106 protein-coding genes and 5 tRNA genes (1 of these 111 cut by a window edge) are annotated in these 115,343 nt (G+C 40.4%); 22 read left to right on the top strand and 89 right to left on the bottom strand.

The genetic code is table 11. The features are described from left to right. The first annotated feature begins 460 nt into the window (after nucleotides 1-460). Genes malQ through DXB77_RS09960 form a run of 4 tightly spaced genes read left to right on the top strand, consistent with a single transcriptional unit; the run spans nucleotide 461 to nucleotide 4,166 of the window. Entirely contained in the window at nucleotides 461-1,990 is a 1,530-nt protein-coding gene (malQ, locus tag DXB77_RS09975) for a 4-alpha-glucanotransferase (RefSeq protein ID WP_118663150.1), read from the top strand. A gap of 15 nt (nucleotides 1,991-2,005) precedes the next feature. After that, a complete protein-coding gene (locus DXB77_RS09970) occupies nucleotides 2,006-2,743 on the top strand; it encodes a lysophospholipid acyltransferase family protein (protein ID WP_118663149.1) in 738 nt (245 codons plus the stop codon). Nucleotides 2,744-2,769: 26 nt separating this feature from the next. Beyond that, on the top strand, nucleotides 2,770-3,327 hold the full coding sequence (locus DXB77_RS09965; protein ID WP_118663148.1) for a hypothetical protein: 558 nt from the start codon (nucleotides 2,770-2,772) through the stop codon (nucleotides 3,325-3,327). Between the two features lie 2 nt (nucleotides 3,328-3,329). Next, a complete protein-coding gene (locus DXB77_RS09960; protein ID WP_118663147.1) occupies nucleotides 3,330-4,166 on the top strand; it encodes a CPBP family intramembrane glutamic endopeptidase in 837 nt (278 codons plus the stop codon). Between the two features lie 190 nt (nucleotides 4,167-4,356). On the opposite strand, the gene DXB77_RS09955 is transcribed toward DXB77_RS09960, so the two are convergent. The 6 genes from DXB77_RS09955 to DXB77_RS09930 all read right to left on the bottom strand — a co-directional run bounded on the left by DXB77_RS09955 (nucleotide 4,357) and on the right by DXB77_RS09930 (nucleotide 10,701). Continuing rightward, a complete protein-coding gene (locus DXB77_RS09955) occupies nucleotides 4,357-4,995 on the bottom strand; it encodes an SAM-dependent methyltransferase (RefSeq protein WP_118663146.1) in 639 nt (212 codons plus the stop codon). Between the two features lie 6 nt (nucleotides 4,996-5,001). Beyond that, nucleotides 5,002-5,439 carry a DUF1934 domain-containing protein gene (locus DXB77_RS09950; protein WP_021944202.1) on the bottom strand — a complete coding sequence of 146 codons (438 nt, stop codon included), beginning with the start codon at nucleotides 5,437-5,439 and terminating at the stop codon, nucleotides 5,002-5,004. 3 nt (nucleotides 5,440-5,442) lie between these two features. Beyond that, nucleotides 5,443-6,501 (bottom strand): D-alanine--D-alanine ligase family protein, encoded by a 1,059-nt coding sequence (locus tag DXB77_RS09945; protein ID WP_118663145.1) that lies wholly within the window; start codon nucleotides 6,499-6,501, stop codon nucleotides 5,443-5,445. A gap of 108 nt (nucleotides 6,502-6,609) precedes the next feature. Then, nucleotides 6,610-7,404, bottom strand: a complete 795-nt coding sequence (locus DXB77_RS09940; RefSeq protein WP_118663144.1) for a hypothetical protein — start codon at nucleotides 7,402-7,404, stop codon at nucleotides 6,610-6,612. Nucleotides 7,405-7,455: 51 nt separating this feature from the next. Next, nucleotides 7,456-9,096, bottom strand: coding sequence for a hypothetical protein (locus tag DXB77_RS09935; RefSeq protein WP_147353812.1), 1,641 nt, complete (start codon nucleotides 9,094-9,096; stop codon nucleotides 7,456-7,458). Nucleotides 9,097-9,120: 24 nt separating this feature from the next. Further along, nucleotides 9,121-10,701 carry a spore germination protein gene (locus tag DXB77_RS09930; RefSeq protein WP_118663142.1) on the bottom strand — a complete coding sequence of 527 codons (1,581 nt, stop codon included), beginning with the start codon at nucleotides 10,699-10,701 and terminating at the stop codon, nucleotides 9,121-9,123. Nucleotides 10,702-11,201: 500 nt separating this feature from the next. Between DXB77_RS09930 and DXB77_RS09925 the strand changes: the two genes are divergently transcribed. Then, on the top strand, nucleotides 11,202-12,263 hold the full coding sequence (locus DXB77_RS09925) for a Gfo/Idh/MocA family oxidoreductase (RefSeq protein ID WP_118663141.1): 1,062 nt from the start codon (nucleotides 11,202-11,204) through the stop codon (nucleotides 12,261-12,263). 110 nt (nucleotides 12,264-12,373) lie between these two features. Here the strand turns inward: DXB77_RS09925 and DXB77_RS09920 are convergent, their stop codons facing one another. The 12 genes from DXB77_RS09920 to ileS form a co-directional block, all read right to left on the bottom strand. Further along, a complete protein-coding gene (locus DXB77_RS09920) occupies nucleotides 12,374-14,560 on the bottom strand; it encodes a hypothetical protein (protein WP_147340243.1) in 2,187 nt (728 codons plus the stop codon). 62 nt (nucleotides 14,561-14,622) lie between these two features. Beyond that, nucleotides 14,623-15,345 (bottom strand): ATP-binding cassette domain-containing protein, encoded by a 723-nt coding sequence (locus tag DXB77_RS09915; RefSeq protein WP_021944196.1) that lies wholly within the window; start codon nucleotides 15,343-15,345, stop codon nucleotides 14,623-14,625. Between the two features lie 16 nt (nucleotides 15,346-15,361). Then, a complete protein-coding gene (locus DXB77_RS09910; RefSeq protein ID WP_118663140.1) occupies nucleotides 15,362-16,609 on the bottom strand; it encodes a hypothetical protein in 1,248 nt (415 codons plus the stop codon). A 4-nt stretch (nucleotides 16,610-16,613) separates the two neighbouring features. Continuing rightward, on the bottom strand, nucleotides 16,614-17,078 hold the full coding sequence (locus DXB77_RS09905) for a hypothetical protein (RefSeq protein ID WP_118663139.1): 465 nt from the start codon (nucleotides 17,076-17,078) through the stop codon (nucleotides 16,614-16,616). A 21-nt stretch (nucleotides 17,079-17,099) separates the two neighbouring features. Next, complete coding sequence (locus DXB77_RS09900) at nucleotides 17,100-17,576, bottom strand: hypothetical protein (RefSeq protein ID WP_117822406.1); 477 nt, start codon at nucleotides 17,574-17,576, stop codon at nucleotides 17,100-17,102. Then, nucleotides 17,551-17,898, bottom strand: a complete 348-nt coding sequence (locus tag DXB77_RS09895) for a PadR family transcriptional regulator (protein ID WP_021944192.1) — start codon at nucleotides 17,896-17,898, stop codon at nucleotides 17,551-17,553. Before DXB77_RS09895 ends, DXB77_RS09900 begins: the two co-directional genes overlap by 26 nt. Nucleotides 17,899-18,109: 211 nt before the next feature. Next, a complete protein-coding gene (locus tag DXB77_RS09890; protein WP_118663138.1) occupies nucleotides 18,110-18,787 on the bottom strand; it encodes a GntR family transcriptional regulator in 678 nt (225 codons plus the stop codon). Nucleotides 18,788-18,846: 59 nt separating this feature from the next. Continuing rightward, nucleotides 18,847-19,710 (bottom strand): 4-(cytidine 5'-diphospho)-2-C-methyl-D-erythritol kinase, encoded by an 864-nt coding sequence (gene ispE, locus DXB77_RS09885; protein ID WP_118663137.1) that lies wholly within the window; start codon nucleotides 19,708-19,710, stop codon nucleotides 18,847-18,849. Between the two features lie 5 nt (nucleotides 19,711-19,715). Next, on the bottom strand, nucleotides 19,716-20,279 hold the full coding sequence (locus DXB77_RS09880; RefSeq protein WP_008402380.1) for a flavin reductase family protein: 564 nt from the start codon (nucleotides 20,277-20,279) through the stop codon (nucleotides 19,716-19,718). A gap of 57 nt (nucleotides 20,280-20,336) precedes the next feature. Next, nucleotides 20,337-20,627: a GIY-YIG nuclease family protein gene (locus tag DXB77_RS09875; RefSeq protein WP_117784524.1), complete on the bottom strand. Its 291-nt coding sequence runs from the start codon at nucleotides 20,625-20,627 to the stop codon at nucleotides 20,337-20,339. A gap of 577 nt (nucleotides 20,628-21,204) precedes the next feature. Continuing rightward, nucleotides 21,205-22,923, bottom strand: a complete 1,719-nt coding sequence (locus tag DXB77_RS09870) for a sodium:alanine symporter family protein (RefSeq protein ID WP_118663136.1) — start codon at nucleotides 22,921-22,923, stop codon at nucleotides 21,205-21,207. Nucleotides 22,924-23,303: 380 nt separating this feature from the next. Further along, nucleotides 23,304-26,474 carry an isoleucine--tRNA ligase gene (ileS, locus tag DXB77_RS09865; RefSeq protein ID WP_118663135.1) on the bottom strand — a complete coding sequence of 1,057 codons (3,171 nt, stop codon included), beginning with the start codon at nucleotides 26,472-26,474 and terminating at the stop codon, nucleotides 23,304-23,306. Between the two features lie 429 nt (nucleotides 26,475-26,903). On the opposite strand from ileS, the gene DXB77_RS09860 reads away from it, so the two are divergent. From DXB77_RS09860 to DXB77_RS09850, 3 genes are read left to right on the top strand one after another with little or no spacing between them, the layout of a single operon-like run. After that, the gene (locus tag DXB77_RS09860) at nucleotides 26,904-27,224 is read left to right on the top strand and encodes a PadR family transcriptional regulator (RefSeq protein ID WP_008402371.1); all 321 of its coding nucleotides are present in this window, start codon (nucleotides 26,904-26,906) and stop codon (nucleotides 27,222-27,224) included. Then, on the top strand, nucleotides 27,217-27,810 hold the full coding sequence (locus tag DXB77_RS09855) for a DUF1700 domain-containing protein (RefSeq protein ID WP_118483008.1): 594 nt from the start codon (nucleotides 27,217-27,219) through the stop codon (nucleotides 27,808-27,810). The genes DXB77_RS09860 and DXB77_RS09855 overlap by 8 nt, the downstream gene beginning before the upstream one ends. 2 nt (nucleotides 27,811-27,812) lie before the next feature. Further along, nucleotides 27,813-28,781 (top strand): DUF4097 family beta strand repeat-containing protein, encoded by a 969-nt coding sequence (locus DXB77_RS09850; protein ID WP_118663134.1) that lies wholly within the window; start codon nucleotides 27,813-27,815, stop codon nucleotides 28,779-28,781. A 325-nt stretch (nucleotides 28,782-29,106) separates the two neighbouring features. Here DXB77_RS09850 and DXB77_RS09845 read toward each other — a convergent pair whose 3' ends face one another. From DXB77_RS09845 to DXB77_RS09835, 3 genes are all read right to left on the bottom strand, one after another. Further along, the gene (locus DXB77_RS09845; protein WP_117784530.1) at nucleotides 29,107-30,183 is read right to left on the bottom strand and encodes a HigA family addiction module antitoxin; all 1,077 of its coding nucleotides are present in this window, start codon (nucleotides 30,181-30,183) and stop codon (nucleotides 29,107-29,109) included. Continuing rightward, on the bottom strand, nucleotides 30,176-30,547 hold the full coding sequence (locus DXB77_RS09840; protein WP_118483004.1) for a hypothetical protein: 372 nt from the start codon (nucleotides 30,545-30,547) through the stop codon (nucleotides 30,176-30,178). Before DXB77_RS09840 ends, DXB77_RS09845 begins: the two co-directional genes overlap by 8 nt. Before the next feature lie 182 nt (nucleotides 30,548-30,729). Next, nucleotides 30,730-31,464: a hypothetical protein gene (locus tag DXB77_RS09835; RefSeq protein WP_147353811.1), complete on the bottom strand. Its 735-nt coding sequence runs from the start codon at nucleotides 31,462-31,464 to the stop codon at nucleotides 30,730-30,732. Between the two features lie 324 nt (nucleotides 31,465-31,788). On the opposite strand from DXB77_RS09835, the gene DXB77_RS09830 reads away from it, so the two are divergent. Further along, nucleotides 31,789-32,721, top strand: a complete 933-nt coding sequence (locus DXB77_RS09830) for an ABC transporter ATP-binding protein (RefSeq protein ID WP_118663132.1) — start codon at nucleotides 31,789-31,791, stop codon at nucleotides 32,719-32,721. Further along, entirely contained in the window at nucleotides 32,714-33,487 is a 774-nt protein-coding gene (locus DXB77_RS09825) for an ABC transporter permease subunit (RefSeq protein ID WP_118663131.1), read from the top strand. The genes DXB77_RS09830 and DXB77_RS09825 overlap by 8 nt, the downstream gene beginning before the upstream one ends. Nucleotides 33,488-33,558: 71 nt before the next feature. On the opposite strand, the gene DXB77_RS09820 is transcribed toward DXB77_RS09825, so the two are convergent. From DXB77_RS09820 to DXB77_RS09810, 3 genes are all read right to left on the bottom strand, one after another. Next, entirely contained in the window at nucleotides 33,559-34,287 is a 729-nt protein-coding gene (locus DXB77_RS09820) for a M23 family metallopeptidase (RefSeq protein ID WP_118663130.1), read from the bottom strand. Nucleotides 34,288-34,501: 214 nt separating this feature from the next. After that, nucleotides 34,502-35,563 carry a SpoIID/LytB domain-containing protein gene (locus tag DXB77_RS09815; RefSeq protein ID WP_182439473.1) on the bottom strand — a complete coding sequence of 354 codons (1,062 nt, stop codon included), beginning with the start codon at nucleotides 35,561-35,563 and terminating at the stop codon, nucleotides 34,502-34,504. Between the two features lie 164 nt (nucleotides 35,564-35,727). Then, the gene (locus DXB77_RS09810) at nucleotides 35,728-36,789 is read right to left on the bottom strand and encodes a glycoside hydrolase family 5 protein (protein ID WP_117808004.1); all 1,062 of its coding nucleotides are present in this window, start codon (nucleotides 36,787-36,789) and stop codon (nucleotides 35,728-35,730) included. A gap of 281 nt (nucleotides 36,790-37,070) precedes the next feature. Here DXB77_RS09810 and DXB77_RS09805 point away from each other — a divergent pair, with 281 nt between their 5' ends. Then, nucleotides 37,071-37,286 (top strand): cold-shock protein, encoded by a 216-nt coding sequence (locus tag DXB77_RS09805; RefSeq protein WP_008402359.1) that lies wholly within the window; start codon nucleotides 37,071-37,073, stop codon nucleotides 37,284-37,286. Between the two features lie 471 nt (nucleotides 37,287-37,757). On the opposite strand, the gene DXB77_RS09800 is transcribed toward DXB77_RS09805, so the two are convergent. The 6 genes from DXB77_RS09800 to DXB77_RS09775 all read right to left on the bottom strand — a co-directional run bounded on the left by DXB77_RS09800 (nucleotide 37,758) and on the right by DXB77_RS09775 (nucleotide 43,117). Then, complete coding sequence (locus DXB77_RS09800) at nucleotides 37,758-39,509, bottom strand: phospho-sugar mutase (RefSeq protein WP_118663128.1); 1,752 nt, start codon at nucleotides 39,507-39,509, stop codon at nucleotides 37,758-37,760. A 103-nt stretch (nucleotides 39,510-39,612) separates the two neighbouring features. Beyond that, the gene (locus DXB77_RS09795) at nucleotides 39,613-40,599 is read right to left on the bottom strand and encodes a hypothetical protein (RefSeq protein WP_242996065.1); all 987 of its coding nucleotides are present in this window, start codon (nucleotides 40,597-40,599) and stop codon (nucleotides 39,613-39,615) included. A gap of 118 nt (nucleotides 40,600-40,717) precedes the next feature. Beyond that, nucleotides 40,718-41,035, bottom strand: a complete 318-nt coding sequence (locus tag DXB77_RS09790) for a type II toxin-antitoxin system RelE/ParE family toxin (protein ID WP_118482996.1) — start codon at nucleotides 41,033-41,035, stop codon at nucleotides 40,718-40,720. A gap of 2 nt (nucleotides 41,036-41,037) precedes the next feature. Then, the gene (locus tag DXB77_RS09785) at nucleotides 41,038-41,316 is read right to left on the bottom strand and encodes a type II toxin-antitoxin system Phd/YefM family antitoxin (protein ID WP_008399788.1); all 279 of its coding nucleotides are present in this window, start codon (nucleotides 41,314-41,316) and stop codon (nucleotides 41,038-41,040) included. Nucleotides 41,317-41,480: 164 nt separating this feature from the next. Next, on the bottom strand, nucleotides 41,481-42,410 hold the full coding sequence (locus tag DXB77_RS09780) for an acyl-CoA thioester hydrolase/BAAT C-terminal domain-containing protein (protein WP_118663127.1): 930 nt from the start codon (nucleotides 42,408-42,410) through the stop codon (nucleotides 41,481-41,483). 86 nt (nucleotides 42,411-42,496) lie between these two features. Beyond that, nucleotides 42,497-43,117, bottom strand: a complete 621-nt coding sequence (locus DXB77_RS09775; RefSeq protein WP_118482992.1) for a TetR/AcrR family transcriptional regulator — start codon at nucleotides 43,115-43,117, stop codon at nucleotides 42,497-42,499. 325 nt (nucleotides 43,118-43,442) lie between these two features. Between DXB77_RS09775 and DXB77_RS09770 the strand changes: the two genes are divergently transcribed. After that, nucleotides 43,443-44,030 (top strand): GNAT family N-acetyltransferase, encoded by a 588-nt coding sequence (locus tag DXB77_RS09770; protein ID WP_117807998.1) that lies wholly within the window; start codon nucleotides 43,443-43,445, stop codon nucleotides 44,028-44,030. Here DXB77_RS09770 and DXB77_RS09765 read toward each other — a convergent pair. From DXB77_RS09765 to proS, 19 genes are all read right to left on the bottom strand, one after another. Continuing rightward, the gene (locus DXB77_RS09765) at nucleotides 44,017-44,598 is read right to left on the bottom strand and encodes a thiamine phosphate synthase (RefSeq protein WP_118663126.1); all 582 of its coding nucleotides are present in this window, start codon (nucleotides 44,596-44,598) and stop codon (nucleotides 44,017-44,019) included. The two genes, DXB77_RS09770 and DXB77_RS09765, sit on opposite strands and share 14 nt — an antisense overlap. Next, nucleotides 44,591-45,850, bottom strand: coding sequence for a 2-iminoacetate synthase ThiH (thiH, locus tag DXB77_RS09760; protein ID WP_118663125.1), 1,260 nt, complete (start codon nucleotides 45,848-45,850; stop codon nucleotides 44,591-44,593). The genes DXB77_RS09765 and thiH overlap by 8 nt, the downstream gene beginning before the upstream one ends. Before the next feature lie 13 nt (nucleotides 45,851-45,863). Beyond that, a complete protein-coding gene (locus tag DXB77_RS09755; RefSeq protein ID WP_021944230.1) occupies nucleotides 45,864-46,628 on the bottom strand; it encodes a thiazole synthase in 765 nt (254 codons plus the stop codon). 221 nt (nucleotides 46,629-46,849) lie between these two features. Then, a complete protein-coding gene (gene thiF / locus DXB77_RS09750) occupies nucleotides 46,850-47,503 on the bottom strand; it encodes a sulfur carrier protein ThiS adenylyltransferase ThiF (protein WP_118663124.1) in 654 nt (217 codons plus the stop codon). A 3-nt stretch (nucleotides 47,504-47,506) separates the two neighbouring features. Then, nucleotides 47,507-47,701, bottom strand: coding sequence for a sulfur carrier protein ThiS (gene thiS / locus DXB77_RS09745; RefSeq protein WP_181986512.1), 195 nt, complete (start codon nucleotides 47,699-47,701; stop codon nucleotides 47,507-47,509). 378 nt (nucleotides 47,702-48,079) lie between these two features. After that, nucleotides 48,080-48,676: a YitT family protein gene (locus tag DXB77_RS09735; protein WP_118663122.1), complete on the bottom strand. Its 597-nt coding sequence runs from the start codon at nucleotides 48,674-48,676 to the stop codon at nucleotides 48,080-48,082. A gap of 293 nt (nucleotides 48,677-48,969) precedes the next feature. Beyond that, entirely contained in the window at nucleotides 48,970-49,584 is a 615-nt protein-coding gene (locus DXB77_RS09730; RefSeq protein WP_347559483.1) for an L-2-amino-thiazoline-4-carboxylic acid hydrolase, read from the bottom strand. A gap of 64 nt (nucleotides 49,585-49,648) precedes the next feature. Next, the gene (locus DXB77_RS09725) at nucleotides 49,649-50,140 is read right to left on the bottom strand and encodes a hypothetical protein (RefSeq protein ID WP_118663121.1); all 492 of its coding nucleotides are present in this window, start codon (nucleotides 50,138-50,140) and stop codon (nucleotides 49,649-49,651) included. A 139-nt stretch (nucleotides 50,141-50,279) separates the two neighbouring features. After that, entirely contained in the window at nucleotides 50,280-51,647 is a 1,368-nt protein-coding gene (locus DXB77_RS09720) for an MATE family efflux transporter (RefSeq protein ID WP_118663120.1), read from the bottom strand. A gap of 256 nt (nucleotides 51,648-51,903) precedes the next feature. Next, nucleotides 51,904-52,119, bottom strand: a complete 216-nt coding sequence (locus DXB77_RS09715; RefSeq protein WP_118663119.1) for a nucleotidyltransferase domain-containing protein — start codon at nucleotides 52,117-52,119, stop codon at nucleotides 51,904-51,906. 248 nt (nucleotides 52,120-52,367) lie between these two features. After that, a complete protein-coding gene (locus DXB77_RS09710; protein ID WP_243100173.1) occupies nucleotides 52,368-53,324 on the bottom strand; it encodes a hypothetical protein in 957 nt (318 codons plus the stop codon). A 112-nt stretch (nucleotides 53,325-53,436) separates the two neighbouring features. Next, complete coding sequence (locus tag DXB77_RS09705; protein ID WP_118663118.1) at nucleotides 53,437-54,057, bottom strand: DUF6796 family protein; 621 nt, start codon at nucleotides 54,055-54,057, stop codon at nucleotides 53,437-53,439. 112 nt (nucleotides 54,058-54,169) lie between these two features. Then, on the bottom strand, nucleotides 54,170-54,970 hold the full coding sequence (locus DXB77_RS09700; protein WP_118663117.1) for an MBL fold metallo-hydrolase: 801 nt from the start codon (nucleotides 54,968-54,970) through the stop codon (nucleotides 54,170-54,172). Nucleotides 54,971-54,976: 6 nt separating this feature from the next. After that, nucleotides 54,977-55,624 (bottom strand): esterase, encoded by a 648-nt coding sequence (locus DXB77_RS09695; protein WP_118663116.1) that lies wholly within the window; start codon nucleotides 55,622-55,624, stop codon nucleotides 54,977-54,979. Between the two features lie 113 nt (nucleotides 55,625-55,737). Then, nucleotides 55,738-56,838, bottom strand: coding sequence for a hypothetical protein (locus tag DXB77_RS09690; RefSeq protein WP_118482966.1), 1,101 nt, complete (start codon nucleotides 56,836-56,838; stop codon nucleotides 55,738-55,740). Between the two features lie 30 nt (nucleotides 56,839-56,868). Next, the gene (locus DXB77_RS09685) at nucleotides 56,869-57,153 is read right to left on the bottom strand and encodes an antibiotic biosynthesis monooxygenase family protein (RefSeq protein WP_181986511.1); all 285 of its coding nucleotides are present in this window, start codon (nucleotides 57,151-57,153) and stop codon (nucleotides 56,869-56,871) included. Between the two features lie 115 nt (nucleotides 57,154-57,268). Continuing rightward, nucleotides 57,269-57,631, bottom strand: coding sequence for a VOC family protein (locus DXB77_RS09680; RefSeq protein ID WP_117807987.1), 363 nt, complete (start codon nucleotides 57,629-57,631; stop codon nucleotides 57,269-57,271). Between the two features lie 182 nt (nucleotides 57,632-57,813). Then, on the bottom strand, nucleotides 57,814-59,154 hold the full coding sequence (locus tag DXB77_RS09675; protein WP_021944244.1) for a CCA tRNA nucleotidyltransferase: 1,341 nt from the start codon (nucleotides 59,152-59,154) through the stop codon (nucleotides 57,814-57,816). Between the two features lie 475 nt (nucleotides 59,155-59,629). Further along, nucleotides 59,630-61,066, bottom strand: coding sequence for a proline--tRNA ligase (gene proS / locus DXB77_RS09670; RefSeq protein WP_117784559.1), 1,437 nt, complete (start codon nucleotides 61,064-61,066; stop codon nucleotides 59,630-59,632). 298 nt (nucleotides 61,067-61,364) lie between these two features. Here proS and DXB77_RS09665 point away from each other — a divergent pair, with 298 nt between their 5' ends. Further along, nucleotides 61,365-62,060, top strand: coding sequence for a hypothetical protein (locus tag DXB77_RS09665; RefSeq protein WP_118663115.1), 696 nt, complete (start codon nucleotides 61,365-61,367; stop codon nucleotides 62,058-62,060). Nucleotides 62,061-62,062: 2 nt separating this feature from the next. On the opposite strand, the gene DXB77_RS09660 is transcribed toward DXB77_RS09665, so the two are convergent. From DXB77_RS09660 to dnaA, 24 genes are all read right to left on the bottom strand, one after another. Continuing rightward, nucleotides 62,063-62,764 (bottom strand): RluA family pseudouridine synthase, encoded by a 702-nt coding sequence (locus tag DXB77_RS09660; RefSeq protein ID WP_021944247.1) that lies wholly within the window; start codon nucleotides 62,762-62,764, stop codon nucleotides 62,063-62,065. Between the two features lie 88 nt (nucleotides 62,765-62,852). Beyond that, complete coding sequence (locus DXB77_RS09655) at nucleotides 62,853-63,542, bottom strand: response regulator transcription factor (RefSeq protein ID WP_008399752.1); 690 nt, start codon at nucleotides 63,540-63,542, stop codon at nucleotides 62,853-62,855. Continuing rightward, nucleotides 63,520-65,130, bottom strand: coding sequence for a HAMP domain-containing sensor histidine kinase (locus tag DXB77_RS09650; RefSeq protein WP_118663114.1), 1,611 nt, complete (start codon nucleotides 65,128-65,130; stop codon nucleotides 63,520-63,522). The genes DXB77_RS09655 and DXB77_RS09650 overlap by 23 nt, the downstream gene beginning before the upstream one ends. A gap of 417 nt (nucleotides 65,131-65,547) precedes the next feature. Continuing rightward, nucleotides 65,548-66,180, bottom strand: coding sequence for a helix-turn-helix domain-containing protein (locus DXB77_RS09645; RefSeq protein ID WP_021944249.1), 633 nt, complete (start codon nucleotides 66,178-66,180; stop codon nucleotides 65,548-65,550). 221 nt (nucleotides 66,181-66,401) lie between these two features. Then, nucleotides 66,402-67,256, bottom strand: a complete 855-nt coding sequence (locus tag DXB77_RS09640) for a hypothetical protein (RefSeq protein ID WP_118663113.1) — start codon at nucleotides 67,254-67,256, stop codon at nucleotides 66,402-66,404. 11 nt (nucleotides 67,257-67,267) lie between these two features. Further along, nucleotides 67,268-69,202 carry a L,D-transpeptidase family protein gene (locus DXB77_RS09635; RefSeq protein ID WP_182439472.1) on the bottom strand — a complete coding sequence of 645 codons (1,935 nt, stop codon included), beginning with the start codon at nucleotides 69,200-69,202 and terminating at the stop codon, nucleotides 67,268-67,270. A gap of 14 nt (nucleotides 69,203-69,216) precedes the next feature. After that, nucleotides 69,217-70,452, bottom strand: a complete 1,236-nt coding sequence (locus tag DXB77_RS09630) for an FtsW/RodA/SpoVE family cell cycle protein (RefSeq protein ID WP_117807976.1) — start codon at nucleotides 70,450-70,452, stop codon at nucleotides 69,217-69,219. 30 nt (nucleotides 70,453-70,482) lie between these two features. Beyond that, nucleotides 70,483-72,483: a hypothetical protein gene (locus DXB77_RS09625; RefSeq protein ID WP_118663111.1), complete on the bottom strand. Its 2,001-nt coding sequence runs from the start codon at nucleotides 72,481-72,483 to the stop codon at nucleotides 70,483-70,485. Nucleotides 72,484-72,495: 12 nt separating this feature from the next. Next, nucleotides 72,496-74,022, bottom strand: a complete 1,527-nt coding sequence (locus tag DXB77_RS09620) for an FHA domain-containing protein (RefSeq protein ID WP_021944254.1) — start codon at nucleotides 74,020-74,022, stop codon at nucleotides 72,496-72,498. Nucleotides 74,023-74,169: 147 nt separating this feature from the next. After that, a tRNA-Cys gene (locus DXB77_RS09615) sits at nucleotides 74,170-74,240 on the bottom strand. Nucleotides 74,241-74,271: 31 nt separating this feature from the next. Further along, a tRNA-Asn gene (locus DXB77_RS09610) sits at nucleotides 74,272-74,343 on the bottom strand. Between the two features lie 77 nt (nucleotides 74,344-74,420). Then, a tRNA-Ser gene (locus tag DXB77_RS09605) sits at nucleotides 74,421-74,508 on the bottom strand. Nucleotides 74,509-74,598: 90 nt separating this feature from the next. Beyond that, nucleotides 74,599-75,846, bottom strand: a complete 1,248-nt coding sequence (locus DXB77_RS09600) for a fibronectin type III domain-containing protein (RefSeq protein WP_021944255.1) — start codon at nucleotides 75,844-75,846, stop codon at nucleotides 74,599-74,601. Between the two features lie 238 nt (nucleotides 75,847-76,084). Continuing rightward, the gene (locus tag DXB77_RS09595; protein WP_021944256.1) at nucleotides 76,085-77,395 is read right to left on the bottom strand and encodes a fibronectin type III domain-containing protein; all 1,311 of its coding nucleotides are present in this window, start codon (nucleotides 77,393-77,395) and stop codon (nucleotides 76,085-76,087) included. Between the two features lie 243 nt (nucleotides 77,396-77,638). After that, on the bottom strand, nucleotides 77,639-79,300 hold the full coding sequence (locus tag DXB77_RS09590; RefSeq protein WP_117807968.1) for a hypothetical protein: 1,662 nt from the start codon (nucleotides 79,298-79,300) through the stop codon (nucleotides 77,639-77,641). 206 nt (nucleotides 79,301-79,506) lie between these two features. Further along, the gene (locus DXB77_RS09585; RefSeq protein ID WP_117822434.1) at nucleotides 79,507-80,076 is read right to left on the bottom strand and encodes a Fe-S-containing hydro-lyase; all 570 of its coding nucleotides are present in this window, start codon (nucleotides 80,074-80,076) and stop codon (nucleotides 79,507-79,509) included. Between the two features lie 93 nt (nucleotides 80,077-80,169). Beyond that, nucleotides 80,170-81,012 carry a fumarate hydratase gene (locus DXB77_RS09580; protein ID WP_117784567.1) on the bottom strand — a complete coding sequence of 281 codons (843 nt, stop codon included), beginning with the start codon at nucleotides 81,010-81,012 and terminating at the stop codon, nucleotides 80,170-80,172. A 17-nt stretch (nucleotides 81,013-81,029) separates the two neighbouring features. Continuing rightward, on the bottom strand, nucleotides 81,030-81,335 hold the full coding sequence (locus DXB77_RS09575; protein WP_021944260.1) for a hypothetical protein: 306 nt from the start codon (nucleotides 81,333-81,335) through the stop codon (nucleotides 81,030-81,032). A gap of 78 nt (nucleotides 81,336-81,413) precedes the next feature. Continuing rightward, nucleotides 81,414-83,945, bottom strand: coding sequence for a DNA gyrase subunit A (gene gyrA, locus DXB77_RS09570; RefSeq protein WP_118663110.1), 2,532 nt, complete (start codon nucleotides 83,943-83,945; stop codon nucleotides 81,414-81,416). A gap of 17 nt (nucleotides 83,946-83,962) precedes the next feature. Further along, nucleotides 83,963-85,879, bottom strand: coding sequence for a DNA topoisomerase (ATP-hydrolyzing) subunit B (gyrB, locus tag DXB77_RS09565; RefSeq protein WP_021944262.1), 1,917 nt, complete (start codon nucleotides 85,877-85,879; stop codon nucleotides 83,963-83,965). A gap of 35 nt (nucleotides 85,880-85,914) precedes the next feature. After that, entirely contained in the window at nucleotides 85,915-86,997 is a 1,083-nt protein-coding gene (recF, locus tag DXB77_RS09560) for a DNA replication/repair protein RecF (RefSeq protein ID WP_118663190.1), read from the bottom strand. Nucleotides 86,998-87,023: 26 nt separating this feature from the next. Next, the gene (locus DXB77_RS09555; protein ID WP_008401671.1) at nucleotides 87,024-87,233 is read right to left on the bottom strand and encodes an RNA-binding S4 domain-containing protein; all 210 of its coding nucleotides are present in this window, start codon (nucleotides 87,231-87,233) and stop codon (nucleotides 87,024-87,026) included. 23 nt (nucleotides 87,234-87,256) lie between these two features. Beyond that, nucleotides 87,257-88,363 (bottom strand): DNA polymerase III subunit beta, encoded by a 1,107-nt coding sequence (dnaN, locus tag DXB77_RS09550; protein WP_021944264.1) that lies wholly within the window; start codon nucleotides 88,361-88,363, stop codon nucleotides 87,257-87,259. 272 nt (nucleotides 88,364-88,635) lie between these two features. Next, complete coding sequence (gene dnaA / locus DXB77_RS09545) at nucleotides 88,636-90,000, bottom strand: chromosomal replication initiator protein DnaA (RefSeq protein WP_021944265.1); 1,365 nt, start codon at nucleotides 89,998-90,000, stop codon at nucleotides 88,636-88,638. A 690-nt stretch (nucleotides 90,001-90,690) separates the two neighbouring features. On the opposite strand from dnaA, the gene rpmH reads away from it, so the two are divergent. The 8 genes from rpmH (at nucleotide 90,691) to rsmG (ending at nucleotide 97,817) form a co-directional block, all read left to right on the top strand. Further along, nucleotides 90,691-90,825 carry a 50S ribosomal protein L34 gene (rpmH, locus tag DXB77_RS09540; RefSeq protein ID WP_004852723.1) on the top strand — a complete coding sequence of 45 codons (135 nt, stop codon included), beginning with the start codon at nucleotides 90,691-90,693 and terminating at the stop codon, nucleotides 90,823-90,825. Nucleotides 90,826-90,888: 63 nt separating this feature from the next. Beyond that, nucleotides 90,889-91,242, top strand: a complete 354-nt coding sequence (rnpA, locus tag DXB77_RS09535) for a ribonuclease P protein component (protein WP_021944266.1) — start codon at nucleotides 90,889-90,891, stop codon at nucleotides 91,240-91,242. 2 nt (nucleotides 91,243-91,244) lie between these two features. After that, nucleotides 91,245-91,457: a membrane protein insertion efficiency factor YidD gene (gene yidD / locus DXB77_RS09530; protein WP_084770674.1), complete on the top strand. Its 213-nt coding sequence runs from the start codon at nucleotides 91,245-91,247 to the stop codon at nucleotides 91,455-91,457. A gap of 11 nt (nucleotides 91,458-91,468) precedes the next feature. After that, complete coding sequence (locus DXB77_RS09525) at nucleotides 91,469-92,866, top strand: YidC/Oxa1 family membrane protein insertase (protein ID WP_117784571.1); 1,398 nt, start codon at nucleotides 91,469-91,471, stop codon at nucleotides 92,864-92,866. Beyond that, nucleotides 92,866-93,510, top strand: a complete 645-nt coding sequence (jag, locus tag DXB77_RS09520; RefSeq protein ID WP_021944268.1) for an RNA-binding cell elongation regulator Jag/EloR — start codon at nucleotides 92,866-92,868, stop codon at nucleotides 93,508-93,510. The genes DXB77_RS09525 and jag overlap by 1 nt, the downstream gene beginning before the upstream one ends. Before the next feature lie 275 nt (nucleotides 93,511-93,785). Beyond that, nucleotides 93,786-95,165 carry a tRNA uridine-5-carboxymethylaminomethyl(34) synthesis GTPase MnmE gene (gene mnmE, locus DXB77_RS09515; RefSeq protein ID WP_118663109.1) on the top strand — a complete coding sequence of 460 codons (1,380 nt, stop codon included), beginning with the start codon at nucleotides 93,786-93,788 and terminating at the stop codon, nucleotides 95,163-95,165. 12 nt (nucleotides 95,166-95,177) lie between these two features. Beyond that, nucleotides 95,178-97,076: a tRNA uridine-5-carboxymethylaminomethyl(34) synthesis enzyme MnmG gene (mnmG, locus tag DXB77_RS09510; RefSeq protein ID WP_118663108.1), complete on the top strand. Its 1,899-nt coding sequence runs from the start codon at nucleotides 95,178-95,180 to the stop codon at nucleotides 97,074-97,076. Between the two features lie 18 nt (nucleotides 97,077-97,094). Next, entirely contained in the window at nucleotides 97,095-97,817 is a 723-nt protein-coding gene (rsmG, locus tag DXB77_RS09505; RefSeq protein WP_117807957.1) for a 16S rRNA (guanine(527)-N(7))-methyltransferase RsmG, read from the top strand. 147 nt (nucleotides 97,818-97,964) lie between these two features. Here rsmG and DXB77_RS09500 read toward each other — a convergent pair whose 3' ends face one another. From DXB77_RS09500 to trmB, 14 genes are all read right to left on the bottom strand, one after another. Continuing rightward, nucleotides 97,965-98,855, bottom strand: a complete 891-nt coding sequence (locus DXB77_RS09500) for a 3'-5' exonuclease (protein WP_243100172.1) — start codon at nucleotides 98,853-98,855, stop codon at nucleotides 97,965-97,967. 142 nt (nucleotides 98,856-98,997) lie between these two features. After that, nucleotides 98,998-99,071 (bottom strand) — tRNA-Arg (locus tag DXB77_RS09495). 68 nt (nucleotides 99,072-99,139) lie between these two features. Continuing rightward, nucleotides 99,140-100,015: a DUF3881 family protein gene (locus DXB77_RS09490; protein ID WP_117822440.1), complete on the bottom strand. Its 876-nt coding sequence runs from the start codon at nucleotides 100,013-100,015 to the stop codon at nucleotides 99,140-99,142. 74 nt (nucleotides 100,016-100,089) lie between these two features. Next, entirely contained in the window at nucleotides 100,090-101,373 is a 1,284-nt protein-coding gene (serS, locus tag DXB77_RS09485; RefSeq protein WP_118663106.1) for a serine--tRNA ligase, read from the bottom strand. 211 nt (nucleotides 101,374-101,584) lie between these two features. Then, nucleotides 101,585-102,118 carry a DUF4446 family protein gene (locus tag DXB77_RS09480; RefSeq protein ID WP_021944275.1) on the bottom strand — a complete coding sequence of 178 codons (534 nt, stop codon included), beginning with the start codon at nucleotides 102,116-102,118 and terminating at the stop codon, nucleotides 101,585-101,587. Nucleotides 102,119-102,137: 19 nt separating this feature from the next. Next, complete coding sequence (locus DXB77_RS09475) at nucleotides 102,138-103,076, bottom strand: ParB/RepB/Spo0J family partition protein (protein ID WP_021944276.1); 939 nt, start codon at nucleotides 103,074-103,076, stop codon at nucleotides 102,138-102,140. A gap of 29 nt (nucleotides 103,077-103,105) precedes the next feature. After that, the gene (locus DXB77_RS09470; RefSeq protein WP_021944277.1) at nucleotides 103,106-103,885 is read right to left on the bottom strand and encodes an AAA family ATPase; all 780 of its coding nucleotides are present in this window, start codon (nucleotides 103,883-103,885) and stop codon (nucleotides 103,106-103,108) included. A gap of 640 nt (nucleotides 103,886-104,525) precedes the next feature. Then, nucleotides 104,526-105,482, bottom strand: a complete 957-nt coding sequence (locus DXB77_RS09465) for an alpha/beta hydrolase (protein WP_330584339.1) — start codon at nucleotides 105,480-105,482, stop codon at nucleotides 104,526-104,528. A gap of 170 nt (nucleotides 105,483-105,652) precedes the next feature. Then, on the bottom strand, nucleotides 105,653-106,378 hold the full coding sequence (locus tag DXB77_RS09460; protein WP_117807951.1) for a DUF6320 domain-containing protein: 726 nt from the start codon (nucleotides 106,376-106,378) through the stop codon (nucleotides 105,653-105,655). Then, complete coding sequence (locus DXB77_RS09455; RefSeq protein ID WP_117822442.1) at nucleotides 106,371-107,654, bottom strand: hypothetical protein; 1,284 nt, start codon at nucleotides 107,652-107,654, stop codon at nucleotides 106,371-106,373. Before DXB77_RS09455 ends, DXB77_RS09460 begins: the two co-directional genes overlap by 8 nt. 15 nt (nucleotides 107,655-107,669) lie before the next feature. After that, a complete protein-coding gene (gene argS, locus DXB77_RS09450) occupies nucleotides 107,670-109,361 on the bottom strand; it encodes an arginine--tRNA ligase (protein WP_117807947.1) in 1,692 nt (563 codons plus the stop codon). A gap of 92 nt (nucleotides 109,362-109,453) precedes the next feature. After that, nucleotides 109,454-110,581 carry an ATP-binding protein gene (locus DXB77_RS09445; RefSeq protein WP_243100171.1) on the bottom strand — a complete coding sequence of 376 codons (1,128 nt, stop codon included), beginning with the start codon at nucleotides 110,579-110,581 and terminating at the stop codon, nucleotides 109,454-109,456. 56 nt (nucleotides 110,582-110,637) lie between these two features. Further along, the gene (locus DXB77_RS09440) at nucleotides 110,638-112,239 is read right to left on the bottom strand and encodes a D-alanyl-D-alanine carboxypeptidase family protein (RefSeq protein WP_118663104.1); all 1,602 of its coding nucleotides are present in this window, start codon (nucleotides 112,237-112,239) and stop codon (nucleotides 110,638-110,640) included. Between the two features lie 19 nt (nucleotides 112,240-112,258). After that, entirely contained in the window at nucleotides 112,259-112,906 is a 648-nt protein-coding gene (gene trmB / locus DXB77_RS09435) for a tRNA (guanosine(46)-N7)-methyltransferase TrmB (RefSeq protein WP_117784580.1), read from the bottom strand. A 712-nt stretch (nucleotides 112,907-113,618) separates the two neighbouring features. On the opposite strand from trmB, the gene DXB77_RS09430 reads away from it, so the two are divergent. Next, nucleotides 113,619-113,691: transfer RNA gene (locus DXB77_RS09430), tRNA-Lys, on the top strand. An 80-nt stretch (nucleotides 113,692-113,771) separates the two neighbouring features. Here DXB77_RS09430 and DXB77_RS09425 read toward each other — a convergent pair. Then, complete coding sequence (locus DXB77_RS09425; RefSeq protein ID WP_226801047.1) at nucleotides 113,772-114,767, bottom strand: GHKL domain-containing protein; 996 nt, start codon at nucleotides 114,765-114,767, stop codon at nucleotides 113,772-113,774. A gap of 334 nt (nucleotides 114,768-115,101) precedes the next feature. Next, nucleotides 115,102-115,343, bottom strand: the 3' portion of a protein-coding gene (locus tag DXB77_RS09420) for a LytTR family DNA-binding domain-containing protein (protein ID WP_182439471.1). It continues 490 nt past the right edge of the window; the window shows 242 of its 732 coding nt (coding positions 491-732); its start codon lies beyond the right edge, outside the window — the gene reads right to left on this strand; its stop codon occupies nucleotides 115,102-115,104.

Below are 115,343 nucleotides of genomic sequence, written 5' to 3'. Positions count from 1 at the left end.
CCGCCCCTGTCGGTCTCCTTGGCTGGTATGGGTGGTTGGCATGGGCAGTTGGCCTCCCCACTATAAATGGCTTGCTGCGATTTCTGTTCGTTGCACATGCCTGATTCGTAAATACTCCTGTGCTAACTCGCCTTCGGCTCAAACAAGCACCCGTATTTACTGGCAATGTGCATCTCACGACGAAATTCTCGCTGATGCCATATTATAGTGGGGAGACCAACTGCCCATGCCAGCCACCCATACCAGCCAAGGAGACTGACAGAGGCGGGCAGACGGACTGCGACTTCTCCCAATTTCAGGCTTGTAAGAATAATTCGTTTTATGTATAATAAAACGTACGGTGTTTTTTCCACACCGCCTTGATTTTTCAAGGAAAAATGGGGTTTTATGATGTTCGGACAGACAGATATATCTGGCCAGACCAAAAACGTCTATATAATAATAGGAAAAGAGGATAAACATGTTAGAAAACAACCATGAAAAAAAGCCAAAGAAATACGCTGGTATTCTGGCACATCCGACTTCATTTCCAAGTCCTTACGGAATTGGTGATCTCGGCAAAGGTGCATACCGGTTTATAGACTTTCTGGCAAATTCGGGCTTGAATCTGTGGCAGGTGCTTCCACTTGGACATACCGGATTTGGTGATTCACCATATCAGCCATTCTCCGCATTTGCCGGTCAGCCGTTAATTATTGACCTTGATGCATTAAAAGAATACAAGCTTCTGTCAGAAGATGATTTTACCGATATGCCGGAATGGGATCCCGTTCACATCGATTACGGAACCTTGATCACATTTAAGACAAAGCTGTTAAAGCTCGCTTACGAACGTTTTACTGATCCTGACCATGAGGACGGATTATCAACAGACGAGGAACAGATGGCAGCATTTGCTTCTTTTAAAAAGGATTCCTCCTGGCTCGCTGACTACTCCCTGTTTATGGCAGGTAAGGATTTCCATGAAGGAATGCCTTGGTATATGTGGGAAGATTCCCTGAAAGCACCTACCAAAAGACAGCGTACCACATGGGAAAAGAAGCTTGCAAATGAGATCGGTTACTATGATTTCATCCAGTTCTTATTCCATACACAGTGGATGGCGATCAAGGAATACGCAAATGAAAAGAACATCAGCATCGTAGGTGATGCTCCGATCTTCCTTGCATGGGACAGTGCCGATGTATGGAGCCATCAGGAGCTTTTCATGCTGGATTCAAAGGGATACCCAACAGAGGTTGCCGGTGTACCACCTGATTATTTCTCAGAGACCGGACAGTTGTGGGGCAACCCACTGTATAACTGGTCAAAGCATACCGCTACCGGTTATGAATGGTGGATTGAGCGAATCAAATACCAGCTCACTCTGACAGATTTCTTAAGGATTGACCATTTCAGAGGATTTGACCGGTACTGGGCTGTACCTTATGGCGAAGAAACCGCCATCAACGGAGAATGGAAGCCCGCTCCCGGTATCAACTTCTTCACACAGTTACAGGCAAATCTTGGCTATGACCTTCCGATCATCGCTGAGGACCTGGGTGAGATCGACGATTCTGTTATCGAATTGCGTGACAAATTCAATCTGCCTGGCATGAAAATCTTACAGTTTGCATTTGAAAATCCGGAAGAAAATGATTTCCTTCCACATAATTATACAAGAAACTGCGTATGCTACACAGGAACACATGACAACGACACAACACTAGGCTGGTATCAGAAAGCATACGAAGCATCCAAGGACAAGCTTCGCCGCTATTTCAGCACAGATGCCAGTGATATCTGCTGGGTTATGATCCGTGCATGTTTCTCTTCTGTTGCAAATATGGCTGTTGTTCCTATGCAGGATGTTCTGAAATTAGATTCATGGGCTCGTCTGAATACTCCGGGTGTAGGAGAAGGCAACTGGGCTTGGCGCTTTGAGGATAAAGACATGGATACGAAATTAGAAGAACGTCTATTTGAGACAGCAAAACTGTACGGCAGATAGAACAGGAGGATATATTTGAGAACCATTATTACTGTACTGTTTGCGGTACTTGGAATCATATTTTGTTTTCCATATCATCTGTATCTGAAGCAGCTTGCAAAAAAAGATCAGGACAAAGCTTACATCAAGGCTCAGAAGCTGGTAAAAGGATTTTTCGGAGCAGTTATGTTCTTAACCGGATGTAAACGAACAGTTATCGGCAAGGAAAACATTCCTACCGACCAACCGGTCATGTTCGTTGGTAATCATCGAAGCTATTTTGATATTTTATCCTGTCACAATGCAATCGATATGCCTCTTGGCTTCATGTCCAAGGACAATATCAAGGATATACCTCTGCTTTACAAATACATGGATGATATCGGATGCACATATCTGGATCGTACCGATCTGAAAAAGGGTCTGGAAACGATTTTACAGACTGCTGATATCATCAAATCCGGTCACTCCATGATGATCTTCCCGGAGGGAACAAGAAATAAGGGCGACGAACTGCTGCCATTTAAAGACGGTGCATTCAAGATCGCTCAGAAAGCCGGATGTCTGATCATTCCGGTTGCTATCTGCGGAACAGACAAATGTATGGAAGCAAATAAACATAATTTTCTTCACAGCAGCAAGGTTGTGATCGAATTCTTAGAGCCGGTTGATATCCGTGGATTGAAGCCGAAGGAACGTAAAGAGGTTCTGGATGCAATCCCAGGTAAGATTCAGGCAGCCCGGTTAAAAAATCTGCCTATGACAGAAAAATAAAATAATAATATAAGGAGGAACTTATTATGCCTTGGTGGGGATGGATGTTAATCGTCATCGCAATATTAGTTGTAATCTTAGTAGTACTTTACATAGTAGGAAACCGCCTGCAGAAGAAGCAGAGCGCACAGAAAGAAGCTATGCTTCAGGCTGCACAGCCTGTCACGATGCTGGTCATCGATAAAAAGATGCTGCCTATGAAAGATGCAAATCTTCCGAAACAGGTATTGGAATCAACTCCAAAGCGTTACCAGAAAGCTAAGCTTCCTATCGTTAAAGCCAAGATCGGTCCACAGATCATCAATCTGATCTGCGACGATGGAATCTTTGATGTTATGCCTATCCGTGGCGAAGTTAAAGCTATGGTCAGCGGTATCTACATCACAAGCGTTAAGAATGTTCGTGGTAAGAAAGCACCGGAACCTGCAAAAAAATCATTCAGCCAAAAGCTTCGTGCAAAACAGAAGAAATACGAGCAGACTTATGAGCAGGAAACTGCCAGCATGAAACTCAGCAAAGAAGAAAAAGCCGCAAGAAAAGCAAAGGCAAAGGAAGATAAAGAAAGGGCAAAGAAGATCCAGTAATCATGATAAATACTCGTGTCGACCTCAGAAAATTAGTTATTACCTGTCTGGTTCCGGTTACCGCATTACTGATACATAATATTGTCTATCTTGCAGGCACCCGGATCTGTGATCTTACAGGCAGTCAGACTGATTCTGTCGGCAGTATCACATCATGTATTTCATATATTCTTTGTATCTGTATTTTCGGATATTTTTATCTGAAATACGAAACCATATTCGGACAGGCTCAGGCCGACAAGACGCATAGTGGTAGGCTGTCTGACAAGACAAAGCACGCAGGAAAGGAAAAATCTTTCCTGCGTGCTTTTGTTATCTTTCTTCTGATCCTGATTCTTGGTATCAGTCTTCAATTCCTGACAACCTGTATTCTTCGCCTGATCGACATCTGCAGACCGGATCTGCTGTCCTCCTATCACGAACAGGTACAGCGATCCTTTTCTATTAACAATGGAATCATACGCATCTGTACCGTTGCTATCCTTGCTCCGATCGCAGAAGAATTTGCCTTTCGTGGCACAGCATTAAAGCTGTCTGCTTCCGCATTTTCAAGCCGATACGCAGATCTTTACGCCATCTTATTCACAGCATTCTGCTTCGGCTTCTATCATGGCAACATCGTCCAGTTCTGCTACAGCGTTCCGGCCGGAATCATTCTGGGCTGTCTTGCCGTATGGTCAGGTTCCCTGATCCCCGGCATGATCCTTCATATGATCTTAAACGCTTCTTCCTATGTGATCGGAAGTATAGCGATCTCCCCCTCTATACTGTGGGGAATCATCGGAATCACCTGTATCCTGATTATGATTTGTATGAAATTAATAAGGCGGTCTATCTGACGGACTAGCTTTATATTGACATTAGCGAAGATTCCGTAATGAAATGCACATTGTCAGTAAATACGGGTGCCTGTTTGAGTCCGAAGGACGAGTTGGCACAGGAGTATTTACGAATCAGACATGTGCATTGAATAGGAATCGCAGCAAGTCAATATAAAGCTAGTCCGCCAGATAGACCGCCTTATTTATTCTATGCTACAAAATATCGTGACAAATGATATACCAGAACCTTCTCATCCGGATCTTCTTCATAACCGGACAATTTGATCATCTTCTTTAAAACGAACAGGTTGCAGTCACGGATTGCTTTCTGATATTCAAATGTCGGATAATAGATCAGAAGTTCAATATCTCTCGGCTGTCTCCGCACCGATGCGATGATATTATCCAGCACCTTTTTGAAGGTTGCGCCGGAAAATGGATTGAAGAAATAGAAATAATTGTCTTCGTCTCCGACCTCATATGCCTCTGCCTCCACATTCAGGAACTGCATCCGTTCCTCCTGATCAAGGAATTTGCTCTGATAGCTTGCGGCATTTGTCAGAAGTCTGTCATAGACCCTGGCATTGTTCTCGATTCCAACCGTCCGGCAGTAATGTCTGGAATTACAGTAAAAAAGCACTCTGCCAAGTCCGCAGCCAAAATCCACAAGCGTATCTTCCGGCTCCATGCTGATCTCATCGAACATCGTCACCAGATCATTATAATATGTAACCTCATAGTTATTATCTTCTTCGTTCACCGGAAGACATACATCCATATCTCCAAATGCTGTCTCCGCGATCGTTTCAATCCCCAGAAAGCTGTCGAAGGATTTCTCACTACCCATATATATTTATACCCCTTCGTAGTCCGCAGTCACATTCAGACTGCAATCCGTAATATAATCATTGTTAAAATCAATACAGTAACGAATATCAATCCGGATTCCCTTCTCAGACTGCTCCATATGATATTCCTCCGTACAGATATTCATACAGATCGGCCCAACCGGAGTTGCATAATGCACCGAGCTGTTCTTCTCCCGGTCAAATAACATAACCGTGTTCACGCTGCCACGTTTCGTAAGCTGTAATGCATGCTCATCGAACCGCAGAAGATTCTTCACCGGTTCTTCCACATCTTCAATGAACTCGTCATATTTGATATAGCGGTTTCCGTTTTTCTCAGAGTATGTTCCCCGCGTCTCAAGCTCCAGAACCTCCGGCTCATCATCCGCTCCGGCAACACTCTGTACACCCGTTACTTTTATCTTTATATCTCTCGTCGTCATAAATTATCTTTCAAATGCCATCTCAATTAAGGTATTTACAAGGGTCTTAATGTCATATCCCTCTGCATCCCACAGCATCGGATACATACTGATCGATGTAAATCCCGGCAATGTATTTACTTCATTAAATATTACACGATTGGTGTCCTTCTCAAGGAAGAAATCCACACGGGCAAGTCCAAAACCGTCAATCGCATTAAAGATACGAATTGCTTCTGCACGAATCTCGTCCTCAGCTTCTTCCGGTATATCTGCCCCGATGATCGTCTTGGAATCTGCATTATTGTATTTTGCATCAAAATCATAGAAATCTGCATTTGCGGCAGCAAGGATCTCTCCAACACCGGATGCCTTTGTATGATTGCCATATCCGAGTACGCCACATTCCAACTCTCTACCGACAATCGTCTCCTCAACAAGAATCTTGGAATCATGGTTGAGTGCTTCATGCAGACCAGCTTCTAACTCAGCTCTGTCATGCGCCTTTGTAACACCCTTTGATGAACCCGCGGATGATGGCTTTACAAATACTGGATAGTTCAACTCGCTCTCTACCCGATCCATCGCAACATCCAGATCATCAAAATCATCTTCTACTACAGGAACGAATTTTGCCTGTGTTACATGGATATGATCAGCAATGATCTTTGTATGGAATTTGTCCATTGCAGCAGCCGATGCAAATACACCGCAGCCCACGTATGGAATGTCCGCCATCTCAAACAATCCCTGAATCGTACCGTCTTCTCCATATAAACCATGCAAAACAGGGAAAATAACATCTACAGGCTCCGCATAGATTCTGTCGCCATCTTTTATGATAATCTCTTTTTCAGAATCCGGTGAAATCACAGCACGAACCTGACTGTCGTACCAGCTTCCGTCAGCAATACTCTCAATGCTGTCAGCCTTCAGCCATTTGCCGTCCTTCGTGATTCCGATCAGTGTCATATCATATTTGTCCGTATCCACCGCTTTGGCAACTGTCTGAACTGAAATGCATGAAACTTCATGTTCCGATGATCTTCCTCCAAAAATAACTACCAGTTTTTTCTTAGTCATATTCCCTTGAGCTCCTTTGAAATATATAATCAAAATATCTCATATCATACCACAACCACCTATATAATTCAAGGATTCCGGGGATTTAGGGGTAGGTGGAAAAGTCAGTCATAATCTTTTCAACGTCACACATAAAGTTTCATAATACCCGGCCGGATAAGCAACGCCATTCAAGGTTGCTGCCGGAAGGTTCAGATACTCAAAAGCTGACCATGCAGTAACTGGGATGCCGTATTCTTCTGCACTTTCCTCTGCACAGGCATCGATATATTCTTTGCTCAGTATCAGATTCTTTCGCACAATGCTTTTCTCCTGATCGTTATAGTCTGCGCCAAGCTTCTCGGCTATACCGTAAAGTACCGCCTGCTCAACATATGAAGTAAATTCATCCAATTGCTTATCCGATAAATTCTCATTTCCCTCATATCTTATTCGAATACGGATAACATCTGATGTCTTATTCTGAGCATTCATCTGACTCTCCGCACTTGCATTTCCTGCTATATCATCATACATTGCTTCCAGTTCCTGTAATTGCTTCTGTGTTTCGTATGCATTTAATGTTGTGCCATCCAGAATCCGAAATGCGGTCTGTATATCATCTGGCAGCTCTGTATCCTGACCATCCGAAAGCTCAAGACCATTTACCACCTGCTGGCTCGATCCATCATTCTTACCGTCTGTCTGTGAAGTTTTGTCACTGGTTATTCCAGCATAATTTTCCTCTGTATTGTCATAGGCTATATCTTCATTTTCTTCCGCATATTCGATCAGGTTCATCACCTGCTCTACGCTGTTTTTCGCACTGTATAATCTTTTCAGTGCTCCCATTTCCACATATAATGTTCCGCAAAATAAACCGATGAGGATTCCGGCAACTGCCGCTCTCACTGCTCTACCCATTTCCATAACCTCCATTTTTCTTTATCAAAATCTAACACTTTAAACGAATGTCTACTCCCCCAGTGTCGCCAGGCACTCTCCTTTGTAATGCATTGCGATATATTTCCGGATGCTGCCGGACGCTTCACCCTGATAAAGCGAATCGGTGCAGATTACTTCTACATAATTCGTTACAAATTCTTTTATCAGCTCCGGATACATCTGTCGCAGGGTTTCTTCGGAATCCACCACGATATATTCAACATGGCTCAGATCAAGGCTCCGGTCATGCGCCTGATCATATTCAGTCCGTGCCTGCTGCAGGCTCTCCGCAACAACCGGATACTCCCGCTCCTCCGATTCGGCTGCTGACTCCGCTCCCTCCAGACTGTCTGTAACAAATGTGTACTCGTAGCCCCCTTCTGTCTCAGAGATCATAACCACACGGAGATAGTCTACCGCTTCAATGGATCTGTCCATGCATCCGGACAACATACAGGCGATCAGAACTCCACCGATCACTTCTGCAGCCATCTTTGCAAGCTTCCCCGGATTCGTCCGTTTCCGTCCTGCAAATGCCGGTACAAGAACAGACAAAGGAATATCCACAGCAGCAATGTAGCTCATAAATGCCCGGCCGGCATCCCGTTCTCCAAGGAACCTGCCCATCCACAAAAACAACAGAAACAAAACAACCACACAGCCACCTCTTATCCACAGGCTTCTTTTCTCTTCCATATCTTCTGCCGAAGCCTGACTCTTTCTCCATACACAGATGATCTTCCAGATCTCATCCACAAACTGACAAATGAATACAATGTGGATAGCCAGAAGCAAGAGTCCGAAGATTATAAGCAGATAACAGGCGAGTAAACCGAGCCTCGCATTTGCACCTCCGGGGAACATCATCGCACCCACAACATTTAGTATTCCCTTTGAAGTCATTGTTTTGCTCTGTAAGCCAAGTAGTGATGTCACAAAACAGGAAGCAACAAGAGCTAACACAACCGGAACAGATACCGTCCACACCAGCATCCCTCGTCTTCGTTTCTCTACTCTCAGATAAAGATACATGACAAATTCCAGCATACATAACCCTACGATCATCAGATATCCTTTTATCAGAACCTGACATATTGTGTTACATACAGATGCCTGCATCTGGAATTCTACATATTCTTTTAGTCGAGAAAAATCTGCATTCCAGAATCCACAAATAATAAACAGCACCAATGTGATCCCGATTCCGATCACACTTGCTTCCGCAAATCCGATATAACCACGCAGCCCCTTTCCTGCCATATAGAAAAGTGCCAGTAATACCGGAACGACCAGAACCGTTCCTGCATAATCCGGCAGCATCAGGATCCGGCTCCCCTGTACAAAGAAATAAAGCAGAAAAAGAACCCGAATTACATATCTGATCACATAAATAGATGCAATAGTCACTTTTTTCTTATTATTCCATACTTTTGCACCCGTTATCTCTGTCTTTTCTTTAGCCGGATCTGACAATTTCACTACACCGGAAAGCGCAAGATGTAGTAGCACCACATAAACCAGAGCAAGTATTAGCATCAAAAAAAGTGATAAAACACCGTTGTTTTTGGAAAAATCCGTCATAATCTGTACCATATTCCAGAAAGTAATCGGGAAAATCAGGCAAGTTCCCGTTATAAAAAGCTGCCGAAACGTCACATTTCTATAATCCATATATTGATTCACACCCATTCATCATTACTTTTTGCGAAGCCTCCTGCGTTCTCTATGGTTCGCCCATGCCGGTCGAAAGACAAATTTTTTGATTGGTTTACGAAGGATAAAATCTTTCATTCCATCCTCTGCATAGCCACAGGTGACGACCGGTGCCATGTACGGAACACCAAAGCTGTTCAGACCGGCAAGATGATAGATCAATAAAAGCATCACCAGAAGGAAGCCATACAATCCAAAAAAAGCCGCCGCCAGTATAGTTAGAAATTTTAAAAGACGGAACACCGACGCAAAAGCTTCATTCGGAATTGCAAAAGAAGCAATCGCTGTCAGAGCAACTACGATCACCACGATCGTACTGACAATCCCTGCTTCCACTGCAGCCTGTCCAACGATCAGACCGCCAACAACGCCGATCGTATTTCCCAGCTGACTCGGCAGACGGATTCCTGCCTCCCGCAGCAATTCAAACAACAACTCCATGATCAAAACCTCTAACACGATCGGGAAAGACAACTGATTTCTTGCAACTGCGATCGCATAGAGAAGTTTATCCGGTATCACCTCCCGGTGATAACAGGTAACTGCTATATAGAAGCCCGGCAGCCCCACCGCGATAAATGCCGCTATATAACGAATGATTCTGGCAAAAGTTGCAACCGGCCAACGGTTATAATAATCATCGGCAGTCTGGAATAATGTATTGATCGTCGCCGGCGCGATCAGAACCTCCGGTGAATTATCAAATACAATTACAACCCTGCCATCTGCCAGTGCCGCCGCCGCTTTATCCGGTCTGGTGGTTGACTGGAACACCGGAAACGGCCGGTACCATTTCTTCTCCATCAGATGTTCCGCCATGCCACTGTCAAATATGGCATCTATCTCATATTCATTCATCCGTTCTTTCACCTGTTCAACCAGCTTCGTCTCTGCAATATCCTCAATATACATGATTCCATACTCGGTTCTGGAACGAACACCGATCGTATTCTGGATCAATTTTAATCTTGTATCTTTAATCCTCCGCCGAATAAGGGCTGTCGATGTACGGATACTTTCATTAAAACTATCCCGCGGACCACGCATTCCACCCTCGGTAGAACTTTCTTCCACCCCACGTACCGGCAGCTTCTTGGAAGACACAACAAACGCCTGATCTGCATCCGATACAAATACCGCTGTGTCTCCTTTTAATATCGAAAACATCACATTTTTAAAGTCATTTTCTGTCTTTATATCCGCCGATTGTGTCTCAAATGAATCCATTGCCTCCCACAGGGAACTGCCATGCTCATGCCGCCACTCCCAGGTCACCGGCTTAATGATCGTATCCTCGATCAGACCATTGTCACATAACCCATCAATGTACACTACATAGATTGCTCCTACCGAAGCGGATGTCTCATCTGCTGATCCGGTGGTATCTTCTGCATACACATCCATTCCGGTTCTTCTTACTGTAAACCGACGTTCCACGATGTCTCCCCAATCAGCAAACAGCGACTTTACCCGGCTGATATTTGCATCTATGTCTTTATCGATCCGGCTGTCTGCACTATAAATTCCGCCTTCCGCATCTCTGTCTTTCCCCAAACGTTCCACCTCCCGCTGCTCCTATGTACATTTATATTTTTTACGACTCTGACCGACTTTCCCCAACCTTATTCCTCCATGATCTAACTATTACTTGTTTTATCTTCTTACTATTTCCAGTATTACCAGCAACTCTCTGAACTATACATAAAATGTTACATTGAATCATGATATAATGAACGCAAAATTATTTGCTTGCAAGGATGCTGATTTTGCGGAATGCATAGAATGTGCGAAGCACATGATATAATGATGAAAAATCGCTTGCTTGCAAGGGTCGATTTTTCGAATGCATTGAACGAGTACGATATAATGATCATTATGATGGGATGCGCTTGCACAAATCCCCAAAAGCTTCTATAGTAATTACATAAAATCATAGAATTGCTCACATATGATGAACCCGGCAATATTCAAATAGCTTCAGTTGCATCAGTACCATATAGAATTTTAAGAAGAAATATAGAAATAATATGACTTCATAAACCACCCAGAAAGGAAACAAAAAAATGATAAAATCAGATAATATATCCGACAACAAAAAACATACAACAGATCCAATTTATAAATCAGACAACAGAAATGCTACGGCAACCCCACACGCCAGATTAGAAAACAGGAAACTACGCCTTGCCATCCTCGGCGCAGGTAGTATCGCCTGCAAGATGGCGGAAACCGTTAACCAGATGCAAGAGGTTGAACTCTATGCTGTAGCAAGCAGAACAGAAGAAAAAGCCAGACAATTTTCAGATACTTATCATGCATCCAGGTGGTATGGCTCTTATGAAGAAATGGTTGCTGATGACGGGATTGATCTTGTCTACGTTGCAACTCCACACTCCCACCATAAAGAGCATACGATGCTGTGTCTGAATCATAACCGGGCTGTTCTGTGTGAAAAAGCATTTGCCGTAAATACAAAAGAAGCCGAAGATATGATCCGGCTTGCAAAAGAAAAGAATATATTACTGGCAGAAGCGATGTGGGTTCGCTATATGCCAATGTCATTTACTTTAAAAGAAATTATAGATTCCGACGTTATCGGAAAAATAACAGGGCTGACCGCAAATCTTGGTTATTCCCTGATGCAGGTAGAACGTCTGATCCGCCCGGAGCTTGCCGGAGGTGCTCTCTTAGATCTTGCACCATATACCTTAAACTTTGCGACCTGGGTGCTTGGCGACAACGTATCAACAATCCACACAACGATGACTCCACACGAAACAGGCGTAGACAAAACAGAATTTATCAACCTGACATACCCGGACGGTGCGATCGCTGGTCTGTTCACAACTATGGAATCAGCCACCGACCGCCGCGGCGTGATCTACGGAACAAAAGGTTACATCGAGGTTGACAATATCAATAATTACGAGGCATTCCGTATATATGAAAATGACCGCCGACTGGTTCAGACGATCAACTGTCCTGCCCAGATCAGCGGCTACGAATATGAAGTGCTCGCCTGTAAGAGAGCACTTGAAAAAGGTCTGACTGAATGTCCGGAAATGCCACATGAACATACTTTATATATCATGCGGCTATTTGACGAGATACGAAAGAGCTGGTAACAGCATACAAAAATCCCACTATAACAGATGATATGCACCTCTTTCACTGATTGTCCAATAAAAAGGGGACATCTATCATCTGTCACAGTGGGATCTCTTTAAATATTCATTTATCTAAGCAGCATATTGCCTGATAATAGCTGAACCAACGGATAATACTTTGCTGCAGTAAATCCTGACAGGTACAGCAGCAATGGCAAAAGCGCAACGGCTGCCGCACAGAATATCGCACCATTTGTGCTCCTGATCAGCTTTCCAACTAGAACATAGAGTACAGTCAGTACCAGAATCGTGATCAACCGAATTCCAGATACCAGCAGGAAATATCCGGTAATACTGGTTGATATGCCAACCTGTTCCAGACACGGAAGAGACTGTGCCAGATATTTTCCTCCTGCCAGCCCAATTTCTCTTTTCACCCACATAAGTTCAGGCAGATAAACGATCATGTATACAACAAGAATAATAAGCAGCATCCGAAATGCCTTGATCACATGAAGTTTCCTGTAATTCTCTGTAATATCAATAATGCCATTGATCTTATATCTGTAATCCTCCAGATACAGAAATGCAGTTGTAAGCATCAGTACAACGATTACCTTCGCTGCATTCATCACGTCATCCTTATAGTCTTTGCTTCCGGCAAGGATATTCCAGCCTCTGGCATAGACAAATCCTATCCGTTCCAGTACAGCAGGATCGGCTTCCGAAACCTGTGACGTGATTCCACATTGCTGCTTAATATAATCCACATATTCCAGACAGCGAAAGAAACTCTCCTCATTTGCAAGCTGCTTATTCATCTCATCCCATTTATCATTATACTCTTTTTCAGTTATCTTCCCTGCAGCGTAGTCCCGGTCAACCCGATCTTCTTCTTCGTGAAGTTTTTCGTACCATTCTTCCTCTGAGGCTATATAATCCAGCTTTTCCTGTGTAACCACACCTTCAATCTGACTGATATAATATTGGTATGCATATTCATTTGCACTCCACCGTACAGATTTGTTCTGATAAATGTACACCTGAAATCCAACCAACAGAAAAATAACAAATATCATCTTATATCCCAACCATAACTTATAGCCTTCCAGTCTCCATACTGAGGAAAATATCCTGCGGGATTTTGTACCTTTTTTTCGTAATCGTATACGACTCTCCCGATAATCACTGCTTCCCTCCAGATAGATTACCGACGATATGATAAGAAATCCTGCCAACAACACTGCACAGATAATACAGTCCAGATAGATTGCAGGCTCTGCATGAGATATCAGATTATAATTCTCATATTGAAAAAATCTGGTTGTATCCAGCATTGAAAAAATAGAGAATCGATATAAAAATGTCAGATTCAGTTTCTCTCCCAATACGGAAAACAGCAATTCTACAAACATGGCAACCGCCGACCATACACACAACATAACTTCATTTGAAGAAACAACTGCAAATGTAAATAATGCTGCAAGGATCACTGCAAAGATCAGAATCTTTACCAAACAGACAAGAACAACAAATGTACTGATCCTGCAGGAAAAGCCATATCCAATATAATCCATCAGGCTCTGTACCGGTGCTGACAGATCTACAGCTCCAAACTTCCATTCGGCAATCAAAATATTACTTAAGAATACTCCCGCCACAAATAATGCCATATAGACAAATGCTGCCGCATACTTAGACAACAATAAACGACTGTCTCCATTCCACGTTGTCTTATACAGATTTGCCAGACCATTCTTCTTATCCCGCAGCACCAGTTCCAGCACCAGAACAACCAGCAGGAAAAATATCAGAACATAACTTCCGGTAAAATTCAATGCCTTACAGATTCCATATCCGCCAACAAAGGATGCTTCTGTTCCCACAAGTCTTTCAAAATCCCTCTTTGTCCGTTCCAGATTACTGATCGAGAACTTTGTCTGAAATATGGAAATCGACTGATTCATCTCTGCATCTTCTATAACCTTCTGCAGATATTCGTCATACGTTGTGCTTGCCATATATTCATCAAACAACTGTTTATATGTCTCTGATTCCGGATCTTCCATATACATATCCATAATGGAATCCGGATCTGTCCGAAGCCTTGCATACTGTGTACTATCCACCTCATCAGTAGCAAAGGCTACGATCAACAGGCCCACATTCATAACTAAAAACAACAAAAAACATAATATTAATTTCCGGTTATATAAAATAGCCCGTATTTCATTTATAAAAAATCGAAAAAATCCACCTCTTCGTCCGGAATGACTGATGGTAGCAGCTTTTTCCATTTGTTTTGATCTACTCATATCGTCCTCCATTTCCACAGGCAGCCACTTTCTCTATCCGGAAATGACCAACCTGCAAAAAGCTACTCTCCAAATATACTTAAATATACATCTTCCAGATCCGGATTCTCTTTATCCGTGATTCTTCCGGTCAGGATCTCTGGTGCTGCCATCTCGATCAACACACCTTTTTTCAGCAGCATGATCTGACTTGCTATATCCTCAATATCCTGAACAACATGAGTAGCAATCAAAATAATCTTCCCTGCAGAATTATCATGAATCAGATTCCGTACATGGATCCTCTCCTTCGGATCCAGTCCTGCTGTTGGCTCATCAAAAATAATGATCTTTGAATCCCCAAGAAATGCCTGCGCGATCAGCAGTCTCTGCTTCATACCGCCGGAATATGTTCCGACCTTTCGATCCAGTACATCAAGAAGATTTACCTTTGATGCGTATTTCTCGATCTCATCATTCAGTACTTTTTTCTCTACTCCTTTCAACAATCCCATATATGCAAGGAACATCCGTCCGGTATAAAACGGATAGATCGCCTGCTGCTGTGGCATATAACCGATCAGCCGCTGATATTCCCGTTTCAGGGTATGAATATCTGTTCCATCCAGATAAATTTCTCCTGCTGTCGGTTTGATATTTCTTGTAATCAACTTCATCAAGGTACTTTTTCCTGCACCATTGGGCCCCAACAATCCATAAATTTCCTCTGAGAATGTCATGGAAAAATCATCAAGCGCCGTTGTATTCTTATATTCTTTCGAGATATGCTCCAGTTTTAATTCCATATCCTCATCCCCTTTATCACTCTTCCGGCCATTTCACCCAGTCAAATGCTTCCACAGTATTCTGATCTGCATTCTCCAGTTTTGTAAAATATGTATCCCGGAATTCTGTCCATCCTGTCACCGTCTGTTCACTCTGATCCGATGTGATTACATCTCCTGGCTTCATACCAGTATAATCATGTCCATCTATATATATCTTGTCACTTGATTCATCCAAGCCATAAATATCGGATATATAAGTTCCTTCTTCTGTAAAACAGGTATTTGCCAGATAAACAGTTCCTGTATCACATTGATAAAAAAACTTATTGTAATCTGTATTAATTGCATACAAGTATCGATCCATACAATAAATATCTCCATCTACAATCCGAAAAATTTCTTTCTGATTCTGCAAGTCTGCATCACACGAATATATCACAGTCCATTCTACACCATTATCCAATTCCTTCGTTTCTATATAAATGCCACTTGCAGTACTGATTATATTAAAGGATTTCCCATATTCTGTATTTAAATTATCTGCAACAATTTCATCTTTATGGGTTTCTATATTATATGTAAGCAGTATAGTGTGCCTGTTTCTCTGGCTATCTTTATAACCATATGTCAGATAAATTTTTTCTTTGTTTTTATTATTTAATATATGAAGTGTTGAATTGTCATGTTCTGCATCTCCTTCATAACTTAACAATACTCGTAACCGCCTCCATCTCAGATCATATGAATACAACGTGCAATCAAGCTGATATTGATTCAATTTAAATCCATCATGATATTTCCATGTAGTAAAATATAATATTCCATCTATCATTTCCATATCAAAAACAGCGCCTTCATCTGCCGAATACAGAATACTCACTTTGCTTCCATCCTTTTCTACTTCACGAATCTGTACAGCCCCTTTATATACGGCATCATCCTCATCATTAATTGTTACCTCAGAATCAAATTCACTTATATATAGTTTATCTTCATAATAAAGCATACTAGATCCCAGTCCAAATATATACGCATTACAGTTTTCTGTATTATGCTTGCAATTAGCTTTATTGCAAACCACTACCGATTTTCCCGTCTTTGAATCCAAAAAATAAAGAACATTTCTTTTTATATAATACATACCATCATCCGCAAAAGCTCTTAATGAAGAATATTCCACTTCATCTGGATATTTTTTTATTTTTCGTGAGACAATATATCCCAACCCTAAAATCAAACCGACACATAAAACAATGCAAATAATACGCACTACTTTCTTCATTTTCTTACATCTCCTTTTTTCTTTTTTGTTTTATAAAATGCCAGATAACATTTCCTACACATATAATAAAACCTATCGATTCAAGCACTACTTTCACTACCTCTGCACCTACATTTATTCCATAGGCTACTCCAACGCCCGTGTTAGGTGATGTCCGTATTATTATATAATTGTATCCCCTATACAGTATCCTACATTCCGTAAACAACAGATATCCCACCACGATTCCGATCAATATCCAGATCACAGCAAGCGCCCATTCTTTCGTTCGCTTTCTCATTCCGAGATCTTCATATTCCTGAATAATGTCTGAGGCTTCTCCTAGTTCTGCGATTGCTTCCTCTATGGTTTCTCCTTCTGCCAGTTTATCATCTAATGATCGTCCCAGATCCTTTACCATCTGTATCCGTTCCTTTAATGGTGCATGCAGATGCATGAATATCTTCATAAGATATTTCTTCTTTTTCATTTCTTTTGTTCCCCTTTTTATTTATAGCTCATTATCTTTTTTCTTTGCTTTTCTTCGTCTTTTATAATGATAGATCACATTTCCCATGCAAATACAAAAACCTATGCTTTCCACAATCACTTTGCCCCACGTTCCCCCTGCCTTTGGTCTAAAATCAATCCACTCATATCCTGTCGGTGCTATATACTGATTGATCTCATGATATCCGGTATATAATGTATATCCGTCAATCACCAACAGAACACCAAGACAGATTCCAACCAGGATCCAGAGCATCATCCATACATACTCCTTTGTCTGCTGCCGCATACCGATATCGTTATACTCTTCTGTCAGTGCGGAAGCTTCACCAAGCTCCTCAAACACTTCATCGATCGTCATGCCCGAGTCCAATTTATCATCTATAGATCGTCTTATCTCTTTTACAAACTGCATCCGCTGTCCAAATGGTGCATGCAGTAAAATAAATATTTTAATCAGATATATGTTTTTTCTCAAAGCCTCGTACCATTCCTTCTATCTGCGCCCAGCAACTCCACTGTTCTTCCAATAGAAGCTTCCCTTCTTCTGTAATCTTATAGAATTTCTTTGGTTTTCCATTCTCGGATGCCATCACCCATTCACTAACGATCGCACCATCTTCTTCTAATCTGTGCAGGATCGGATACAGTGTTCCTTCTTTGATATCCATTCCGGCAACACATCGTGCATTAAAACGATTGACAATGTTATAACCATAATCCTTTTCATCTGCTATGATCTGCAGGATAAGCATGGGAAGTATGCCTTTTTTAAACTGATTTATACTTTGATTTGCCATAATTTCTCTTCCTATTATTTTATACCTAGTAATACCAAGTATATGGCATACATATGTATTTGTCAATTTATTTTACACGCTTGATGTATTCAGAACACCTCTACTATAACAGATTGTTCCTGAAAAAACTGCAAAATGAACCGAGTGGTCAAAAACAGGGAGTGAACGGTAAATTTCTTACTGTCCACTCCCTGTTTTTGACCACTCAGTCTTATATAGTATCCTGTTTCTGTTTGATATTCTGAATCACGATCTGCTCCTGATCGTAAATATGCTGATGCATAACTGCTTTTGCTTTCTCTACATCTCCATGCAATATCGCCTCCGTGATCTCATCATGCTCACGGAGCAGTTTGCCATGATATCCGGTATCCCGCACATATTCCACACGGTATCGGTACACCTGTTCTCCGTAGTTCTTGGTAAGACTCACAAGTCTTGGATTGTTGCTTAATTCACAGATTGTTTCATGAAAGGCAACATCTGTATCTACGATATCCGACACACGACCGGAACGGACTGCCTCACGGAAATTCTCACAGGCTTCTCTTAATCTGAGCCTGCCTTCTTCATCAATCCGCTTGCAGGCAAGTTCGACTGCCAGTTCTTCCAGACTCAGGCGGATCTCCAATGCATCCCGGAGATCCTTCTCCGTGATACGGGCAACCTCTGCACCTTTCCTTGGAACCATCACGACTAAGCCCTCTAATTCCAGCATCCGGATTGCTTCACGCACCGGAGTCCGGCTGACACCCAGACGTTTTGCAAGTGCCACTTCTAACAACCGTTCGCCCGGTTCAAATTCTCCATGTACGATGGCATCCCGCAACGCTTCAAATACAACCTCCCGAAGCGGAAGATACTCATCCATATTTAACTTCAACTCCATAAGTTACCCCATTTCTCTCTATTTCTTCTGCAGAACAACTCCCTCTGTCCTGGCTGATCTTACACATTATATGGCTGTGTGACAAATACCTGCTTTGCCAGCTTCCGGCTGCGGATCGCATCTGCCGCTTTCTCCGCTTTTTCCTTCTCTGTAAATATACCAAATACAGTCGGACCGCTTCCACTCATAAGTGAATTCATCGCACCACATTCTTTCATGCAGGCTTTGATCTCCGCAATAACCGGATACCGAACTTGTGTTACTGTCTCTAACACATTCTCCATACGTTCCGTGATGCCCTGCAGGCTATGTTCTTCCAGTGCCATCACCATGCCGTCTATATCCGGATGTTCTTTTAATTCATTTGCATGCAGGTTCTCATATACCATCTTCGTCGATACAGCGATTGGCGGCTTTGCCAGCAGAATATAACAATCCGGCATCGGTGCAAGTGCCGTCAGCTTCTCACCGATTCCTTCTGATAATGCAGTTCCTTTCATGATACAATATGGAACATCTGCCCCAAGCTTCACACCATATTCCATCAGCTTATGTTTCGGAATCTGAAGATCAAAGATCTTATTCATTCCGATCAGCGCAGCAGCGGCATCAGCACTTCCTCCTGCCATACCGGCTGCAACCGGAAGCTCTTTCTGAAGAAATACCCGGATTCCACGCGTGATCTGATATTCCTGTTTCAACATCCGACATGCTTTATATACCAGATTATCTTCATTTACCGGAAGCTCGTCCGCATTTGTGCTGAGAACGATCACATCCTCATCCACTGTCTCAAATGTCATTGTGTCATGTAATTTTACTGTCTGCATGATCATCTTTACTTCATGATAACCGTCCGGTCTTCTTCTGAGCACGTCCAGCCCCAGATTTACTTTACCATATGCCTGTAATTCTATCTTCATGTTTCTTATTTTTTCCTCACTGAATATCCAAATTTGCCAAGTTTCTTTCCAAGTTTAAAGTATTCTCCATGGGAATATGCCACCAGTCCAAGCTGGTTAAGCTCGAATTTGCCATTTTCATTCATGTATGCTTCATCCACCTGTACGCCTGTCACCTCTGCCAGGAACATATGATGACTTCCAAGCGGGATCACTTCTTTTACCTTACATTCGATATTGACCGGACTCTCCGCGATACCCGGTGTGGCAACTGTAAGTCCCGGACAGGTATGAAGTCCTGTTGCCTTGAATTTGTCAATATCACGTCCACTCTTTACGCCACAATAATCGGTCGCAAATGTCAGCTTCTCAGTCACCAGATTGATCACAAATTCTCCACTGGCTTTTATAATATCATAAGAATAGCGTTCCGGTCTAACAGATATTGAAACCATCGCCGGAGAACTGCAAACTGTTCCCGCCCATGCGATCGTGATAATATTCGGTTGTCCGCCTTCCCGCTTACATGTTACCATAACTGCCGGTACCGGGTACAGCATATTTCCCGGTTTCCATAATTGTCTTCCCATCTATAACCTCCTGGTGTTCGACTTTTATTTTCTCAATTCTTATATTTTATACTATTTTCATGGCTTCTGTATACTATCTGATTGAAAATTTCTGATTAATTCTTCTTTCCGGCTCCGGCTCATCTGTTTGATATGCCACTCTCTGCTCATTGCTTCCTCCGGAGTCTCTGATTCCTCATAATAAACAAGGACAACAGGGCGCCGGCTTCTGGTATACTTGGCGCCCCCTCGTCCTTCATTATGTGCTTTCATCCGCTTTTCCAGATTATTCGTCCATCCGGTGTAATACGTTCCGTCCTTACATCGGACTATATAAGTATAGTTGTGTTTTTCTTCTGTCGTACTCATTGTGTTCTTACCCACATGTTTTCTTTTTTATCCAAAGCCGATATTGACTTTCTATGTATCCGGGTATGCCGCCGGAGTTTCTCCGGCAGCTTCCCCCTGAACTCATTTTTGAATCCATTATAATAAAGCAGACAGATCCCGGTACTTCATCAGTAAATCTCGCATCTTCATGCGCTCTCATATCCGGCTATGCTTCACATTCCGGCATCTTCCTCTCATTATTCCGTCTGCGCGTTTACTATAATTATACTCATAAACTGTCATTTTGCTACTAAAAAATGAAAGATACATCATTATTATGACGCAAAACCTGTCTGTAGGTTTTTGAATCAAAATGGAAAATACATTACATATTATTTCGCAAGTCGTTTGCACTCTATTTCAACGCAACGGTGCTAAGCTCCTCGCCTGTGGCGACTCACTAAGAACCGGCGTTGAAAAAGGCTTGCTACATAATAGTAATGCTATTTCCCATTTTTGCTTTATATATCAATACATAAACAGGTTTTGCTTCATCTTAATAATGTATCTTTTATCTTTCATTTTTGTTCCAAAGACTTACCGGCAGGTCGACTATTTACGCACGCTTCTTTGCTGCTTTTTCTTCTGCGAGTACTTTCTGGAATTCCCGCATATCCGTTGCGATCTCTTTGCTTAACAGAAGCAGGCAGATCAGGTTCGGAATCGCCATCAGTGCATTTGCGATATCCGAGAAGTTCCATGCCAGATCCAGCGAAGTCGTCGCACCGATGTATACTACAAGAGAGAATATGATACGATAGATCATGTTGTATTTGTGGGAATGGAACAGGTATTCAAAGGCTTTCTCTCCATGATACTCCCAACCAAGAATTGTGGAGAATGCAAATAATGCAATACCTATCGTTACCAGCCATGCTCCTGCCTTACCCAGAACTGTCTCAAATGCTTTGATCGTCAGCGCCGATCCTGTATAGGCTTCTTCATAATAATATGTACCATCTTCATCAAAAATATAAGCATTGCAGCCAGAGGTCCATGCACCTGTGATCGCGCCATTCTCATAAACTGCTTCCAGACTATCCGGCTGATGCTGAAGTTTTGCAAATGCTTCACTATCGGAAGCGTCTGCATATGGTGTCAGAACGATATCCTCTGCTCCACCGGACAAAGTCAATGTTCCATCTTGGTATGTAACGGTATATTCTGTCGTCACCAGCTTACTCTTTTCTTCATGTGTCAGAGCCAGTGTATCTTCGGCCTCAGAGGTGATCGCATATGAACCTTCCGTCGTTGTTGATGTCTTGCCGATCACACCGGAGCTTGCGATTACCAGACCAGTGATCGTACATACAACAATCGTATCCCAGAAGGTTCCTGTCATGTTGATATATCCCTGACGAACCGGGTTATCTGTTGTAGCTGCTGCTGCGGTGATCGCTGCTGATCCCATACCTGCTTCATTTGAGAAACAACCACGGGCAACACCAAACCGCATTGCATTTGTCATGGATGCAACTACGGTACCAAGCACACCGCCGGATACGGATTTCATGGAAAATGCCATTGTGAAGATCTCGCGCAGGCCTTCCGGCACATTCGATATATTTCCGATAATTACTATAAGTCCTGCAAGTACATAGAAGATTGCCATAAACGGAACAACGATCGCTGAAATCTTTGATATGGATTTGATACCACCGATAATGATCATTAAGGCAAGGATCGTAAGGATTACACCGATGATAATCGGATTGATATGAAAGGTCTCATTCATGGAGGATGCGATCGAGTTCGCCTGTGTCATATTTCCGATACCAAAGGATGCAACAACCGCAAAGAATGCAAACAGCCAACCGAGCACACTTCCGAATCTTTTGTGTTTCAATGCTTTCTTCATCGTATACATCGGGCCGCCGGAGATCTCTCCTTTGGCATTTACCTCACGGTATTTGATCGCCAGCATACATTCTGAAAATTTCGATGTGATTCCGAACAACGCCGAGATCCACATCCAGACCAGAGCACCCGGACCACCGGATACCATTGCTGTCGCCACACCTACGATATTTCCGGTTCCGATCGTTGCGGCAAGTGCTGTCGTCAGTGCCGAGAATGGGGATACATCACCGGTTCCTCTGTTCTTTGTTCTTGCTTCTTTACTAAGTGTGCTCTTGATCGCATATCCGAGATTCCTCCACGGCAGGAATCGCGTCCGTATCGTCAGAAAGATACCGGTTCCTACGAGAAGCACCAGCATCACCGGTCCCCACACAAATGAATCAACTGCACTTACAATCTGATTGAGTTTTTCCATACCCATCGCCTCCATATTCATTCATAGTCAATTACACAACATCTACTGTTTGATGTTATATTTGAATGTTTTTGACATTACCAACCAGGGAACGCTTCCGCTCGTTTCGTTCTGCAGCGGTACTAAGATGCCGCTTATGCGCCATCAAGTACCGGCGAACTCAAATGTCCCTGTTTTGGTAAGTCAAAACATTCAAATAAATATCATTTCTACTCCTTGTTGTGTAATTGACAACTTCATTAACGAGAAAAAGGTGCAGGGAAGTTGCTATCTCTAGTACTTCCTTGCACCTTTTAATATGTTATCTATAATACAGACGCTTTCCGAAAAAAGCAAGTATAAATTTGCTTTTTTCGGCATCGGTCAACGCCCTGTATTATTTATGCGTTTTTCTTTACACCAAGTGTTACCTTCTCGCCATTAATGTTCCATTCCTTGGAATAGCCATCTACACTTCCGGTTACCAGTGCATCTGCCATAACGTCTGACTTGATGCTGTCAGCATTTGCATTCATAAGTCCGGTTGCCTTGTCGCTTCCCTCTGCATAGACTGTAATCTTGTCCATTACTTCGAAGCCGGCTTCCTTTCTCATGGTCTGGATTTTGGATACGATCTCTCTGACAAATCCTTCCTCTAAGAGTTCTTCTGTCAGATTTGTATCGATAACAACTGTTACCGCACCGTCTGCCTCTGTAACGTAGCCTTCGGTCTGTGCGATATCGATCAGCAGATCTTCCTCTGCCAGAGATACCTCTGTGCCGTTTACGTCAAATGTCAGAGCACCCTTTTCCTTCAGTTCTGCCATAGCTGCATTTCCGTCAACGGATGACAGATATGCCTTGATTCCGCCTAACTGCTTGCCGTACTTTGGTCCTACGGTACGAAGCTGCGGCTTGAATGTGTAAGAACTGAAGCTTGCGATATCCTCTGTAAATACTACGTTCTTGATGTTCAGCTCGTCTTTGACGATCGCTGTCTCATCCTCTGTCAGCTCTTTTGCTGCCTTTACATACATGGTTCCGATCGGCTGTCTGTTCTTGATATTTGCAGTATTTCTGGCTGCACGTCCAAGAACAACAATCTTTAAGATCTCATCCATAGCTGCCTCAAGATCTGTGTCAATCATCTTCTCCTCTACCTTCGGGAACTCGCACAGATGAACAGATAATGGAGCATCCTTATCAATGCTTCTTACCAGATTCTGATAAATATCCTCTGCCATAAACGGAATCAGCGGAGCTGCTGTCATGGAGATCGTAACAAGGGCTGTATACAGTGTCATGTAGGCATTTACCTTATCCTGCTCCATACCCTTTGCCCAGTATCTCTCACGTCCACGACGAACATACCAGTTAGAAAGGTCATCTACGAACTCCTCTAATACTCTGGTTGTCTCAGGGATCTTGTATGCTGCAAGGTTCGCGTCAACAGCCTTTACGGTTGAGTTCAGCTTTGATAATAACCATTTATCCATCAGTGACAGCTTCTCGTAATCCAGCTCATGCTCAAGTGGATTGAAGTTGTCGATATTTGCATATAATACATAGAATGCGTAAGTGTTCCATAAGGTTCCGAGGAACTTTCTCTGGCACTCGATAACCGCATCTTCATGGAAACGGTTTGGAAGCCATGGAGCAGAGTTGCTGTAGAAATACCACCGGATCGCGTCTGCACCGTATTTGTTCAGTGCATCCATCGGATCTACTGCATTTCCCTTGGACTTACTCATCTTCTGTCCATCCTTATCCTGTACATGTCCGAGGACAATTACATTCTTGAATGGAGCCTTGTCAAATAACAGAGTAGAGATCGCCATCAGAGAATAGAACCATCCTCTTGTCTGGTCAACTGCCTCGCTGATGAAGTCAGCAGGGAAGTGCTTTTCGAAGATGTCTGCATTCTCGAACGGATAATGCCACTGTGCAAATGGCATGGAACCTGAATCGAACCAGCAGTCGATAACTTCAGATACTCTGTGCATCTGCTTACCACACTCCGGACATTTGATCGTTACAGCGTCGATGAACGGACGGTGCAGCTCGATCTCATCCGGGCAGTTGTCGCTCATGCTCTTTAATTCTTCGATCGAACCGATCGCATGACGGCATCCGCATTCACATTCCCAGATATTTAACGGAGTTCCCCAATAACGGTTACGGGAAAGTCCCCAATCCTGTACATTCTTTAACCAGTCACCGAAACGTCCCTTACCAATGCTCTCAGGGATCCAGTTTACGGTGTCGTTATTCTTAACCAACTTATCTCTGACTGCTGTCATCTTGATAAACCAGGTATCTCTTGCATAGTAGATCAGCGGAGTATCACATCTCCAGCAGTGTGGATATTCATGCTCGAACTTTGGTGCGTCGAACAGAAGTCCTTCTTTGTCAAGGTCAACCAATACCTTTGGATCTGCATCCTTTACGAAGATTCCTGCATAAGGGGTTTCCTCTGTCAGATCACCCTTGCCATCTACGAACTGTACAAATGGAAGATCGTACTTTCTTCCTACATTTGCGTCGTCCTCACCAAATGCAGGTGCGATATGAACGATACCTGTACCATCTGTCATAGTTACATAAGAATCACATGTGATGTAGTGACCCTTCTTATGCTGCTTCTCGCATACAGGCTTTACGCACTCATATAATGGTTCGTACTCTTTGTATTCCAGATCTTTTCCTTTGTATGTCTCCAGAACTTCATATGCAGGTACAGCAGGTGTATCGTCTGTAGCCTCCTTTGCAAGGGAACCGAGTACCTTGTCTGCCAGTGCTTCTGCCAGATAATAAGTATATCCGTCTGCTGCCTTTACTTTGACATAAGTCTCATCCGGATTTACACAGAGGGCTACGTTTGATGGAAGTGTCCAAGGTGTAGTTGTCCATGCAAGGAAATATGCATCTTCGTCGATAACCTTGAATCTTACAACTGCGGAACGTTCCTTTACAGTCTTATAACCCTGTGCTACTTCGTGGCTTGACAGTGGAGTTCCGCAACGCGGACAATATGGCACGATCTTGAAGCCTTTGTATAAAAGTCCCTGATCCCAGATCTTCTTCAGTGCCCACCACTCGGACTCGATGAAATCATTGTGGTATGTTACATATGGATCATCCATATCTGCCCAGAATCCTACCTTGCCGGAGAATTCTTCCCACATACCTTTGTATTTCCATACGGATTCTTTACATTTCTGAATAAATGGCTCCAGACCGTATTCCTCAATCTGCTCTTTGCCATCGATTCCTAAAAGTTTCTCAACTTCCAACTCTACAGGAAGGCCGTGTGTATCCCATCCTGCCTTTCTTACTACGTTATGGCCCTTCATTGTCTGATATCTTGGAATCATATCCTTGATAACTCGTGTAAGCACATGGCCGATATGTGGCTTACCGTTTGCTGTTGGGGGTCCATCATAAAATGTGTAAGTCGGAAGATCCTTTGTTTCTTCCACACTCTTCTCAAATACCTGATTTTCTTTCCAGAAATCCAGAACCTTCTGTTCTCTGTCTACGAAATTCAATTTGGTCGATACTTTTTCGTACATGTTGTTCTTCCTTTCTTTTTATTCAATGTATGCAAAATATTATTAGACAAACTTTTCTATAAAGTAAAAAAAGCCGCCGCCGCAAAAAGGACGAAGGCTTAAAGTTCTCGTTATACCACCTATTACTTGCATACTAACATATGTGCTTCCCGTAACGAGGGAATGACGTCAGAGCCTACTGGCTGTCGTTTTCGGTCTGAAGCTTAAGAGTGATCTTCCATCATCTTCTACTCGCACCGGTCTTGCACCATCTCCGGCTCGCTCTGCCTTTCAAACATGATCTACTGTCTCTGTCATCGCTTTTCTTCTTATTTTTATCAACCTTGAGTATAGCAACCATGAGCATTCTTGTCAAATTATTTTTTACAAAATACCTCTTGACATATTATACTATACGTCATATAGTATAGTGCATAAGGAGGTATACATATGGATATTCAATTAAAACGCGGTATGCTGGATGTCTGTGTACTGGCTGCGATCAAGGATGAAGATTCTTATGGATATCAGATCATCAAGGATATGAAACCCTTTGTAACGATATCGGAATCTACATTGTATCCGATCCTGCGAAGACTGGAAGCCGGCGCATTCCTCACCGTTCGCTCCGTAGAACACAACGGACGGCTTCGGAAATACTATCATATTACCGATGCAGGCAAAGCACGAATCGAGGAATTTAAAGAAGAATGGAAAGAACTTGAATCTATATATCGTTTTATTATCAGAGAGGAGAATGACAATGACTAAACAGGAATATTTGTCAGCGATCCGGGGAAAGATCCGGAAAATGCCGGCAGACGATATTAATAAATTTATGGATTATTATAGTGAAATGATCGATGACCGTATGGAAGATGGCCTGTCGGAGGAAGAAGCGGTTGCCGATATGGATGCCCCGGACGATGTCGTTGATCAGATCCTGGCAGATATGCCACTGACGAAACTTGTGAAAGAAAAAATCAAACCATCCCACCGATTAAAGGCATGGGAGATCATTTTGCTGATTCTTGGTTCTCCTATATGGGCTCCGCTGTTACTGACCGCGATCGTTCTGGTCATTGCCATGGCGGTTGTCATTTTGGCACTTCTCCTGTCCTTCTATGTAATCGTACTCTCGATGGCAGTTGCAGGTATCGCCGGGCTGCTGGGAGTTATTCCATTTTTTGTTACACAGAATGTTCCGGCTGCCCTTTTCATGCTTGGAGCTGCATTTGCCGGAATCGGACTTGCGATCCTGTTCATCGTAGCCGTAAAGCCTGTTACGATCGGCATTTTCAAGCTGTACAAGGCATCCGTCAATGGAATTAAGAGAATGTTTGTAAAGGAGAGATAATTATGAGTAAATCCAAAAAAGCTGTTATTGTTGCTTCTATATTTATAGTAGTCGGCGTCATTATCGCTTTCTTAAGTATTGCAATTAACGGATTCCATTTTCCAAATGGTTCTGTCGACCTGCTCGGCATGAAAGCTTTGCCGGACTATGTAAAAAAAACAGTTCAGATCAAAGATGATTTCAACGCCGTTGATATCGCAGGCGAAGCATCCACTGATGTAGTCATCAGGAATTCTGACACTGGGAACAGTTACATTGAATATTATGATACCGAAGGACTGGTCAATACCGCAACAGTCGTAGACGGCGTTCTGACGTTCCGATGCGAAGACAAACGTACCCACCATCCGACAATCTCACTCGGATTTGGCTCCGATACCAAGACAACCATATATCTGGCAGAGAAGGAATATCAGGCAATTCAGGTTACTACCGCAAGCGGAAATATTGATTATCGGTATTCTTATAAGCCGAATACCGAGCCAGCCGGCAATTCTGCATTCACCAGTCTCAAAACGAACAGTGGAGACATCAGCATCGCAGATATCGAAGCCAATACGCTCACGACAAAGACTTCATCAGGTAACATCTCTATCAGCAATAGTTCATTTACAACACTGCTGGAGCTTCATGCTTCAAGTGGTGATATCCTGTTGAACCGTACCGCTGCCGGCCAGGCCGAGTTTTACACAACAAGCGGTTATATATCTGCCAGCGAACTTTCCGCAAATACCAGCCTAACCTGCAATACAGCAAGTGGCGATGTGGATATGAACATTGCGGATGCCGAAGCAATCGACATATCTGCTATGAGCGGCTATATTGACCTGGAGCTGGATTCTGACCGAAGCTATAGCTTCTCCGCAAATACACAAAGTGGTAATATCGATATTCCACATGGTGCAAATAATTCCGAATATGAATGTGGTGTCACCACAACCAGCGGCGATATCCGGATTAGGCAGGAGTAATATTTTCGCAAAGAAAAGAATGCCGATGCAGGGCTCGCTCCTGGCTTTTGAAATAACGTGCTCCGTTTTCTGTTCGATACATATTGTCCTATTCGTAAATACTCCTGTGCTAACTCGCCTTTGGCTCAAACAAGCACTCGTATTTACTGACAATATGCATCTCACAACGAAATCCTCGCAATGTTATTTACAAAAGCCAGAGCAAACCCTGCATCGGCATTCTTCTTTATGAACACCTTCTATTAAATCAATAATATCATGTGCTTCGCACATTCTATGCATTCCGCAAAATTGCATCCTTGCGAGCAAATGGATTTTGCGTTCATTATATCATCTTAACCTTATATTTATGTCTTATTGGTTTCATTGTCCAATCATCAAATCTGACCAAACCGTCATTCTGTAATCTACCTAGTACGATACCGGGATCTCTATTAATTACTTCTGCAAAACCAATAATATCATTTAATCCAAATTTCCTGCTCGCTACAAAATCATTATACTCGTCTCTTGGTATCAAGTTATCCTCTGCAAATAAATCAGCTGCCAGTTCTTGCTCCCCTGATTCCTTTTCAAACGATATCCCATAATCACCATTGATAATATGCCCTATCTCATGAAACAGGGTAAACCAGAAAGAATCAGAATTAAGTCTTCTATCATTAACCATCAGCATAATGTTCTCACCTATCTTTTTAGTAGCACCATTAATCTTGGAACCGGAAATATTCGGCAAAATTACAAATATAACACCCGACTCCTCAAATGCCTTTCGAATCAAAGGATAGAATTCACCATGATTCTTAGTCAAAGTCAAAGCATACTGTACAGCGTCTTCAAATTTTTTCTTATTAAACTTCGGGGCATCAACTGTCAATGCCTTATTAATAGCAATCTGAACCATTGTATTAGCTTTAACTGTACTAGCTTCTTCTAACGCTGTTGTTGAACTTCTAAAGCTTACAGCCATATCACGTTTTGTAAGTACAGTCAAAGTCGCAATATTCAAGAATTCCCGAAGTTCTTTTATCTGTTCATCCTTCTTTCTAGGCAAATCGGGAAGACCAAAGTTTTCTCTAAAATACTTGTAATCAAATAATTCAAATACTTTTCTTTCCCTTACCAATTCTTCTTGCGATTTAAACTCTGCTATCAATGCATCATAAGCATTCTGAAGATTTAACCAATAATTCACACTGGACCCAAGCATTCTGGAAAGTTTCATTGCAATATCAATAGACAAGCTCTGTTCACCACGAATCAAGAGACTTAAATTCTTAGGTGAAGTGTCCAACCTCTTTGCAAAATCTTCCTGAGTTAATCCACTTTCTTCTACAATTTCTTTAATATAATATCCTGGGTGAAATGCAACCGTATCATTATATTCAATGTAATTACTCATAATGTTTGCTCACCTCCACTATTTCAACAATCCTCACATTTGAGGATATCTCATCAATATTGCAAGGAACATATGGTTCCTTATTTTCATCTAACGGTTCTAATATTATACGCCACTGATCTGTCCTTGATTTCACATCAATAGCAAAATACCCTTTATAGTTTTTTCCATCCTTATTTTTAAGATCATGAAAGTGAAAAGATGGTTGAACTATAATATCTTTAATAGTGTCTGCCTGCTTCAGAGCATTTATCCTGGCCAAAAGACTGGTTGCCAGTATATTATTCCCACCAAAACACATTCTGGCTGCTTTTAAACTGGTACATTGTTCTTCAATTTTGGCATTTGTATAAATTAATTTCAATTCTTTCCTCCCTTTTTCAAATTACCCATTAGGTAATTTAAGTATATGCCCTATATATACTATTGTCAATAAAAATCATCAATGTCCCTATAACAAAACCACCCTTTCCTTCACCAGAAGTACTTAGATGGTTTAACTGTCAATATCAATATTTTCATTTTTTTAGAATTAATGTAAAATGCCTACATAATAAACAACATGACTATACTCAACACGGACACCAAACATATGATGATCCCCAGCCATTTGAGAAACAGTTCTGTTTTCCGGTTCACTTTGTTTGATCCCGGATCGTATACCTTGCGCTGCTCTCTGGAATAGTACAACGGATATTCGCTGCCAACCGGATGCTTCTTCCGGCTCAATTCCTGCGCCAATTGATAGTTATGCACACTGCCATCATAAGGATCGGTATACTGGATCGTAAGGATCGCCTTTCCCGGTGTCAGCGTCTTAGCTCCCGGCACTTCTCCGACTACCTTCCCCGGAATCATCATATCCATGTAATCATTTTCTTTTACCTGTTTCTTCTTCATGCCACTTCCTGTAAAAAGGAGAATGATGCCGGATGCAAATGCAACCAGCCGCTGCACAAGCATCCACCCGGTCGTTCCTGTCATATCCGGTATGACATTTCTCTCCATCAGCTCCTGCGCCATGAAAAATGCTCCAAACAAAACAAACCCGGCTCCAAGTCCCATTATGATATAGATATATTTTTCCATCTCATCCATAGCTGACAGCTTCGGATGGTTTTCCTTTAACAACTGATCCACCGTTGATCCCGAAGCAATATTATCCAACAGCCGCTTTAATTCCCTGCGTCGTTTTTTCAACCGGATAAATGTGTATATCCCCATGACCAACATGCCAATTCCCACTAGAATAATGAACATGATTTTTAACATTTGCATCATTTGCAGCTCTCCCCTTGTCGTCCTGTCTGGCAGGATATTTTCTTTATTATAATAAATATGGGCTTTTTTCTCCATTATATCTTCACTATTTTTTCACTAATTTTCACTATTTTTCCTTATTTTTCATTATGCACTTTCATTAGATGATTCTGTATAATTGTTACCTTGTACCAGCACATATATAAACTTACAAACTGCACATTTTTAATTTTGAAAAAAATTAAAAATGTTTCAACTTGGAGTCTGCTCCATGAATTGACTTTCCTGCGGCAAAACAGTATGCTGATTATAGGAAAATTCGGTTGAATCAGGAGGTGCTGTTCCATGGCAGAAGTCATTGCAAAAGCAACAGATGTAGAAGTGATATACGGTGATAAGCCTGCACTTGATAAGATAAATATGTCCGTGAAAAAGGGCGACATTTATGCTCTGATCGGTAAAAACGGTGCAGGAAAAACGACACTTCTCCGCCTGTTTACCGGACAGAATGCCCCTGATTATGGCAGCATCGAACTTTTTGGAAAGAAGGGAACACATGGACTAAATGAAGCCCGGAAAAGAACCGGTGCTATCATCGAAACTCCGGCATTTTATCCATTTTTCTCTGCGGAACGCAATCTGGAATATTATCGTATCCAGCGTGGAATCGACGATCCATCCATTGTAGAAACGGTTCTGAAAGAAACGGGACTCTATGAAGCTAAAGATAAGAAATTCAAAAATTTCTCCCTCGGCATGAAGCAGCGTCTGGGAATCGCCCTGTCGCTCATGCACGATCCGGAATTTCTGATCTTAGATGAACCGATCAATGGTCTGGATCCTGCCGGCATCGTCGAGATGCGAAAGCTGATGCTGCGGCTGAACAAAGAGAACGGACTCACAATCATCATTTCCTCCCATATTCTATCCGAGCTTGCAAATATGGCAACCTGCTACGGATTCATCGATCATGGTCAGATCTTACAGGAAATGTCTGCTGAGGAACTAGAAGCAAAAGAAAAAAGCTATGTAAAGGTGCATACCAGTAATGGTGAAAAAGCTGCTGAATGTCTTTCAAAAGAGCTCCAACTTGACGCATCCTACAATGCAGATGATGATACCATTTATATTTATTTTGAAAATAACGCGGTTTACCCGACTGAGAAGATCAGCCGTTTCTTATTTGAAATGGGATACGATCTGTACTCACTGGAGATTGCGAAAACTACACTGGAAGATTTCTTTATTGAACTGTTAGGAGGGACAACGATTGAATAATTTCCTCAAAAGTGAATGTTACAAAGTAAGCCATCGGGCTTATCCATATACCCTGCTCATTATCGGAGTGGTCATTGCCATTTTGATCAACGTATCTGTCTGGTATGCCATCCATGTCATCCGAATCCCATTTACGATTGAAGGTGCAGATATTATGAACGCTGGTCTGTACATGATGGCAACGATCGTCTGGTACTGCATTATTTTCACCACCGATATCGGTTTCTCCGGTGAATGGAGGAATAATACGATGAAGAATATCGTGTCATTCGGAACCAGCCGAAACACAATTTTCTTTGGCAAATGTATCGTGAATACACTATTGCTGCTTATCGGAATCGTTGTGGTATCTGCAGCCTATCTGCTGACGAATTACATCTGTTTCCGTCATGATGGAAGTCTGACCGCTTCGGCATATCAGAATTATTTTCTGCGTTTTGTGATCATGCTTCCCATGATCATCGCCGGACAGACAATGGCATCCTCCCTGTGTATGTTCTTCTCCACAGACCTTCTGTGGTGCGGTATCTATGCTGTAGTCGTTGCCCTGCTGCCAAATGGCATCATGCTTTTCTATGCCATTTTCCCGGAAGTAGACGCACTCCATATCATCTACACCAATCTTCCTACCGTCTGCCTGACCGCTGTTGCATGGCAGACACTAACCACCGGCCTGATTGTTCACGCTATGGAGATCGCCGCCGTACTTCTGATCCTGCCAACTGTTATTTCCCTGTTGGTGTTCCAGAGGAAGGAGATAAAATAAAAAACAGACACACACCCTACCCTGTGGATACGACATGCATCTGTTCTTATACTTTATATGGATTGTTCTGATTATTCCCCTTCGATCAATGATACAGGATCGACCGGTTTGCCATCTTTGGTAATTGCGAAATACAGATTTGTTCCTTCTTTTGAATAATAACGGCTTGGTTCTGCTACAGTGCCAATGGTGCAGCCGGCATCTACCACCTGACCAACAGAAACATTGATATCCTTAAGCTGTCCATACATGACTTCATAGCCATTTCCAAGGGATGCCTTTACCACATTTCCAAATTCCGGTGTGCTTGTGATCTCTGTGATCTTGCATTTGTAAGCGGCTGATACTTTATCATTTTCGGCTGCTTCCAATACAATTCCGGCATTACATTTGTACTGGTTTAATGTCTCGTAGAATACTGTGGTGTCCATGCTGAATGGAATGATCACATTTCCGTTTAGTGGCCACATAAGAGCCGTACTGCCGTCATAATTCAGTTCGATCTGTTCTTCCACCTTGGCAGCATTTGCTCCGGTTTCTACTTCTGAGCTTTTCTCTGTTGTTGCTTCTGTCTTGTCCTCTGCTTTGGCGGTACCGCCAAGTGTTTCCTTTACTGCTTCTGTTGTTCCGAGATTGCTTCTGTCTGCGGTTTCTTCTACTGTCTCCGAGCTGACAGCATTTTCATCATCTGACTGGGTTTTCACATTATATAGAGCTACAAGTCCTACAAGTGCCACCATTCCGGCGATCAGGGCAATGTAGAAAATATTTCTCTTAATAACATTCAAAAATTTCTTCATGTTTATCACCTCATGGATATTGTTGCCTGAACTTCCGGATTATATACACAGGCAAATATTTTCCACAAGCTTTTTATTTATCTTATGCATTTTGTCGTATCCTGCCACCAGCGAAATGAAATGATTTGCAAAGCAACCACTTTGCAATTCCATCTGTATGCTTTCAAATATCCTTAATATATTGGTAATTATCCTTATATATTTTCGCAGGTGTTTAATATGCCGCTCCATCCGCGATCGAAGTTTCCGGATAATAGTATGCAATGATCTCACGATATGTACTGCCCTGATCGGCTTTCCATCCGGCTCCGTACAACGACATTCCAAGGGATGAGCCTTTACCGATCGAGATGATCCGATATCCCTCCTCGACCTGATCGATATGAAAATTTGTCGTTCCAAGTGACAGGGTCTGTGCAAATGTCTCTCCCGTCACGACCGTACCGAATACATTTACCTTTCGGACAAATCCTGATTTCGTCGCCTCAAGCACAGTCAGTGCATCCGCATCCACAACCTGTTCCTCACTCTGTGCTGAACCAGTCGTCGCAGATTCGTTTTTTTCAACATCCACGTCGGTCTGCCCCAGATTCTCTGATCCGTCAAACGCTTCTCCCTCTCCATTCATGCCAAATTCTTTCTTTATACGAAGCGCACTGTAAATCTTTGTCGATGAAAAATCCGGCGACTGGATATCCTGACTGCTGTCAACGGATACCAGATATGGAATCGCAGTACCATATAATTCCTCTGCACTAACAGTTACCCCTATGCTGACTGCATGACTGACCGGAATAATAAGTCTGCCATCATAAACGATAACCTGTCCCATTGTATCCTTCACAGCCTGATATACCATTTCCATATTCTGCTTATATTCTTTCCCCCATTTTTGCTTTAATTCATCTTTCTCTATCCGTATCTCTTTCAGATCTCCCTCATTGATGATCTTCCCCCCGCCATTTGCAGTATCCGCCTGATCGTTCATTTCATAATAGATCGCAGTCCGGGTCAGAACTGCCATCGTCTTTGCCATCTCCACATCCCATGACGGGTCATACAATCCGGCAAGGACATACAAAATATATTCTTCACAGTCGATCAGCCTGTAATTGCCATTTTGCAGGATACACACATCCCGGCTGCTACTAAGTGCCGCGATCCGGGCATCCGACACATCCCGATAACGCACAAAAAGCCTGGTTCCCACATATGGAATTGCAAATGCTAACAAAACCATGGTGAACCAGGCTAGAATCCTGTTATTTTTCTTCATACCATCACATCCTGTCATCATTCTGGAAAAATCCGATTCGCTTCATGCGATTTCCCTGTATTATTTATTCTATGATACACAGGTGCAAAATATGATTGATTCATTATACAAACAGACCATCTGGCTGTCTGCCGATATTACTGTTTATCTCATATACATGATCACTATGCTTTCTTGCCAAGAGCTTTCTTTCTCGCAAGATATTTCTTCTTGATATACTTTCCTGCTGTGGATAAGTCACCTGACTTCCAGCCGGAGGTTTTCTTTGTTGATGGTTTAAGCAAAGATGCCGACTCGTTCTTATTACTGAGGCTCCAACAGAAATAACTGATGTTATATTTGTTAAGCAGCTTCATCCATTTGTCTGCGGATGCCTTGTTAATGGCTCCGTCGCCACTGGCCGGTGATAAACCAAACTCAGATACAATGATCGGAAGCTTCTTCTTTCTTGCATAAGCAACCTTTGCCGGAAGATATTCATTGTGCGCCCACTCACTTGCGTAGAAATGCAGGGAGTACATGATATTCTTATATCCCTTGATTGGGCTGTCTGCAACTTCATTTGACGTTCCATCCGTTCCAAGCTGTGACCAGGTTGGTGTTCCCACGATAATAACTGCTTTCTTGTCGTATTTGCGGATCGTTTTGATAATGTCTGTCGCATAGGATTTGATCTCTTTCCAGCCACAGCCATTTGGCTCATTGCAGATCTCATAAATAACATTTTTATTGTTCTTATATTTCTTTGCCATCGTGGTAAAGAATTTCTTCGCCTGCGCCTTATTCTTATTCGGATTCCCGTCACTTAAGATATGCCAGTCGATGATCGCATACATACCAAGATCAGTCGCATATCCGACTCCCTTATCCACCAGTTTCCGAAGCTTTGCCTGACTGCCGCCACTGCAATAGCCATTGTATTCTTCGGTATACATTGCCAACCGGATCGCATTCACGCCCCAGTCATCACGAAGCGTCTTGAATGCCTTCTTATTCACATATGGCGATCCGACATCCCAGTTGATTCCATGTGTGCTGATACCACGGAGCTGGAATTTATTTCCCTTACTGTCGACTAGGTCTGCTCCCTTTACAGACAGTCTTCCATGCTTTGCAACCGGTGTTGTAGCTGCCGCTTCCGCCGTTCCATTTCCACCAAATACACAGATTGTAAACAGCATAACAACTGCCATGATCCATGCAATCAGACGTTTTCCCTTTCTCATACGCTCTCCTCCTGTTTTTGCATTTTTCCTGTATTTATAGTACCCTACTTTTCTTTTTCTGCCAAGAACCCATGGATCATTTTTTACCGGATTTTATCATTATTTTTACCTTGTTTTTCTTGACAAATAGGTGCGCCCATACTATTATGAGAGCGTATTCAAGATTAACTATGTAATCGCTTTTAAGCGGACGTATGGATTAAGGTTTTAATCGTATTTCTCTCATAAATGATGCACGTTTTCATTGGGTACAAGCAAGAAATATATAAGGAGGTACCCACATGAACAACGGTACAGTAAAATGGTTTAACGCAGAAAAAGGTTATGGATTTATCTCAAACAATGATGGAAGCGGAGATGTATTCGTTCATTTCTCAGCTATCCAGGGTGAAGGATATAAGACACTTGTTGAAGGTCAGCAGGTTACATTCGACACAGAGGAAGATCCTAAGGGTGGTTCAAGAACAAGAGCTACTAACGTTGTAATCGTTAAATAATTTCCTACTTTGAATAAAAGAGACTGAGGCTCTATATCAATTTATTCCGCAGAACACTTTCGTTCGAACAGGTCTGCTTCATAAATTATATAGAGCCTCAGTCTTTTATTAAGTTTTTCTTTTATTATTTCTCTAAGATATCGATATCTAACATTTACAGATCAAGGCTATTTTCATTTTGATATTTTAGGGACATTGTGCCCTTCTTTTTTAACAGAAAACACAGGAATTGCCCCTGTACAGACCATAAGCCCCATTATAATATGACGTCAGTGAAGGTTTCGTCGTGAAATGCATATTACCAGTAAATACGAGCGCTTGTCTGAGCCAACGTTTAGTTGGCGAGTTAGCGCTGGAGTATTTACGAATCAGGCATATGCATTGAACAGAAACCGCAGCGAGTCATTTGTAATGGGGCTTATGGTCTGTGCAGGGGCAATCCCTGTGTTTTATATTTAAATTAAGCTTTTATTATTTCTCTAAGATATCATAGATCAGATCCATGATCTTGTCGCCTGCTTCTGCGGACATCTTCTGAGCCTCATCATATGAGCTGCCCTTGATTCCATAGTAGAACTTGATCTTTGGCTCTGTACCGGATGGTCTTACTGCAAGCCATGCATCATTCTCTAATTCATAGTAGAGAACATTTGAGTTCGGCATACCGGTCTTAACAGTTTCGCCTGTCTCAAGGTTCTTGATTGTCTCCAGACGGTAGTCACGAACAACCTTTGTCTTATATCCGGCGATCTCTGCCGGTGTATTGTCACGAAGTACATTCATGATGTGTCCGATCTTCTTGGAACCTTCTACACCCTTCAGAGTTACAGTCTTGATATCATCTACATAGTAGCCGTATTTCTCATACATATCCATCATAACATCCCATAAAGTCTTACCCTGTCCTTTATAGAATGCAGCAGCTTCGCAAAGTGCCATTGTTGCTACGATGGCATCCTTATCTCTTGCATGTGTTCCGATCAGACAGCCGTAGCTCTCTTCGAAACCAAAGAGGTAAGTTCCCTTTCCTTCCTGCTCGAAACGTAAGATCTCACGTCCGATGTTCTTGAAACCTGTGAAGCACTCGATCAGGTCTGTATTGTAATATTTTGCGATCGCATCAACCATATTTGTTGTAACGATCGTCTTAATGATTGCACCGTCCTCTGGCAGTTTGCCATCGCGTGCTTTCATCTGACTTACTTCATATTCACACAGAAGGCTTCCTGACATGTTACCGGTAAATACCTTATATTCGCCTGTCTTGGAATCCTTTGCATATACACCAAGTCTGTCTGCATCCGGATCAGTTGCAAGAACGAGGTCTGCATCTACTTTCTTTGCAAGATCAAGAGCAAGGGCGAATGCTTCCTTTGCTTCCGGATTTGGGTAAGCAACTGTTGGGAAATTACCATCCGGAAGTTCCTGTTCCGGAACAACATATACATTTTCAAATCCAAGATCAGAAAGAATTCTTCTTGCAGGAATATTTCCGGTACCATGAAGTGGTGTATATACGATCTTCAGATCCTTACCATATTTATCAATAGCATCCTGATGAAGAACCAGCTTCTTCAGTTCGCCCATATATGCATCATCAACTTCTGCACCGATCGTTACCAGAAGTCCTGCTTTGATCGCATCGATCATTTCCATTGTCTTGGTATCTGCAAAATCTGTAATGGCCTTAACCTCTGCCATGATTCCCGTATCATGTGGAGGTGTGATCTGCGCACCGTCTTCCCAGTATACTTTATAACCATTGTATTCCGGTGGATTGTGGCTGGCTGTTACATTAATACCTGCTACACAGTCCAGATAGCGAACTGCAAATGACAGCTCCGGTGTTGGACGTAAAGACTCGAATCTGTATGCCTTGATTCCATTTGCTGCAAGACATAATGCTGCTTCCATGGAAAACTCCGGTGACATTCTTCTGGAATCATATGCAATAGCAACACCCTTATCCTGTTTGCCCTGCTTGATGATATAATTTGCAAGACCCTGTGTTGCTTTACGGACAACGTACTTGTTCATTCTATTTGTTCCGGCACCGATAATACCACGAAGTCCGGCAGTACCAAATACCAGATCACAGTAGAATCTTTCTTCTATCTCTTTTGGATCATCCTTGATTGAAAGAAGTTCATCCTTAGTCTCCTGACCAAATAATGGATTGTTGACCCACTGCTCATATACTTCCATATAATTGCGTTCGCTCATTTTAATATTTCCTCCTGTGCGTTCCTTTAAAACATTACACTTAATATATTTCCTAAATCCCAAAGTTAGATTTTCTCACACATGACATTATACATTCAAATTCCTAACTTGTGAACCCATAATGATTGCAAAAATCACTCAAAAATTTTTGTTTTTCTTGTTCATCTGTTATAAGTTTACTGAGTTTTTCAAGATTTGCAGGGGAAATCCAGCATTTTCTGGAGTTCATATAGCGATTGCTGACCTTCCAGAACTTCTCCGGATAACTATATAATATGTAGATATATCGATAATCTTCTATGGTAAGCGGCAGGATACGATCGTATTCTTCTATGATCTTCACCGCCATATTGAAGTTATAATTATTCTTTTCCATGACCTTCCGTATAAACTGATATAAGTCGATCAACTGATATCCGACATGAAACCGGTCAAAATTCACAGTCGCCAGATACCCACCGCAAAACAACACACTGTGGTAATTATATGCTCCATGGCAATATCCGATATGCCCGGCAATATTTGTCCGGTCGCAGGCATCCATCATCGCCTGACAGTCGATTGCCTGTCTGTAAAATGCGTCATATGCTTCTATATATAAGAGTTCAAAATCATTCTTCGTCGGACGCTTTGAGATAAAGCTCCGGATTTTTTTCATTTCCTGCGTTTTTCGTCTGAAGTTGCCCGGCTCACGGTACGCATACGTTCTCCCCTCTTTTGCATACAGCTCACGCCCCCGGATATGAAATACCGCAAGATTTGCAGCCGCCTGATTCAGATCGCAGATACTTCCGGAATTACATTCCCGTCCCTCAAAATATTCCCGCATCACATATGGATTCCCGTAGCGGTCGCAGGTGATCAGCTCTCCTTCCCGGTTCGGCACGCAGCAGTCAATATGGTGAAATCCTGTCTCATACAGATTTTCCTTAAATTCCCGTTCCTGCTCCAGCCGCTCCTCGCTGCCGTCAAATGGAGATATCTGCCTGATTCCCCGATCCGTTTTCAGGATCATAGATCCCCGGCCTCTGACGGCACCCAGTATTTCCATGTCATATGCTTCGTAGACTTCACTCATTTTCTCAGACAAAAAATCCCCTCCTTGAATTGTCTTCATACTTTGTATGAATCGGAAATCCCGATAAGTAATTGTATGAGGGAACCTTCAAATTCATTCTTAATTTCTGTCCAGAAAATTTGCGCACTTTCTATAATCCACGTATTATATTCAAATAGTCTTGTCTGCCATCCACTACCGCATATACAATAACCGTTTTCTTCTCTTCATTAATTTTATAAAAAAACAGATTCTTTTTTAGTATAAGGACTTTATATCCTTGTCGTTTAAGAACAAGGTATCTTGGATCTGTTCCAATATATGGATCATTTCCAAGTTCAAGAATTTTTTTCTCTATATAATCAAGTTGTTCCAAAGCTACTTCATTGCCAAAATTCTGAGCTATATATAAAATTATTTTTCTGATTCCTGCATCCGCAGTATCAGTTCGTATTACCTCATATTCCATACTTAGCCCTCCTGAAGCATTCTACGCAAATCATCAAATGTTTCAGTTATCGGTGCAACACGATTATTTTTTATATCATCCTCTGCCTCAGCTAATATTTCAAGTAACTCTATACGAGCTTTCATATTTTTATATTCTTCATATGAGAGGGCTACCGTATCACCTCTGCCATTTACTGTAATAATTACCGCTTCTTTATTTTCCTTACATTGTTTTGAAATATCATTATAATGGTTTCTTAAATCAGCCGATGGTCTGATTGATTCCTTTAATGTTAACATAAAAACCACCTCCGTTTATATTATATGCAAATTATATCATAATATGTCTATTTGTCCAATGCGTTTTACTGCCTGCAGGATTTCTTCGTTTTCCGAAATCGAACAAACCCATACGAATATACAGCAATGATAAATCCGTAGATCAATAAGAGCAAATACGGATATTAATCCGCTGTCCACTCCTTTAACGCTGCGGACAGTCTGTGGTCAATATCTTTTCTGGTTGCCTCACATTCCTTTGGATAATCTTTTGCAGCCTTAAAGACAAATTTCAATACAAATTTGAGTCCAACCGGAAGTGCGATCCGAAGCAAAGTTTCCGGCAATACAAAGTGAGTACCATGTTCATAAACAAGAGCATCGTATTCACATGTATGTGGATGTTCCTTTAAACGCTGATCCATACGGCGGACATATTTGCCAGCCTCCCAGAAGCTGTCATCATCCGCACCGATCAGGAATAAGCGACCTTTTATATTCTCAACCTTTACCATTTCTTCCTCTGTATGCGATCTTGCCTTTTCCGAATCTATAAACAAGCAGGTCGACCGTGTGATATCACCGGAGCCTTTTGTTTCTTCCTCAATCTTCTGCCAATACACCGGATGTTCATAGACAAATGGCATATAAGGCAGCGGCTTTCCCTGCCATGAAAGTGTGGATGCATTCGGTATCGGCCATTCCTTACAGCCATCCTTTTCTCCCTGTTCAAATCCCTGCCATACAAAATCACTGGCAGTAAGCCCAATCGTCATCGTAATATCCGGGAAATAAGATGCTGCAACGATCGCATCCATTCCGGCCGTGCTCATCCCCATAATACCGATTTTCCGGTTTCCATGATCCTGTAACCACTTTATTGCGGTCTGAATTCTTTCCAGCGGATTATTGACATGACTGTAATTTTTTCTGCCCGGAGATACACACATAGCATTTACACCCTGTCTGTGAAGCCATTTTGCTCCACATTTCGCCATATAATCATTCGGATCATCCCCAAATAATCCGATCACGGCACAATCCGCCCCTTTGGGATTTTCGTAATACGTTCCATAAAATCCATCTTTTTCGTTTTCAAAAAATTGTTTTTTCATGTTGTTCTCCTGTCTCTAACACAAGTTAGTATATTCTAACGTCCATGGACAGTATACTCTAAATGACTGCCAGATTCCACACTTTCTTACATTTTCTTATCATATTCATCTGCAATACAATATCGGCAGATCAGATCCGTAAGCGCATCGATGACTTTTTCTTTATCATAGTCATTTTCATAGAAAGTCACCTCATGCACAACGGACTCCAATGCACATTGAAGGATCAGGGATGTGGTCTTAAGATCAGAGATTCTGAGCATTTGTTCATTCGTCTCAAGCAGTGAGAAAAATGTCCGAAATGCACCCGCGCGCGCCCTTGCTTCCAGTTCGTGCAAGTCATCATACTGCAGGGACAAGGCGGATATCTCCTTCTGGAATGCTGTCATGTATTCATGATTATGTAGGATCAGAGCAACGTATTTTCTGACAAATTCCCGCGGAGATGTGAACCCGGACACATCCATGATCGTGATCTCCTGCAAAGATTCATTATAAAGATCTGTGATCAATTCCTCATATAACGACTTCTTATCAACAAAATAGCTGTAAAATGTACCAATCGACACATTTGCTTTCTTTGCGATTTCATTGCTGCTGGTATTATGAAACCCTTTTGTCGAGAACAGCTCGACCGCCGCTTTCTTCAGTGCTTCCTTTTTCTCAATGCTTCTTTTCTGTTTTGGGATACGAATTTCTTCCGGCATGTGTTACTCCTTTATGTAAAAAACAATTCCGTTCATATAGTTTTACTGTTTCCAGTATAATCATATAAAAAAATAAAGTCAATAAAACATGAGTATATACTCACATTTCTATTGACAGCAAAATCCCGGCGTGATATTCTACAGCCATACATAATATAAGTTATAACTCACATTTTATTAATATAATATTATGTGATTGCAGAGATATTATTTTTTAGAATACATTAAACGAACGATATGTGAAGTAAAAAACAGCAAACTTTCAGATTATGGAAAATCATGCTGACTTTTCAAACATATTGAAAGGAAATTTTGGAGGTAAAACATGATAAAGATTGAGAACTGGTCAACAGAAGATATAGAAAAATACAGCAGACTGATCGGGGAAGCATTTGCCGCATCTCCCGGAATCGCCGAGACGATTCCACATGATGACCTCGTCAAATCTTTCGAGATCATTACTGAATTCTATTACCGGATGGGTACGTTATATACAACCTCCGAAAAATATGAAGGCTTCCTCGCATACTGGGATAAGAATACCAGACAGCCCCTCGGACCTGCTCTGCATATGATCCGGAGAATGCTGCGCGAGATACCATTTAAATCATTATTAAATATCGCAACCGGATCAAACGAGCAATATAAGAAATTATACCGCAAAGAAAAAGATTATATCGCCGTCTCGATGGTAGTCGTCTTACAGGCTTATCAGGGACAGGGCTTCATGAAGAAGGTTCTGGAGCTGCCATTTGCAGAAGCCGCCAAACGTGGCTGCCCCTGCATCCTTGACACCGACAACATCCAAAAGGTTGTCAAATACGAACATTGCGGCATGACGAAAACTGCCGAGAAGAAGATGGCACATGATATTACTCTATATACCATGGCATATCTTCCTACATCCGCATAAATCCTGACATCATACAACCGCCTGCCGCACCGGCTTCCATCACCTGTAGCAGGCGTTCTTCATTGATTCCACCGATCGCATATACCGGGACCGGACAATTCGCACAGATCTCACGAACAAATTCCAGCCCTCTGCCCTTCAGCCCTTTCTTACATTCTGTCTCAAATATCGTTCCAAGCACAATCTGTGTCGCTCCGCTCTTAACTGCAAGCTCGACATCCTCCATGCTGTGACAGGACACACTGATCTTTTTAAAATTCGTTGTCAGCACATCACGCTGAACATCCGGCAAATCCTGCAACACAGGAATCGACAAATGAATATTCTCACAGCCAAGTCTTTCTGCACTCTCCATTCTGGAATGCAGAAAGACAGGTATGCCTGCCTCTCCATAAAGCTCCAGAACCTTGTCAGCCAGCTTTTCATATTCCATATCAGACAAATCTTTTTCCCGCAGGATCAATGCATGCGGATGCACCTGCGAAACCTTTTGAAGCTGCTCCAGAAAATCTCCGTTTACCAGCGCGCGATTGGTGATCACGATCGCATGCTCATAACATTTACACATAAATATAATCGTTTAAGACCGGCTGTAAGCCGCCCTTCTCCATATCCTGATACATGGACGTAAAGGAACGATCATCGTTGATCTCGAACTGCTCATCTCCTACATCCGAATCTTCCTTACCTTCGTATTTCTCCTCATGATCACCGATTCCGGTCGATACTCCGGCAGAAACCTTTGTTGCACAGATCTTCGTAATGCCGTTTCGGAATGTTGCGCTCTCACGGCTCGATACCGTGATTCCGGCAAATGGCAGGAACATCCGATATGCACAGAGCACCTGACAGAGCTCCTTCTCACCTACATCCCTTGGATTGATCTTCTCATTATTCACGATTGGACGCAAACGCGGGCAGCTCAATGATAATTCTGCATGTGGGTATTTGCGGTTGATATAATAGACATGAAGTGCCGTTGCCAGTGCATCCTTTCTGAAATCATCCAGTCCCAGAAGTGCTGAAAATCCGGCTCCACGCATGCCGCCCATCAGCGCACGCTCCTGCGCATCAAAACGATATGGCCAGACGCGCTTGTGTCCCATCAGATGTAAGGTCTCGTATTTGTCCGTGTTGTATGTCTCCTGAAAAACAGTCACATAATCAACACCACATTCATGCAGATATTTGTATTCATCCACATTTACCGGGTAGATCTCGATTCCGATATTCTTAAAATATTTTCTTGCGATCTTCACCGCTTCCCCGATATATGTAACATCCGAATATGCCCGGCTCTCGCCTGTCAGGATCAGAATTTCTTCCATGCCGGTATGCGCAATAACCTGCATCTCATGCTCGATCTCCTCCATCGTCAGCTTCTTCCGGCGGATGTTGTTATAACAGTTGAAGCCACAGTAAATGCAGTAGTTCTGGCAATAGTTTGCAATATAAAGCGGTGTGAAGATATAGACTGTATTACCAAAATGATTCTTCGTGATCTCCTCTGCTTTTCTCGCCATCTGTTCCAGATACGGTGCTGCTGCCGGTGACAGCAATGCCTTAAAGTCCTCGATCGTACAGCTCTCATGGGACAGCGCACGTTCTACATCTGCCGCAGTATAGGAATCATAGTCATATGCATCCATAGCCGCAAGTACTTTGTCCTTGATATCCGAATCAATCACCTGCATGCCTTCCATATATTCCATATGATTTGTCCGGAACGATGCATCCTGTTCCAGACGATGCTTGCGCGCTAGCGCTTCCTGTGGAAGCTTGTCACTGTCAACAAAATATACCTGATTTTCTTCGTTCATTTCCGACTGCCTCCTAACGCAAGAAACCTGTCAAAGGATCGGAAGCACTTCCGCCTCTTGCAAGGACACGACCCATTCCGGTCAGGTATGCTTTTCTTCCTGCTTCGATCGCAAGTTTAAATGCTGCTGCCATCTCCGGTACATCACCTGCTGTTGCGATGGCTGTATTTGCCATGATCGCAGCCGCACCCATTTCCATTGCTTCACATGCCTGAGATGGTTTTCCGATGCCGGCATCCACGATGATCGGCAGGTCGATCTCATCGATCAATACCTGGATCATAGCCTTTGTCGCAAGCCCCTTATTACTTCCAATCGGAGCTGCAAGCGGCATAACAGCAGCCGCACCTGCATTCTGAAGATCCCTTGCTACATTTAAATCTGGATTCATATATGGCAGTACCACGAAGCCTTCCTTTGCAAGGATCTCGGTTGCTTTCACAGTCTCATAATTATCCGGAAAAAGGTATTTTGCATCACGCATGATCTCTACCTTTACAAAATTGCCGCAGCCCATTGCCCGGCTGAGCCTTGCGATACGGACAGCTTCCTCGGCATTTCTTGCACCGGAAGTATTCGGAAGCAGGGTAACTCCTTCCGGAATATAGTCCAGAATATTTTCACTTTCCTGTGTATTTGCACGTCGTAATGCAAGGGTGATGATCTCTGCCCCTCCCTGTTCGACTGCTGCCTTGATCAGATTCAGGTTGTATTTGCCTGATCCTAAAATGAAACGGCTCTTGAATTCCTTGCCGCCTAAGATGAATTTATCTTCCATGTTGTCTCCTTTTCTCTGCAGAGAAATAAATGTTAGAGTTATATATATTATAATACTCGTATACCTTGACATTACCAACCAAGGGACGCTTCCGCTCGTTGAGTCCTGCAGCGGTACTAAGATGCCGCTTATGCGCCATCAAGTACCGGCGGACTCAAATGCCCTTGTTTTGGTAAATCAAGGCATCCGGGTATCATGTAATCTCCAATTTTCTCTAACATTTATTTCTCCATTATCAATTGTAATACTTTGTTTGCCTCATGAGCTGCGCAGGCAGCTACCCGCGGAGCGATGAGTCCTATACCGTCGCCGACATCAGTGCTCTGATCTCCGCACACATACAGGCGGCGCATCATCTGGCGCGTTTTTATCGCATTCGTATCTGCATACCCTGCCATGCCATTTCCTGATACAACAGTTGCATCCGGACACTGCATCAGTAGTTCACGCACCAGCATCGCCTTCTGATCCGGTTTGTCAAATGCTTCACACACGATCGGATATGCACCGAATATCTTCTTTACATTGTCCGGTGTTACTTTCGTCTGCACAGTCTCATACGTCAGATATGGATTGATCTGATACAGGGTTTCGAGCAGGGCTTCCGTCTTCGGTTTCCCAAGCTGGAATATAAAGTACATCTGACGATTGAGATTCGTCACATCCACCACATCAAAATCCACCAACAGCAAATGTCCAATGCCACTTCTTGCAAGCATGACTGCGATATTTGACCCAAGTCCACCGATACCTGCAACAGCCACCTTCGCCGCACGTAACTTCACCTGCATCTCTTTCGGAAATCTTGCATCAAATGCACGATCCAGTTCTTCCTGCGAGATTAGTTCCTGCATTTTCTTCTGCATCTCTGTCATGTCTCAACCTCCGCCAACAAATCGTAATACTTCGATCACATCTTCATCCTGAATGATCGTATTGCCAAGTTCATCTTTTGGAATAATGTCGAGATTCCGTTCTACAACGACACGTTCCGGCTCAAATCCGGCTTCCTTCAAATATTTCAGAAGATTCTTACCGGCAATCTCTTTTTCTTCACCATTGATTTTTACCATGTATGTTCTCCTATCTTTCATAATTACACATTTTCTGCACTACAGGACATATGCCCTGTAACACAAACAGGCACCGGATCATACAACCATAACGTATGATCCGGCGCCTGTTATCTTCCTTGTGAAAAGTGGTGCCCCCAGTTCACAAATATTCATATAAAATTATTTTACCTTATGCAGGGTGTTTGTGCAAGGACTTATTCATTTCACTATTGCAAACCGGAGTTTATTAAAGACGATTACCACTCATCTACTTCTATAAGTTTTTCCTGCAATGTCTCCTCAAGATCTGTAAAACCTGCAATACTTCCCAGGCAAGTTCAAAAGTCAGATTAAACTGAACGGTAACACCCATTCGATATATAGCATTGCTGTCTGCTAGATCAAAATCTGCTTTGCCTTGCCATTTGTAAATTGTATAACCGGTCCTGAAATTATAACTGTGATGATCGTACATGCTCCAAACTTTCCTCCCAAAAGCACGCCTGTCACGACCATTAAAATATCTAATATCATACGAACGATCTTAACCTGCCAGTTATTTTTCTCTGCCAATGCAAAGGTTACTGCTTCATAAGAACCTCTGCCAAGAGATGCAGATGCATACAAACCTGTTCCAACTGCAAATAAGATCACCCCTGCCAGCATAATGAAGAAATTTATCCACATATATTTGCTGTATATATGGCATTTTGCAAACAAATCCACACACCCACTGTACACAACCTGATACAAAAATGTTCCTATATGAATCTGCGACCTGTCATAAATAGCTGCAAATAAGATCATCACAATAGCTACAACAAACGAAGCCATTCCGATACTTATATGAAATGTTTCTGAAATACCCTGCCACAAAACTGCAAGTGTTGCGCCTCCAAATCCCGCATACAAGGCAAGTGTGATTCCATAAGCTGCAATAACAGAACCTACTATAATTATCACTATTTTTTTCAACCCGTTCTTTGATGACATTATGTTCTTCCTCCATCTTCTGTAATTACATAAATAAAAAAGACTATAGAGCATACTGTTATGTTCAGAAACAGCAAAATCTATAGTCTTCTTTAACGCCGAGACGAGCATTTATATTGTTCTATATATACTGCATTGTATTGTTTTTGTCAATTTCCTTACTTCTTTATCATTCCAATTTATTTTTCACTTGACTATAATTTCATTTTTTTGCTAAATACGAAAGTTGCAAAAGACAAATGCACAAATGAAATCCAGAATGAAGATGCGCAGATCGTTGAGAATGCAATGTATTAAATTCTGGTCACATGGAAATTACAGCAGTCATCCCCCTGTGCCAGCGTCTTCGTCCGATGTAACTGCCCGCCTTCATTCCGGTAATTCCGCTCATCCATATTGCACAGACACGGAACAAATTCAAAACAGTTTTCCCTCTTACCGAGCTTACAGATACCACATTCCGTATATGTATTATAGAATTCATCGATTCCTTTTTCGTAATGGAATTTCCAGTCAAGCTCATATTTTGATGTCTGGCTTGCTATACTTTCCTGCACTTTTTTATCCTGTACCTCATCTGTAAATAACGTACATTTTTTATTTGCATGTGCCTTCACCATAAACGGTGAGTCAAATACGGCAGTTACCATCTCGTTTACAACATCGGGATCAATCTTATCCGGCTCTGCTTTATGTAAGGAGAAAACAAATGCTGCAATATACAGATTCATTTCCAACGAACTGCCCCCTATGTCCGGGGTTCTCAAAAGCATCGCCTTGAATTCACGTTTTACCTTTTTCTTGTAGTCTTTCATATCCATATCCGGGTATATCTCTGCAAGTCTGGCTAAGGCTGATTTAAAACATAACAATTCTACTGCTTTTGCATAAATTCCGTATTTCAGCACACTTATCATCTATCCTTTCGTTTTCCAATGGCTCTTATTTCTTCAGGATCTGTGCGATCTCACTTTAAAAAAGTGTACAGATCCATGCAACTACAGCACAGATCGGAATATAAATAATGAAATGCAATATGTGTGTCTTCTTGTTATATCCGAACATATGCGGACCCACAACACCTTTCAGTTCCGGGTAGAAATGTGGGAAGAAGTTCGAATGACAGAGAAGCACCCAGTCAAAAAAGCAGATATCATAGATCTCCATGCAATAAAGCATGATAAGGAATCGTGCAAAGAAATTTAAAAATCCATAATCATTTTTTACACCATCCCATACGCCTAGAACAACCGCACCTATAAACATAAGAAGTGCGATTACTTCTATGATCCAGCCGATTGCATGTGCACCACGGAACCGCTCTTTTGAATCAGGAATGACTTCCAGATTCTCCTTTGGTGCAGACGAGAAAAACCTCTTATCCTGAATAAAACCGACTACTCCATATAAAATGAGGAAATACGCCACCCAAATCATAACCGTTGCAACTATCGTTATCACCATTTTACTCTCAACCTCCTAAGTACTTTGAGTTAGTTCTATCTAACGATTATTATAGCATACTGACTTATAATTACAAGCCACTTTCCCCTTATAATTCCTTATATAAAAAGACGGGAGCCTGTGCTCCCATCTTCATAACCTAACTTAATTTTTCTACCTTGTTTCTCTGTATTTTCTTCAAAAATACATATCCCGCTAAGCATGAGACAAATTCCGTAATCGGGAACGCCCACCAGATCAACGATACATTCATCTGACCATTTCTGACAAATACAGAGAAGACGCCTGCAAGCGGCAATATGATAACTAACTGCCTGAGAAGTGATATGATCAGGGACTCAAGTCCGCCATTTAACGCCTGATAGATTCCCTGATATGCCACATTGATTCCGGCAAATACAAAACTAATTGAAATAATTCTCATTGCACCGATAAAATACTCTCTTGACTGACCTGCATTGAACAGCGAGGCAAAGGCATTTGGAAAAATCTCTGTAATGAGAACACCCAGGATCATCAATGCTATAGTATAAATAAGCCCATAGCGGATTCCATCTTTGATCCTTTTATTGCTTCCCATGCCATATGCAAAAGCTATGATCGGCGTGATCGCATCTCTCAGTCCAAATGCAAGGAACAATACAAACTGCTGCACCTTATAAAACAATCCATATGCCGTCTGGGCGGAAGGATTGAATTTTAAAATAAGATTCATCGCATAAACCATAATTGACATAAGTGCCTGTGCAATGATTGCAGGAAGACCAATGGAATAGATTTCTTTCATAGTTCTGGCACTCGGCTTCATATGTTTTATTCCATGTTCAAATTCCTTATTTAACTTCAAATGAAATACCAGAAGCAAACCGGCAGATACGATCTGTCCTATGACGGTAGCATATGCGGCTCCCGCTACTCCCATTTCCGGAACAGGGCCAATACCATAGATCATGATCGGGTCAAGAATAATATTTATAACAGCTCCCGCAACCTGACCGATTGTTGAATAAAGGGAACGTCCTGTTGCCTGTAATAATTTTTCAAATAATGAAAAGAAGACAATGCCAAAGGACAACACACAGCAGATCCGCAAATATGCTGTTCCCATCGAGATAACTTCCGGATCAACGGTCTGAGATGAGATGTAGGCTTTCACTCCAAAGATACCAAATAACAGACATACCACATAAATAATTCCACCAAGAAATAAGCTGTTGCCTGCGACTCTTGCTGCTTTTTTCATATCTCTCTGCCCAAGTGTCATGGCAAGAAGTGCATTTGTTCCTACACCTGTTCCGATTCCTACAGCCACCATAAGCATTTGAACCGGAAATACCAGTGTGAGTGCATTTAATGCCGCTTCACTCCCCACCTCCATATTGCCTACAAATGCACTGTCCACAATATTATAGACCGCCTGCAATGCCATCGATAAGATCATCGGTATTCCCATCTGAACCATCAGCTTATTTACCGGCATCTCCCTCATCTTATTACTTTCCGCCATCTTAATTTAATCCTCCTTTTTCACACAAAAAAAAGTGTGTACTTATCTTATAAGTTGGACTTACGCTGATAAGCTACACACTTTCTAATGGCAATATATAATTAAAAAAACGAGCAGCAAAACTGGATTTACGCATGTTTGCTACTCGTTCAAGACGTTATTATATTTCTCATTTTCGAAAAAGTCAAACGAAAAATTGGGATGGCTTTAATCCGACAATGCATCCAGTGAATTGCAGAAAGATAAAAACCGCCTGTTAAATTTCTCGTCCATATTGCCTGATATCCTCCAATAATAACTGATTCCTACAGGTATCCATATTCACTAAATCCACACTGAAAAGTGTTGACAATTCTTCCACTTTTTCAACAAGTGATTCAAAGTTATCCACACCCGAAACAGCAATATCAATATCGCTTCTTTCCAGTGCTGTACCTTTTGCCCTTGAACCATATAATATTACTTCTTGCACTACTCCACAATCTTAACTCTGCCCGACTTTCTTGGTTTGCTGTGTGGCTGCTCCTTTGATACATAACTTCCAGCCAGATGAGTGCGGTCAAAATGTGCCATATGAAACCAACTCCTTATCTGCTCTTATCCCGGACAAATAATGATCCGGCGTTTTTCTGTTACACTCATAGCATACATTGAAATATCGTGCGAAAAAAGTACGCACTTTTTTATTACATAGTCACCTTTTCGTAACCACTTACTTCATTAAAAAAGATCCAGCATATTATCCAGATAGACAGCCTCCCGGACGTGCAGTTGATATTCCGGTTTTGTCATATAATAAAGCAAAAATTCCAGGACCAACGCACTGCCAAGACTCCGCCCCTCAATCTTAAAATGAGAAAATCCCATCGGCAGATATGTTTCTTTTATATCATTGATTCCGATAAATCCCGGATTTGTCATTGCCTTTGAAAAACGATAACCGCCCATGACATCCGAAGCCGTACACTCATGCTCCGGGCAATCCTCTCCAAGATTCTTGCGACTGACCGTTTCATAACATTTGCGTCTGTCCTTACACCCAAAAGAACAACATTCATTACACAGGAATTCCACTTTATCCCTCTGCGACTGTGTCAGTGTTTCCCATTTGTCCCATGCCTTATTCAATCGGAAATCCGGCACAACATAACGGAAATCTGCCCGATCTGTCTCCTTTACCAACTCCTCAAAATCTGTCAGAACCTTTGTAGTCGATGATACAAAATAAAAACCCGGATATTGCTTTTTCAGGTAATCCAACAACAGCTCCGAATGCACGATCACCCCATTTTCTGCCTTTCCGTTTTTTTCAAATAATCTGCAAAGCTCGTTACATCTCTTATCTGCCAGATGCTCCTCGCAAAGCAGCGAGTTACTGAAGGTCAGCCGGGCTGAGATTCCATACTCGTCCATCAATTCCCGAACATCCTCCGGATCACAATCACCATATCCAACACGTCCGCCACCCCACAGGCAGTCCGCCGGAGCACCATAGATCGAACCGATCTCGCACCAGTCATAGAAATATTCTCTGTGCTCACGGAACAATGGCAGGAAGATACGATACAGCTCATAGAATTCGAACAGTCCCGGCAAATGATAATATGCTGTTTTATCTGTATGAATACCTGTATTTTTCGGTGCTTTACTAAATGTAATTGTAAATGGCTTCTGCATATATTACCTCATTTTATACCTTTTTTTACATTTTCCTTTATTTTATACTTTTTTACAAGATAATTTCTATAAAGTAAGAACGCCGATAGTTCCCGGCTCTCGAACGTGACCATTATATAAGAAAAAGCAACCCGGCAAACATGATCACCCCGATTACATTTGCTTTTGCCGGAAGTTTTGTTGGCAGGATCACGATTGCAAGCGGCAGCAGATTAAAAATACATGCCCATGCCGGAAGTGAAGTTTTTCCTGTCACAACAGCAATAAAAAATGCTGCCGCAAATACCAACATTCCCAGATATCCCAGATACATTGTATAACAGGTTGTCTTAAAGAAATCCCATACCGCGTGCAGAGCTTCTTCTGTCAGATTTAATTTTACAAAAAACCATTCAACCAGACAACAGAACAGATGATGCAATGCAAGATTGATAAACATGACAAGTGTTGCTATCAGCATGATCAGATAATATGTTTCTGAATACTGCTGCATCCAGTCACAAAGAGCTATGTATCCGAATATCTCAAGCGTCATTGCACACACGCCCAACAACATCGCAACCGACAGATTCTTCAGTGGCATTCCATGAAAGACTACCTTGGATTTTTCATAATCCTTAAAATTTGTCAGATCGACTTTTCCATTTGGAGCATATGTCAGAAATCCATCTGAAATCCCACACAATATATGCCCGATCAATGCCATCACCATAAATATTTTCCACTGTAACATAATATCTATTCTCCTTTATAAAAAAAATATGCCAATACAGTTAGCCTCTGCTAACTATATTAGCATATTCTTCATCAACCATGCAAATGCTTTCGCCGTCCGGAGCACCATATTAAATTATAAACGTTTCCAGATCATCCGGGATCAGAAGATTCCCACTGAAATATTTTCTTCCTTCTTCATAATACAATTCTTTTCGATGTGAAAGATTCCGATCCTCTGTATGATACAGCAGCAGATTTTTCACATGCAATTCTTCTGCAAACTCACAGGCATTTTTCACTGTTGAATGATGCTTCTCGTATGGATGGAATATATCCGCCTGACCATCCAGACAAAATGCTTCGTGCAACAACCATGTACTGTTCTCTGCATACTTCTTTTCACATGGATTGTATGGTTCATCTCCGCAGCAGGTTAATCTCTCTCCATCTCCCAGTTCCATGCAGAAACCGAACTGTTTCGCTTTTGTGGATTGGATATCAAAAAATGTAACCCGTTTATTCAAAATTTCAACAGACTCTCCATTTTTAACTGCTATCAGATGCAGCCGTTTACCGATAAAATCTGTCTCTTTCTTTGGCAGAAGTTTTCTGGCCAGATCAAGCAGCAGATCAATGACTTCATCATGTGCATATATCACAGCTTCGCCTTCATATTCGCCCTGCTTCATATGCTGGCATATCATACGGATCATCCATATGATACCCGTAATGTGATCGATATGTTTATGTGTCACAAAGATAGTTCTAACCTCTTTCCAGTCAATTCCAGCATGCTTTAACTGATGCAGAATGGCACTTCCACCGCCACCATCCACCATAAAATATTCCTCATTTTCCTGCAACACAAAACAGGTGTTATAACATTCCGTAACAAGTGCATTTCCTGTTCCAAGCATCGTAATATTCATAAAGTATCACCTTCTTCTGATCGTTCCTTTTGTTCTTTCCATCACCCATGCAAATGCCTTCGCCGTCCGGATTCCCGGTTCTTTAAAATGATTTCCCGAATTCCATTCCAGCATACTGTCAATCTCCTGCTCCTGCAGCCATCCATACAATTCCCGGATACAATCGCCTACCGCAGCCATAACCTGATTCTTCGTTCTTTCTTCCCGATCACCAAGACTCAGATAAACAGCAGGGCTTGCAATCCCATATTCTTTCACATACGAAAGAAATCCCGGAAACCAAACCGACGGGGATGCTGCCGCTATCCCGGCAAACCTGTCCGTCTGGCAGGATGCCCAAAGTGCAAACAGCCCCGCAAGGGAATATCCACCAAGATAATAAGTCTTACTTTCATCCTTACACAATTCCAATATCTGTGCCAGTAACGTCGACGCACCCTCGCCAAAATCTTCATTTCCAAATACAGCAGGTGCTCTCCACGGAGACAGATCCTGATTCCAGCTATCTACTTTAACTGCGACCATCTGAAATTCCAGAGAAGTCCTCTTCTTTATCTCTGAAACCTCATTTTCTATATCATGCACATCATGATCTCCCACTGGCTGAATCAATACAATATTTGCTTCCGGATCACCATATTTATATACAACCATTTTTGCTCTCCAAATTTAAGTATATTATTATAATATCTGAAACACCACCACTCCGCAAACACATAATATACTTCCCTTTCTCCTGAAATACCGGACAAAATAACGCTATCTGATCAAGGCACTTCGATTATATTGCTGACTCTGATATACGTTCCATTTATATATGCCTCAAGCCAGATCGATGTATCCGGATATGTATATTCTGCCGGCAGCTGCAATTCACCTCCTGCTGCTCTATCCAAAAGAAGCGAACCATCCCGCTCAATATGCCAGCCCAGATTATCATATCCTTCGACTTCATCTCTTGTGATCACGCCATTTTCATAAGTCAGTGTAAATGCTTCAACAACCGGTGTTTCTGCAATTAACTGATATCTGTGCGAAAAATACCGGATACTTCCAAATCTTCCGTTTTTCTTTTTATACACAACCGTTGCATCGCAGTCTCTGAAATTAATACCGGCTTCCCTGCCAACGATCGAGCCGGTTTCAGGGCCGGGTGTTCCAACCATACCTGATACATTTACATTTATCCAGTCTTCAGAACCATAAATTTCTCCGCCTGCAATTCCTACATACGTTCCTCCAGACACATATGCCTTTTCAAAAGTGATATTCTTCATCTGCAAGGAATAAGAATATCCTACAAATCCGCAATGTCCACCGTATTTTGTATCTATATGCATATTTTTTATTATATGATTTTGTCCATCTATAAGCCCCACAAATGTAGTGTGCTCAAGATATCTATCTGGTCTGTACCATCCGCCCATCGGAACCCATTCCAGACCGTCAAGATCTATATCCGCCTCAAGGTAGAGTTCCACGGAATCATTATACCCTTTGACTGCATTGACATAATACACAACTCCAGCCAGTTGTTCCTTTGTTTCTACATGAAACACGGGAGCATTTTCTAATGCCCAGTCCGTGTCCGCAATCTCCATGATCGAGCCGGTATCCCCATAATTTTCCCAGTCTGTTTTTGTCGGATCATAGTCCTTGTTGTTATAGGTTTTCAAGTTACCTCGTCCGGCAGCATATTCCGGATCTGGATACGGATAGTCCCCATAAACACTGTCCTCTGAGTCTGCATATGAATATTCTTCATAAGTACTGTCTTCCAGATCTGCATCTGTATAATTCTCATATATTGATCTTGGAATAAATATGCCGAAAAGCACTCCGAATATAATTATAAATATTTTCCACATAGTAATTTCCCCTTCCCAATTATATAAACCCTATCTTTTTGTTACTACTGTATCAAAGACATATTTTTCTTTTATCTGCTTTAACATCTCCATATGCGGCATCTGCAAATGCTTCTGCTGATCCTCCTCCGATTCCCATTCCTCTACGAGCAGCAGTTTGTCCGGATCTTCGACATCCTCATAATAATTATATGACACACATCCTTTTTCCTTCCGAATCTGATCTAAAATCCCGGATGCCATCACAGCCTCAACAAATTTCCCTCTCATCCCTGATTTTGTTGTATATCTGACAAGCAAAACGATGTTTTTCATTTTTTCTCTCCTGTTATTTATAATTTTATTAGTCATGCCTAACCTCCGTAATTATAGCATGCCTTTATTAAATTATAAATTTTCCGCCGCATATAGCTTCCTTGTCTGTTTCCGGTTACGTCGGCGTCCCAACCTCGATCAGATTTCCATCCAGATCATAGAAACGAACCACCTTCTGTCCCCAACTGTGAACCATAAGTGGATTTACATATTCAATCGATGGATATAACCGCTCCAGCTTTTCAACAAAAGCTTCGATATCCCGCTCCTCAAAATATAGCTCGGCGGAATTATTGTGGGATATCACATCTCTTTTTAGAAAATCTTTCCATATCCTCTCATCCTGCAATACAAGTCCTTCCGTCAGGATCAGATTTCCGTCATTATCTAATATTGGTTCGAGTCCAAACAGATCATGGTAAAATTGCTTTGACCGTTCAATATCTTTCACAACAATTAACACATTCCTCAGTCTCATTCCACACCTCCATATTTTTATCTGTTTTAAATGATTTCCGGTCTTTCACATAAAAAGTCACATTTACCTTCGGACTCAAACAGGCACTTGTATTTACCGGCACTATGCATCTCATTACGAAATCTTTGGTAATGTCAATATATAATTAACTGGATGCAGTTATAACTCCACCTTTATTTTTTCTATTTTCTAATATATGACTCTGCCATAGACAGCAGCGTTTCTCTGTTGTTCAACTCAGGACTGCCAAGCACCTGATTCAGAAGCTCCTGCAGGATATCGCCGATCTCTTTTCCCGGCTTTACGCCAAGTGCGATCAAATCCTTTCCATTGATGGCAAGCTGTTTAATCGTCAGACAATCTTTCGCATCCGTGATCTCCTGATACAATTTCTCCAGATGCTCGATGCTGCCTCTCCGTTCTTCTAACTTATAATCACTCTGCGCCGCCATATCCGCCCGGCGGATCTTGATATAATAAGGGAAGAAATCTGCTCCCATCCTGCTGAGTGCTTTTCGGAAGGTTGTCTTTTTCAACATCTCCCCTAAACCATAATCATGCCACAGCACCATCTTGCATACCAGATCTGTCGTTTCATTGTCAAACCGCAGTCTGCGAAGCACCTTACGGGCAATCTCTGCCCCCTTCTCATTATGTCCATAGAAATGGTCGATACCATTTTCATCCACGGTATGACATTCCGGCTTTCCCACATCATGAAGCAGCGCAGCCCATCTGCATACTGTAGTTGGCTCGATAACCTTAACTGCTTCCATTGAATGAACGCCTACATTGTATTTATGGTATGGATTATTCTGCGGCTGTTCCATCATTCGGTCAAATTCCGGCAGGATATATGCTGTTATGCCTGTCACATATGCTTCCATCAATTTCTCCGGATGCGCAGAAGTCAGCAATTTGTCAAGCTCCACGCGGATACGTTCGGCACTGATATCCTGTAAGAACTGTGCCCGCAGGATCATCGCCTTTCTGGTATCCCTCTCGATCGTGAAATCAAGCTGGCCTGCAAACCGGATCGCCCGAAGGATTCTCAGAGCATCTTCATCAAATCGTGCCAGCGGATCACCGACCGCCTTGATGACCTTATTGTCCAGATCATCCATTCCACCGAACAGATCGATCACACCTGCTGAAGGACTGTATGCCATAGCGTTGATCGTAAAATCCCTACGCTTCAGGTCTTCTTCTAAATTTGCAGTAAATTCCACAGAATCCGGTCTTCTGTGATCGGAATATTCTCCATCCACCCGGTAGGTGGTTACTTCATATGCCTCTTTACCAAACATAACCGTAACCGTACCATGCTTAATTCCAGTATCGATCGTCCGTCTGAATAACGCCTTTACCTGTTCCGGTCTTGCTGCTGTCGTAATATCCCAGTCTCCCGGTTCTCTGCCAAGAATACTGTCTCTCACACATCCACCAACAATATAGGCTTCATATCCGGCAGCTTCCAGTGTCTCTATTACCTTTTTCGCATTCTCCGGCATCCTGATCTCCATATCACAACCTCCTCCTTGGGTATTTCTATGCCTTTCTGTACACAATACCATTACTTTATTTTTTGATAGGGTATCTCTCATCTTCTCTTCTATTATACCCTATGATCTATCCTTCACTTGGGTATCACTTCTGTTTTCTAGCTGTCATACCCACGCGCCTACCCTTCGGCGGGGTATTAACAAGATTTTTCATCCAATATACCCTTAAGCGCCACCATCTACGCCATATTTCATGATTGCGCCACCATCTATGCCATATATTTCATGATATCAATTAAAAACAGCATATTCCATCCCAAATATATATTACATTAAAATAGGTGATAACAATCTATTAATATGTTTGTTATCACCTATTGCAAGTATCATAAATTCCGCAAAATCAAATACACTACTTATCTATCATCTGCTAATGGCTGGTCTTTCTTTTATCATACTTTGCCAAAGTATACCATCGTCTTTGCCGGTGTTCCTCTTAGTATGCCTTGCCAAAGTATACCATAGTCTTTGCTGGCTTACCGCAATGTACACAGACATCGGACAAATGCTCCTGCTCAAACGGCATACATCTGGTTGTTGCACCGGTCTCATCCTTGATCGCTTCCTCACAGGCTCTGTCGCCACACCACATAGCTTTGATGAATCCCTGCTTTCTTGTCAGAATGTCAGTGAATTCTTCCCAGTTATGAGCCTCATGTGTATTGGCATCTCTGTGAGCAGTTGCCTTTGCAAGCATGTCTGCCTGCATCTTCTCAAGGATCTCTCCAACTGCTTCTGTAATATTATCTAATGACACAACTGTCTTTTCTCTGTTATCACGACGTACGATAACTGCCTGACCAGCTTCGATATCCTTTGGTCCGATCTCGATACGAACAGGGATACCACGCATCTCCTGCTCAGAGAATTTCCAGCCTGGGTTCTTATTAGAATCATCCAGCTTAACTGTGAACTTCTCAGAAAGAGCTGCCTTGATCTCCTGTGCCTTTTCAAGAACGCCTTCCTTCTTCTGGTTGATCGGAATGATCATAACCTGTGTAGGAGCGATTCTTGGTGGAAGCACCAGGCCGCTGTCATCACCATGAACCATGATGATCGCGCCGATAATTCTGGTTGACATACCCCATGAAGTCTGGTGTACATACTGTAATTTATTATTTGCGTCTGTATACTGAACGCCAAATGCCTTGGCAAATCCATCTCCGAAATTATGGCTTGTACCGGACTGAAGTGCCTTACCATCATGCATCAGAGCTTCGATCGTATAAGTAGCCTCTGCACCTGCAAACTTCTCTTTATCTGTCTTACGTCCCTTGATCATAGGAATAGCCAGAACCTGCTCACAGAAATCAGCATAGACATTTAACATCTGGATGGTTCTTTCCTCTGCTTCTTCTGCTGTAGCATGTGCCGTATGACCTTCCTGCCATAAGAATTCCATCGAACGAAGGAAAGGTCTGGTTGTCTTTTCCCAACGAACAACTGAACACCACTGGTTATAAACCTTTGGAAGATCTCTATATGAATGAATGATATTCGAATACAGATCACAGAACAGAGTCTCTGATGTAGGTCTTACACATAAACGCTCCGGAAGTGGATCCAGACCACCCTGTGTTACCCATGCAACTTCAGGTGCAAATCCTTCTACGTGATCCTTCTCCTTCTGAAGAAGACTTTCAGGAATGAACAATGGCATATATACATTTTCTACGCCTATTTCCTTGAATCTTCTGTCGAGTTCCTTCTGTATATTTTCCCAGATGGCATAACCGGCCGGTCGTAAAATCATGCATCCTCTTACACTTGAATAATCTGTAAGCTCTGCTTTCTTTACAACATCTGTGTACCACTGGGCAAAATCTTCGTCCATGGAAGTAATAGCCTCTACTAATTTCTTTTCATTAGCCATCTCAATTTTCTCCTTTATATACTTATAAAATAATTCTATCGTGCAGCCTTTTAAATATGTCTGACATCTATACCTGTCCTTTAAAAAGTTACATACCTTCTGTCATTATATAGATATAACCTGATATTTTCAAGGGATTTTTGCCGGTTCTGCCAGAATGTAAAACATTTTTTCTTGCAATTTGCACTGTTTCTGTATATATTATCCATGATGAAAAGCACTAAACACAGGAATGAAAAATCATTTGTCTGCAACGGATGATCTTTCCATATTCCAAACAAATAATGAGGGTAAAATAATGAATAAACAGGAGTCAAATACATCTTTCCATTTGAAAGGCGAATCAACAAAAACCGGAAAACTTCCGGTCTCTGAACAATATCTGGAAGATAAGGAAATCCAGGATCAGACAAAACAATTAAAAAATCAGACAGATATATCAACAGAAGGTCTGACAGAGACAGCCATTCTTCGTTTAAAAGCGGAGCAAACTTTTGCAAATAAGTCAAATGGTATCTCCGGTGCCACGCACAGCATCAGCACCTCCTACCACGAGGCAGTTCGGGAACAACAGGCATCTCTGACAAGACAGTGCAAGAACCGCCATACCTTTGCAATCATCCGGAAAACCATAACACTTGTTGTAATCTTTGCAATCCTGGTTGCAGGTATCTACTTCCTGTCCACACATCTCCGGAATCTGAAGCCACACGATGACAAATCCATGCAGGAGCTTCTCTGTGGATCAAAATGGACAATAGAAGATCTTGGCAGTTTCACATTCACAGAAGACAACAAAGTGATCAAAAAGAAAGGCTCCACCGAAACTGGAACCTATGAAGTAACAGATGACGACATTTTGATCATGCATTTCAAAAAAGAAGATCTGAGTTATCTGTTGGAAACCAGTTCAGATGGAACCGTAAAATGGGTACACAGCTATAATGGCTTTGAAGAAGTCATTATTCCGAATACCATTCCAATTACAAAATAATATTAAAATTCATCCAGCTCGATGATCTCAAAGGCTTTGCCCTCCGGCTCATTCTTAAAGATCATATGCTCACCCGTCACCGGATGTTCGAATTCCAGTCTGGATGCATGCAGACCGATCTGCTTATAAGATTTCTTTGTTTTCTGGAACTTTGGATTATACTTTGTATCGCCCCAGATTCCGGCTTTTTTACCAGCCATCTGTACACGGATCTGATGGGTTCTGCCTGTGATAAGATTGATCAGAACATAACTTAAGATTCCATCATCTGTCTCCATGACATCTAACACTTCATAATCCAGCTCCGCTAATTTGGCTCCCGGCGTATCTTTATCCACAATTCTTGTGACATTTGTCTTGTTATCGTGAATCAGATAATTCGTAATCGTTCCGGCATCATTCGGAAGTTCTCCGGTTAAGATTGCCTGATAATATTTGACCATCTCGCCATCTTCACTCTGCTTTGACAGCTTCGAAGCAGCCTCCTTGTTCTTGGCAAATAACATAATGCCGCCAACCGGACGATCCAGTCTATGGATCGGAGCCAGATATGGTTCCTCTGTCCGATGCTCTTTCTCAAAAATGCGAAGCTTCAACATACTGACCATATTTTCAGAATTCTTCTTGTCCGGCTGGGATGGCAGCCCATACGGCTTCACCGCAACCAATATATCATTATCTTCATATAATACTTCTATCTTCATCTGTTATCTCCTTATCAGAACCTATCAAAATCCAAAGCTCTGATGCACACTCTCCCATCTGTGCAGGCTCTGTCCTCACACTTTTTCACTACATTCTGAATCGGTATCCAACGCCCCATACAGTTTCGATGTACTGTGGCTTAGATGTATCAAATTCGATCTTCTCACGGATCTTCTTGATATGAACCGTAACGGTTGCGATATCTCCGATACTCTCCATATTCCAGATCTTGTTAAACAGTTCATCCTTTGAAAATACCTTATTCGGATTGCTTGCAAGGAAAGTCAGAAGATCGAATTCCTTATTTGTAAATACCTTCTCTTCTCCATCCACATAGACACGACGATCGGTCTTGTCAATCTTTAATCCACGGATCTCAATGACATCATTCTGCAATGCGGTTGAACCAATCAGACGCTCATATCTGGAAATATGTGCCTTTACTCTGGCAACCAGCTCACTTGGACTGAATGGCTTTGTTACATAATCATCAACACCAAGTCCAAGTCCACGGATCTTATCAATATCATTCTTCTTTGCTGTAACCATGATGATCGGAATATCCTTCTTCTCACGAATCTGACGACAGATTTCAAATCCATCCAGATCCGGAAGCATCAGATCAAGCAGGATCAGGCTGTAATCATTCTCTAATGCCTTATCCAGACCCTTTGCTCCATTTGTCTCTATCTCAACCTCAAAATCATTCAACTCCAGATAATCCCGCTCCAGCTCTGCTATGCTAAGTTCATCTTCAATTATCAGTATTCTGCTCATCTTTATTTTCCTCCTTGATGTATTTCTTCAATGTGAAATAGATCGTTGTACCTTCACCTTTCTTACTGGTCGCCCAGATCTTTCCACCATGTTCTTCCACGATCTTCTTGCAGATAGCAAGCCCCAGTCCGCTTCCACCTCTGGAACGTCTTGCACTGTCTGCACGATACGTTCGGTCAAATATATGCGGCAGGCTCTCTTTGTCGATCCCCCGTCCATCATCATTGATCGATACCTTGATCATTTTCTCACTTTCTTCTATAGAAATGTCAATATGACCTTCCTCTTTATCTGTATACTTGATCGCATTTGTCACAATATTGTTGATAACACGCTTCAACTGATCCGGATCAACAACAACCTTTACATCTTCCGCACAATAATTGTTATAGTTCAGTGTCATATTATGTGATAACAGATCTGCCCGAACCTCTTCCATACAGTCATTAAAATAGTCTTTTACCGATACTCTGTGGAATTCATACGGAATCGCATTGTTCGTAATATTGGTATATAGCGACAATTCGTTGATCAGCGCATCCAATTCATTTGCCTTATTATAGATCATCTTCAGATAACGATCCTGCTTCTCCGGTGTGTCTGCCACACCATCCATCAGACCCTCAACGTATCCTTTGATCGTTGTGATCGGAGTTTTCAGATCATGAGAAATGTTACTGATCAGCTCCCTGTTTTCTTCCTCATACTGCATCTTAAGCTCAACCGATTCATTCAGGCGCTCTCTCATGTCGTTAAATGACCGGCATAATTCTCCAATCTCATCTTTTCTTCCATCACTGACCTCTACCGGCTCTCCCAGATTCCCGGTACCAATCTCCTCTGCTGCCTCCTTCAGACGAACCAGCGGACGGATGAACTGTACATATACCAGTGTCGACAAAGCAGTTGTCAGAACCAGCATGATCAAGAACATCATAAGGATAAATCCAACCAGCGCACTCTTAAACTGGCTGACGTAATTACCATAATATGTAACCAGGAAAATACTGATCGATTTGCCATTGATCTGATAATCGATCTCATTACACAGATATGCCTGTGGAGATGTCAGCATATATTCATAAGTTTTTCCATATTTTCCAAATGCATATGAACCCTGATCACCCATTTCCCCGGAACCGGACTCTGATGAACTGTTTTCTACTTCCTTCTGCTTGATTCCCTTCTCACCATTGATATAGATTGCACGTTTGGTAAGTAAAGACGCTTCCAGTTTTTCTACTTCATCTTTTATACCGGAATATGTAAATTCACCATCAATATAGACAAGCACCGATGTCCTGTAATTTCCGGCTTTCTGGTTCAGACTGTCCAGATATTTCTTATCATAGAATTTGTCCGGATCTGTCTGCAGATCCTCCTGCACATCCGACATGATGATCGACAGATTCCGGTATGTTTCCTTAATCGGATCGCTGATTGAATATAATGACTGTATACTGTAACCGTCACCAAACATTTCTGACAAATAACTTCGTCCAATCACGATCGTACCTACCAACATGATCAGCACGATAAAGATCCAGACGGAAACCAACGCCCATTTAACTTTTTTTATGATCTTCATATGTTTTCCTTTATAATTGTTTTTCCTCGCAATGCTCATCTCGTAATCTTTCAGATTACTCTCGCAATGCTCATCTCGTAATTCTTCGGATTACTCTCGCAATGCTCATCTCGTAATCTTTCGGATTACTCTCGCAATGCTCATCTCGTAATTCTTCGGATTACTCTCGCAATGCTCATCTCGTAATCCTTCGGATTACTCTCGCAATGCTCATCTCGTAATCTTTCAGATTACTCGATGTCCGTGCTTCGCACTATCAGATCATAAAAATAAATCAGGTCTTGTGCAAGCACAACCTGGTTTATTTTTATGATCTGGCATTGCTCGGCATACGCTCATTATATCACGGATTCAATTTCTCTTATATGAAGTTTTTATAAAGAAAGACTAACAGATGGATGAAGCTGGCATATGTTCTTATTTATTCTTCTTACCAAATAATCGTTTTTTCTTTTTTCCTCCGGCTTCTGCTGCCGCGATCTCCCGTCTGGTCTGCTGCATTTCCCGGATCACGGTATCCAGTCTCTGATACCGTTCCTCTGCCCGCTCATCCTGTTCCTTCATAATAACATCCATCTGCTTTGCGATCTGCTCTGTTGCTTCCGCAGTTACTGCCTGACTGATCGGCTTGATATTCTCCTTTATCGAATTTCCCACAATCTTCGTCATCATCGACTGGAACTGCACCAGCTTAAAATCAACAATCCGCTCCTGATCCTCACCCGGCTCCTCCGTGATCTGGGTAACTGTATTGACCAGTTCCGAGGTGAAATCTGTTTCAACCTCCTTCGATGCCGTTTCAACCGGAACTCCATTTTCCAGAATATCATACATTTTCTGCACCAGTTCATGGATCGCCTTTAACTGGATCCCCCGATCCTTCAGCTCCTTTATCTTCTTCAAAATTCTGATATCCTGCTCATCATAGTACCGATGTCCCATATCATTTCGCTTGATCCTCATATCCAGTTCTTCTTCCCAGTAGCGAAGCACATGTGGTTCAACATCCACCATTTTTGCCGCCTCTTTTATCAGATATTTATTTCCCATTTGAATAGCACCCTCCTGATATTTTTTGTGAACCTCCCAGAAGGCCTGTCCACTTCACAAAATAATTCTACATTTATCTTCCCCTCTCTACAATTCTTATCGTGAGCATTCTTTTTACAGCTTTCTACATAAAAAAACATCCCGGTCAGAACATTATCCGGATTCCTTTTCAGCTTCCGGGCAACATCTCCAACCGGGATGTAATATCATATATTTGCAGGCTAATTATTGATCTTTACGATCTTATAAACCCCATCCGATGTCATGCGAAAATAAATATTCTTACTTGCTGAACCGATCAGCCATGCATCACCATCCCTGCTTTTCCGCAGGTTATCGATCGCATCGGTTCCTACTGCCTCCAACAGCTTATCTGTGAAGATCTGATCAGCCGGGATCGCCATCAGCTCATCTATATTTGCAATGGACTCTCCGCTTCCAAGTTCCTGCGGATAGTTCAGGATCTCAGACAAGCCATTGACATCCTTATTCTGGAACACCGTTATGATCTGTTGTGCAAATGCTTTACTTTCCGCCTCTGCATTCTCGATCACATCTTCTCTCTCATCATAATGATCCTCAAATGAAAGCAACGGAAGGATACTGTCTACAACTGAATCCTCTGCTGTTACATAGATGTACAGACAATAATGAATATTCGTATCACTCCAGAAAACAACCCTGCCCGGATTCAGCTTATAATACGTTGCATTGTATCCCTGAACCCCTGATACCAGCATATCTCCGGTACCGGTATTCGTTACCCCTGCCAGATCAAAATCACTGTATACCGCAGATGCAAGGAACTGACAATCAATTCCGTTATAAACAAATTTTATACAGGCGATCTCTTTATTTTTGATCTCGTATGAAACATCCTTAACCATATTTGAAGAAGCAACATCAATGATCATGCCAAGCCGCTTAAAATCCTCCGGACCACTGACCGGGCCGTCAGTTACAACCTCTGTTGTCTCTTCTTTTGGCTGACTGTCTGCTTTTCCACAAGCAGTACAGACCGCAAGTAATCCTGTTAAAATGCACAGACTATAAATCCATTTTCTGAACTTCTGCACGTTATTTCCTCCTAATGGCAGCCATTCTGCTTGCACTTATACTGCATATTTGGATCGGTTGGATCCCATGTGTGCCAGGATGGCAGCTTATATGCAGTTGGCTTTGGAAATGGATCACTGCCCTTTTTATTTATGATCGTAACCTTTGTTCCAACCTCACAATTATCATATAACCATTTTGCATCTCCGGCGGTCAGTCGGACACATCCGTGAGAGCAGGTTGTCCCCAGCTTGTTATATGCATATACACTGAGTGCGTTATTATTATTTACATCATTATAATATACGGAATGGAACAGATATCCTTCATAGATACCGGTACACCACTGTCCCCAGCAAGGTCCCATCAGTTCATGCCATCTGTAGTGACTCTGTGTATGGAAGGTTCCAAGCGGTGTGCTCTGACCTGTAGAACAAATAAAGGAACGGACCGGAATGATATAACCCTTATCTCCATCCTTCGCATATACCGTAACAACATTTGAATACTTATTTACAATGATCTCATAAGAATCCTGCTTGCCAATAACATCATCCACTTCTACCGCACGTTTTCCGTTTGAGCAGAAATAGAACTTATAACCATCCACATATGCCCATTTCTTGCGGTACATCACACCATCCGTACCGAAATAATAATAGGCATCCTTGATCTTCTTATAACCTGTCTGCGGATGTCCGTTATTATCGCAATAGTATGTATTTCCATCTATAGTGACAAGCCCTGTCGCATTTGCAAGTTTTCCATCTGTCCGGAAAATATAGATCTTACCGCTGATCGTATGTGGACCTGTATATGCAGTTCCGGTCCTGTCAAAATAATATGTATTCTTGTCAACGGTCTTCCATGCTTCCTTCACAGCCACACCATCAGATTCAAAATAATAATACTTGCCATTGATCTGTTTCAGTCCGGTTGCCGCATATCCGGTATCCTCCATATAATAAAGCTTTCCATTATATGTTATGAACTGATTTCTGTAGAGCACACCATTCTTATTGAAATAACAGGTATGTCCATCGACAGTTGCAAGTCCGGTTGTTGCCTTTCCGTTACTGCCAAAATAAAACTTCTTGCCATTGATCGTGCGCCATTCATTCTGGATCATTCTTCCATATTTTGTAAAATAATAATACGTTCCCTTTACCTTTTTCAGACCGGAGAATGTATATCCCTTATATCCAACAAAATAAATATTTCCATTTACTGTAAAGAACTTGCTTTTCTGAAGTACGCCATTCTTATTAAAGAAATAACGATGTCCGTCAATCGTACAGAAACCTGTCTTTGCCTTTCCATCATAGCCAAAGTAGAACTTTTTGCCGTTGATCGTTTTCCAGGTCTTAACTGCCATTCTGCCCTTTTTGCTGAAGTAATAATAAGTTCCCTTTACCTTCTTCAGGCCGGAAAACGTATGTCCCTTATATCCAACAAAAAAAGTCTTTCCATTTACCTTGAAAAATTTGCTCTTCTGCAGCTCACCCTTATCATTAAAGTAATACCGGTTGCCATTAATCGTACAGAATCCCGTTTTTGCCTGTCCGTTATAGCCAAAGAAGAATTTCTTACCATTGACTACTTTCCAGACCTTCTTCTGCATTCTGCCATACTTATCAAAGAAATATCTGGCATCACCGATCTTCTTTTTACCGGTAACTGCCTGACCATTTTTCTTACTGAAATAATAGGTCTTTCCGGAAAGAACCTTCCAGCCCTTTACTGCCTTTCCATTCTCGTAATACTTCCGTCCGCCTTTTACATTTACCCAGCCGTTTTTCACTGTTGCCAGTTCTGCACCGGCTGTTGTCTGTAATTCTGCATCCGTAGCCTCTGCCTCATTTTCAGATGTATAAGCCTCTTCCGCTCTGGATGGTATTGATATTGCTCCTGCCATACATACGGCAAATGCCATCACCGCCAGTAAACCTCTAAGTATCTTTTTCATTGTTCTCTCCTCATCTAAGATATTCTTGAATATTTTCGATTCACCTGCTGTCTCCGTATTCCGATCACAAGTCCAATCTCCATTAATGTACATATGATGGCAGAACCACCTGCACTGATAAATGGCAGCGATACACCTGTATTCGGAAAGAAATTCACAGCCACACAGACATTGACTATAATCTGGAAAATGATATGTAAGATCACCCCGATCACAACCACACTTGCATATATATTTCTGGACTCTTTCACAACAATAACCATCTGATACAAAAGATATCCAAACATCAAAAACATAATAATAACACCGATCAGTCCAAGCTCCTCACAGATGATAGCAAAGATCATATCATTCTGTGCTTCCGGAATGTTGCTCAGCTTCTGTGTACCATTTCCAAGTCCCTTGCCAAGCAATCCGCCGCTTCCGATCGCATACAGAGACTGTAATGGCTGATAGCCAAGCGTACCTGCATACCGTTCCGGATCCAGCCATCCGAAGAATCTCCGAATCTGATATGGGTATTTGTCCATCTCACTGTCAAGCGGCATATTCGCCTTTAACCACATGATAAAGATAACAATCATTACAATACCAACCGCTGCAATGATCAGATGCATTTTTGGATGTTTTCCAACAATAAATGTCAGAATAAATACCATGAGCATAAGGATCAGGCAACTGCTCAGATTGGATGATATCTTCAATATCAGTCCCGCCTGAAGTGCAACTAACAGCCATAAGATCAAGGTATATCTGAATTTATCAAATTCCTTCCAGAAACGGTTCACATACCAGCCCATAAAAACGATCATACAGACCTTTGTTGCATCCGCAACCTGAAGCTGCATAAATCCCAGATTCAGCCATCTGGTCGCACCACCGGAATTAATACCAAGTGGTGTCTTTAACATAACGATCAAAACCAGAGATATAACATACGCCAGGATTCCACATTTCTTGATCAGCTTATACGGAACCCAGTTAAGGAATGCAGCAATAATAACTCCAAGTGCCATTACCTTCAACTGCTTTTTAAAGTAATATGCCGAATCGTAATTCGTGACGCGGCTGATCGACGATGTATAACTGGACGCACTGAAGATCATAATAAGTCCAAATGCCATAAGGAACACAACTGCAACTATGATCTTGATCTCTACTCCTGGGGTATAGGTATATCCTTTTTTCTCTGTCTGTCCGTTCTGTTCCACTTTTCCCCGAACACTCATATCCTGTCCGTTTGAAACCATGGTTACCCCTTTCTCACTTTAACGAATTTTTTATTTAATAGTAAATGTAAATTTCTCAACCAGCTTATCGGTATCATCATATACATATAAGGTTGCATCTCCCTTGATCGCAGATGACGGATCAATGCTCATCCATGTTGTATAACGATCCTTTACCTCTCCAAATGTAATGTCATTGCTCTTTGTACCATCTGAATATATTACATACCCTTTCAGACTCATAGATGCATCATTTTCATTCAGATACATAGTATGTACATAGATCGTCTTGCTGGAATCCGCAGATGTCTTCTTATTTTTGTAATCATCCAGTTTATCATTTACAAATGATTCTACTGTCCATCCGATCAACTTTGTATAATCATCTTCTGCCGAACCATAATCTGCATAACGAAGATCACAGAGATAACTCATCGTTGTCTCATCACTGCGATCCTTATGATCCTTTACATAAGCTGCTTTTGCCTTGTTGATCTTATCCGTTACATCTTTCTTTGTAACCTGCTCGTATTTCTCAACAGCACCCTTGTAATCCTTGCTCTTGTAAAGAGAGCTTCCCCATTTTGTATAAGCACTGTCAATCTTCTTTGTGCAATCTTTATACTTGGAATCCACCTCACCGTAAGTCTTGATCGCATCCTCAAACTTCTTATCTGCCAGATATGTCTCTGCCTGCTTGATCAGACACTCATTTGCCTTATCGGAATAATCGGAATATTCTGATTTCAGGAACAGCTCTTTTGCTGCCGCATACTCTTTAGCTTCCATTTTGTCAGATGCATTATTGTAGTAACATTCCTTGATCTTATCTGCGGCATCCTTATAATCTCCGGCTGTCTCGTATGCCTTGACTGCCTCATCATATTTCTTCTGCTCTGCAAGTGTCTCACCATTCATGTAAGAACACTCTTTTACTTTTTCTGCCGCTCCGGTATAATCTCCTGCCTTTGTATAATACTCAGCAGCTTCTGTATATTTCTTCTCACCGTAGAGCTTCTCTGCCTGATTGAAATAACACTCTTTTGCCTTATCTGCTGCATCCTTATATTCATCTGCAACTGTTTCCAATGCAATTACTTTCTCATAAGATGCCGCCGCATCAATATAATTGCCTTCTTCTGCAAGACTTGCTGCATACTCATAATATACGCCGCCATTTACCTTAGTCTCTGCATCCTTCATCCAGCCGGCTTTCTTATACAGTTCAACTGCATCATCGATCCGTCCATCCTTATAAGCCTCTTCTGCCTTGTTATAATTCAGATACTTTGGAACAACATAAGCAGCTCCACCGCCAAGAGCAAGAACAACTACGATCAGAATAATGATCAGTGCTACTTTTCCACCCTTGCCTTTTTTCTCTTTTGGCTGCTTTGGTGTCTTTGGTTCTTTTGAAGCCTTTGGAGCTTTCGGCTGTTTCGGAGCCTTTTCCTTTTTTGACTTTTTATTTTTCTTTTTCTCATCCTTTTCGTTTACAGGCATACCACCCATAACACCTGGCTGGCCAGGGATTGGTCTTGGCTGAAATGGCGGGATCCCATTCTGTGGTGCTGCACCCGGCTGACCCTGCATTGGTCTTGGCTGGAATGTCGGAACCATCCCATTTGGTCCCGGCATCGGACGGCCATTTGGTCCCGGCATCGGACGGCCATTTGGTCCCGGCATTGGGCGGCCGTTTGGTCCCGGCATCGGCATTCCCTGATTCTTCAGCATATCGGCTGACAGAACCGTTGTACCTTCTTCATCCTCATTTTCTTCAACCTTCTTATCCAGATCAACTGCCTTTAATACAGTCGTCCCTTCTTCTTCCATTTCATCTGTATCAACAACAGCAGCATTTGCCTCTTTGCTGATGTCCGGCAATTCCTTTCCTATATCCTCATTTTTTGATACATCTGCTACCTGGGAAGCTACATCCTCCATTCCGACACTGTTACCGTTGTCAGCTGCCATATCCTCAACTTTTTTCCCGCAAACAGGACAAACCTTCATATCCGGTCCAAGTTCGCAACCACAATTATCACAATACATGACAGTTCCTCCTTATTTAATCTTGAAGAAAAATTCTTCATTTGAAAGCTGTATCGTACTATTATCCGGGATCACAACCTCAATATTGCTGTAAAGCATCTCCCCATTCAGGTATGTGTGATTGGTTGAATTATTATCCCTTAAATAATAAACACCATTTATATTTGTGATATAAGCATGTCTTCTGCTGACAGATTTATTGTCTGTAATCTTGAAATCAACACCCTGGTCTGCCTTACCCATACAGAATACCTGCTTATTAATATAAATCTTCTCTCCGGTTCTTTTTCTGACAAGAATTGGACGCTTCAGACCATCACTTAATGATTTCGACAATACTGTTGTCTCATCCTCGCTGTCATCCGGCTTTCTGGTTTGTCTGTCCTCGGACAGTCTGCCAATCTCTTCGTTTCTTCTTCGAACCTCCATCGCCAGTTTTCTGGCTTCTTCATTGTTCTTTCTGGCTTCATATTCTGCACGCATTCTGGCTTCCTCTGCGCGCATCTCTTCTTCCCGTGCCAACCGAACTTCTTCTGCCAGTCTTTCTGCTTCTGCCGAAGCTCTCCGGAATTCTTCTTCCGCCTGACTTGCCTGTTCCTCTGCCAGTAATCTGGCTGTATTTATCTCTTTTTTAGAATTCTCATCCTCCGCTTCCCGCATCTTACATGCATATAAAACTGCGGTCTGTGATTTGTTATTATATTCTTTTTCTGCGGCCTGTTTGTCAATCTCTGCCTGTATTCTGGCAGCTTCAGCGAGCATCCGCATCTCCTCTGCAGATCTGGCAACATTTGCCTGCTGTTTTGCATACTCTGCCAGCCGTTTTGCCTCACTCTCGGCGTGGAGCCTTGCGATCTCGGCATTTCTGGCAGCTTCCTCGGCACGAAGAATATTAATCTCCATCTTCGCATGATTTGCTGCAATCTCTTTGGTCTTTGATGATGTTTTCTCCGTATTTACCAGCAACTGGCTCTGCGCCCGTAACTCCCGGATAAACAAATTGAACTGGATCGCATTGAATTCCTTGTGTCCATTCAGATACTCTATGATCTGATTTGCACATTCGATCGCCGGTGTATGTGCATAGACAAGCACTGACAGAAAACTTCTGATAAACTCTTCTACACCTGTCATATCTGATGGATTATCAAATGGGAGAAATATCAACTGTACACTGAAATCATTCAATCTTACATACATATATTTCAGGTCAAATACGATCTTTCCCAATTTCAGACCGTTATGTACCATAGACACCATCTGTCTGCTGATACTGTACAAATACTCTACCAGTTCATCCCGGAATATCGGCTTCCCGATCAACTGTTCCATCGTCAGATCACCTTCAATACAGTATTCCAGTATTCTTTCACCTTTTACAAATGTTTCTTTACAGGTATTTGTATTTCCCGCAAAAGGCACATTATATATCTTTATCTCTTCCTGGTTCAGTGTCATTGATTCATCTAATTTGTAACGAACTCTCTGTTCCCTGCTCTTTTGCGTCATAAAGCCCTCCTCCACAAAGGAATCTTTCATTTATATGTCTCCTGAACGCCCCTTTTCTGTTACTCAAAAATAGTTTCAGAAAATGGGACAAACTCCCAGAGTTATTATAACAAACCACTTTGTAAAAGTAAATGCACAACAAAAAAGAGACTGGAAACATTCCAATCTCTTTTCAAGAGGCGCGAGCCGGATTTGAACCGGCGATGACGGTGTTGCAGACCGGGGCCTTACCACTTGGCTATCGCGCCATTTATTAAATTTTAAAGCTTTCGCTTTAAGCTCCCCGAGTAGGGCTCGAACCTACAACCCCTCGGTTAACAGCCGAGTGCTCTACCATTGAGCTATCGAGGAATATCCTTCGTCAAAATCCATCCAGCAGGGCTCCTGCAATGCCATCTCCCTACAAATTCTATCATTTAGATAAAATACGCAGAAGGAGGGATTTGAACCCTCGCGCCGCGCGAACGGCCTACACCCTTAGCAGGGGCGCCTCTTCAGCCACTTGAGTACTTCTGCAAAATGCCTAAATGAAATGTTCCCACCAGGGATATTAAATTTTGACGCTAGTACATGATAACAAAGGATATATTGTTTGTCAAGTTTTTTTTACTCAATATTCATATATAAATGCCATGTATAGGATGCCTTATATGTGTTCCTGCCAACCTGAACCTCTGGAATAACATACATTGCTGTATATTTTCCCTCAATACAATTATTATATTCATAGGAATTTGTTCCGGCACCAACCGTTGCAACCTCATACCATTCCGGCTTTTCTGCCTTGATATCATTACATGCATATACATGATATTTTGTTACATTCTTTACACTTTCCCAGTTGATCTCTACAGAATTTCTTCCGGTACGCTTCATACTGATCTTTGCCTGTGGGATCACAGTCTGCATATCTGTCCATTTACCAAAATACTTCTTGCCATTGATCTTGACATAGGCTCTGACACGAACCTTGAAGCCTTTATTTTCAACGGAAGGAATGTTGATACTGAGCTTTGTTTTTGTAGAATAATACAAATTCAATCTTCTTCCTTCCAGTGAATATACTTCCATCTGATATCCGGTTGGATCATACTTATCACCAGCCGCTTTTGTCCATCCAATTGTTACAGTATTGCTTTCTGTTGGCTGCCACAATAAATTGTTATACCGGAATGCCGCTACTCTCTTTGGTCTTTTTGGTGATGAATAGAAATCATATGCTTCGATATTTCCACCCTTTGCCATAAAGCCGGAGCTGGAACGCTTTACAGGTACAACACGGACATTATTAACAGATCCGGTTCTGACACGGATCGATACCGCATTTTTCTTTACAACCGCTTTTTTCTTATCATTTACATATACAATATAACGGTTTGCACCTCTCACCTTATCCCACTTAAATCTGATATAATGAGGAGTCGCCTTGATCTGCTTGATCGTAGATTTTGCTGTCTTAGATGGCGAAGTTACTACTTCTAATCTCTTTCCTGCAGGTCCGATCTTATATTTTCCATTTTCTTTTTTATAAACAGCCTTTACAACTACATAATATGTTCTGCTTGACGTAAGGTTACTAATTTTTTTCTTTGTATTTTTACTTCCTACAACATCACATGTTTTATTTGTCAGGCGCTTATATTTTCCATTTCCTGATGAAATAAACACATCATAACCATATGCATTTTTCAGGCTCTTCCAGCTCACCGTAACCGAATCCTCTTCTGACCGGGTCTGTGTGAGTCCCTTTACTTCGCTTGCTGCAGATGCCTTCAATGTTCCGTTTGAAAAAAAACATACTGCCATCATAACAAATATAAATGCCTTTAATATTGATAAGTTTCTGTTTTTCATGCCAATCATTTCCTTTTTGTTAAAATTATATTACAAAAATATCAAATTTCTGATACATAGTCAATATTTATTTCATTTTAGTCTTTTTTATGGTCTTTATTATATATCATTCTGATCTTGAATCCTAGTCCCTGATTATAAGATTGAAATTATAAAAAACACTGGAAAAACCATCAAAACTTATGATTTCTCCAGTGTTTTTTCAACTAAATACTTTTATGATTATTAAAGTAAAATTTTAATAATACTTGCTCATGTACATACTCATATACCATGTGGCATCTGCCTTATATGACTTCTTACCGATCTTTACAGTTGGTATAACATAAAATCCTGCATAATTACCGGTTTTCAGCTTTTTAACAGTATATGATGTTGTTTTCTTTCCTACTTTTGCAACCTTATACCATTTTTTATTGCTGGTAAATGAACCTGCATTCTTGCATGCATAGATAGTATAGCCTGTAGCATTTGAAACTTTCTTCCATGATAATTTTACAGAAGTCTTTGACTTTCTTGTAAGTTTAACATCTGCCTGAGGAATTACAACCTTAGTTTTTGACCATTTGCTGTAACACTTCTTACCATTTACTACAACATAACTTGAAACCTTTACTCTGAATCCTTTATTCTTTATTGCCTTCAAGCTAAATGTCTTGCTTCTTGTATATGAATTGGTAATATTATATGTTTTCAGCTTTTTCTTACCATCAACTGAATAAACAGCAATTCTATATCCCTGTTCATAGAACTCATTATTATCATTTCTATCCCAACCAACTGTTACTTTAGTTTTGCTATATTTATCCCAACTTATATTATTATAGGCTAAACTTGCAACTTTAACAGGAGCCTTAGGTGCAGTTTTAACACCAGATACAGATTCATAATTATAACTATAGATTGCTTCATATCCTGTTGAAGATACTCTTACAGGATATACATAATATGTGCTTTGTGTTCCTGCTTCGGCTTTAAGCTTTACAGAAGTCTGTGAACCATTAACTTCTGCTACTTTTACACCATTTGTCATATTATTATCACGATATATAACATATTTTGTAGTACCATAAGAAGGTGACCACTGTATTGTTACTGAATTATATGTTGCACCAATCTGTTTAACTGTGCCCAGTGCGTCTGATGACGGTGCTGTAACAATTTCACCTGTAGCTGCCAAATTCTCTTTTGCATTATAAACATAACCAGTGCCACTTACATATGTTTCATATACAGGCACGGCTTTTACTTTATATGTACATCCCACACTTAAGCCAGTATAAGTATACTCTGGTTTATAACTATCTGGATAAATATCATCATCTACTCTTATCCATTTAGCACCATTATTTGATGAATAATAGATGTAATATCCTTTTGCGCCATCAGCACCATTAAATTCTATCTTGGCTCTATTCTGCCCTACTTCTGTCTGCCTGATATTTGTAACATTTGTCGCTGCCATAGATGTAATACTCATCGCAAACAGCATAATACTTGTAATTGCCAGTAAAAGTAATGATTTACTGAATACTCTTTTCTTTTCCATAGAACTCTCCTTTACTTTTTAAAACTTTTTGCTCTGGCTGATTCAGCCCAAGAATCAGCCTATAATAATAATTTACGATATATTTGATCTCGTGTCAATTTGATGTGATTAGTGAATACTGCCAATTTTATTTATGCAGTTTGTACACATTTACACAGATTTTAAATACATCTTGCATATACTTTATATAAGTGTACGCATTCAAAGCATTTCCTTTTTATACAGTATTTTTTTCTAAATGATTTATTTGTCGTACGAGATCAACTGATTGATTGCATCCTCTCCTTCCTGATAAAATACTTTGATAGAATCTCCCGGCTGAATGAGGATCAGACTTTCATTTTCAGCAAAATCCTGCTTGTAGACATTTCGTTTTTCATCTGTAATATACACATAGGTACTATCCTCTAACTGGATGAACTGAATGTCTTTGACCGTGATCTGCTTGTTTGGAAGATTGTCGGACAGATCTTTGCCCGTCTTTAATCCATTCTGTGCCAGCAGTTTATTATAAGATATCAGTGTTTCCTTCTGTGTATTTCCGGTTGCTACGATGTTGTATTTCTCGACATCAACCAGTGCATACATTTTGACAAGACCACCGTTATCCTTTAATACCATGATATAAGTAGGAATACCACCAATATTTATTAATGAAGGGAAGGATGCTTTATATCCAAGGTGCTGTACCTGTCCTTCTGCCGATGCCATGGCAGAATGCTCTTCCGCTCCTGCGATTGAATAATATTTACTCTCTCCGGTACGAAGATTGATCATAACAAAACCGATATTGGATTCATCTCCATTTACGGAAGTTACGCCGGTGTATACCCACACATCTCCGTTCATGACCTTATAACCATAATCATCTGTTGTCGTTTTGCATCCCTTATTTCCAAATACACTGTTCCAGTAGCCACCGGATAATTTTCCGTACCAGTCATATTTTCTGCATGCAAGATCTCCGTCATAGACACGGTCTACCCATTTTGGTACATCACCGACTGCATGATATTCAGTATCACCGGTACATGGATCACAGATTACGATGCCCTTTACATCCTTTGCTCCGAACAGACCTGCATTTGCTGTCAGTACCGGACAGATATAATATGGATTTCCGTTATCATCCAATTCCAGATAAAAGCCTTCAAACATAGCCGTCGGATATGCCATTTGCACATGACGGTACAGATTCTGATTAAAATATGCAGAAGGTGAATAGATCATTGGTTTTTCAAGCTTTACATATTTTGCTTCATTCTTTACCGGATCGACGAGTACATATCCCGGTATACCGCTCTTTTTATTATTCATATATTTGATGAATCCGGCATATTCCAGAGCTGCTACCTTCATCGGACTTCCATTATAATCGATCGTACTGTAGTCACTGCTTACTTCGTACTGGCTGACTACATCAGATAAAGAACCGATTGCACGTTCACCGATAATAACTGCGGTATCTGTATCCATCAGTGCTATATCATTGATCTCTTTGCTTTCTACGATATCAGTCTCAAAATCACCATCTTCGATCTGTATCAGTCCGGCATATTTGGAAGATGCAAATAATTTGGATGATCCGATCCATCCAACAAGTGCTGCCAGAATCATGATTCCGATCACAATACCAAATATCTTCGTCAGTTTTGGTGATACAGGCATATCATCCATCTGTTCTGCCTTTAAATTCAATGTACAAATAAAAAGTGCAACAACTGTTACGATCATCCATATCCAGAATTCAACACTGTGAAGATTGATTGTCGGCGTTAATACATAATATAATACTGCTTCTATTACGATGATTACTGCCAGCATGATAAAATTCCATTTACCAAATTTTCTGCCGGATTGGTCTGCATCATAATAACTTTCTTTTTTCTTTTTGTTCTTACCCATATCCATCACTCTCCTTTTTTACGGAAAAAATGCGCCAGGAACATCCCAGCGCATCTCTCTTAAACATTTACTATTTAAATGGCTTTGAACATCACAATGCTATTGTAACCTGATGCACATAATTATGTATAGCTGTGAATATCCCTATTATAATTCTTTAATATATCAATTTTGATATAATAGAACGAAAACAGCTTTATTCTATATTATTCCTGCTGTTTCAGATAATCTGCAACCGCTGTTTCGTACAGATTATTTCCTTTGCTGTCAATTACTACAATAACAGGCAGATTTTCAACTGTCATCTTACGGATGGCTTCTGTTCCCAGATCATCATATGCAACGACCTCTGATTTCTTGATACATTTGGAAAGGAGTGCACCTGCACCGCCTACCGCAGCAAAATATACTGCCTTATTTTCTACGATGGCATCAATAACTGCCTGACTTCTCTTTCCTTTTCCGATCATTCCATTCAAACCTTTTGAAAGAATGAGTGGTGTGTATTTGTCCATACGACTGCTGGTTGTTGGTCCTGCCGATCCGATGACCTGACCTTTTCTTGCAGGTGTTGGTCCCAGGTAATAGATCACATTTCCATCCAACTGGATTGGAAGCTTTGATTCATCATTTTCATTCTCGATCAATGTATCATACATTCTCTTATGTGCAGCATCTCTGGCACTGTAGATCACACCTGATATATATACATAATCTCCTGCATGAAGGTCTTCAACCTGTTTTTTATCAAATGGTGCTGTAATATGCTTATCCATTTTTCTCATCTCTCTCTTTTTATTCTTCTATAAAATAAATTCTGTAATTCATATCTGCCATATATTGACCTTAATGACAGCTTTTGAGATTCATTACAGAATCCTCGTTACATGTCTGTTGACATGACAGCACATATTTACTGCAAGCGGCATACCTGCGATATGTGTTGCATAAGTCTCGATATTAACTGCAAGTGCTGTTGTCTTACCGCCCAGACCACCCGGTCCGATTCCTGTATGATTAACGGCATCCAGGATTTCATTTTCAATTCTTGCAATATGCTCATATGGTGAATGTTCTCCGGCTTTTCTGGTAAGAGCTTTCTTTGCAAGCTTTGCGGCCATTTCAAAATCTCCACCCAGACCTACTCCTACAAACATCGGAGGACATGCATTGGGACCTGCATCCTTGACTGCCTGAAGAACGGCTGCTTTTACGCCTTCTTCTCCATCAGCAGGCTTTAACATGAACACACGGCTCATATTCTCGCTTCCGAATCCCTTTGGTGCGATCGTAATCTCTATATTTTCGCCCGGTACAATATCATAATGTATGATTGCCGGTGTATTGTCCTTTGTATTTTCACGGATCAGCGGATCTCTTACAACAGATTTACGAAGATATCCTTCTGTATATCCCTGTCTGACTCCTTCGTTCACTGCATCAGTCAGATTCATGCCTTCTACATGAACATCCTGTCCGACATTAATGAAAAATACCGCCATTCCTGTATCCTGACAGATTGGTATCTGATCCTCTGCTGCTATATCCAAATTTTCACATAACTGCGAAAGAATCTGTCTTCCAAGTACACTGTCCTCTTCTTCTGCAGCATTTCTGACTGCCTGTTCCATATCCTCTGACAGCTTCAGATTTGCCTCAATACACATTTCTTTTACAGTCTGAATAATCTCATCTGTATTAATTGTACGCATTTTCTTATCCTCTTTTTTTAGTTATCCAGAAAATCATCATCATTCTTTTTGTAATATGGATCTTTTCTTCGTTTCATATATCTGTATATATGAGCCATCAGTGTCAAAAATGCCAGTGCAATGACCAGTACGATCATTATATACAGGATATCCATAATATAACTGGAAAGACCTGCCGTATTATTGGATGATTCCAAAAATTTACTTAATCTGTCATTTTTGGTAATAATATTCTGTGCTTCCGTTGTTGCCTCTGTTGTTGCTGTTTTAAATACAATGCCGTTGATAGCATTATATAACCCCAAATATATTTTAGCTGGCATATCCCACCTCCAATTTTTAGTAACTTTTTACCTTCTTTATGAATACCGGCTGATCTTATTCAGCCGGTATCCTTTATATTATTCTTCTGATGACTTTTCTTCTGCTTCTGTATCTTCCATTTTTTCCGGACCTTCTCCTTCCGGATCCTCATCGTCAAATTCTTCTTTTTGTACTTCTGTCATGGATGCTACCTTGACATTATTATCATAGTTCAGGTTGATAATCTTTACACCGGAGGTTACTCGTCCAAGTGTGGATATTCCATCACAGCTTGTACGAATAATGATTCCTTCTGTGGTAATGATCATAACATCATTTTCATCGGTAACGATCTTCGCTCCTACAAGATCACCTGTTTTTTCAGTGATCTTATAACATTTAACACCTTTACCTCCACGGTTCTGTACGTTAAATTCTGAGATTAATGTCCTCTTACCCATACCATTTTCGGTAACAAGCAGGATCTTTTCTCCCTGTGAACTCATCTGCATGGAAATTACGATATCATCTTTTCCAAGATGGATACCCTTTACACCCATGGAAGTTCTTCCGGTCTGTCTGACGTCTTTTTCATTAAAACGAATCGACATACCATTCTTTGTAATCAGGAAGATATCATCATCTCCATTTGTTGCTTTCACTTCGATTAGTTCATCATTATCACGCAGAACAATAGCTGTAAGTCCTGTCTTTCTCACATTCTGATATTCTAAGATATCTGTTTTCTTTACCATACCATTTCTGGTTGCCATGAACAGATATTTACCATCCTCGTAGCTCTTTAACGGAATGACTGCTGTGATCTTCTCACCTGCCTGAAGCTGAAGAAGGTTTACGATTGCAACACCTCTGGCTGTTCTTCCTGCTTCCGGTATCTCATATCCCTTCAGACGGTATACTCTACCAGTATTTGTAAAGAACATCAGATAATTATGTGTCGTTGTTACGATCAGATTCTCAATGTAATCTTCATCGATCGTCTGCATACCACGGATACCCTTACCACCACGATTCTGTGCCTTGAAGAGGTCTTCCGGCATACGCTTGATATAACCGAGCTTTGTCATGGCTATGACGATATTTTCTCTCTCGATCAGTTCTTCGTCTGTTACTTCATCGACATCTCTGCCGAGAGCTGTTCTTCTCTCATCACCATATTTCTGAGAAATAACAAGAAGTTCATCTTTGATAACTCCAAGTAATTTTTTCTCATCTGCAAGAATTGCTTTCAAATAACTGATCTTATCCATCAGTTCTTTATACTCTGCCTCTAACTTCTCGCGTTCCAGACCTGTCAGAGCACGAAGTCTCATATCTACGATTGCCTGTGCCTGAACTTCTGTCAGTCCGAATCGTTCGATCAATGAATTCTTCGCATCCTGTACACTCTTGGAACTACGGATAATGTTGATAACTTCATCGATATTATCGAGTGCGATCAACAATCCCTGTAAGATATGTGCTCGTTCTTCTGCCTTATTCAGATCATACTTTGTACGTCTGGTTACGACATCCTCCTGATGCTTCAGATAATATCCGAGCATCTGGCTGATATTTAAAATTTTTGGAACACCATCTACAAGTGCCAGCATATTAACACCAAATGTATCCTGAAGCTGTGTATGCTTATATAACTGATTCAGAAGTACATTTGCATTTGTATCTTTCTTTAATTCGATGACAACACGAATACCTTCTCTGGATGATTCGTCTCTTACATCCGTGATTCCATCTACACGTTTGGTCTTTACAAGCTCTACGATCTTCTGGATCAGTAAAGCTTTATTTACCATATATGGAAGCTCCGTTACTACAATCTTATGCTTGCCATTTGGCATTGCCTCGATATCTGTAACGGCACGAACCTTGATCTTACCACGACCGGTTCTGTATGCTTCTTCGATTCCACGACGTCCAAGGATCTCTGCTCCCATAGGAAAATCAGGTCCTTTTATGATCTGCATGATCTCGTCAATGGAGGTTTCTCTGTCTTCTTCTATACGATTATCAATGATTTTTACGGTTGCACCGATTACTTCCTTTAAATTATGTGGTGGAATATTGGTAGCCATACCAACCGCGATACCAGTTGTACCATTTACCAATAGATTAGGAAAACGTGATGGAAGTACCGTTGGCTCTTTTTCTGTCTCATCAAAGTTTGGTACAAAATCTACTGTATCTTTATTGATATCAGCTAACATTTCCATACTGATCTTTGATAATCTTGCCTCTGTATATCGCATCGCTGCAGCGCCATCACCATCTTCTGAACCGAAGTTACCATGACCATCTACCAACGGATATCTTGTATTCCAGTCCTGAGCCAGTTTTACGAGAGCATCATAGATGGAACTGTCTCCATGTGGATGATATTTACCCATGGTATCACCGACGATACGGGCACATTTACGATGTGGCTTATCCGGACCGTTGTTCAGTTCTATCATTGAGTGAAGAATTCTTCGCTGAACAGGCTTCAAACCATCTCTTACATCAGGAAGTGCTCGTGCTGCAATAACACTCATGGCATAATCTATATAAGACCGCTCCATGGTCTTCTTGAGCCCGACTTCACTTATTTTGTCAAAAATCTTATCGTCATCCATGTTCTTCTCCCTTTCGTTTAAATGTCAAGATTCTTAACGAACTTGGCATTTGTCTCTATGAACTGTCTTCTAGGTTCAACTTTATCTCCCATCAGTACATTGAAGGTCATATCAATCTCTGATTCATCATCATCATCAATCGCAACTTTTAATAAAATTCTCTTTTCCGGATCCATGGTTGTCTCCCATAACTGTTCTGCATCCATTTCACCAAGACCTTTGTATCGCTGGATCTTATTTGACTGATCTCGTCCAACTTCATTCAAGATACTGTTCAGTTCATCATCACTGTAGGCATACCAGATTTTCTTATTCTTCTCCAACTTATAAAGTGGTGGCTGTGCCAGATATACATGTCCTTTTCGGATCAGATCCGGCATGAACCGATAGAAGAATGTCAGAAGCAGAGTTGCAATATGAGCACCATCTACATCGGCATCCGTCATAATAATGATCTTATTATATCTGAGCTTATCAATATCAAAATTCTCATGAATACCTGTACCAAATGCTGTGATCATTGCTTTGATCTCGGCATTCTCAAGAATTCTGTCAATTCTTGCTTTTTCTACGTTTAATATCTTACCACGGAGTGGAAGGATAGCCTGTGTTGCACGGGATCTTGCTTTCTTTGCAGAACCACCGGCGGAATCTCCCTCTACGATGTAGATCTCACAATTCTTCGGATCTTTATCGGAACAATCTGCAAGCTTTCCGGGAAGTGCCATATTATCTGCAAGATTTGCTTTTCTTGCTACATCTCTGGCTCTTCTTGCTGCAATTCTCGCACGCTGAGCCATTACAGATTTATTTATAATTATTTTTGCTATATTCGGATTCTGCTCTAAGAAATAAGTAAGCTGTTCACTTACGATACTTTCTACAACAGGTCTTACTTCTGAATTTCCAAGCTTCTGCTTTGTCTGACCTTCAAACTGAGGTTCACCGATCTTTACAGATACGATCGCAGACATACCTTCCCTCAGATCTTCACCGGACAGATTATCCTCTTTTTCTTTTAACAGATTATTCTTTCTTGCGTAGTCATTGAAAATCTTGGTAATGGCTGCCTTAAAACCTGTTAAATGTGTACCACCTTCCGGTGTATTAATATTATTTACATAACTGTGTATCATTTCGTTATAGGAATCATTATGCTGCATAGCAACTTCTACATATACACCATCCTTAAGTCCCTCACAGTAGATTACTTTGTCATAGAGTGCTTCTCTGTGTCTGTTCATGTATTCAACAAACTCTTTGATACCGCCCTCATAATGAAAATGTCTCTCCTTTGGAGGATCTACACGAAAATCTGTTAATGTAATCTTCAGACCCTTTGTAAGGAATGCTGTCTCACGAAGTCTTGTCCGTAATGTATCATAATCATAGATCCAATCATCAAATATCGTCTTATCCGGAAGAAATGTTACCTTTGTTCCTGATTTATCTTCCGGTGCATCGGCAATGATCTGCAATGCACTGTCTACATTACCACGCTTATAAGTCTGCTTATATATATGACCATCTCTTGTAACTTCGACCTCTAACCATTCAGAAAGAGCATTTACAACAGAAGCACCTACACCATGAAGACCACCGGATACCTTATATCCTCCACCGCCAAACTTACCACCGGCATGAAGAACGGTAAATACTACTTCCAGTGCTGATTTTCCTGTCTTCTCCTGAATACCTACAGGGATACCACGTCCATTATCAACAACCGTTATGGAATTATCAGGGTTAATAAAAACTTCTATGTGATTACAATAACCAGCCAGAGCTTCATCTACAGAATTATCAACAATCTCATAAACAAGATGATGCAATCCTCTTGTAGACGTACTTCCTATGTACATTCCCGGTCTTTTTCTGACAGCTTCAAGTCCTTCCAGAACCTGTATCTGTTCAGCATCATAATTATTTGACATTTTTTTCCTCCTTAATATTCCATAACAAACAAAACTTATATCTTCGTAACGGTTCCGTTTGTAACATGATACACATTATTGATCACTACTTGTTCTTTTATAAAATCATCATAACCTGTACAGGTTATAATTGTTTGTATATCTTTGATCTCCTCTAACAACGCTTCTCTTCTGCTGCTGTCAAGCTCTGACATAACATCATCCAGGAGAAGTATCGGATTATCATTTATAATATTTTTTACTAGCTTTATCTCTGCGATCTTCAAAGAAAGAGCGACTGTTCTCTGCTGTCCCTGTGATCCAAATCTTCTTGCATCGATTCCGTTTATCATAAACATGATGTCATCTCTGTGAGGTCCTGTCTGGGTGCTCATATAATTCAGATCTACATGAACCTTATCTGACAACACCTGTTCAAATTCATCTTCACCAACATTCTTATCATAGATGATCTCCAGCTTTTCTTTTCCGGAAGTCAGCTTCAAATGGATTTCTCCGATCAGATCATTTAACATCGTTATAAAATTCTGTCTTTCTTTTATAACCTTTCTTCCGTAATCCACAAGCTGCATGTTCCATACATCTAAAGTATCCATCAGACTTTTATTATAAGCAATCTGCTTTAACAGATTATTTCTCTGATTCAATATCTTGGAATAGGAAGACAGATTCTGATAATACAATCTGCTTAACTGACACAACTCCAGATCCAGAAATCTTCTTCTCTCAGAAGGACCGTTTTTTATGATAGATAAATCCTCCGGCGAAAAAAATATCACATTTAATAAACCAAAAAGTTCAGTTGTACGTCTGATAGGCAGTCCATCTATAGCAACTCCTTTATTCTTGCTTTTACGCAAATGCATATCAATCCGATGACTTATATCACTTTTTTTGATGCAAAGACGTATATGTGACTCTTCTTCACCTATTTTTATGATTTCCCGATCCTTACTTCCACGGTGGGACTTAGTTGTAGCTGCCATATAAATAGATTCCAGTATATTTGTTTTTCCCTGTGCATTATCGCCATATAAAATATTGGTATTCTTATCAAACATAATGAATAACTCATCATAATTTCTATAGTTGTTAATATTCAGTGATTCAACATACATACTATCTACCAGCCACATGTGTAGAATTATTTCTGGATACTGATCTTATCTCCATCAAATTCTACTTCATCTCCATCATACAGTTTTTTTCCTCTTCTGGTCTCAATCTCACCATTTACGATAACAAGACCCTGAGATATAACCTCTTTTGCTTCTACTCCTGACTCTACAAAACCGGCTGCCTTTAATGCCTGACCTAGTTTTATAAATTCATCTCTCAGCTTGATTATTTCCATTTTTTCTTATCTCCAATCCTGGATTATCTGCTTCCGATACCCATTGGAAGGATCAGATAAATATAATTCTCTTCTTCATCCTTGATTACACAAGGTGATTTTGTATTATTCATGTATATAGTAATATCATCATCGTCAATTGCACGGATCGCATCCATTAAGAATTTTGGATTGAATCCAATGATGATATTGCTTCCCTCTTTATGAATCTCTATCTCTTCATTCATTGAACCGATCAGAGAATCTATCTTCAGATATAACATGTTATCTTCTATCGTGAGCTTGATCGGTTTCTTATCTGATTCTTTAATTAGAAGAGATGAACGATCCAGACAGTCAAGAAATTCTCTCTTGTTGATAGTGAACTTGATCTGATAATCAACATTTAACATATTATCAATTCTGAAGAATTCACCTTCTACCAGACGAGATACAACCTTTGTTCTGTCAAATTCAAATAATATATTATTATCTGCAAAGTAGATATTTACATCATCATCTACTCCACCATTTACAATCTTACTAATATAACTGAGTGCCTTACCAGGAACGATAACCTTCACATCCTGACTCTCATCCTTTAATTCTACATTACGGATAGCGATACGATGTCCGTCAATAGCTACAACACGAAGTCTGTTATTAGAAACCTCAAATAATTCACCTGTCATAACGTTATTGTATTCGCTGTCTGAAATTGAAAAGATCGTCTGGTTGATAATCTCTCTTAATGTAAACTGTGAAATTGTAATATATTTGGATTTTTCAACAACCGGAAGACTGGAAAAATCCTCTCCTGATTTTCCTGCAATGGTAAATAATGATTTCTCACATTTGATAGTTGTCTTGAAATCTTCATTTGTTTCCATATGTATCTCACTATCCGGAAGCTTTCTTACGATGTCCGATAAAAGCTTTGCTTCGATCGCAACCTTTCCTTCTTCGATAACAGTTCCTTCAACATAAGATTCTATTCCAATTTCCATATCATTTGCTGTGAGTTTTATATTTCCATTTTCAGCTTCAATGAAAATACATGAGAGAATTGGATGTGTGGTTTTTGTAGATACAGCTTTTGATACATTACTAATTCCCTGCATCAATTTTCCCTTCATACACGAAATCTTCATTTTGTTTATAAACTCCTTTCCCGGTTGTCTGTAGATATATATTTAATAATAAAAGTAGTAATAACAGTAGTAGTAGGTGTGGATTTGTTGAAACTTCAAAATATCCTTATAAATTCTTATGAAATCAATTATGTGTCTATGTTAATTTTCCTGATATTCAATGTTATTGTAAGTGGACTTATAAACATTTGAAAATCGTCTGAATTGATTGAATTGTCAGATACTAACATTTCATAACAATAGTACAGACATTCATCCACATATAAATAACATTAGCTGTGAGGACTGAGCTTCTTGATAATGACATCAATCGTCTCTGCATATTCAGGATCACTTTCAATCCTCTTATCTACTTTGTTGATATTACTTAAAACAGTCGAATGGTCTTTACCGCCAAATACATCTCCGATGCTCTTTAATCCCTTTGTTGTAAACTTACGGCATAGATACATGGATATCTGTCTTGCATTGGCTACATCCTGACTACGTTTTGAAGATTTGATATCATCAACACTGATATTTAAGTGTTCGGAAACGGTATTAATGATAAGATCAGGTGTGATCGTAACGTTGGTTTCCTTGGATATCATATCTTTTAATATGTTCTTTGCAAGATCCTCTGTGATCGTAACATTTCCAAGTTCGGCATATACACTGATCTTGTTTAATGCTCCTTCCAGTTCTCTTACATTATAGGTAACGTTATTTGCAATATATTCCAGAATGTTGTCACTGATATTCTTGTATCCGTTCATCTCAACTTTATTTTTGAGAATTGCCATTCTGGTTTCATAATCAGGAGCATGAATATCGATTGGCACTCCCCATTCAAATCTGGAACGGAAACGCTCTTCCAGAGTTTTAATTTCTTTAGGAGGCTTATCCGATGATAGAATGATCTGCTTTCCTTCATCGTGAAGTGCATTGAAGGTATCAAAGAACTCCTGCTGGGTACTCTCTTTACCGATAAGATATTGAATATCATCGATCAGTAATACATCAACGGTTCTATACTTTTCCCGGAACTCGTCGGTTTTGTTTTTCTTGATTGCTTCTACGATTTCATTTGTAAATTTATTGGAAGGTACATAGAGAACCTTCATATTCTTATTATGCTGTAAAATATAATGTGCAATAGACTGCATCAGATGTGTTTTGCCAAGACCTGCTCCACCATATAAAAACAGTGGGTTGAATTTGTCCAGTCCCGGTGAATCTGCGACAGCAAGACATGTTGCATGAGCGAGCTTATTGCTCTCACCTACAACGAATGTATCAAATGTATATTTTGGATAGAGATTGCTCTTGGTAATCGCTTCGTTGTATTCTTCTTTGGTAACCTCTTCTTTGGAGGTTTTGTTCAGATTACTTTCTACGTCAATTACAATCTCGATAGAATCGTCATCCAGCACTTCTTTTATAGAAGTAACCAGGAACATATCGTACATTTTTTTATTAATAAAATCGATGGCTCTTGAACCCATACTATCATCAACTGCAAAATACAGTTTTTTTCCTTCGACAGAATATAACTTCAAAGGTTTGATCCATGTTTTAACAACAATAGGGGATAATCCATGTTCTGTCTCGAGAAGAGAGAGTATCTCGTCCCATTTTGATAAAATTAATTCTTCCATTCTTCCGAAAATCCTTTCCGTCCAGTCGTTGTGTCTATGGAGTTATAGGCATAGAACCACGTATTTATATCTTATAACAAAATGACCATTTTTTCAAGTTTTATTACCCTCTGACAGACATATGAGAAAAATTTTTTATATAATAGGAAGAAACTCATTTTGATATATGTTAAAAAACTGTTTTGAAAAAGAAGGTGTATAAGTTACATAATAATTATGAAAAAGTATTGTTATGTTAAGTAAAAAAAATGTTACCTTATAAATTGTGAACATCAAAAAATAAGATAAAATATGGATTTATGGAAGAAAGAAAACAATGAATCAAGATGTTATCCACAAGTTATTCACAATTTGTGGATAACATTATGTAAATTGATTATGGTAAAGTTCATATCAATGGATAAATGTGGAGAAAAAGAAAAACCACTAGATTTTGTATTTGAAAATTATATAGACACCAATTTTTGAAAAATATAAAATCACATTTTTCTAACTAAGTGTTTTATGATATGAAAACCCTTGATTTTAAAGGAAAAATTCAAAAAAAACTTGACTGTATGGGGTTATTTATTTATAATATGCAAGGACTTTGTAGGTATCTGTATGTGTTCATTTGAGTCTGTTATAAACAGAGAAAGTGAATGGATGTGGATAAATCATGGTCATAATAAATAAAGGAGGTGTGTAGATATGAAGATGACTTTCCAGCCTAAGAAGAGACAGAGATCAAAGGTTCATGGTTTCAGAAAGAGAATGAGCACTGCTAATGGCAGAAAGGTACTGGCCGCTAGACGAGCTAAGGGTAGAAAGAAATTATCAGCATAGGTCACAAGGTTGTGGCCTTTTTTAGTTTTTCTAATTTTCAATCAATGATTTGGTGGTTATGTTATGAGTAATTTTATTACGTTAAAAAACAGCAGAGAGTTTGGCAGTGTTTATAACACAAAGGATTCGGTGGCCAATAAATATTTAGTTATGTATCTGAGAGCCAACAGCTTGGAATACAATAGACTTGGAATCTCTGTTAGTAAAAAAGTTGGTAACAGTGTGGTAAGACACAGGGTAACCAGATTGATTAGAGAAGCTTATCGATTAAACAAAGACTGTATTTGCAGTGGTTATGACATTGTGTTCGTTGCCAGAGTAACAGCGAAGGACAAGGGGTATCATGAGATAGAAAGTGCTATGATGCATCTGTTCAGGCTGAAGAAGCTGACGATAGTCAGAGATGGTGAAAATTAAAAATGAAAAGAATGTTAATTGGTTTAATCAGATTTTATCAGAGGTATTTGTCCATGTTAAAAGGACATCCTACCTGCAAGTATTTTCCAACCTGTTCACAATATGCGATCGAAGCTTTGGAAAAGTATGGAGTGATAAAAGGTGGCCTCCTGGCTGTATGGAGAATACTTAGATGTAATCCTTTTTCTAAAGGAGGATATGATCCCGTTCCATAAAGGAGGACAAGATGTTTCTAACAGTAGAAGACGGTATGATCTTAGGACCGATATGTTGGTTATTCGGTAAGATCTTTGATCTGATGTATAAATTGATCGAGATTATCAGTAACAGCATGGGAATAGGATATGTTAATCTTAGTATCTGCGTTATCTTATTTACGTTTTTCATAAGAGCTTGTTTGTTTCCATTGAATTTCAAGCAGCAGAAATCTTCTAAGATTATGAGTTTTATCCAGCCGGAGATTAATAAGGCAACAAAGAAGTATAACAATAAAACAGATCAGGAATCCCTGATGAAGAAGCAGCAGGAGACACAGAAAATCCAGAAGAAGTATGGTGTAAGTCTTACATCCGGATGTCTGCCAACTCTGATCCAGCTTCCTGTATTCTATGGTTTGTACCGTGTTATCCAGAATATCCCTGCTTATGTAGGAGATATGAAGGATAAGTACCAGTATATTGTAGAAAGTATGCAGAAAGTGGCTATTGATAAGATTGATGCTTCTAAATTAAGTTCAATTAAGCTTGATTCTAGTGCAAATTATTATGATATCATCAATGCAGTAGCAAGTGATTCAGATGGCAGGGTATCTACAGCTGTTACAGCTTCCAATCAGATGATGGATGCAGTATCAAAAGGTAATCTTACAGATAATAAAGTTATCGATGTACTGGATAAGATATCCACACATGACTGGTCGCAGTTACAGGATATTTTTGGATTTACAAGTGGAAAAGAAGCAGATTATATTCATAACTTTGAAAATATGAACAGATTTTTATTTAATCTGAATATCGCAGATGCTCCCGGACTGAAGCTTTCAGCAGCACTGATCGTTCCAATCCTGTCAGCAGTATTGCAGTTTGTATCTTCAAAGATCAGCATGAGTGCTTCTAACACAAATTCAAATGATCCTACAGCAGCACAGGCAAACAGTATGATGAATATGATGACTTACGGTATGCCGCTTATGTCATTATTTATCTGTATTAATCTGCCAATCGCTATTGGTCTTTACTGGATCATAGGTTCTGTTATCACGATTATTACACAGCTTATTATCAACAATTATTATAAGAAGTGTGATAAAGAAGCAGTTCTTGAGAAATGTAGAGTAAAAGCAGCTAAGAAGCAGGCAAAGAAAGAAGCAAAGCATCCCGGTAAGAAGTCATTTTATGAGAAAATGATGGACGCTCAGAATGGTAATGTAAGTTCAGATAGCACCCAGTCTGAAAGTATTAACAAAATGGCATCTTCAAGACTGAAAAGTTATACGAATCCGACAGTTGATGAAGTGAAACAGTCAGAAAACAATGTTCATTACAAATCTGGAAGCATTGGTTCCAAAGCAAATATCATGCTTCAGTATCAGAATAAGAGTAATGATAAGGGAGGAAATAAATAATGGAGTTTGTAGAATTTAAAGGTAAAACTTTAGATGAGGCACTTATGCAGGCAAGCGTTGAGCTTGGATGTGCCAGTACAGACCTGGAATATAATGTAGTCAGTGAGGGAAGCACAGGTTTTCTTGGACTGATCGGTTCAAAGCCATTTGTCATCAGTGCCAGAAAGAAGAAAACATTTGTGGATGATGTAAGAGAATATCTTGAAACATTATTCAAGGCTATGGATATTCAGGCTGACATCAAGATCGAGTTTAACGAGACAGAAAATCTTCTTGATATCGATGTAGAAGGTCCTGAGATGGGTATTCTGATCGGTAAGAGAGGTCAGACATTAGATGCACTTCAGTATCTGATCAGCCTCGCAGTAAACAAGAAGAGCGACTCTTATATCAGAGTAAAGCTTGATACAGAGAATTACAGAGCAAGAAGAAAAGAAACTCTTGAAAATCTTGCCAAGAACATTGCATTCAAGGTAAAGAGAACAAAGCGTTCATTTGCACTTGAACCAATGAATCCTTATGAGAGAAGAATTATCCACGCTACTTTACAGAATGATAAGTATGTATCTACAAGAAGCGAGGGTGAAGAACCATATCGTAAGGTTATTGTATATTTAAAGAAATACGACAGAAATAACAAATAATAAAGTATTTTGCTAACAGATACTTGTATAAAAACAGAAAAACATATGTAAATATGAATTTCTGAAAAATATGATTTCCGGAAAATGAAAAATCAGGGTAACGGCTCTGATGAATCGGCTTCCGGAAATTTTTTTTAGGGATAGAAAAAAAGTATGTATAGGTGTATTATCTAAAAGTATGTTAGTATAAATAAAGTGATATGATAATATATGTTATTTGTTATGTCAGTGAATGATATATAGAATATTGATCAGATAGAAACAGGAGAAATCATATGCTTGTAAATGATACGATCGCAGCGATCGCAACCGGTATGGGAAATGCCGGGGTTGGTATTATAAGGATCAGTGGTAAGAATGCAGTTGAAGTTGCTTCAAAGGTGTTCAGACCGGTAAATGAAGAGAAAAAAATAGAAAGCATGAAAAGCTACACAGCAGCATTTGGACAGGTATATGATGGTGATAAAGAGCTGGACGAGGGTATTCTGCTTCTGATGCGTGCTCCACATACTTATACTTGTGAAGATGTATGTGAGTTACAATGTCATGGCGGAATGGTTGTATTAAGGAATGTACTTGCTGCAGTAATTAAAAATGGTGCAAGACTCGCAGAACCGGGAGAATTTACCAAGCGGGCATTCTTAAATGGAAGGATCGATCTGTCACAGGCAGAATCCGTCATGGATCTGATCAGTGCCAAGAATGATTTTGCGGTGAAATCTTCTCTTATGCAGCTTCGTGGTGATCTGAAGAATCAGATCATAGATATGAGAGAACAGATTTTATATAATGTAGCGTTTATAGAATCAGCACTTGATGATCCGGAACATTACAGTCTGGATGGTTACCCACAGAAACTACAGACAATTGTGGATAAGTTGGGTGATAATGTGGATAAATTACTGCAAACTTTTGATAATGGAAGGATCTTAAAAGAGGGAATCAAGACGGTTATCGTAGGTAAGCCAAATGCAGGAAAATCCTCACTTCTCAACATGTTTCTGGGAGAAAACAGAGCAATCGTTACGGATATTGCAGGAACGACAAGAGATACCTTAGAGGAAGTTGTCAACATAAATGGTATTATACTGAACATTGTGGATACAGCAGGTATCCGGGATACCGAAGATATTGTGGAAAAGATGGGTGTGGATAAGGCACTGGAATTTGCATCACAGGCAGATCTGATCTTATATGTGATCGATGGATCTGTACCGTTAGATGACAACGATAAGCAGATAATATCAGAGATTAAGGGCAAAAATGTTATTGCCATTATGAATAAAAATGACTTACAAACAGTTGTGGATAAAATGTGGATAACATGCGAGCTTGGTTGTGATATTGTAGAGTTATCTGCTTCTACAGGAGATGGAAAAGAAAAATTATATGATCTGTTAAATGACAAATTTTTTTCCGGCGAATTGGAGTATAATGACCAGTTGTACATTACAAATGCGAGACATAAAGAAGAACTGATGAAGACCAGAGAAAGCCTTTTAAAGGTAAGAGAAAGTATTGATATGGGTATGGAGGAGGATTTCTTCTCAATCGACCTGATGGATGCTTATGAACATCTGGGGCTTATTATAGGAGAAACGAACAGAGATGATCTTGCAGATAAGATATTTGAAGAATTCTGCATGGGTAAATAGGAGGATGGATAAATGCCAGTGGTTGAAGAAAATTATGATGTGGTAGTTGTGGGTGCCGGTCATGCAGGCTGTGAAGCTGCACTTGCTTCTGCCCGTCTTGGACTTGAAACAATTCTGTTTACAGTGAGTATGGACAGTGTTGCCATGATGCCCTGCAATCCAAATGTAGGTGGAAGCTCAAAAGGACACCTGGTAAGAGAACTGGATGCACTTGGTGGAGAGATGGGTAAGAATATTGATAAGACTTATATTCAGTCCAAAATGTTAAATGCATCAAAAGGACCTGCTGTTCATTCTCTTCGTGCGCAGGCAGATAAGTCAAATTATTCTCGTACAATGAAACATACATTAGAGAATACCGATCATCTGGTATTACGTCAGGCTGAGGTAACAGAGCTGATGGTAACAGATGGCGTTGTTAAGGGTGTTAAGACATTTTCCGGTGCAACCTATTATGCAAAGGCAGTTGTTCTCTGTACAGGTACTTATCTGAAAGCAAGATGTATCTATGGAGATGTCGTAAATTACACAGGACCAAATGGACTTATGGCTGCCAATCATTTGTCAGATTCCATGAAAGAAGCCGGAATCGGTATCCGCCGGTTTAAGACAGGTACACCTGCAAGACTGGATAAGAGGACAATCGATTTCTCTCAGATGGAGGAACAAAAGGGTGATGAGCATATCGTTCCATTTTCCTTTACAAATACAGAAGAAGATATCAAGCGGGATCAGGTATCCTGCTGGCTTTGTTATACAAATGAGGAGACACATGAGATAATTCGTGAGAATATCAACCGCTCTCCATTGTTTTCCGGTGTGATTGAGGGTACAGGACCAAGATACTGTCCTTCGATCGAAGACAAGGTTATGAAGTTTCCGGATAAGACGAGACATCAGATTTTTATAGAGCCGGAGGGTGAATTTACAAATGAGATGTATATGGGTGGAATGTCCAGTTCTCTTCCGGAGGATGTTCAGTATAAGATGATACGGAGCATGAAAGGACTTGAGAATGTCAGGATCGTAAGAAATGCTTATGCGATCGAGTATGATTGTATCAGTGCGATCAATTTGAAACATTCACTGGAATTTAAGGATGTGGAAGGTTTATTTGGTGCAGGTCAGTTAAATGGAAGCTCCGGTTATGAGGAAGCAGCAGCGCAGGGCCTTATGGCAGGTATTAATGCAGCCAGAAAGGTACTTGGAAAGGAGCCTGTTGTATTGGATCGTTCACAGGCTTATATTGGTGTATTGATCGATGATCTGGTTACAAAGGAGACAAAAGAACCATACCGTATGATGACTTCCAGAGCAGAATATCGTCTGCTGTTAAGACAGGATAATGCGGATCTTCGACTGACCGATATCGGTCATGAAATCGGTCTGATCGACGATGAGAGATATGAGAAATTCTGTCAGAAACGTACAATGATCGAAGAAGAAACAAAGCGTTTAAATGAAACGATGGTTGGCGGAAACAGTAAGATTCAGGAATTCTTACGTTCTATGGAGACAACGGAGTTAAAGACAGCAGTAAGTCTTGCAGAGTTGATCCGCAGACCGGAGCTTTCTTATGATAAGATTGTACCGATTGATCCGGACAGACATCCGTTGCCTGCGGATGTGATCGAACAGATTGATATATCAATCAAGTATGAAGGATATATCAAGAGACAGACAGAACAGGTACATCAGTTTAAAAAGCTGGAAAAGAGGATGATCCCGGCTGATCTGAATTATGATGATGTATCGAATCTGCGAAAAGAAGCCAGACAGAAGTTAAAGGATATCAAGCCGGAAAATATCGGTCAGGCATCCAGAATCTCCGGTGTATCACCGGCAGATATATCTGTGCTGCTGGTTTATCTGAAGATGAAGCAGCATGACGGAGAGCCTGAAATTAAATAATAGAAGGGATATCACAATATGGATCGACTAAGTGAATTAGCAAAGAAGATAGATATTGAATTAAATGATCATCAGTTAGAGCAGTTTCAGAGATATTATGAGCTTTTGGTAGAGTGGAATAAGGTTATGAATCTGACAGCCATCACAGAGAAGGAAGATGTCATTATAAAGCATTTTGCAGATAGTCTTCTGCTTGCAAAATATAAAAAGCTGGATGAATCTTTATCAGTCATAGATGTAGGGACCGGAGCAGGATTTCCCGGAATACCGCTTAAAATCGCTTTTCCAGGTTTAAAGGTAACATTAATGGATTCCCTGAATAAGCGTGTAAAGTTCTTAAATGAGGTTATCCGGACACTTGAGATGGACGATATAGAAGCTATTCACAGCAGAGCTGAGGATGGTGGAAGAAATGCACAGTATCGTGAAAAGTATGATCTTGCGGTATCAAGAGCGGTTGCAAATTTATCCTCTTTATCAGAGTTTTGTATGCCATTTGTTAAGACAGGTGGATATTTTATTCCATATAAGGCATCCGGACTGGATGAAGAGATCCATGCAGGAAAAAAGGCGATTCGTATCCTTGGAGGACAGGTAGAGAATATCTTTCATACAACGATACCGGATACAGATATGGAGCGTTGCTTTGTATTTGTAAAGAAGATGGCAGCAACACCGGAGGAGTATCCAAGAAAAGCAGGAACAGCGACAAAGAAGCCTCTTGGAATGAAGGAAAAATAAAAAAGTATAGTAGAAATGAAAAATATATATAATATCAATGAAAGACATTATATAAAAATGGAGCAGGTATTTGTAAACCTGCTCCATTTTTATTAGGAAAATATACAGAAAAATGATCTGTTCGTTTTATTATCAAATGTTAGAATATTATCTTGTAGCACGAGTGTGCCGTTTTTCTTTACGTCTCTCTCGAATTTCTATCTGTTTTTGTTTGATAGCTTCAACACCGTTTTTATCTATTGGTTTAATTGTTTTAACAACATAGTATTTTCCGTTATCAAGTGGTTTAAATTTTATCTTTCCACTGAAATAACCATGGTGCCAGCATTTCCCTGCACAGATGTAAGAAGACGGACTGTTTGAAAACCATTCAAGCCTCTTATTGATCTTCTTGTTACATTTGTAGCATCTTATACAGGCAATATCTTTATCGTCCATTGCTTCCTGCTTGCTTGAAAATTCTCTTGTAATGTATTCATACTGATTATTATGTATGGCTACAATTTCCTCTTCCTTTTTTGTAGGATGAATATACAGATCGAAGCTGTATAAATCTTTCAAATTTCTTGGATGCATCTCTTTTAAAACAAGAGCGGTATATCTGGCATCGTTTACAGCAGAATGAAAAGGTTCATCTTCCGGTATATTAAAATCTGCAACTGCTTTTTCCAGTTTACTGACGGTAGAACCGGTTGGGTCGACCATGTTTGCATATATCTGCTGAAGATTTAAAAATTTCAAAGGACGAGGAAGCTTGTCCATATAGTAGAAAGCCATATTTGTTTGTAATTCGGTAAGGTCCATGGGACCCCAGGTACAGAAGATATAATCTTTACCGCACCATTCCAGAAATTCCGTACAGACTTCTTTAAATCCTCTTCCTTTTGCCAGATCCGTTTCATCATAATTTAAAATGGTTCTGATTTTTGAATGTAATTTTTTATAGATCCGGGGTTTTATCAAACTGGAGTATTCATCAATGATGCGATAGTTCTTATCTACTTTAACCGCACCGATTTCGATTATTTCAAACGGCATTCGGGGATGTTCTCCGATATGACCGGAATAACTTTGATTCCACTCAAGATCCATTACGATATAGTTCATGTGTATTGATCCTTTGATTTGTTATATGAAAATAACTGTCGTATACTTTCAAATTAATTTATATGCACTAAAATGCACCTGGCGGGATTCGAACCCACGGCCTTCCGCTTAGGAGGCGGACGCTCTATCCTGCTGAGCTACAAATGCAGAAGGGGAAAATATATAATAAACCCAACATTACTATGATACCCAAGAATGTAAGAAATGTCAATTTCTTAAAAAATAACATTTCCCTGGAGCCAGATTTCGCCTTTGAACCGGCGACCTGGAGCAGGTGTACCGAGCAGATCTTTTTCATTGATCGCTATAGCCATCAGCATTTCATTTGTTTCCACATTCAGAAGGTATACAGGTTCCTTTGTATAATCATTTTCGCACAGGCTGCAGTCCAGAATATTTCCTATGATAGAATAATGTTCTGTTTCAATGCCATATGGCATGAAATTCGTTTCTACGATAGAAAGGATATCTTCGTAATGTGCACGGCGACTTACCTGTGTATAGATATCCATATCATCTAATGTAAGGCTTTCCATGGCGGAACGGTCTCCTTGTCTGGCAGCTTCGATCAGTTTGTTTCGATTAACAGAGGAACATTTATGTTCTCTGTTTGCAGGTGGAAGCTGTTCAATATCAAGAATAACTTTACCGCTTGTTGACAGTCCGGACATATAAGCCTTAGTGATCAGATGGTTGGAATAGTTCATCCATTTTGTATTTGTATAATCAGAAATATTTGTCAGAAAGAAGATGAGTGTCATGCCCAGATTATAGTCTTCACAGACACCGGCATAGGATTCTTTATCACCATGTTTTTCTATATAGATCCGTTCCTGATTCATAATGAAAGAACTGCGGACATAGGGAAAATAGTATTCAAATGAAATGGTATTATCGATGTCCATTTCTCCGACAAGAGAGATACCGAAGTGTTTTCCAAAGTCCTTATTTAATTGAACCAGACGGGTGTCTGCATCAACAGTTACAATGTTTTTTGTTGTTGGGTTGGCAATGATCTCCTTTGTGATCGGAGTTAACTGCCGTCTGTTTTTAATGTCGGAAAATCCAATGGAACGTAAATAACTGTGCACACAGACACCTCCTTTCTGATTCTTAACTTATTTTACTATGGTCAAAAAAGTATATTTAATTAATAAATATGGAATTAAGCTTCAATCTTATCTTTTCCACCCATGTATGGACGGAGTGCTTCCGGAATTCTTACAGAGCCATCTGCCTGAAGATTATTCTCAAGGAAAGCAATCAGCATTCTAGGTGGAGCAACAACAGTGTTGTTTAAGGTATGTGCAAGATACTTCTTACCGTCTTCACCCTTTACACGGATCTGAAGTCTTCTTGCCTGAGCATCACCCAGATTTGAGCAGCTTCCTACTTCAAAGTATTTCTTCTGACGTGGAGACCATGCTTCTACATCCAGTGATTTAACCTTCAGATCTGCAAGATCACCGGAGCAGCATTCCAATGTACGTACAGGAATATCAAGTGAACGGAAGAGGTCAACGGTGTTCTGCCATAATTTATCAAACCACATTTTGCTTTCTTCCGGTTTGCAGACAACGATCATTTCCTGTTTCTCAAACTGATGAATACGGTATACACCACGTTCCTCAATACCATGAGCACCTTTTTCTTTTCTGAAACAAGGCGAATAGCTTGTAAGTGTCTTTGGAAGTTCTTCTTCCGGAATGATCTGATCGATGAATTTACCGATCATGGAATGTTCAGATGTACCGATCAGATAAAGGTCTTCGCCTTCAATCTTATACATCATGGCATCCATTTCTGCAAAGCTCATAACACCAGTAACGACGTTACTTCGGATCATGAAAGGAGGAACACAATAGGTAAATCCTCTGTCAATCATGAAATCTCTTGCGTAAGAGATAACAGCAGAATGAAGTCTTGCGATATCACCCATCAGATAGTAGAAACCATTTCCTGCTACACGTCTTGCTGAATCAAGATCCAGTCCATGAAGATGTTCCATGATCTCTGAGTGATATGGAATCTCAAAATCAGGAACAACCGGCTCACCAAAACGTTCAATTTCTACGTTTTCGGAATCATCTTTACCAATAGGAACAGATGGATCAATGATATTTGGAATTACCATCATGATCTCTTTTACTTTTGCCTGAAGTTCAGTTTCTTTTTCCTGTAATTCAGATAAGCGTTCTGCCTGTTCTGTTACCTGTTTTTTTACTTCTTCAGCTTCTTCTTTTTTGCCCTGTGCCATTAATGCACCGATTTGTTTGGAGAGCTTATTACGATTCGCTCTCAGATCGTCAGCCTCCTGCTGAGTTGTTCTTGCCTGGGCATCAAGTTCAATTACTTCATCAACAAGTGGAAGTTTGCTGTCCTGAAATTTGTTCTTAATGTTCTGTTTTACTACATCTGGATTCTCTCTTAAAAATTTAATGTCTATCATTTTTTGATATTCCTCCTGGTTCATATGGAATAAGGTTGTTTATACTTATTCTCACATGCTTTTATATTTTTTTGACTATAGTCAATTATAATTATTTTTAATTATATTCAATTATTTTTAATTGTTTTTAATCATTTTCAATTATAATTAATTGTATTTAATTGTTTTAAATCATATTTAATTATATTTAATTGTTTTTTATTATGATTTATTATTCTTCTTCCATAATATCAGCAATCTCTTCATCAAGCGTTTTTGCACGTTCAATGGCTTCTTTTTCTTCATCAGAAAGAGCTACATAGGATTCACCTTTGATCAATTCTTTTGCATAAGCGAAGCATCCCTCTCTGGAATGCATACAATTTAAAACTACACCATTGTTACGACTGTCTAGAAATGCAACTGCGAAGCTTAGACTTCCGCCCATTCCCTCAAATGCATCATATTTGACTAATCCGATTTTGCTGATACATGCTGCAAGTGTTTCCTGGATCTCTTTGTGTTCTTTTGTAAGCCGCTTGGAATTGTTCTTCACAGCATCCATTTCAGCAAATCGATCCAATATAATTTCTTCCATATCACCTGCCGTTTTACCACTTAAAAGGCGTTTGATATCTTTATTTCTTTTCTTTATATTCGCCATAAGATAGAATACAAGTCCAAATAAAACGATGACGAGTACAAGAAGTATGATTAAAATAATGGCAGGGTCAATACCAATCTTATCTAGTAAAGAACTGTTCATTCTGATATTTCCTTTCCAATTATTCTCTGTGAATAGAATATAACATCTCTGTTATTCTTTCCAATTCTTCCTGAGAATAATAATTTATTTCAATTTTTCCTTTATCATTGTTTTTTGATTTGATTTCAATCTTTGCACCCAGAATATTTTTCAGACGGCTTTCAATATCATTGTAGAAGATAGAAAGATCTTTTGTATCTACATTATTCTGTTTTGGTTCTTTTGGTGCACTAAGTAGTTTCTTGACATAGATTTCTGTATCACGAACACTTAATTTATTATCAAATATAAAGTTTGCAGCTTCTGTCTGTAGAGCAGCATCCTCAATCGGAATTAACGCTCTGGCGTGTCCGGTTGTCAGCTTGTCTTCAATGATCATTTGACGAACTTCATCACATAATTTCAGAAGTCGAAGAGAGTTTGCAATCGTTGAACGATTCTTTGAAACCTTTTCAGCTACTTCTTCCTGTGTAAGACTATATTCGTTGATAAGACTTTCATATGCCATTGCTTCTTCAATCGGATTCAGGTCTTCACGCTGAATATTCTCTATGAGAGAGATCTCCATAATTTCACGGTCTGTGTATTCTCGGATTACAACAGGTATTTCCTTTATTCCGGCCATCCTGGCAGCACGCCATCTTCTTTCACCGGCAATAATCTCATAGAATTTTCCTTTTTTTGTTACAATAAGAGGTTCTAACACTCCGTATTGTTTGATAGAATCAGCCAGTTCCTGTAAAGCATCTTCATCAAATTGCTTTCTTGGCTGTGATTGGTTTGGTTCAATCTGTGTTATTTTAATTTTCTGTTCTACTTCTTTTACAACTTCCTTCACAACTTCTTTTGTGACAGTTTTTGTTGTCCCACTGGAAGCAGATTTTGATTTACTCTTTGGTGGATCATTTGTAGGAATTAACTGATCCAGACCTCTGCCTAAGCCTTTTTTTACAGGCATTTTATTTCCTCCTGTGAGTCATTTGATTTTTATTTGTAATAATCATTTGCTATGACTTCATCAGCCAGCATCATATAATGTTCAGCTCCGGCAGATCGTGGATCATATGCAATGATTGGCATTCCATAGCTTGGGGATTCAGCCAGACGAACATTTCTTGGAATAATAGTGTTGTAAATATGCTGATTCAGATTTTGTTTTACATTATCTACAACCTGCATTGACAGATTGGTACGGGAATCGTACATGGTAAATACAATCCCTTCAATCGTAAGTAGTCTGTTTAATTGTTTCCGTATCAGATTAACGGTGTAAATTAACTGGGATAATCCATCTAATGCAAAGAACTCACATTGAATTGGAACTAATACAGTATTGGCTGCTGTTAAGGCATTTACTGTTAACATTCCAAGAGCAGGAGGGCAGTCGATGATAATATAATCAAATTTACGTCTTACATTCTTGATATGGTTTTTAAGAATATACTGTGGATCTTCCACTGTAACAAATTCTACTTCTGCACCTGCAAGCTCTCTGCTGGCTGGGAGAAGATTCAGTCCTTTGATATCAGGGTAAACGTCGATAAGCATACATTCGCCTAAATTGCAGTCACCGTTTAACATATCATAAACACTGTACTCAAGGGAATTCTTATCAACTCCAAGTCCACTGGTCATATTTCCCTGTGGATCCATGTCAATTGCTAAGACTTTCTTTCCTTTTTTTGCAAGACATGCCGCAAGATTGATTGCAGTTGTAGTTTTCCCTACGCCACCCTTCTGGTTGGCTATTGCGATAATTCTTCCCACTTGATATTCTCCTTTTTGTGTTTCACGTGAAACATTCTATATTTCCAATAATTGTTTTCTCTACATATGTGAACATACATATTATATAATATAATTAAGTGATCTGTTTTCTATATCTTTTATTCATATAATATATATGATTTTCATAATATGTAATTTTATTGTATTATGCCAACAGATTAAATGTTTGTTTATTGATTCCGTGTTCCATTATATCACTATAATAGGATTAATGAAATGAAAATATCTCTATATATTACAAATCCCGTTACACTAATTATTGAATAATCAGTAGAACGGGAATTTTGTAATAGTCTAATAAAAAAGGAAAGATGTGACGTAACATAATATAGCGGCTCCGGAAAGAGCAATTTAAAAAAAGGGGGGGATTAAATTTTGCTATATCATGTGTAGTCACATCAATCTTATCGAAACGTAGACTGCGTCTTCGATGCTTTTATTATAACACCATTGTGTAGAAATATCTACTATTATTTTGAAAAATGTTGAAAAATTTACAAGGAATGTTTCACATGAAACAATAAGTTATTAATTAAGATTATGTTTCACGTGAAACATAAAAACAGGATTGCCCCTTTAGATTAAGACAATCCTGTTTTATGTGTGTGACATATCAAGATTATAATATCATCATTTGCTCTAAAAACTTGGAAACTTCCACCCATGCCTTTTTGGACTCCGGCATAAGAGTCATACCCATTTGAAATACATGGAACATATTCTCGTAGATCGATAGGCGCACTTTTACACCTTGTGACTTGGCTTTTTCAGCAACCAGAACAGAATCGGATAAAAGCATCTCATTTGATCCAACTTGAATCAGCATTGGAGGAAAACCGGTGAAATCTCCAAACAATGGTGAAATATATGGATCTGTCAGATCGTGATTTCCGGGATATACACTGTTATAGATCAGACTTTCATTTGTATTGCCAAAGAGAGGATCAATCTCAAAGTTTTCTGTATAGGATGATCCGCTTGCAGTCAGATCTGTCCATGGTGACATAGCTACGATTCCGGCAGGAAGAATACGGTCACGGTCTGTAAGATAATGGCAGAGAGCCATAGCCAGTCCGCCACCTGCAGAATCACCAGCAAGAATAATATGGTTTTCCGAGTATCCATGATTTAGCAGCCAATCATATGCATATAAAGCATCATTTAATGCTGCAGGATATGGATTTTCAGGAGCAACCCGATAGTCAATGGATAAGACGGATGCACCTTTTCCAAGTTCCGAATATAATCCGGCAAACATACGATACTGTGTTTTAAAAGCTCCAACATAACCACCACCATGAAGTTGCAGGACAACATATGGATTATGAGAATTTTTCCACTTTAACAGTTCCATTTTGAAGTTTTTAGTTTCAATCAATTCACTGGTAAAGTGATCGGGATATTTGTATGTTTTATCAATGTCGCTTTTGGAACGATTGTTATTTCTGATCTGCGTAAGAAGATTATTGCTGTTAAAATCAGCGACCAGTTCACATACAAGCTTTGCCTGTTTGCTCATTCCTGAAGTATCAGGAGGAGTAGAAGAACCAGAGGTTAATTTATCTAAAAGTGCCATTTAATAAAATCTCTCTTTCTAAATTTAGTTAATAGTAAGCAGTGCACAACGAAAAATAATTGCTGGCACTGCTTTTACTATAAGATAATTTGTATTTTAAGATATTTATATTTGTAGAATATTATCTGTGATGTCATTTATAAAATAATATCTATGCCTGAAATATAATTCTATACATGAAATCTACGTTTTAGTTCTGTTGTTGCAGGTCGATCTCCGAACACCAGTGTACCACCGAGCAACAGAGCACTCATAATATCTGCAATGATCATAAAGAAATCATGTTTGAAGAACTTTCCGGTAAGCATAAGTATTGTCAGGATCACACAGATAATAATGATATATACCTGTAATAAAATATAGGATTGCCAGTTTTCAGTATTAATAATCATCAATACAAGAATTGCAATGTCAAGCATTGCAATAACACAAGGTATTGCAAAGTCAATTGACCACCCGGTATATCCAAGGATATAATCAATCAATACAAGAACGGGCATGATGAAAATTGCCTGTACCAGCATTTTTTTTCGATGACTCTTATTGTGCCTAAATGAATAGATCAGTGAAAAACAGGCATATGCAAGTCCGATTCCACAAAGAGCTGACCATTTGACCTTTGAATATGTCAGGTAGTTGATCAGGATCAGGATTCCTTCTACAACAATACTGCAAAAAATTGTCAGTTTGATAACAAATCGCATACGACGCATTGCAGGTGTGATGTCCGGATACATAACAGATTTTGACTTTTCACCAGTTTCTTGACTATGGTCAAGAAAGTCTTTTTCGCTTTCCGGATCTTTCACCGGATCATATTCCAGAACTCCGTTACATAAAGGGCATGAAAGGGAGTGATCCAGAACATCTATATTACAACGTCTACATTTACTCATAATACACCCCGTTACTTTCTATCGATACATGAATCCCATCCCGAACCATCTGGCGGAAAAATTCTTTCTGTATAAATGTTTCACGAATGGCAGAGCTGAAGGTGAAGACCAGTGTATCCTTATAACTGATGACACTTCCTTTGATGAACTGTCCTTTGGACATCGACAGAACGACATGGAAGCGGTCGATATATTCCTTATATATATCATCAACGGATACAACTCCAAGGTTGGTGATCGTTGATGTATTTGCTTTTAATGAAGCTTTATAAATACGGCGCATGGCGATGCTCTTAAAGACACGCGGAACGGCACGGATAATAAAATTCACTTCATTGGAAACGTTATAGGATAACAGCTTCTCCAGATTTTCTTTATTGATCTGTTCCTTCAGACTATCTGCGATGATGTGCAGAACATCTTCAAATGTATAAGTATCCTTCTCCGGCTTGAAGTAAGCAGAGACAACGGCAAAGAAGTTCTTCGTTGTATTGGAATTAAAATATGGGCGAAGATTTACAGGAACAACGGTGCTGATCGGACGCTTGGAAGGCTGCCCTTTCAGGTATTCTTTGTAGATTGCCCATGTAAATGTTCCAAGCAGATACTGGTTGATGGTTACACCATATTTTGCTGCCGCCTGTTTGATCTCGGAAACCGGGATATAGCCGTGCAGGATAGCAAAATGATTAAAAGGCAGCTTTTCACCTTTTAAGATAACTGCTTTTTCCGTTTTATAGGAACGTTTGGCAGGTCTTATATAGTTCTTCTTGTAGCTGTCCTCGATATCCAACGAGGAATCTGCATTTAAGGTATTACCTGCTTTTTCAGCAAGTTCCGGGTATTTGTACCGGAGGTACTGATAAGTCAGTTCCTTCAGGAAAATAAGAGCACCATTTCCATCTGTTAAGACATGAAAGACTTCCAGATTGATCCGTTTCTGATAGTAGGTAACACGGAACAGATATTCATTATTTGTATAGGGATTGATATACAGACAAGGGTATGTGTCTTCTGGCATTACCCTTGGAGCAGGTCGTTCATTTGCTTCAAAGTAATACCAGAAGATCCCATTTTTTAGTTTGTGATTAAACACATCAAAAAATGGAAGAATCTTATCCAGTGCCTTTTGCAGGAGCTCTGCATCTATGTCTTCTGTCAATGTAACGGAAATACGATAAACGTTGCTTACATTTTCGCTTACAATGACAGGAAACAGGTTGGCAGTGTTATCGAGTTTATCCCATTTAATTGTCTTATTTAATCGTTTCGACATGAAAGATCACCTGATTTACATAGCTTCCGGTGCATTGATTCCGAGAAGCTCTAATGCATCGTGAAGAGTTTTCTTTGTAAGGTATGTCAGCATGACACGGGCATTCTTTACATTTTCCTCCGGTACGTTGATACGTGTGGAGTTGTAGAATTTGTTAAATGCCTGAGCAACATCGACAGCGAATCTTGCAACAACAGATGGTTCGTATTTCTCTGCTGCATCCGATACAACCTTAGGGAAACGGCTGATCTCTTTTAAGAGATTCATAGCATCCGGTTCAGAGATCGTGCTGTAATCAACCGGCTTTGCAGGATCAAAATTCTCAGCAAGTCTTACAACGCTGGAGCATCTTGCATGTGTGTATTGAACATAAGGACCGGTCTCACCGTCAAAGTTTAATACCTTATCCCAGCTAAAGGATACATCCTTGATACGCTGGTTATAAAGGTCATTGAACAGAACAGAGCCAACGCCGACGATCTTGGCAACTTCTTCCTTATCAGGAAGGTTCGGGCTCTTTTCTGAGATGATTTCAAAACTCTTTTTAATTGCATCATGCAGAATATCTTCTGCATAAATGATATTTCCGCTTCTGGTTGAAAGCTTTGCACCCTCTAAGCTTACCAGTCCATAAGGAATGTGAACCAGAGAATCCTTCGCCCAGTCATTTCCAAGAAGCTCAACTACCTTGAATACCTGTGCAAAATGCAGCTTCTGTTCCTGTCCGGTTACATATAAGCATTTTGTGAAATGATAGGTATTCTTACGATAGAAAATAGCAGCCAGATCACGGGTTGCATAGATGGAGCTTCCATCTTTCTTTGTAACGATACATGGAGCCATATCATAGTCGGACAGATCTACGATCATAGCACCTTCGCTTTCCTTTAACAGGTTCGCATTTGTCAATTGGTCAACAACTTCCTGACATTTGTCACGATAGAAGCTTTCACCGAGATAATAATCAAAATCCATACCCAGAAGGTCATAGGTACGTTTGTATTCTACAAGGCTGATGTCCTTGAACCACTGCCAGATCGAGAGTGCTTCTTCATCCCCATGCTCCATCTTGCTGAACCATGCTCTTGCTTCATCTACAAGCTCCGGATTCTGGTCTGCTTCTTCATGGAACTTTACATAGAGACGCATAAGCTCGGCAACGCCATCTTTCTCAACTGCTTCCTTTGTTCCCCAGTTCTTATATGCAACGATCAGCTTACCAAACTGTGTACCCCAGTCACCTAAGTGGTTGATACGGATTACTTTATAGCCGAGTTTGGAATAGATCTTATAGAGGGAATTACCGATGATAGTAGTTCTGAGGTGTCCAACGTGGAAGTTCTTTGCTACGTTTGGCGAGGAGTAATCGATGCAGATAACCTTGTCTGCACCTTCATCGGAACCGCCGAAGTTGTCCTTTAATGCTGATTCGATCATGGTCTGGACAAAGATATTTTTCTTTACGAAGAAGTTCAGATATGCGCCCTGAACATCGATCTTATCGAGAAAATCAATATCACCAATAGCTTCTTTGATATCGGCTGCGATCAGGTTTGGTGCTTTGTGCATAGTCTTTGCCAGTCTGAAGCAAGGAAATGCATAGTCGCCAAGCTCCTGCTTTGGTGGTATCTCAATAAAAGTTGCAATTTCTTCAGCAGTCATGCCTTCTACATGATTTGCAATCAGATTTACGATTTTTTCTTTCATAATTAAGGTTGTCCTTTCAAATTCTTTCTTATATATTAAGGAAATGTCCTTATTTTTCTTTCATTTCATAATTAAGGGGGAGAACCCATAATCTACATTATTTCAATCGGGATAGAAAAACGGATATCTGTTCCACTGATGATATCACCTTCTATCTTAAGTTGTCCATTTAACAAATAAATAATCTCCTGAATGCGGTGAAGTCCACTGTTCCATGGAGAGGTGTGACTGTAATTCTCATCAATGCCGATGCCGTTATCATTGATATGTACCGATATCTGATCACTGTAGATCTGAATGTTGATACCAACACGATTTGCATTTGCATGCTTATATACATTGTCCAGACATTCACACAGTATACGGATCAGACTGATCGTGATAATTTCCGGAATCTCGATCGAAGCATCCGGACAGTCAATGTCAGATTCAATGACACATTCTGGATAAGCATCTTTGTATCGGAAAATGGTATCTTCTAATAAGGTTTCAATCGGTACAGTTGCATCAATGTCACCGGTAAGTCCCAAAAGGATAGCATTCAGAGAATCTTCCATGGATGCAGTTGAGTCGATGAGTTCATCAAGTGTGATCTTTGCCCGGTTGACATCCGACTTGATCAGCCATGACAGGGAATCCAGAGTATGTCTGGTTCGATCTAACTGCTCCAGAATATCGGTATGTAAGGATTGTACTAATTTATCCTGATCGTATTTTTTCAGACGAAGAATATTGAAGCCATGATTGATAACCGGAAGGTCTTCTTCAACCGGCTCTTTTTCCAATGCATCTGCTTCCTTTGTGAATTCTTCTGCCATTTCATCCAGAAAAGCATCCAGCTTTTTGGTTGCTGTATGGATGCGTGTGATCCTGCCCTTCAGCTCGTCGGCATCTGCCTGTAAGCAGTGGATCTTTGTTGTAAGAGCAGCATTAGAAGCGTTCAGCTCTTTTAATTCCTGTTCAATCTGTGCAGCTTTTTCTTCCTGCGTTGTTGTCGTTGTAGAAAATGGAGAAAAGACATTATGTCCGGCACTGTTTTTAAAGGAGTAGACCTCCAGTGTTTTCATAAGTTCATCAATTTTGATCTTTAATTCAAACTGTTCTGTTTTCAGAGTCTGGATCTGTTCCAGTTTCTCTACATACAGTTCGTTGAAGTAGTCCAGAATTTCCTGATTGGAATCCCGCACTGTTTTCAGATTTTCCGTTGTTGAAATATCCATGATATTCTCCATTCTCCTCTATATCTGTTAAGAGGTTTTGTTGTTTCTATTGTACCTTACTCGTCAAGGTCATTATCAAATGTTTCCTGAAGCTGTCGTCGGCGTTCTTCATATTGTTTTTTTCTTGCTGCCTGAAGCGCGCGTTGATGCTTTCTTGCTTTCTGTATATGGATCAGATAGGCCACAAACAATACGGCAAGAAGAAGCAGAACTGCAAGAATGATCCACAATGGATGGATCGACAGCTTCTTTTTTGCTGCAGAGGCTGCAACTGTTGCATCGGCTGCATGTTCTGTGTTATTTGATGAAATCTGTTTCCCATCCGGGTTATAGCCGGTTACGGTAAGATCTGTTGTTCCTATCATATTTCCGCCATAGGAGAGAATCAGATGCCCCACGGTATAAGTATCTCCATCTTTTACCGGTTCTTTGTTGTATTCGATACTGTAAGTCAATTTCTTAATATCATCATTTTTATTAAAATTCAGTTTATAGTCCTTATCAACCTGTAATGTAATATCAGAACCGGAATCAGTCTTGTAATAGGAGTTCAAATAATCAAGCGTCTGTGATGTCTGGGTGCTGTCAAAGGTATAGTCGGCCAGAGGTGTCTGAAGACTATAATTCCGGAAGCAATACTCATAGATGGCTTTGCTGTCAGTGTAGGTATTTGCTGCACCGTTACAGTTCATCAGAACGCAGATCAGTTCGGTATCACCTTTTTTACTCCAGGTAACAAGGGTATTTAATGCATCATTTGTATAACCGGTCTTACCGCCTTCGCAGTATTCATAGTAATATTTGCTGTCGGGATTTGTCATTTTACAGTGCTGCCAGAGCTGGCGTTCTTCCTCGCAAATATTTGTCGGTCCAATGACATGATTTCTGGTACCTGTTATTTTACGAAATTCATCGTGTTTCAGACAGGCTTTGGTTATTAATGCCATGTCATAACAGGTGGTATAATGGTTCTCATCCGGAAGACCATTTGCATTTACAAAATGAGTGCCAAGGCAGCCAAGCTTGACTGCACGTTCATTCATCATTTTAGCAAAATCTTCGATGCTCCCACCAGAGACAAATTCTCCGATGCCCCATGCAACTTCATTTGCGGATTCCAGCATCATACCATAGAGGGCATCCTCCATAGAGATCTGTTCACCTTCATCCAGACCGATATGGCTGCTTCCTCGATCAATGCCGAAGACGGCATCGTGTGACATTGTTACAGTATCGGTCAGCTTTGTATTTTCAATGGCAAGTAAGAAGGTCATAATCTTCGTGATACTTGCCGGGTACTGTTTATCAAAAGCGTTTTTTTGATATAGAATATTCCCAGTATTTGCGTCCAGTACGATGGCATAGTTGGACGCAAGCTCCGGTGCTTTGCCCGGTTCATCAGGGTACTCGGTTGTAACTAAGTATTCAGTTGTTCCATCCTCATCTGTGCTGTTATCTGATCCTTCGTTTGTAGAGTCATCAGATGCCGTATTCGTAACTGTACTGTCTGGAAGAAACAAATGGTCTGTTCCGGCAGCAGAGGACGACGTGCTGTCTATATAGAAAACGCTCATGGTAAATAACAGAACAGTGGACAGGATAACGACAGGAATTGCATGTCTTGTCCTGTTTTTCTTCGGGTTCTTTCTTATCTTCATGAACGGTTATTCTCCAATGCTATTTCTTTGTTCGATATGCAACCAGCCGGTTGATCGGAGTACCAAGAGCAGAAAACTTTGCTTCGTATTCTGTCATGATATTTCCTTCGTTGTATTCGGAATGGTGCAGATCATATGTGTAGTTTTCAAGTGTCCATCCTGCTTCCGGAACCTGCTCTAAGGAGAAGTCAAATAATGGGCGGTTATCTGTCTTGAACATAACACGTCCGTCCGGCGCAAGGATATGATCGTAGTGTTCGAAAAAGTGAGTTGAAGTCAGTCGTCTCCTGGCATGGCGATCCTTTGGCCATGGATCAGAGAAGTTCAGGTAGATATTTGCTACTTCATTTTCTGCAAAGACATTCTCGATGTACTCAGCATCCATTCTTATAAAATAAAGATTGGTCATGTCTTCTTCCTGTTCACGTTTCTCGATGGCACGTACCAGAACACTGGAATATTTCTCGATGCCGAGATAGTTGATATCCGGATTCCGTCTGGCAAGCTCCATGATAAATTGTCCTTTTCCCATACCAATCTCGATGTGGATGGGATTTGTATTCCCAAAAAATTCGCTCCATTTGCCTTTCATGCTTTCTTCGTCGTGTACGACGTATTTGTTGTCGGCGATTGTCTCTCTGGAGCCTTTTACGTTTCTAAGTCTCACGAGGGTGTTCCTCCAAAATAATCTTAATTCGCAATGCCCACCATGTGGTCAATTCGCAATGCCCACCTCGCCTGACGGCTCGTTGTAGTGCTTCGCACTATAGAATTATATATATATAGAACTCGCCGTAAGCAAGCTTCCGCTCGTTCTACATATATATAATTCTGCATTGCTCATTGTTCCATTATATCAATATTAGGGTTTTAAAGTAAATAGCGGGGCTGTTTTTTTTATGTTTTTTCGTGGGTTTTGATGGTGAAATCAGAAATTACCGGGAACTTATTCCGGTTTCTTCATATAATATGGTATAGGAGGCTTTTTTTGGTGGGGATGAGTTTTTTGTCCGTCAGAAGTTGGATGAAAAGCGGAGGTGTTTTTGTGAATGGGAGATCATAAATTTCAGAAAAAGGTGACTGCATGCTGTTACTGCAAAAAAGGATTTAACAAATGGTGTGTTTGTTTATACAGGGGATATGAGGAAGTGAAAAAAATTTTGAATCAGGATTGCTGCAAGAAAGAAAAGAAACCGCGCTGCTACAATAGAAGAAGATAAAAATCAATAGGAAAAAAGTACAAAAATCCGCATAAAATCTATGCATATAACCGATATTAAAAAAAGTTAAAATTTTTTGAAAAAAATGCTTGCATTTGGATAAACTATGTTATATAATCAATTTCGTTGTCGGCGAGATAACAAAATAAAAAAGACTTCGGGCCGCTAGCTCATTTGGTAGAGCACCTGACTCTTAATCAGGGTGTGCGGGGTTCGAGCCCCCGGCGGCCCACTACAAAAGTCCTAATTTGGCAGATATTTGAAGCTGCTGGGTTGGGGCTTTTTTTCGGTATAAGAATATATATTTTTGATTCAGGTAGTTCTCTTTTTTTCAGGAATAATAACTGTTACAGAATAGAGTCCATTTTCGTAATTGATCAGGCAAAATCCGCCGCAGGCTTCAGCAGATTTTTTTACATTCTTCAAACCATATCCATGAATAAAGTCCAGATTTTCTATATCTTCCGGTGGTTTTTTTCCAATAGGAAAATGGTAGGTATTTGTAATATAGATTGTAAAGGTATGCTCGATCGTCTGAATATTGATATTGATCTCGCCACTCTGTTCTTCCAGACAGGCATTTAATGCATTATCTAACAGGTTTCCAAGAATGATAGTCATATGATAATCGTCACATGGAACAAGATCATTGTCAATTTTTAGTTTAGTTGTGAGTTTGATGTTGTGGCGGGCAGTCCGAAGCATCAGATTGCTTATAAAAGCATCAATGACTAGATTCCCTGTATTTACAGTACAATATCTGGCTTCCAGATCGGACATGGTTTCTCTGGCATATGGAATGATCTGATCATAATGTTTTTCATTTACACAGGTTTCAATATAGAACAGATGCTTTTTTGTATCGTGCATGAATCCACGAATGTTTTTATAGGCATCTCCAAGCTGCTGGTATTTTTGTCGCTGATAGTTTACCTGCTCGGTAAGCTGATTGGTTTCCTGTGCAAGGGACTCTGCTTTTAATACACTTTGGAGCAGAATGTAATTTACAATGTTGATAATAAGCAGAAATATAACCAGGATCAGATAAGTGTTTGGTTCGGTTTTATTCAAACTGAAAAAGGTAGGAAGTAATACAAGTGTGCAGGAAAGTAATGGGATGATCAATAGTAAAATGCTATATTTTTTAGATTTGATTCCAGCCTTTTGCTTTCGAATGACATGAAGAATCATAATGATAAGCAGAATTAATAAATCACTAACAAGAGAAATAGATGTGAATACGATCTCAGGTAAGGAATCAAATTGTATGGTTATATCTGTAAAATGTGAAATAATATAATATGCCATTTCTTCGCAGATGGAAATTATTATAGAATAACTTAAAATGACAGAAATTCTATAAATAATTCCGGAAGTAAAAAATAAAGAGAGACATAAATTCATAATATTTGTAAGCATTGTCCTTGTAGCAGAAGCCCAATATGAAACATTTCCTACCAGTGGATATGAAATTATCCAGAAGATAGAGTCAGCTATTATAAAGGCAAATAAAATATAATATGGATTGTAATCTCTTTTTTTCTTTTCAAACATAGTTTGAAAAAAGATATATAATAATGAATTATCAAATATAAAACTAAGCACGCTTATTAGAACTATCATGTTTAATATCCTCTTCTTTCTATTTTAAAACGTGAATAATACGGTTGGCATAAAGTTGCTGTAAAGTTGTTACTTTTCTTCTGCTTATAGGAATCAAAGTCCCATTAGCTATTACAATATTTGAAGGCTGAATTGTTTGAATATGCCGTATATTTACCAGATATCCACGGTAAGGAGAACAAAAATCATGATCAGATAAGCGATTTTCCCAATCCTGAATCGTTCCTTCTCCTGTTAATATGGCATCAATTAAATGGTATT

The organism is Clostridium sp. OM05-9, from assembly GCF_003481465.1.
Lineage (GTDB): Bacteria > Bacillota > Clostridia > Lachnospirales > Lachnospiraceae > Coprococcus > Coprococcus ammoniilyticus.
The sequence above is the reverse complement of the archived record's forward strand: the minus strand, read 5'-3'. Positions and strand labels throughout refer to the sequence as shown.

What these genes read in the sequence shown, in the direction of transcription:
- DXB77_RS09945 (WP_118663145.1), bottom strand. Translation starts at nt 6,501, where the DNA reads ATGACTAAGAAAAAACTGGTAGTTATTTTTGGAGGAAGATCATCGGAA.
- rsmG (WP_117807957.1), top strand. Translation starts at nt 97,095, where the DNA reads ATGGATCGACTAAGTGAATTAGCAAAGAAGATAGATATTGAATTAAAT.
- argS (WP_117807947.1), bottom strand. Translation starts at nt 109,361, where the DNA reads ATGAAAGAAAAAATCGTAAATCTGATTGCAAATCATGTAGAAGGCATG.
- DXB77_RS09620 (WP_021944254.1), bottom strand. Translation starts at nt 74,022, where the DNA reads ATGAAAGATTCCTTTGTGGAGGAGGGCTTTATGACGCAAAAGAGCAGG.
- DXB77_RS09585 (WP_117822434.1), bottom strand. Translation starts at nt 80,076, where the DNA reads ATGGATAAGCATATTACAGCACCATTTGATAAAAAACAGGTTGAAGAC.
- DXB77_RS09455 (WP_117822442.1), bottom strand. Translation starts at nt 107,654, where the DNA reads ATGTCGAAACGATTAAATAAGACAATTAAATGGGATAAACTCGATAAC.
- DXB77_RS09555 (WP_008401671.1), bottom strand. Translation starts at nt 87,233, where the DNA reads ATGGAAATAATCAAGCTGAGAGATGAATTTATAAAACTAGGTCAGGCA.
- DXB77_RS09835 (WP_147353811.1), bottom strand. Translation starts at nt 31,464, where the DNA reads ATGATGCAAATGTTAAAAATCATGTTCATTATTCTAGTGGGAATTGGC.
- DXB77_RS09675 (WP_021944244.1), bottom strand. Translation starts at nt 59,154, where the DNA reads ATGGAGATCAGGATGCCGGAGAATGCGAAAAAGGTAATAGAGACACTG.
- DXB77_RS09690 (WP_118482966.1), bottom strand. Translation starts at nt 56,838, where the DNA reads ATGTGGAAAATATTTATAATTATATTCGGAGTGCTTTTCGGCATATTT.
- DXB77_RS09705 (WP_118663118.1), bottom strand. Translation starts at nt 54,057, where the DNA reads ATGTTACAGTGGAAAATATTTATGGTGATGGCATTGATCGGGCATATA.
- DXB77_RS09765 (WP_118663126.1), bottom strand. Translation starts at nt 44,598, where the DNA reads ATGTGTAAATGTTATGAGCATGCGATCGTGATCACCAATCGCGCGCTG.
- DXB77_RS09895 (WP_021944192.1), bottom strand. Translation starts at nt 17,898, where the DNA reads ATGGCAAATCAAAGTATAAATCAGTTTAAAAAAGGCATACTTCCCATG.
- DXB77_RS09785 (WP_008399788.1), bottom strand. Translation starts at nt 41,316, where the DNA reads ATGTTAACATTAAAGGAATCAATCAGACCATCGGCTGATTTAAGAAAC.
- DXB77_RS09650 (WP_118663114.1), bottom strand. Translation starts at nt 65,130, where the DNA reads ATGAAGATCATAAAAAAAGTTAAATGGGCGTTGGTTTCCGTCTGGATC.
- DXB77_RS09645 (WP_021944249.1), bottom strand. Translation starts at nt 66,180, where the DNA reads ATGGGAAATAAATATCTGATAAAAGAGGCGGCAAAAATGGTGGATGTT.
- DXB77_RS09665 (WP_118663115.1), top strand. Translation starts at nt 61,365, where the DNA reads ATGAATAAACAGGAGTCAAATACATCTTTCCATTTGAAAGGCGAATCA.
- DXB77_RS09940 (WP_118663144.1), bottom strand. Translation starts at nt 7,404, where the DNA reads ATGGGTAGAGCAGTGAGAGCGGCAGTTGCCGGAATCCTCATCGGTTTA.
- DXB77_RS09465 (WP_330584339.1), bottom strand. Translation starts at nt 105,482, where the DNA reads ATGGCACTTTTAGATAAATTAACCTCTGGTTCTTCTACTCCTCCTGAT.
- DXB77_RS09480 (WP_021944275.1), bottom strand. Translation starts at nt 102,118, where the DNA reads ATGAACAGTTCTTTACTAGATAAGATTGGTATTGACCCTGCCATTATT.
- dnaA (WP_021944265.1), bottom strand. Translation starts at nt 90,000, where the DNA reads ATGGAAGAATTAATTTTATCAAAATGGGACGAGATACTCTCTCTTCTC.
- mnmG (WP_118663108.1), top strand. Translation starts at nt 95,178, where the DNA reads ATGCCAGTGGTTGAAGAAAATTATGATGTGGTAGTTGTGGGTGCCGGT.
- recF (WP_118663190.1), bottom strand. Translation starts at nt 86,997, where the DNA reads ATGTATGTTGAATCACTGAATATTAACAACTATAGAAATTATGATGAG.
- DXB77_RS09440 (WP_118663104.1), bottom strand. Translation starts at nt 112,239, where the DNA reads ATGAAGATAAGAAAGAACCCGAAGAAAAACAGGACAAGACATGCAATT.
- DXB77_RS09575 (WP_021944260.1), bottom strand. Translation starts at nt 81,335, where the DNA reads ATGCCAGCTAAAATATATTTGGGGTTATATAATGCTATCAACGGCATT.
- DXB77_RS09655 (WP_008399752.1), bottom strand. Translation starts at nt 63,542, where the DNA reads ATGAGCAGAATACTGATAATTGAAGATGAACTTAGCATAGCAGAGCTG.
- DXB77_RS09850 (WP_118663134.1), top strand. Translation starts at nt 27,813, where the DNA reads ATGAGTAAATCCAAAAAAGCTGTTATTGTTGCTTCTATATTTATAGTA.
- DXB77_RS09780 (WP_118663127.1), bottom strand. Translation starts at nt 42,410, where the DNA reads ATGAAAAAACAATTTTTTGAAAACGAAAAAGATGGATTTTATGGAACG.
- DXB77_RS09700 (WP_118663117.1), bottom strand. Translation starts at nt 54,970, where the DNA reads ATGAATATTACGATGCTTGGAACAGGAAATGCACTTGTTACGGAATGT.
- thiF (WP_118663124.1), bottom strand. Translation starts at nt 47,503, where the DNA reads ATGACAGAGATGCAGAAGAAAATGCAGGAACTAATCTCGCAGGAAGAA.
- DXB77_RS09660 (WP_021944247.1), bottom strand. Translation starts at nt 62,764, where the DNA reads ATGAAGATAGAAGTATTATATGAAGATAATGATATATTGGTTGCGGTG.
- DXB77_RS09600 (WP_021944255.1), bottom strand. Translation starts at nt 75,846, where the DNA reads ATGAAAAACAGAAACTTATCAATATTAAAGGCATTTATATTTGTTATG.
- DXB77_RS09910 (WP_118663140.1), bottom strand. Translation starts at nt 16,609, where the DNA reads ATGAAGAAAGTAGTGCGTATTATTTGCATTGTTTTATGTGTCGGTTTG.
- DXB77_RS09810 (WP_117808004.1), bottom strand. Translation starts at nt 36,789, where the DNA reads ATGAGAAAGGGAAAACGTCTGATTGCATGGATCATGGCAGTTGTTATG.
- DXB77_RS09680 (WP_117807987.1), bottom strand. Translation starts at nt 57,631, where the DNA reads ATGAGACTGAGGAATGTGTTAATTGTTGTGAAAGATATTGAACGGTCA.
- DXB77_RS09805 (WP_008402359.1), top strand. Translation starts at nt 37,071, where the DNA reads ATGAACAACGGTACAGTAAAATGGTTTAACGCAGAAAAAGGTTATGGA.
- DXB77_RS09800 (WP_118663128.1), bottom strand. Translation starts at nt 39,509, where the DNA reads ATGAGCGAACGCAATTATATGGAAGTATATGAGCAGTGGGTCAACAAT.
- DXB77_RS09710 (WP_243100173.1), bottom strand. Translation starts at nt 53,324, where the DNA reads ATGCAGAAGCCATTTACAATTACATTTAGTAAAGCACCGAAAAATACA.
- DXB77_RS09965 (WP_118663148.1), top strand. Translation starts at nt 2,770, where the DNA reads ATGCCTTGGTGGGGATGGATGTTAATCGTCATCGCAATATTAGTTGTA.
- thiH (WP_118663125.1), bottom strand. Translation starts at nt 45,850, where the DNA reads ATGAACGAAGAAAATCAGGTATATTTTGTTGACAGTGACAAGCTTCCA.
- DXB77_RS09625 (WP_118663111.1), bottom strand. Translation starts at nt 72,483, where the DNA reads ATGTATTGTGATAATTGTGGTTGCGAACTTGGACCGGATATGAAGGTT.
- serS (WP_118663106.1), bottom strand. Translation starts at nt 101,373, where the DNA reads ATGATAGACATTAAATTTTTAAGAGAGAATCCAGATGTAGTAAAACAG.
- DXB77_RS09915 (WP_021944196.1), bottom strand. Translation starts at nt 15,345, where the DNA reads ATGGAATTAAAACTGGAGCATATCTCGAAAGAATATAAGAATACAACG.
- DXB77_RS09925 (WP_118663141.1), top strand. Translation starts at nt 11,202, where the DNA reads ATGATAAAATCAGATAATATATCCGACAACAAAAAACATACAACAGAT.
- DXB77_RS09595 (WP_021944256.1), bottom strand. Translation starts at nt 77,395, where the DNA reads ATGGAAAAGAAAAGAGTATTCAGTAAATCATTACTTTTACTGGCAATT.
- DXB77_RS09790 (WP_118482996.1), bottom strand. Translation starts at nt 41,035, where the DNA reads ATGGAATATGAGGTAATACGAACTGATACTGCGGATGCAGGAATCAGA.
- jag (WP_021944268.1), top strand. Translation starts at nt 92,866, where the DNA reads ATGGAGTTTGTAGAATTTAAAGGTAAAACTTTAGATGAGGCACTTATG.
- proS (WP_117784559.1), bottom strand. Translation starts at nt 61,066, where the DNA reads ATGGCTAATGAAAAGAAATTAGTAGAGGCTATTACTTCCATGGACGAA.
- DXB77_RS09580 (WP_117784567.1), bottom strand. Translation starts at nt 81,012, where the DNA reads ATGCGTACAATTAATACAGATGAGATTATTCAGACTGTAAAAGAAATG.
- DXB77_RS09755 (WP_021944230.1), bottom strand. Translation starts at nt 46,628, where the DNA reads ATGGAAGATAAATTCATCTTAGGCGGCAAGGAATTCAAGAGCCGTTTC.
- DXB77_RS09870 (WP_118663136.1), bottom strand. Translation starts at nt 22,923, where the DNA reads ATGGAAAAACTCAATCAGATTGTAAGTGCAGTTGATTCATTTGTGTGG.
- DXB77_RS09460 (WP_117807951.1), bottom strand. Translation starts at nt 106,378, where the DNA reads ATGAGTAAATGTAGACGTTGTAATATAGATGTTCTGGATCACTCCCTT.
- DXB77_RS09735 (WP_118663122.1), bottom strand. Translation starts at nt 48,676, where the DNA reads ATGTCATCAAAGAACGGGTTGAAAAAAATAGTGATAATTATAGTAGGT.
- DXB77_RS09815 (WP_182439473.1), bottom strand. Translation starts at nt 35,563, where the DNA reads ATGAAGAAAAATAACAGGATTCTAGCCTGGTTCACCATGGTTTTGTTA.
- dnaN (WP_021944264.1), bottom strand. Translation starts at nt 88,363, where the DNA reads ATGAAGATTTCGTGTATGAAGGGAAAATTGATGCAGGGAATTAGTAAT.
- DXB77_RS09500 (WP_243100172.1), bottom strand. Translation starts at nt 98,855, where the DNA reads ATGCCGTTTGAAATAATCGAAATCGGTGCGGTTAAAGTAGATAAGAAC.
- gyrA (WP_118663110.1), bottom strand. Translation starts at nt 83,945, where the DNA reads ATGGATGACGATAAGATTTTTGACAAAATAAGTGAAGTCGGGCTCAAG.
- DXB77_RS09695 (WP_118663116.1), bottom strand. Translation starts at nt 55,624, where the DNA reads ATGGTTGTATATAAATATGGTGATCCGGAAGCAAATATTGTATTGATT.
- ispE (WP_118663137.1), bottom strand. Translation starts at nt 19,710, where the DNA reads ATGAAGATAGAATTACAGGCATATGGTAAAGTAAATCTGGGGCTGGAC.
- DXB77_RS09845 (WP_117784530.1), bottom strand. Translation starts at nt 30,183, where the DNA reads ATGAGTAATTACATTGAATATAATGATACGGTTGCATTTCACCCAGGA.
- DXB77_RS09525 (WP_117784571.1), top strand. Translation starts at nt 91,469, where the DNA reads ATGTTTCTAACAGTAGAAGACGGTATGATCTTAGGACCGATATGTTGG.
- DXB77_RS09960 (WP_118663147.1), top strand. Translation starts at nt 3,330, where the DNA reads ATGATAAATACTCGTGTCGACCTCAGAAAATTAGTTATTACCTGTCTG.
- rnpA (WP_021944266.1), top strand. Translation starts at nt 90,889, where the DNA reads ATGAGTAATTTTATTACGTTAAAAAACAGCAGAGAGTTTGGCAGTGTT.
- DXB77_RS09890 (WP_118663138.1), bottom strand. Translation starts at nt 18,787, where the DNA reads ATGGAGTTGAAGTTAAATATGGATGAGTATCTTCCGCTTCGGGAGGTT.
- thiS (WP_181986512.1), bottom strand. Translation starts at nt 47,701, where the DNA reads ATGGTAAAAATCAATGGTGAAGAAAAAGAGATTGCCGGTAAGAATCTT.
- DXB77_RS09685 (WP_181986511.1), bottom strand. Translation starts at nt 57,153, where the DNA reads ATGAAAAACATCGTTTTGCTTGTCAGATATACAACAAAATCAGGGATG.
- DXB77_RS09445 (WP_243100171.1), bottom strand. Translation starts at nt 110,581, where the DNA reads ATGGATATTTCAACAACGGAAAATCTGAAAACAGTGCGGGATTCCAAT.
- DXB77_RS09820 (WP_118663130.1), bottom strand. Translation starts at nt 34,287, where the DNA reads ATGAAGAAATTTTTGAATGTTATTAAGAGAAATATTTTCTACATTGCC.
- DXB77_RS09950 (WP_021944202.1), bottom strand. Translation starts at nt 5,439, where the DNA reads ATGACGACGAGAGATATAAAGATAAAAGTAACGGGTGTACAGAGTGTT.
- DXB77_RS09880 (WP_008402380.1), bottom strand. Translation starts at nt 20,279, where the DNA reads ATGGGAAGACAATTATGGAAACCGGGAAATATGCTGTACCCGGTACCG.
- DXB77_RS09720 (WP_118663120.1), bottom strand. Translation starts at nt 51,647, where the DNA reads ATGGCGGAAAGTAATAAGATGAGGGAGATGCCGGTAAATAAGCTGATG.
- DXB77_RS09425 (WP_226801047.1), bottom strand. Translation starts at nt 114,767, where the DNA reads ATGGCATATTATATTATTTCACATTTTACAGATATAACCATACAATTT.
- DXB77_RS09905 (WP_118663139.1), bottom strand. Translation starts at nt 17,078, where the DNA reads ATGAAAAAGAAGAAATATCTTATGAAGATATTCATGCATCTGCATGCA.
- DXB77_RS09860 (WP_008402371.1), top strand. Translation starts at nt 26,904, where the DNA reads ATGGATATTCAATTAAAACGCGGTATGCTGGATGTCTGTGTACTGGCT.
- DXB77_RS09770 (WP_117807998.1), top strand. Translation starts at nt 43,443, where the DNA reads ATGATAAAGATTGAGAACTGGTCAACAGAAGATATAGAAAAATACAGC.
- DXB77_RS09775 (WP_118482992.1), bottom strand. Translation starts at nt 43,117, where the DNA reads ATGCCGGAAGAAATTCGTATCCCAAAACAGAAAAGAAGCATTGAGAAA.
- DXB77_RS09830 (WP_118663132.1), top strand. Translation starts at nt 31,789, where the DNA reads ATGGCAGAAGTCATTGCAAAAGCAACAGATGTAGAAGTGATATACGGT.
- DXB77_RS09875 (WP_117784524.1), bottom strand. Translation starts at nt 20,627, where the DNA reads ATGAGTACGACAGAAGAAAAACACAACTATACTTATATAGTCCGATGT.
- DXB77_RS09590 (WP_117807968.1), bottom strand. Translation starts at nt 79,300, where the DNA reads ATGGGTAAGAACAAAAAGAAAAAAGAAAGTTATTATGATGCAGACCAA.
- yidD (WP_084770674.1), top strand. Translation starts at nt 91,245, where the DNA reads ATGAAAAGAATGTTAATTGGTTTAATCAGATTTTATCAGAGGTATTTG.
- malQ (WP_118663150.1), top strand. Translation starts at nt 461, where the DNA reads ATGTTAGAAAACAACCATGAAAAAAAGCCAAAGAAATACGCTGGTATT.
- DXB77_RS09955 (WP_118663146.1), bottom strand. Translation starts at nt 4,995, where the DNA reads ATGGGTAGTGAGAAATCCTTCGACAGCTTTCTGGGGATTGAAACGATC.
- DXB77_RS09855 (WP_118483008.1), top strand. Translation starts at nt 27,217, where the DNA reads ATGACTAAACAGGAATATTTGTCAGCGATCCGGGGAAAGATCCGGAAA.
- DXB77_RS09630 (WP_117807976.1), bottom strand. Translation starts at nt 70,452, where the DNA reads ATGGTTTCAAACGGACAGGATATGAGTGTTCGGGGAAAAGTGGAACAG.
- gyrB (WP_021944262.1), bottom strand. Translation starts at nt 85,879, where the DNA reads ATGTCAAATAATTATGATGCTGAACAGATACAGGTTCTGGAAGGACTT.
- DXB77_RS09920 (WP_147340243.1), bottom strand. Translation starts at nt 14,560, where the DNA reads ATGAGTAGATCAAAACAAATGGAAAAAGCTGCTACCATCAGTCATTCC.
- ileS (WP_118663135.1), bottom strand. Translation starts at nt 26,474, where the DNA reads ATGTACGAAAAAGTATCGACCAAATTGAATTTCGTAGACAGAGAACAG.
- DXB77_RS09725 (WP_118663121.1), bottom strand. Translation starts at nt 50,140, where the DNA reads ATGGTGATAACGATAGTTGCAACGGTTATGATTTGGGTGGCGTATTTC.
- DXB77_RS09475 (WP_021944276.1), bottom strand. Translation starts at nt 103,076, where the DNA reads ATGCCTGTAAAAAAAGGCTTAGGCAGAGGTCTGGATCAGTTAATTCCT.
- mnmE (WP_118663109.1), top strand. Translation starts at nt 93,786, where the DNA reads ATGCTTGTAAATGATACGATCGCAGCGATCGCAACCGGTATGGGAAAT.
- DXB77_RS09935 (WP_147353812.1), bottom strand. Translation starts at nt 9,096, where the DNA reads ATGGATTATAGAAATGTGACGTTTCGGCAGCTTTTTATAACGGGAACT.
- rpmH (WP_004852723.1), top strand. Translation starts at nt 90,691, where the DNA reads ATGAAGATGACTTTCCAGCCTAAGAAGAGACAGAGATCAAAGGTTCAT.
- DXB77_RS09635 (WP_182439472.1), bottom strand. Translation starts at nt 69,202, where the DNA reads ATGAAAAAGATACTTAGAGGTTTACTGGCGGTGATGGCATTTGCCGTA.